Raw genomic sequence first — 112918 nt, 5'->3', positions numbered from 1 at the left:
ATGAAGAAGTTCAACGCGAGGGTTTTCTGCGCCCGGAACGGGTCGATGAACGCGGTGGCGACGTCCGGGAGCAGGAGCATGTCCGACTCGTGGATCGCCTGGAAACCGCGGATCGATGAGCCGTCGAACGCGAGGCCGTCGGTGAACAGGTCGTCGTTGACGGACTCCACCGGCAGGTTGAAGTGCTGCATCACACCGGGCAGGTCACAGAAACGAACGTCGACGAACTTCACGTCCTCGTTCTTGAGGTACCGCAGCAGTTCCTCGGAATTGGCGAACACACGTCCTCCTGGCACGTCCACGGGGTGGCTAGGCTCCTTGCGACGCTATGGCCAGGCGGTTGCCCGGCCGTGTCCCCGGTGTTTCTGCCGTGTTACGTCCCTCGCGGAGCGTCAGCGACGCTCCTATATCGCTCCCGGTCGGCCGCGAACGGTGTACCGGCGAGACCATTGTAATGACGTTTGATGTCATTGGCCCGATTTGGCGCGCGCGGTGGCACCCGGAAGCCCCGATCCCGACACGGATACCCTTGACCGCTGTGACCAACCCGCAGGCCCCGGCAGCGCCGGCCACCGACCCCACCTTCACCCCGCCGAGCCTTGGTCGACGGTTCGGGGCGCTGATCATCGACTGGGTGCTGTGCCTGCTGGTGGCCAACATCTTCGCCGACCCGGTGCACGACGGCTGGGCCCCCGTGCTGGTGCTGATCCTGCTGTACGCCTTCTTCCTCGGCCTGTTCGCCCAGACGCCAGGCATGTACATCACGAAGGTCCGCTGCGTGAACTGGCACGACGGCGGCCGGATCGGGCTGCTCCGTGGGCTGGCCCGGGGTCTGCTGCTGGCCCTCGTCGTCCCCGCGCTGATCATGGACGAGCACCGTCGCGGCCTGCACGACCGGCTCACCGACGCGGTCATCGTCGACGCCCCCCGCCGCTGACCGCCCACCCCAACGCGAAAGAGCCGGGCCCGCAGGGGTCCGGCTCTTCGGGGCGTACGCCAGGGGTCAGCGCCGCGACTGGCGGAAGGAGCCGCCCGGCGGTCGCATGTTCTTCGGGATCGCGCCCTTGGGCATCTGCGGCCGGGCCGTCAGCGCCTTGAGCCGCTTGTCCAGCGAGTTGACGTCCTTGCCGCTGAGCGCCCGGGGCAGCCGCAGCAGCGTCGTCCGCAGCTTGCGGATCGGCAGCTCGCCCTCCTCCTGCCCGATCACGTAGTCGTGCAGCGGGGCGGAGCCGATCACCTTGGCCAGCCGCCGCTTCTCCTGCCCGAGCAGGCCGCGCACCCGCTGCGGGTTGCCCTCGGCCAGCAGGATCACGCCGGGCCGGCCGATCACCAGGTGGACCATGTCCATCTGGGTGGTGGAGCTGACGGCCGGGGTCACCCGCCAGTCGCCGCGCATGTTCTCCATGATCTGCGCCGCCGCGCCGGGCTGCCCCTCGGCGGCGTTCATCATCGCCTTGTTGGACCGCAGATTCAGCACGATCAGCACCGCGAGCAGGGCGAACAGGATGCCCAGCGGCAGCCAGATCCAGCTCCAGAGGATGACCGCGACCACGGTGAGGGCGAGCGGGAGGAGCACCGCGGCGGCGACCAGCGGCGCGAACCACCGGTCCTGCTTGGCGGTGAACTGGAACACCATCCCGATCTGCTTCAGCCGCTGGCCGAACGAGACCTTCTCCTGGGGCTTTGCCATGCCGCAGAGTCTAGTGGGCGCCGCCCGCCCCGTTGATCCGCGTCCGGGTGCCGGTCGGCTGAGTACCTTACGTCGCCGTACGCCTCCGCGGCGGGCGCGTAAGGAGGCTGGCCCCGGAGAAGATCCGGCAGTGTGCCCATGCCCGGGTGGGGCCTTCGCGCGAAGAGTCATCAACAGCAAGATGACGACGCCACGAAGGAGCCCGAGATGTTCGGCAACGACGCAGATTTCCTGCTCGCCCTGCACCACAGCCACGCCGCCGAGCTGCGCGCCGAGGCGGCGACGGAACGACTCGCCCGGTCGATGTCCCGCCCCGGCAGGCGCAACTGGCTGGGCCGGCGCCAGCAGATCCGGCGTACCGGCGACGACCGCCGGTGAGCGCCACCGCCTTACCCGCCGCCGCGGCCACCCCGCCGCCGTCCCCGCCGCTCGGTCACCAGCCGGTCGGCGTGGCCGGCGGCGGGGCCCGTCATGGCATGCTCAACCCCGTGACCGTACGTGCCGCCAGCTCCGTCCTCGTCGGCCGCCAGCGCGAGATCGCCGCGCTGCGGGCCGCGCTGGCTCGGGCCCGGGCCGGGGAACCCAGCACCGTCCTGGTCGGTGGCGAGGCGGGCGTCGGCAAGACCCGGCTGCTGGAGGAGTTCGCGGGCTCGGCCACCGACGCCGGCGCGCGGGTGCTCGTCGGCCAGTGCCTGGAGCTGGGCGAGGCCGGCCTGCCGTTCGCACCGTTCGCCGCCGCGCTGCGCGCGGTGCTGCGCGCCGACGGCGCCGAGGTCTTCGCCGGATACGAGGCGGAGTTCGCCCGGCTCCTGCCGGAGCTGGGCCGGGTGTCCGCCGCGCTGGCCGCGCCGGCCGCCGCGCCGCTCACCGACGCGCCGCGCGGCTACCTGTTCGACCTGGTCGCTGAGCTGTTCCAACGACTCGCCGACGTCCGGCCGCTGGTGCTGGTGATCGAGGACCTGCACTGGGCGGACCGTTCCACCCGGGACCTGATCGGTTTTCTGGTCCGGGCCGCCCGGCCGGGCCGACTGCTGCTGGTCAGCACCTACCGCACCGACGAGCTGCAGCGCGGGCATCCGCTGCGCCCGTTCCTGGCCGAGCTGGACCGGGCCCGCGGCGTCGAGCGGGTCGAGCTGGGCCGGCTGGACCGCGACGGCACCGCCGCGATCCTCGCCGACCTCCTCGGCGCCGACCCGCCTCCCCGCGCCATCGACGACGTCCACGAGCGCACGCAGGGCAATCCGTTCTTCATCGAGGAGCTGACCGTCGCGGGCGACCCGATCGGCTGCGCCGCGCTACCCGAGACGCTGCGCGACCTGCTGCTGGCCCGGGTGGACCGACTTCCCGAGCCCGCCCAGCGGGTGCTGCGGATCGCCGCGGCCGGCGGCACCCGCTTCGCCCACCACCTGCTCGCCGAGGTCGCCGGGCTGCCCGAGGCCGAGCTGGAGGACGCGCTGCGCGCAGCTGTCGCCGCCCAGCTGGTGGTGGCTCGTGACGGCGACTACGAGTTCCGGCATGCGCTGGTCCGCGAGGCCGTGCACGACGAACTGCTGCCCGGTGAGCACGCCCGGCTGCACGCCCGGTTCGCCGCCGCGATCGAGGCCCAGCCGCACCTGGTCGCCGAGGGTCGGGCCCCGGCCGAGATCGCCCATCACTGGTACGCCGCGAACGACCACCCCCGGGCCCTGGTCACCGCACGGGCCGCCGCCTGCGCCGCCGCCGACCGGTACGCCTACGCCGAGCAGCGCCGGCTGCTGGAACGGGTGCTGGAGCTGTGGGAACTGGTGCCCGACGCCGCCGACCGGCTCGGCATGGACCACCTGGCACTGCTGGAGCAGACGTTGAACGCCGCGGTCACGGCGGGCGACTTCAGCCGCGCGATCACCCTGACCCGGGCCGGCCTGGACGAGGTGGACGCCGAAGCCGCGCCCCTGCGCGCCGCCCGCCTGCTGGACCAGCGGGGCCGACTGCTGGCCCTGCTCGGCAAGAGCGACGGCAGCAGCGAGCTGGGTGAGGCCTACCGGCTGGCGGCGGGCGGCCCGGCCGGCGTGGAGCGGGTCCAGCTGCTCGCCGACATCGCCGCCCACCTGATCAAGATCGACCCGCAGCAGGCGGCCCGGGTGGCCGCCGAGGCCGTCAGGGACGCCGAGGCCCTCGGCGAGTACGTGGCCCTGCTGCCCACGCGGATCGCCCTGCTCTGCCACGGCGACCGGGACCTGGAGCAGGGGCTTGCGGAGCTGCACGAGGCCGAGTCGGTCGCCCGCGCCGCCGGGGACGCGCCGGCCCTGGTGATCGCCATGGTGTACCGATCGGACGTGCTCTGCGAGCTGGGCCGCTACGCCGAGTCCGCGCAGGCGGCCGAGGCCGGCGTGGCCGAGGCGCGGCGGGTGGGGATCAGCCGTTCCACCGGGGCGTACCTGCTGAGCAACCGGGCCGAGGCGTTGATCGCGCTGGGCCGGTGGGACGAAGCGGAGGCGGTGTGCGCGGAGGCCGCCCGGATCGATCTGTCCGGCGTCACCGGGGTGCACTGGCTCCAACTGGGCGCCGGGCTGCGGCTGGCCCGCGCCCATCCGGGCGCCTACGAACTGGTCGACCGGGCGCTGGCCTTCCTCGGCCGGCCCTACCTGTGGCCGAGCCACCGGCTGCCCCTGCACGAGCTGGGGATCGAGTCGGCGTTGGCCGCCGACGACAAGGTCGAGGCGGTCCGGGCGGCCCGCGTCGCGCTGGCCGACCAGAGCCTGGCGCAGCTGCCCCGCGAGGGCTGGCCGGTGCTCAGCGCCGTCGCGCGTACCGCCGCCCGGGTCGAGGACCGGGAGTTGGCGGCCGCCGTCGCGGCGCTCGCCGCCGACCTGCCCGCTCGGCACCCGGCCGCGCGGGCGCACGCCGCCCAGGTCACCGCCCTGCTCGCGACCGCCGGGCGGGCGCTGCAGGCCTGGCGTACGGCGGTGGACGCGTGGCGGGCCGACGGGCAGCCGTACCCGCTGGGCCGGGCGTTGCTGGCGCTGGCCGAGGCGGCCGCCGCAGCCGGAGAGCGGGACGAGGTGGCGGCGGCGGTCACCGAGGCCACCGAGATCGCCCGGCGGCTGGGCGCGTCGCCGCTGACCGAGGCGGCCGCCACCCTGGCCCGCCGGGTCGGCCTGCGCGGGGCGGGCCAGGCGGGGCCCGGCGTCGACCTGCTGACCTCGCGGGAACGGGAGGTGCTGCGGCTGGTCGCCGAGGGGCACAGCAACAGCCGGATCGCCGAGCGGCTGTTCATCTCGCCGAAGACGGCCAGCGTCCACGTGTCCCGGATCATCGCCAAGCTGGGCGTGACCAACCGGGGGGAGGCCGCCGCTGTGGCCCACCGCCTCGGTCTACTCGCCGAGCCCGCCGCACCCCGCTGACGAGCGAGCCGGCGGTCGGCTCACCCCTCAGGTGCGCGGCAGGTAGACCCGCCAGCCGTCGAGCGTGACCAGGTCCAGGCTGTCCGGGGCGGCGCGCAGCCGGTCGTCGAGCCGGGCCGCCATCGGCGACCCGGTCGGCGCGACCCAGGCCGGCGCCGTCGCGCCCTCCACCTCCCGCCGGTACGCGGGGTAGCGGTCGAGGCCGGGGCGCAGCCTGTCGTCGACGACTGCGCAGACCACCTCCTCCGCGCTGGCGAAGGTGAGCCGGTTGCAGGTCCAGTAGCCGGCCCGCACCTGCCGTACGCCGAGATGGCGCAGGGTGGTCACCAGCTCGGCGTGCCGGGCCTCGGCGGCCCGGGTCGCCGGGGCGGTCTGCACCGACCGCCAGGTGGCGTGGGCGGCGGTGCCTACCGTGGCGGCGAGAACGACCAGCGCGACCGGCCGGGCGGCCGTCCACCGCCCCCCGCTCCGGGCCACGGTCCACACCGGCCAGAGCAGCGCCGGCAGGGAGATGAGCAGGCAGGACAGGTAGCGGGAACTCTCCACCGGGGTGAGCCCGGCTGCGCTGCTCACGGTGTACGCGCCGAGCGTGGCCACCGCGGCCAGCACCAGAGCCAGCCGCATGGCCGCCGCGGCCCGGGGCGACGGACCAGCGGTGGGCGGCCGACGCAGCACCCGCCAGGCGGTACCGGCGGCGACCGCCAGCAGCACCGGCAGGGCGAGCGCCCACCACAGCTGCCAGGTGGCGCACCGCCCCGGCGCGCAGAAGCCCATGCCCAGCGGTGGGCCGAGCAGCAGCCCGCCGTGCAGCCGCTCCACCCAGCCCGTGGTGGCGTCCGCGCTGCTGGCGGCGATCATCGCGCGCAGGGGGATCCGCCCGGTCAGCAGGCTGTGCGCCAGCAGCGGGGCCGCGCCCAGCACGGTGGCGGCCCCGAGCAGCACGCCGGCCGCTCCACGCAGTTCCCGGCGGCAGAACACGACAAGCACCCCGCCGGTGGCGAGGACGTACGCCAGCACCAGCGGGTCGACCCAGAGCATCAGGCCGGCCAGGAACCCCCACGCCGCCCAGCGCCGCAGCCGCCGACCCGGCCGTCCGGTGGCCAGATCCAGGGCGAGCAGGGCGAGCGCCACCCCGGCCGCGTTCATCTCGGGGTAGCCGCCGCCGGCGATCAACTGGTTCTTGACCACCCGATCGGAGCCGAGGGCGAGCATCGCCACCACCAGCAGCCCGAACCAGCGGTCCCCGGTCAGCCGCAGTGTCAGTCGCCAGGCCAGCAGCAGGAACACCGCGTACAGCGCCAGCGTGGGCAGCCGCAGGGCGAGCAGCGATGGCCCGCCGGTCAGGGCGAACACGGGTGCGGCCAGGTACGCCTCCAGCGTGCCCATGTACTGCTGGCCGTAGAACCAGACCGGGAAGCCCTCACCCCGGGCGATGTGCAGCGCGGCCAACCCCATGGTGGCCTCGTCGCTGTTCGTCGGCGGCGCGGCGTGGCCCAGCAGAGCGAGGCGATATCCGACACCCGCGACGACGGCGGGCACGGTCAGGATTTCAGGCAGCCACGAACGCCGGACGGGCTGCGACACCCGTTGCACAGACACCAACACCTGTACATAACGGGCGAATGTGGCAATTGGCGCGCAACCGCCAGTGTTCGGCGGTAGCCGTCAGCCGATCAGGGCATTCGAGTGCCGGCGCTCTCCGGCACGGCGTGGGCTGGCGGGTCGCCGCAGCTCAGCCCGGCGGCGGCGGCCCCGGGCGTCGGGTGCGGGTCAGCCGGCGGTGCCGACCGGGGCGGCGGCGCGGGCGTCGAGAGCCTGCCGGTAGAGCCGGCCGGCGCGGTACGACGAGCGCACCAGCGGCCCGCTCATTACCCCGGCGAAGCCGATCTCCTCGGCCTCCTCGCGCAGCTCCACGAACTCCTCCGGCTTGACCCAGCGGGTCACCGGGTGGTGCCGGGGCGAGGGGCGCAGGTACTGCGTGATGGTGATCAGCTCGCAGCCGGCCTCGTGCAGGTCGCGCAGCGCCTGCGAGACCTCGGCCCGCTCCTCGCCCATACCCAGGATCAGGTTGCTCTTGGTGACCAGGCCGTCGGCGCGGGCCTGCCGGATCACGTCCAGCGAGCGGTCGTAGCGGAACGCGGGGCGGATCCGCTTGAAGATGCGCGGCACCGTCTCCACGTTGTGCGCCAGCACCTCCGGGCGGGAGCCGAAGACCTCGGCCAGCTGCTCGGGGACGGCGTTGAAGTCCGGGATCAGCAGCTCGACGCCGCAGCCCGGCTGAAGGGCGTGGATCTGCCGGACGGTCTCGGCGTACAGCCAGGCGCCGCCGTCGGGCAGGTCGTCGCGGGCGACGCCGGTGATGGTGGCGTAGCGCAGCCCCATGGACACCACCGACTCGGCGACCCGGCGGGGCTCGTCGGCGTCGAACTCGGCTGGCTTGCCGGTGTCGATCTGGCAGAAGTCGCAGCGCCGGGTGCACTGGTCGCCACCGATCAGGAAGGTGGCCTCGCGGTCTTCCCAACACTCGTAGATGTTGGGGCAGCCGGCCTCCTGGCAGACGGTGTGCAGCCCCTCGCGTGAGACGAGCCCGCGCAGCTGGGTGTACTCCGGCCCCATCTTGGCCTTGACCTTGATCCATGGCGGTTTGCGCTCGATCGGGGTCTCGGCGTTGCGCGCCTCGATCCGCAGCAGACGCCGCCCCTCGGGGGCGGCCGTTGCGGTGCGCGCTGCCTGGCCGGTCGTCGGCGCGGAGTGCTCGATCGTCACGAAAACGAGCCTACGCCCGACGGCCGCCATCTATGTGCGTCGGGCGACCGGCGTCACGCCGTGGATGTTGTGACGCCGGACACCGACGGCTCGAAATCGGCGTCACAGCCGCAGGGATCGGGTGTTACCGTCACCGCCAACAGCGATGACGGAGCCGAGTAGCGCCCGACCCGCCAGTGCAGAGAGCCGCCGGTGCTGAGAGGCGGTCTGGCGCCGGTGCGCGAAGACCCTCCCGAGCTGCGGGAAGAACGGTTGCGGGTCACCCCGTGCCCAGTAGAGCCCGCCCGGCTGGCCCCGGTCATCAGGCGACGAACGAGGCCCCCGCTCCGGCGGGGGCGAAGGTGTGGTGGCACCGCGAGGTTCCCGCTCGCCCACACCTCCCTGGGGCTGATGCGACGCTTTCGCCACCCCAGGGCGGCGACGGCGTGGCGATCGACCGAGGAGCAGCCCGCCATGCAACGAACCCTGTCCCACCAACTGCCCGCCCAGGTCGGCGCGACCGTGCGGATCGCCGGCTGGGTGCACCGCCGCCGAATGCTCAAGTCGGTGGCCTTCCTGATCGTGCGCGACGCCACCGGCCTGGCGCAGGTCGTCGTCACCGACCCGGCCGTCCGCGCCGAGCTGGAGAAACTCACCGAGGAGACGATCGTCGAGGTCACCGCGACGGCCACCGCGAACGACACCGCGCCCGCCGGGGTCGAGCTGACCGACCCGACGGTACGTCCGCTCGGCCCGCCCGCAGTGCCGCCGCCGTTCGACCTGTACCGGCCGGCGCTCACCGCGAGCCTGCCCACCCAGCTCGACAACGCGCCGACCGCGCTGCGCCACCCCACCCGATCCGCGGCACTGCGGATCTCGGCGGCGTCGGTGGCCGGGTTCCGTGCCGCGCTCGACGGCCGGGACTTCGTGGAGGTCCACACGCCGAAGGTGGTCAGCTCCTCCACGGAGAGCGGGGCGAACGTGTTCGCGCTGGACTGGTTCGGCCGGCCCGCGTACCTGGCCCAGTCGCCGCAGTTCTACAAGCAGCTGATGGTCGGCGTCTTCGAACGGGTCTACGAGGTGGGGCCGGTCTTCCGGGCGGAACCGCACGACACCGTCCGGCACCTGGCGCAGTACACGTCGCTCGACGTGGAGCTGGGCTTCGTCGCCGACCACCGTGACGTGATGGTCGTGCTGCGGGACACCCTGGCCGGGATGCTGGGCACGGTGTGCGAGCGGGCCGCAGGCGCACTGGCCACGCTCGGCGTCGAGGTGCCGGCCGTGCCGGCGCAGATCCCGGCGGTGCACTTCACCGAGGCGCTGGCGATCGCCGGCGCGCCCGCCGACGAGCCGGACCTCGCGCCCGCCCACGAGCGGGCGTTGGGGGAGTGGGCCCGCCGCGAGCACGGGTCGGACTTCCTCTTCGTCACCGGCTACCCGATGGCGAAGCGGCCGTTCTACACCCACCCCGACCCCGCGCGGCCGGCGTACTCGAACGGCTTCGACCTGCTCTTCCGGGGCCTGGAGCTGGTCACCGGCGGGCAGCGGCTACACCGGCACGCCGACTACCTGGCGGCGCTGGCGGCGCGGGGGGAGCCGGTCGAGCCGTACGCCGGCTACCTGGACGCGTTCCGGCACGGCATGCCACCACACGGCGGGTTCGCCATCGGCCTGGAGCGCTTCGTGGCCCGCCTGGTCCGCGCGGCGAACATCCGGGAGGTCACCGCGTTCCCACGCGACCTGCACCGCCTGACGCCGTGAGCGCAGCGGCCCCCGGCGCCACCGCCGGGGGCCCGCTGCTCAGACCTCGACCAGGGTGGACAGCCGGCGCTCGACGACCGGGAGCACGTCGGCGACGGTGATCGGGCGGCCCAGCTCGGCGGTGAGCGAGGTGACGCCGGCGTCAGGGATGCCGCACGGCACGATCCGGTCGAAGTACGTCAGGTCGCAGTCGCAGTTGATCGAGAAGCCGTGCAGGGTGACGCCCCGGGCGACCCGGATGCCGATGGCGGCCACCTTGCGGGCCGGCCCCCGGTCGTCCTCGGGCACCCAGACCCCGCTGCGCCCCTCGACCCGACCGGCGGTCAGCCCGAACTCGGCGCACACGTCGATCAGCAGTTCCTCGGTGCGGCGTACGTAGGCGACCACGTCCACCGGGTCGGGCAGCCGGAGAATCGGGTAGCCGACGAGCTGCCCCGGCCCGTGCCAGGTGATCTTGCCGCCGCGATCCACGTCGACGACCGGGGTGCCGTCCACCGGCCGGTCCCACGGCTCGGTGCGCTTGCCCGCGGTGTAGACGCTCGGGTGCTCCAGCAGCAGCACGGTGTCGCCGCGCTCGCCGGCCACCACCGCCTCGTGCAGGCGGCGCTGCTCGTCCCAGGCGGCCTGGTACTCGAGCAGGCCGGCGCGGACGGCCGTCAGGCCGGAGGTCGTCGTCGTCACGCCCCTCAGCCTAGTCCCGTGACCGGCGATGATCGCTGGTGAGCCGCCTCACCAGGACGGCGGCGGCGGAGGAGGGCGACGGCGGTCAGGCCGGTCGGATGCGCCAGACCCAGACGTCGTCGACCCGTTGCGGTTCGCCGAACAGGGCGTTGGCGGTGCGCCGGACCGCCTCCTCGTCGACGTCGAACTTCGCGCCGTGTACCCGGTCGGGAAGGACGACCGTCTCGATCCGCCAGTGCTGCAGGTCGGCGCGGACATCCCGCAGGGTGCCGTCGGTGATGATCGGCACCAGCCCGGTCCGCCCGGCCTGGTCCATCAGGGCGCTCAGGGTGCGGGGCACCGGTCCGATCCGGCCGCGACCGTCCGGGCCACCGGGGCCGAGGAAGAAGCCGCCCGGAATGGCGAACTCACCCTGCCGATGGGACAGCGCGTACGCCTGCCAGCGCTGCCCGTCGGGGTAGATGTCCACGGTCAGTGGCACCGGCGTGAGCACTCCGCCGGGCGAGACGTACTCCCGCCAGGTGCCGGTCGTGATGAACTGCGGGACGGGCTCCCGCTCGTGGGTCAGCAGCGGGGTGGGCAGCAGCGGCAGCAAAGCCGCGGCGAAGCCGATCGACCAGGCCAGCTCCGCGTAGCGGTGCCGGGGCGGATCGTGCCGCAGTTGGTCGATGGCGTACGCCAACAGCACCCCGATCACCGGCGCGACCACCAGGGCCAGCCGGGCGGGCAGTGCGGCGTTCACCACCGGCAGTTGCCCGAACAGGTCGAACGGCATCGGCAGGTCGGTGCGCCGGCCATCGACCTTCGCCACCGGCCCGAAGGAGAGCACGGTGAAGAGCACCGCGGTGGCGCCCAGCGCCCAGAGGGTGGCCCGGCGGGCGGAATCGGCGCGTCGCCAGAGCGCGACGAAGCAGACCACGGTGAGCACCAGCAGGGGGATGCCGAAGAACGAGTTCTCCTCGGTCGGGTTCGGCGCCAGCGCGGTGCCCAGCCCGGCCTCACCGGCCAGCGAGCGGCGCGGGAACGCGGCGAACGCGGCGATGTCCTCGGAGTGGATCAGCGGGTCGAAGCCGGTGCCGTGGAACCGCTGCGGCCCGGCGAAGTGCAGCCACAGCGGGTACGACAGCAGCACGCCCGCCACCACCGCGGTTACCCCGAGCCCGCGCAGGAAGGTGGGCAGCACGGCTCGGGCTTCGGCGCGGTGGGCCGGGTGCAGCGCCCAGACGGCGACGAACACGCCGAGCGCGAGCGCTGCGAAGAACAGCCCCTCGGCGGCGATCGAGAAGGCCACCGCGACCAGGACGCCGAGGATCACCCCGTCCCGGAGCCAGCGCCCCGGGCGGCGCAGCGCGAACAGCCGCCAGACCAGCAGTGGCACCAGCCAGCCGGCGCTCCAGTTCAGGTGGGCGTTGGCGTGCGAGACCATGCCGGGGGAGTAGGCGATGAACAGGGCGCCGACCCCGGCGGCCAGCCGGCTGCGGACCAGGTGCCGGGAGAGCAGCCAGTACCAGGCCAGCGCGGTGGCGAGCAGGTTGAGGGTGAGGATCACCAGGAAGGTCGCCGGCGGCCCGATCAGGTACGTGAGCGGGGCGAAGACGACGGCGTACACCGTGATCGAGGTGTTGACCGCGAGGTTGACCCCGTCCGGGACGTTGATCAGGTACGTGAAGAACGGGTTCTCCCCGTGCGTCACCGCGTGCCCGCCGAAGGCGAGCAGCCACTCGAAGAGCGCCTGGTCGCTGGAGTTGACGGTGATGGTGCGCACGTTCGGGTCCCGCCACAGCCCACTGGTCACCCAGACGGCGAGCGCGAGCGCCACCAGCACGACGATCAGGTCGGCCCGGCGGTCGCGGGCGGCGCGAGGTGGTGACGCGGGTGCGGGCCCGGTGGCCAGCGACGGGGAGGACGGCACGCAGCGGACGTTACCAACCGGACCTGGACGGGCCGGTCATACATGCAAGGAGGGGACCCTTGTTATCGCCTGAGGTAGAGGAGGGGGCCCTTCCTAGCGGCTGGATCGTCCGGCGTACACAGTGGCCCCCGTGAATGTGTGACTGTGGCCCATGTCATAGCGGCGACACGCCGACGTAACGTTCCGGCAATTCGACCGTGACCCAGTTCACAGTCCGCCCGTCAGGAGGCCGCTGTGCGCCGCTCCTCGTCCACCCTCACCCGGCTGATCGGTGCGGTCGCCGGGCTCGTCCTCGCCGTCGCCGGTGCGGTCGCCCTCGCCACGCCCGCCCAGGCGGCCAGCCTGACCCAGGTCACCGGCTTCGGGTCCAACCCCGGCAACCTCGCCATGTACGCCTACCGTCCGGACAACCTGCCGGCCAACTCCCCGGCCGTGGTGCTGCTGCACGGCTGCACCCAGAACGCCTCCGGCTACTTCTCCAACTCCGGCTGGCAGAAGTACGCCGACCAGTGGAAGTTCGCCCTGATCGTTCCCCAGCAACCGTCGGGCAACAACGCCAACAGCTGCTTCAACTGGTTCGAGCCGGGGGACACCGCCCGAGGTCAGGGCGAGGCGCTGTCGATCAAGCAGATGGTCGACCACGCCAAGGCGAACTTCGGGGTGGACGGGGCCCGGGTCTTCGTCAGCGGCCTTTCCGCGGGCGCGGCGATGAGCTCGGTCATGCTCGCCACCTACCCGGACGTCTTCGCCGCCGGGTCAATCATCGCCGGCATCCCGTACCGCTGCGCCACCAGCATGGTCAACGCGTTCAGCTGCATGAACCCGGGCGCGGACAAGACCCCGGCCGCCTGGGGCGACCTCGTCCGCGGCGCGTACCCCGGCTACAGCGGCCGGCGGCCCCGGGTGGCCATCTGGCACGGCACCTCGGACACGACGGTCGCGCCGCTCAACGGCGCGGAGTCCCGTGACCAGTGGACGAACGTGCGGGGGGTTTCGCAGACCCCGAGCAGCACGTCGTCGCTGCCCGGCGGCACCAGCCTGGAGGTGTACGGCAACGACGACGTGCGGCTCTACCGGGTCTCCGGGATGGGCCACGGCACTCCGGTCGACCCGGGCTCCGGCGCCGAGCAGTGCGGCAGCACCGCCGCGTACTTCCTGGACACCATCTGCTCGACGTACCGCGACGCGGTCTTCTTCGGGCTCGGCGGTGGCGGCACCACCCCGACCCCGACCCCGACGGCCACCCCGACGCCGACGCCGACCCCCACCCCGACCACGCCGCCGACCTGCGTGACCGCCAGCAACTACGCGCACGTCAGCGCCGGTCGGGCGTACCAGTCCGGCGGCTACGCCTACGCGAACGGCTCCAACCAGCGGATGGGCCTCTACAACACCTTCTACACCAGCGCCCTCAAGCAGACCGCCCCCAACTACTGGGTGATCGGCTGTTGACCCCGCCCCCCACCCGCTGACCCCGTCGATCATGAAGTTATTGCCACGACACGCCGAGGCGGCTGGCAATAACTTCATGATCGACGCGCGGTGGGGGTTACTCGGTGAGCGCGGCGCGCAGGGCGCTGGGCAGGTCGGGGTGGTGGTAGGTGAAGCCGGCACGGGTCAGCACGGCCGGCAGGACGCGGGTGCTGGTGAGGGCCTCGTGGGCGAAGCCGCCGAGCACCACCTTCAGCGCCAGCGCCGGGATGGGCATGATCGCTGGGCGGTGCAGCTGCCGGGCGAGCTCCCGGGTGAACTCCGCGTTGGTCGCGGGGGCCGGGCCGACCATGTTGACCGGTCCGGCGATGTCATCGGAGTCGAGCAGGAAGAGGGCCGCCCGCAGCCAGTCGGCCATCGAGATCCAGGGCCACCACTGCCGGCCGCCGCCCAGTGGGCCGGAGACACCCAGCCGCATCGGCAGCAGCTGCGGTTTCAGCATCCCGCCGTCGCGGTGCAGCGGCAGGCCGACGCGCAGCCGTACCACGCGTACCCCGGCATCCTCCGCCGGCCGGGTCGCGGCCTCCCAGACCCGGCAGACGTCGGCCAGGAAGCCGTCGCCGGCCGGCGCGTCCTCCTCGACCACGCGGTCGCCGGTGTTGCCGTACCAACCCACGGCCGAGGAGTTGAGCAACACCCGGGGCCGATCGGCGGCGGGCAGGTCGGCGAGGGTGGTCGCCAGCGTGGTGGTGCTGTCCACCCTGCTGGTGCGGATCAACCGCCGGTAGTCGTCGTTCCAACGCTTGTCCCCGACGCCCGCGCCGGCCAGGTTGACCACGGCGTCCGACCCGGCGACCGCGGCCGGGTCGAGCTGCCCGGCGGCGGGGTCCCACCGTCGCTCCTGCGGATCGCGCGGCGGCCGACGGACCAGCCGGGTGACCTGGTGCCCGTCGGCCGCGAGTCGGGCAACCAGCCGGGTGCCGAGGAAGCCGGACGCGCCGGCCAGAAGGATCCGCATGCCCACATCTTCGCCCAGAATGCCGCCGGCGGATGCGTGGGGCGGCCGACGTCACCGGCTGCGGAGCGCCCCCGGCGAAGAAATCTGCGCGGTTCCCGCCGCCGGTAGGGAAAACTCAGGTCAGCGGGCGTTTCAGGCGTCGAAAAAAGCTGCGGCGCACATTCTGCGCCGGACACGTCTCCGCAGGTCAGAGCGAACGTGAATGCGGTGTTCATGATTGCTCTCGGGCGCGTACTCGGTCGACCATGAGTCATCCGAATGCGCCCCCGATAGGGGGTCGTCGCACCATGCCCGCCGTCGGGCGACCGTGAGGAGGAACCATGCCGATCCTGGTGACCGGAGCGACCGGGACCGTCGGAGGCAGCCTGGTCCGGCAACTGGTGGCCGCCGGCCACGACGTACGCGCGCTGACCCGCAACCCGGCGACCGCCGCACTGCCCCCCGGCGTGGAGGTGGTGGCGGGTGACTTCGCGCGGCCGCACACGCTGGCCCCGGCGCTGCGCGGCGTGACGCGCATGCACCTGGTCGCGATGGACGGGTACGGGCCGCTGACCACCGGTGCGGAGATCCTGGAGCTGGCCCGGCAGGCCGGCGTCCGCCGGGTCACCCACCTCGGCCACAACGATCCGAGCCGGGCGGACGACGACCCGATCGAGGCGCCCCACCGTCCCCTGCACCGGGCCATCGAGAACTCGGGCCTGGAGTGGACGCACGTCTTCCCCGGCGAGTTCATGGCGAACACCCGGGACTGGGCAGCCGGCATCCGGGCCGAGGGGGTGGTGCGGGCGCCGTTCGGGGACTGGAACAGCGCGCTGGTCCACGAGGCGGACATCGCCGCGGTCATCCTGGTGGCACTCACCGAGGACGGCCACTCCGGGCGGGTGTACCAGCCGACCGGGCCGGAGCCGGTCCGCCGCCGGGACGCGGTTCGGATGATCAGTGACGCGATCGGCCGTCCGGTGCGGCTCGACGAGCTGACCCCGGCGCAGGCCCGCGAGCACTGGAAGGACCACTACCCCGCCGAGGTGATCGAGTGGTTCCTGGAGATGGGGCGGTATCCCGACGGCAACGGCTGGGTCGCCCCGGACGTCGAGCAGGTGACCGGACGCCCCGGGCGCACGTTCCGGCAGTGGGCCGCCGAGCACGCGGACGACTTCCGCTGACGGCGCCCGGGGCGGGGACCGACCCGATGGTCAGGCCGCGTGGGCCGGACGCAGGTCTGCCAGCAGCCGCTCCACCTCGGTGTACGCCTCGACGCTCAGCGGGCCGAGCGCCAGGGTGGCCAGGTTCTCCTCGGCCTGCGCCACCGTGCGCAGACCGGGGATGGGCACCGTACGCGGGCTGCGGGCCAGCAGCCAGCCGAGCGCTCCCTGGGCCAGGGTGCGCCCGTCGGCGGTGAGCGCCGCGCGGACCTGGTCGACCCGGGCCGCCCAGCGCGGCGTCGGCCGTCCGTCGGTGAACCACTGCAGCCACTCGGGCGCCCGGCCACGTACGTCGTCCGCGCCGACCGCCCGCGTCGATCCGGTGAGCAGGCCCATCGCCAGCGGGCCGCGGTTGAGGCTGGCCAGGTCGTGGCTGTCGCAGACCGCCAGGACGGCCGCGTTGTCCCGCAGCACCGACTCGTCGTGCTGGATGGCGGCGCAGTGCACGCCCGCCGCCGCGAACGCCTCCGCCGAGGCCGGGTCGTCGGTGCTCCAGCCGTACGCCCGGATCTTGCCCTGGGCGACCAGGTCCTCCAGGGTGTCGATCAGGTCGAGCGCGGCGGGCACCGGCAGCTCGTTGATGTGCAGCTGGTAGAGGTCGACGTGGTCGGTGCCGAGCCGGCGCAGCGAATCCTCCAGGCTGCGCACCGCGAAGGCCGGGCTGGCGTCGGTGCCGAGCGCCCGGCGGGTGGCCTCCTCGCTGACGTTGCCGAACTTCGTGGCGATCACCGCGCCGTCCCGGCGACCGGCCAGGGCCCGGCCGAGGATCCGCTCGCTGTGCCCGGCGCCGTAGTTGCTGGCCGTGTCGAACAGGGTCACCCCGAGGTCGAGCGCGCGGTGGATGGTGCGGATCGACTCGTCGTCGTCCACCTCGCCCCAGCCGAACGGCTGCCCACCGTCGCCCCAGAGCGGGCCGCCGATCGCCCAGCACCCCATCCCGATCGCGCTCACCTCGATGCCGCTGCGTCCGAGCTTCCGTGTCGTCGTCATGCGCCCCAGCCTCCAACCTGGAGTGCGCTCCAGGTCAACCACTACCATCTCGGGCATGACCGGTTACGCCCCCTCGGAGGCCGCCCGGCGCAGCGGCTTCAGCCTGGACACCCTGCGGTACTACGAGAAGATCGGCCTGCTCGCCGACGTGAGTCGGACGTCGGGCGGCCAGCGCGTCTTCACCGACGACGACCTCGGCTGGCTGGTGTTGTTCCGTTGCCTGCGCGACACCGGGATGCCGATCGCCCAGATGTGCCGCTACGCGCAGCTGGCCCGGGAGGGCGAGCACACCGCCGACGACCGGCGGGAGCTGCTGCAACGGCACGCCACGCAGGTCGAGGAGCAGATGCGCCTGCTCCAGCGCCAGTACGACCACCTCCGGGAGAAGATTCGCTTCTACGAGCAACTGCCCGGCTCGGGGTCGGAGGGCGGGTAGGCCACCCCGGCCGGTGCGCGTGGGCGCTCAGGTGATGGCGGCCAGCCGGGGCAGCAGCGGGGCCAGCGGATCGAGCGCGTCGGCCCGGACCACGTAGCGGGTCACGCCCCAGCGCCGCCGGTGCGCGGCCACCGCCGCGACGATCTCGTCGGCGGTGCCGATCAGCACGAACGGGGTGGCGAGAAGCTCGTCGACGGTCAGGCCGGTCTCCCCGGCGGTCTGCGCGGCGGCGGCCGCCGCACCGTCGCCCACCACGACCCGCTGCACCAGCGCCTCCAGCGCGGGCGGGGCGTCCCGCCCGGCCGCGCCGGTAGCGATCGCGGCCAGTTGCGCGTCGATCTCCGCGGCGCGCCAGCGCACGTCGTGGCCGTGGCCGTCGGCGAGAGTACGACCGAAGCCGCTGAGCCCGACCACGTCGGCGTGTGCCCCGGCCCAGCGCAGCAGGTCGGTGTTGGCCGTGCCCACCGTCAACGGGATCCGCGGCTGCACCGGTCGGGGCCGGTCCAGTCGCGCGGCGTGCACCGCCAGGTCGGCGGAGTCGACCGTGACCTCCTCGCCGGCCAGTAGGGCCCGGACCGCCTCGGCCACCGCGATGCAGCGGCGTACCCGGCCGGCGACGTCCGGGCGCTTCCGCCCCACCGCCCGCCACTCGACCGGGGTGTGGCCGGCGCCGATGCCGAGCCGGGCCCGCCCGCCGGAGACCAGGTCGAGGGTCGCCACGTCGGTGGCGAGCAGCGCCGGCTCCCGGACGCCGGCGTTGGTGACGTACGAGCCGAGCCCGAGCGTCGAGGTGACCGACGCGGCGGCGGCCAGCGCGACGAACGGCGCGGCGACCACGCCCGGGTGGTCGCCGACCAGCAGCGCGTCGTAGCCGGCCGACTCGGCCCGGCGGGCCAGCTCGCACCAGCTGGCGGCGTCGGACGGGCTCGCCTGGATCGAGAAGGTGACCATGGCCCCAGCCTGCCGTCCAGCGGGGCCTCGTGGCCAGTGCGGAAGGGCCGGTTCTGCCGAGGGGAGAAAGGCGTCAGCCGACGGGCGGCGCGGTCAGGCCGAGGAGTTCCTCGACCGTCCCCGGCCGGCCGGTGAGCGCGTTCAGCGCGGTGACCAGCCTCTTCTCCTCGTACCGGAAGTGCGACTCCAGCAACGCGGCAAGCCCGTCCAGCTCGGCACGCAGGTGGGCCACCGGGACGGGCGCGGGATCGCCCAGCAGCTCCTCGACCCGGCCCAGGATCCCCGCGACCACCTCGTGGTCGGTGATCAGGTTGGCCAGGACCGGGCGCAGCTCGGGGACCTCGTCGGCCAGCAGCCGGAACGCGCCGGCGTCCTCACCGGTGTGGTGCCGGCCGAGCGCAGCGCAGAAGGTCAGGCAGTGGGCCCGCAGGTCCCGCGAGGGGCAGGCCTCGCCGGGGCCGTCGGCGTCGAGGCTCGCCCGGAGGCGGGCCAGCTCCGCGCCGAGCCAGAGGTGGATTTCGATCATCTGATTGCCGACGGCGGCGAGCCGGTCGGCCGATGAAGTGGTCGGGTGCACGTTCGTCCCATGCTGTCCCCGCGTCTCCATGCCCACGGCGGCCTTCGTGCCGGGTGCACCGCGACGCTGAGCCGTAGCCTATCCCGGGCGGGGTCACGGCGTGGTCGGCTCGTCGGGCTCCTTGAGGTGCCAGCTGGCCCGGAAGTCGGCCTCGTGGGCCTCGTGGACGGTCTTTTCCTCAAAGACGGCGGCCCGCAGCGCGTGCCGCGACTCCGACATCACCAGCACCTCGACGGCCACCAGCGCGACGCAGATCGCGGTGAGGAGGGTGAGCGCGCCCAGCGCCGGAAGGTGCTGCCCGACCGGCAGGGCCGCCGTCAGCACCACCAGCACGCCGATCCGGGTCCAGGTGATGGTGTGCAGGGTGCGCAGCTGGAACAGCAGATTGGCGGCGAAATAGCAGATCACCCCGCCGAAGAGCAACGGCACGGCGGGCCCGTCGATTCGTTGCGCTGGTCCGCCGGCCGGGTCGGTGATCTGGTGCAGGATCTCCTCGCTGCCGATGGAGAAGAGGATCACCGCAGCGATCATCGGCAGGTAGAGGTAGGCGTACGCGTCGCGGGCCATCGCCACCCGGGGGCCGCCCTCGGCCGCGTGCAGGGCGATCCGGGCGGCCGGGCCGATGAAGTCGAAGTGCGCCCACCACAGGGCGGCGGTGAAGAAGATCCCGAGCGAGGCGGCGGCCACCGCCGGCCAGGTGACCGGCTTGCCGACGAGCAGGTTGCCGCCGACGCCCACGGAGATCACCGACTCGCCCAGCGCGATGATCAGGATGAGGTCGTAGCGTTCCGTCCAGTGCTCGGCGCTGGTGACCCCCCAGCCCCAGGTGCCGACGATGAAGCCGGTGGCGTACTGGACCAGCACCACGGTGATCCACAGGGCGTCGCGGACCATCGCGGCCTGAGCGGGATCGGCGATCAGTGGCGGCACCAGCGCGGCGGCCAGCAACAGGACGATGCTCGCCGCCAGCTCCGGGGCGAACCGGCGTAGCTGTCGGCGCTCCTGCGGGCTGTCCCGCACCACATGTTGATACAAGATCATGTGGATGCCCCGGACCACGACGTAGCTGATGGCCACCAGCATCGGGCCGGCGGCCCCGCGTTTCGGGTCGCTGAACGCCTGCGGCAGCGCCAGCGCGAACGCGAACAGGGCGGCCATCGCGATCACCATGAGCACCGGCACGTAGCCCTCGCCGAGCCGGACCCGGGTGGCGACCAGGCTGTGCACCACCCAGATCCACCAGAGCACGGCGAGCACCAGACCGGCGTGCAGGAGCTGCCGGCCGGAGATGTTCGCGGCGGTCGCCCGGGTGATGATGAAGAACGAGAAGACGAAGACCAGATCGAAGAAGACCTCGAACTTGTCCACCCGGGCGCCGGGGGCGATCGGGACGGCGGGCCCCAGTCGCCCACGCCGTCGGTAGCCGCCCACGATCCCACTCTGGCAGCGTCCAGCCCGGCCCGAGGCCGGAACGGGTCAGCCCGGCCGGTGGTGCCGCAGACCGTCCATCAACAGGTCGAGCAGCCGCTCGGCCTGGGCGCGTTCGGCGGCCGCCAGCGAGATCCCGCTGAGGCTGGCCAGCACGTCTGGGGTGTCGACATCGGCCCGTACGGTGCCGGCCGCGGCGCCCGCGCTCAGCAGTCGGTCGAGCGCCTCCAGCAGCCGGTCCCGGCTCTGCGCGTACGGGTTGGCGCCGGCGGCGATCACCAGGCGCAGGGCGTCGGCCATTCCGCGCTTGGTGGCGAGGTAGTCGATGAACCGGGACATCCAACCCCGTAGCGCCCGGTCCGGCGGTAGGTGGTCGAGCAGGTCCGGCGCGGCGTCGCAGAGTTTGCCCAGTTCGTTGCGGTACGCCGCCTCGATCAGCGCCTCGCGGGTGGGGAAGTGGCGATAGAGGGTGCCGATGCCCACCCCGGCCTCCCGGGCGATGCCGTCGAGCGTTACCTCCGGCCCGGGGCGGGAAAACGCCTGGATCGCGGCGTCCAGCAGTCGCTCGCGGTTGCGCAGGGCATCCGCCCGCAGCGGGCGGGGGCTGGTCTCCGGCACACGTCCTCCCTCGCTGGTACGGGCCAGTGGTATCCGGAGGAAGCTCCGGTTAGTCTCGGACGTAGCGGAGGATCCTCCGCTTCCATCGTAGCGGCGGGCCGGGTCGGCCCGCCCTACCCGAACAAGGATGGATCATGACGACGAGCACCCCGATCACCACCGCGTTCACCCATGACTCCACCGCCATGGACGTGATCCAGGGCGTGGACCTCGGCGGCCGGCGGGCGATCGTCACCGGCGGGTCGTCCGGCATCGGCACCGAGACCGCCCGCGCCCTGGCCAGCGCCGGCGCGCAGGTCACCCTGGCCGTACGCAACACCGACGCCGGGCAGCGCGCCGCCGACGACATCACCGCCAGCACCGGCAACGACCAGATCCTGGTCGCCCCGCTCGACCTCGCCGACCAGGGCTCGGTCGCCGACTTCGTGGCCAACTGGGACGGCCCGCTGCACATGCTGGTGAACAACGCCGGCATCATGGCCGCGCCCGAGATGCGGACCCCGCGGGGCTGGGAGATGCAGTTCGCCACCAACCACCTGGGGCACTTCGCGCTCGCCACCGGGCTGCGCCCCGCGCTGTCCGCCGCCGACGGCGCCCGCATCGCGTCGGTCAGCTCCGCCGCCCACCTGCGCTCGCCGGTGGTCTTCGAGGACATCCAGTACGAGCGCCGGCCGTACGAGCCGTGGCAGGCGTACGGACAGTCGAAGACGGCGAACGTGCTCTTCGCCGTGGAGGCGACCCGGCTCTGGGCCGACGACGGCATCGTCGCCAACTCGCTGATGCCCGGCGCGATCCAGACCAACCTCCAGCGCTACGTCAGCGAGGACGAACTGAACCGGATTCGCTCGGGCAACGCGGCGGCCTGGAAGACCGTCGAGCAGGGCGCCGCCACCTCGGTGCTGGTCGCCGCCTCACCGCTGATCGACGGGGCCGGCGGGCGGTACTTCGAGGACTGCCAGGAGGCTGGCCCGGTGGTGCCCGGAGAGCGGCGCGGCGTCGCCCCGTACGCGCTGGACCCGGAGGCCGCTGAACGGCTCTGGCAGGTCTCGACCGCGCTGCTCAAGGGCTGAGCGCGCAGCGTCGGCCGGGGTCCGCCCCGACCGGCGCTCCGCCCTCGAACGACGAAAAGGGCGCCCCGGTCGATGACCGGGGCGCCCTTTCCGACTGGCTCGGTGATCAGGCCAGGCCCAGCTCCGACTCGAAGTTGCCGGCCTCCAGCCGCTCCTTGACCGCGGCCAGGAAGCGGGCGGCGTCGGCGCCGTCGATCAGCCGGTGGTCGTAGGACAGGGCCAGGTAGACCATCGACCGGACCGCGACGACCTCGCCGAGCTCCGGGTCGTTGACCACGACCGGCCGCTTGACCACGGCACCCGTGCCGAGCATCGCCGACTGCGGCGACGGCACGATCGGGGTGTCGAAGAGCGCGCCCCGGCTGCCCGTGTTGGTCAGCGTGAAGGTCGCCCCGGCGATCTCATCCGGGCTGATCTTGTTGGTCCGGGTCCGCTCGGCGAGGTCCGCGACCCGCTTGGCGATGCCGCCCAGGTTGAGGTCGCCGGCGTTGTGGATGACCGGCACCAGCAGACCGCGCTCGGTGTCCACGGCGATGCCCAGGTGCTCCGCGTCCGGGTACGTGATCGTCCCGCCGTCCAGGTCCATCCGGGCGTTGACGATCGGGTACGTCTGCAGAGCCTCGACGGCCGCGAGGGCGAAGAACGGCAGGAAGGACAGCTTCACACCGTGTCGCTGCTGGAAGGAGTCCTTCGCCTGCGTCCGCAGCTTCGCGATCCTGGTGACGTCCACCTCGATCACCGTGGTGAGCTGCGCCATCTCGTGCAGCGACTCCTGCATCCGCGTGGCGATGGCCTTGCGGATCCGGGTGAGCTTCTCGGTGGTCCCCCGCTTGCCGCTCGGCTGCGGCTTCGCGGCCGGCTTCGCCGGGGCCGCCGACGGGGCGGCGGCCGGCTGCGCCGTCGGAGCCGGGGCGGCCTTCGCCGCTTTGGCCTTCTCGGCGGCCTCCAGCACGTCCTGCTTGCGGATCCGGCCACCCACGCCGGTGCCGTTGAGCGAGGACAGCTCGACGCCGTGCTCGCTGGCCAGCTTGCGCACCAGCGGCGTGACGTACCCGGCGGCCTCCTCGCCGCCACCCGGGGCGGGGGCGGACGGGCGCTGCGGCGTCGGGGTCGGCGCGGCCGGCTGTGCGGCCTGCTCGGCCTTCACCGGCTGCGCCGAGGTCTCGGCCTCCGCGGACGGCTCGTTGTACGACACGCCCGGGGTGGGCTCCTCGACCTTCGGCTCCGGCTTCGGCTCGGCCTTGGGCGCCGGCTTGGCCTCCGCCTTCGGTTCGGGCTTCGGCTCGGGCTTCGGCTCGGGCTTCGCCTGCGCCGGGGCGGCACCGGCAACGCCGATGATCGCCAGGTCGGCGCCGACCGCGGCGGTCTCGTCCTCGGCGACCTTGATCTCCAGCACCGTGCCGGCGACCGGCGACGGGATCTCGGTGTCCACCTTGTCGGTGGAGACCTCCAGCAGCGGCTCGTCGACCTCGATGGTCTCGCCGACCTGCTTGAGCCAGCGGGTGACCGTACCCTCGGTGACGCTCTCGCCCAGGGCCGGCATCTTCACCGCGGTGCCCTCGCCCGCACCGGCGGCGGCCGGGGCCGGCGCCTCGTCCTGGGCCACCTGGTCGGCGGTGCCCTCAGCGGCGGCCGTCGGCTCGGTGGCCGACTCGGCCGGAGCCTGCTGCTGCTCCTGCGGGGCGGCCTCGCCGCCACCGGCCGACTCGCCCTCACCCGCGATGACGGCCAGCTCGCTGCCGACCTCCGCGGTCTCGTCCTCGCCGACCACGATCCGGCTCAGCACGCCCGCCGCGGGCGACGGGATCTCGGTGTCGACCTTGTCGGTCGAGACCTCAAGCAGTGGCTCGTCGACCTCGACGGTGTCGCCCTCCTGCTTGAGCCAGCGAGTGACGGTGCCCTCGGTGACGCTCTCGCCGAGCCGGGGCATGGTGACCGATACCGGCATGTTCTGAGACTCCTTCATTCCCCTGGTGGGATCTTCGCCCGTCGCCGGACGCCGCGGGTTGTGGTGATCAGGCGTGCGCGTGCAGCGACTTGCCGGCGAGGGCCATGTGCGCCTCGCCCAGGGCCTCGCTCTGGGTCGGGTGGGCGTGCACGAGCTGGGCGACCTCGGCCGGGTAGGCCTCCCAGTTGTAGATGAGCTGCGCCTCACCGACCAGCTCACCCATCCGGGCACCGACCATGTGCACGCCGACCACCGGGCCGTCGGCGACCCGGACCAGCTTCACGAAGCCGGTGGTCTTGAGGATCTGGCTCTTGCCGTTGCCACCCAGGTTGTAGTTGTACGTCTTGACCTTGTCGGCGCCGTACTGCTCCTTGGCCTTCGCCTCGGTCAGACCCACCGACGCCAGCTCCGGGTCGGAGTAGGTGACCCGCGGGATGCCGGCCTCGTCGATCACGGCCGGGTTCTGGCCGGCGATCTCCTCGGCGACGAAGATGCCTTGCTGGAAGCCGCGGTGCGCGAGCTGGAGGCCGGGCACGATGTCGCCGACCGCGTAGACGTTCGGCACGCTGGTGCGCAGCCGCTCGTCGGTCAGCACGTAGCCGCGATCCATCTTCACGCCCTGCTCCTCGTACCCGAGGTTGGCGGTGTTCGGGCCGCGACCCACGGCGACGAGCAGCAGCTCGGCCTCGACGGTCTCGCCGCCCTGGATGGTCAGCTTGACGCCCTTCTCGGTCTTCTCGACCTTCTCGAACGGCTTGCCGACCTTGAAGTTGATCTTCCGCTTGCGGAACGCCCGCTCCAGCGCCTTCGACGACTCCTCGTCCTCGGCGGCCACCAGCCGGGGGAGCGCCTCGACGATCGTCACGTCCCCCCCGAAGGACTTCCACACGCTGGCGAACTCGACGCCGATCACGCCGCCACCCAGCACGATCACCGACGACGGAACCCGGTCCATGGACAGCGCGTGGTCGCTGGTGATGATCCGCTCGCCGTCGACCTCCAGGCCCGGCAGGCTCTTGGCGTACGAGCCGGAGGCCAGCACGAGGTTGCGGCCGGTGTAGCGCTTGCCGTCCACCTCGACCACGTTCTTGCCGACCAGCTTGCCGGCGCCGGCCACGAGGGTGATGTTCTTCGAGCCACCCACCAGGCCCTGCAGGCCCTTGTACAGGCGGGAGACCACGCCGTCCTTGTACGAGTTGACCGCGGCCATGTCGATCCCGACCAGCTCGGCCTTCACACCGAACTGCTCCGACTCGCGGGTCTGGTCGGCGATCTCCGCGGCGTGCAGCAGGGCCTTCGTCGGGATGCAGCCGTTGTGCAGGCAGGTGCCGCCCAGCTTGCCCTTCTCGATCAGCGCGACGGACAGGTCCAGTTGGGCGGCGCGCAGCGCCGCCGCGTAGCCGCCGCTGCCACCTCCGAGGATGACAATGTCGAAGGTTGCGTCGTTCGGCTCGCTCACGTCCAACTCCCAGGTCGCGTCACTGCATCGGGGGTCACGGCGGGGCAACTACAGACACACCCCACCTCGGTCATCTTGTCACCACTGGGCACAGGGTGCGTACTGAGGTGCCCAACGACACGTCGGTGACACGTACCCTTGGCACCGTTGTCGATGACGGAGCGTGGGGGAGAGGTCCGGTGGGGTTGTTCCGGCGCCGCAAACAGGCGCGTGTGCCCAGCCACGACCGCGCGGCGGATCGCGGTGATCTGGATCATCTCGAGAACTTCATCCGGAGCCGTCGCGGCGTCGAGGCGTACATCGAACCGCGGACGACGGTGACGGAGACCACGGTCATCCTGATCGCCGACGACGGGGAGTGGACCCGCCGGCGCATCGACGGCCCGGACGGCGCGCGGCGCTTCGCGTACCGGATGGGCATCCCGGTGTACGACGTCCGGCTGATGGGCTACCCGCAGCGCATGCGCGACTTCAACGAGCGCCGCAAGCGGCGCCCCGAGCGGTACTGAGATGCAAGGAGGGGCCCCTTATTAACGCCAGGCGTTAATAAGGGGCCCCTCCTTGCATCGGTCAGCCGTTGACGGCGACGTCCTCGACCAGCTGCACCAGGGTGCGGACCGGCACACCGGTGCCGCCCTTGGTCAGGTAGCCGGTCGGCTCGCCGGAGTGGTAGCCCGGCCCGGCGATGTCGATGTGCGCCCAGGCCACGTCGTCGGTCACGAACTCGCGCAGGAACACACCGCCCTGCAACATGTGCCCGGCCCGGTCCATCCCGGCGTTGACCTGCGAGATGTCCGCCACGTCGGAGTCCATGCCCTTGCGCACGTCGTCCGGCAGCGGCATCGGCCAGGCCGGCTCGCCGACCGCGTCGCCGACCGTCCGGACCCGCTCGCACAGCTCCGGACTGCCCATGACGCCGGCCATCCGCTTGCCCAGCGCGATCACCTGGCCGCCGGTCAGGGTGGAGGTCTCGAACAGGTAGTCGGTGCCGTCCGCGCAGGCGCGGGCGATCGCGTCGGCCAGGATCATCCGGCCCTCGGCGTCGGTGTTGAGCACCTCCACCTTCTTGCCGCTGTACATGCTGATGACGTCACCCGGCCGGTAGCTGGTGCCCGACGGCATGTTCTCCGCCATCGGCAGGTAGGCGCTGACCGCCACCGCCGGCTTGAGCGCGGCGATCGCCAGCATGGCCGCACCCACCGCGGCGGCACCCGCCATGTCGGACTTCATCTCCCACATGCCCTGTGCCGGCTTGATCGAGATGCCGCCGGTGTCGAAGGTGATTCCCTTGCCGACCAGCGCGACCCGCTTACCGCTGCCGCCGCCCTCCGGGGTGTAGGTGAGCTTCACCAGGCGCGGCGGGGCCTCCGAGCCCTGCCCGACCGCGATGATGCCGCCATACCCACCGGCGGCCAGCGCCGCCTCGTCCAGGACCTCGACGCCGAGGCCCGCCGCCCGGGCGGCGTCGGCCACCGCGTCGGCGAACACCGGCGGCCGCAGCTCGTTCGGCGCCGTGTTCACCCAGTCCCGGCTCAGCCGGACCGCGCCGGCCACCACCTGCGCCCGGCTGATCTCCGCCAGAGCGCCCGCGTCGCCGGCATCCGGCACCGAAACCAGCACCTCGGCCACCGGCTCCCGCCGGGTCGGCTGCGGCCGGGTCTTGTAGCCCGCGAACCGGTACCCGCCGAGCAGCGCGCCCTCCGCGACCGCGCGCAGTGCGGCCGGCGCGTCGGCGTCGTCCGGCAGCGGCATGGCCAGCGCCACCTTCTGCGCGCCCGCCAGGGCCCGGATCGCGGCGCCGGCCGCCCGGCGCAGCGTCTCCGGGGCCGGGGCGGCGCCCGACGGCTCCGGGCCGAGCCCGACCGCGGTGACCAGCGGCGCGGTGACGGTGCCCAGCGTGGCCAGCTTGATCACCTCGCCCGGGCCACCGGTCGCGCCGAGCAGCGCCAGCGTCTCGGTCAGCTTGCCGTCGAACGCGGCGGCAATGCTCTCCGCGCCGCTGGCGAGCAGCAGGGTGCCGGCGAGGCCGCTGGTGGCGCCCTGCTCTCCGGTCTGGCTGTGCACGCCGATCACGATCGCGTCGACGGCGAGCTCCGCCGGGTCGGTGTCGACCAGGCTCAGGGTTGTGGTGCGGGGCGATGTCACTGAAGTTACTCCGGGCGGGCCGGGCCGGCCGCGTCGTCGCGTACCGGCGATGAAGGTCTCCGGCGGAACGTACCCGCCGGACGTCAGGGCTGTCCCGCCGATGATGCCGACGGGTCCCGCCGATGCTAACCAGCGGCGCTGCCCCCGGTAAGTTGCCACCCATGACCGAAGTGACCTCCGACGCCGCCGCGACCCGGCTGCGCCGTTCCCCGCTGCACGAGCGGCACACCGCCGCCGGCGCCAAGTTCGCCCCCTTCGGGGGCTGGGAGATGCCGCTGGAGTACGCCGGCGGCGGGGTGCTCAAGGAGCACACCGCGGTGCGGAGCGCGGTGGGGGTCTTCGACGTGTCGCACCTGGGCAAGGCCCGGGTGAGCGGCCCCGGCGCCGCCGATTTCGTCAACGCCTGCCTCAGCAACGACCTGGGCCGGATCGGGCCGGGCCGGGCGCAGTACACGCTCTGCTGCGACGACGCCACCGGCGGCGTGGTGGACGACATCATCGCCTACCTGTACGCCGACGACCACGTCTTCCTCATCCCGAACGCGGCGAACACCGCCGAGGTGGTCCGCCGGTTGCGGACCGCCGCGCCGGAGCAGGTCACCGTCACCGACGAGCACGAAGCGTACGCCGTGCTGGCCGTGCAGGGCCCGCGCTCGGCCGAGCTGCTGGGCGCCCTCGGCCTGCCCACCGACCACGGCTACATGAGCTTCTCCGCCGCCAGCCTGGCCGGGGTCGAGCTGACGGTCTGCCGCACCGGCTACACCGGCGAGCTGGGCTACGAGCTGGTCGTGCCGTCGGAGCACGCGGTCACGGTCTGGGACGCGCTCTTCGCCGCCGGCGAGAGCTTCGGGCTGCGCGCCTGCGGCCTGGCCGCCCGGGACACGCTGCGCACCGAGATGGGCTACCCGCTGCACGGGCAGGACCTGTCGCTGGACATCACCCCGGTGCAGGCACGGTCCGGCTGGGCGGTGGGCTGGGACAAGCCGGCCTTCTGGGGCCGCGACGCGCTGCGCACCGAGAAGGCCGACGGCCCCCGGCGTACGCTGCGCGGCCTGGTGGCCGTCGACCGGGCCATTCCGCGGCCCGGGATGACCCTGCACGTCGGTGACGTGCAGGTCGGCACGGTCACCAGCGGCACCTTCTCGCCGACCCGCAAGCAGGGCATCGCGCTGGCCCTGCTGGACACCGACGCCAAGCTCGCCGATGGCGACCTCGTCGAGGTCGAGATCCGCGGCCGCCGAGCCCCCATGCAGATAACCCGCCCCCCCTTCGTCAACCCCTCAGTCAAGTAACCCCCCAACCGGAGTCAGGGGATTTTGGGGGTGGGGGGTTCGCCGGAGTCCAGGACTGCCTGGGTCCAGCCGCCCTCGATCACGCCGGTGGCGTCGAGCACCGCCCAGTCGACCACGTCGGTCGACTCCACCACGACCGGGGCGCCGATCCGCACCGAGGAGTCGGTGGCGGCGTCGCTGGCGCTCACCCCGACGATCCGCTCCGGGGCCTCCCACGAGGTGACGCCGGCCCAGACGTACTCCGGGCCGTCGTCGCCGGGCAGGCCGTACTTGACCACCAGCTGCGCCTCGGGCGGCAGTTGGCCGGCGACGAACCGGGTCCGGGCGTCGTCCAGCGCGGCCCGGGCGGTGGCGACCGCCCGGCTCATCGCGTCACCGGAGCGGGCGTAGCGCACGTCCGGCTGGATCCCGGAGAACAGCGTCGCGCAGGCGGCGGCGTAGTAGCGCCCGTCCGGACCGGGATGCCCGGCCGGCGGGCGCAGGCTGAGGAACGAGTCGGCCTCCGGGTCGGTCGCCGGGTCCAGCTCCAGGCGCAGCAGCACCGGGGCCGTCGCACCGTGCTGCTCCGGGTTGCCGTACGCCACCGCGATGTCGTGTCCGGTGACCGTGGCCAGCACCGGCAACTGTACGAACGCCGGCACCTCCTCGCCGGAGAGCCCGTCGGTCCAGTCCCGCAGCAGCCGTCGTGCCGCCCCGGTCATCACCGCACCCCAGGCCCGGGTGAGGTGGTCGGGCACCCCCTGGGTCTGCAACTCCAGCAGCCCGAAGCGGCGCAGCCCCTTGGTGGTGAACCACAACCCCTCCACGTCGGAGGAGTACGGCACCAGCACCCAGTCCACCAGCCGGATCCGGCCCTGCTCGTCCGGGAGTGAGCGCAGCGCGGTCGCCGGGTCGAGGAACTGCAGGCCGAAGACGTCCACCACGTCGCTGTCGACGGACTCCGCCACCGCCGCCGCCACCGCCCGGGCCGCCCACTCGTGCGCCGGCGGCCAGCCGGGCCGGTACTCGGCCTGCACCACCACCAGGTGGGTCGACGCCGCCAGCCGGGCCAACTGCTCCTCGGTGGCGCCGAACGCGGTGAGCAGATCCGGTGGCAGCTCGGGGAACTCGGCGATCGGCCGGGTGTCCACGCTCATCAGTGGGCTGTCCAGCATCTGCCGGGCCAGCCCGTGCACCGGCTCGGCCAGCCGGCCGGTCAGCGCCGCCACCGCGGTCTTCGCGCTGACCTTCGGCAGCCCCGCCATCGGCACCAGGTAGGTCGCGCTAAGCGACTCCGGGACCGGTACGGGCAGGAAGTCGTCCGTGATGAGCATTCTCGTTCCCCCGGTGGCCGTCCGGTGCTGTCGAGCCGAACGCTACCCGGCTCGCCTCGCCGGCTTCAGCCGGACAGCACCAGACCCAGGTAGACCAGCGTGGTGACCACCTCGACGGTCGCGCCGAGCACGTCGCCGGTGATCCCGCCGAGCCGGCGTACCACGTGGGCCAGCAGCGGCACCGCGACGGCGAACGCGGCGGCGACGGCCAGCGGCCCCTGCCACGGGCGGCCCGGCACCGCGGGCACCGCCAGCAGCACGACGGCGACCGCGCCGGCGGCCAGTGCCACCGGGCCCACCGTGCCGGCCACCAACGCGCCCAGCCCGTCCGCGCGGGCCGCCGGCACGCCCCGCCGGCAGGCCACCGTCACACCCAGCCGCCCGGCGGCAGTCGCCGCGACCACCGCCGCGAGGCACGCGGGCCAGGACCGACCGGCAAGTTCGGCGAGCGCCGCCGCCTGCACCAGCAGGACGACCACCAGGGCGACCACCCCGAACGGGCCGACGTCCGGCTTCTTCATGATCTCCAGAGCGGCGGCGCCCCGCCGGTACGAGCCGAGCGCGTCCACGGTGTCGGCCAGCCCGTCCAGGTGCAGCCCCCGGGTGAGCAGGGCGGCGGCACCCACCGTCACGCCGGCGGTCACCAGCGGGGGAGCGAACGCGCCGGCCAGCAGCAGCACGCCGGCCAGCAGCGCGCCGAGCAGGGCGCCGACCGCCGGGGCGAGCGCCATCGCGGTGCCGGCCACCGGGCGGTCGATCCGGCCGGCCCGGACCGGCAACGTGCTGAACGTGGTGACCGCCAGCCGGGCCCCCGCGGCGAGCCGCGACTCAGCCGGCACGCCAGCCCGACGCCGCCTGCTCGTCCGCCCCAGTGGTGGTGGCCGGACCCGGCCCGGCTGGCTCCGGCTCGGCGTAGTCCGGTTCGGCGTCCTCCGGTTCGGCGTCCTCCGGCTCCTCGGTGCCCTGGTCCGGCTCCCCTTCGCCGGCCAGCGACGGGTGGACCGGCAGCGCGGCGGCCAGGGACAGCACCGAGCGCAGCAGCGGGAGCGCGACCAGCGCGTTGGCCCCCTCGCCGAGGTCCAGCCGCAGGTCGAGCAGCGGGGTGAGGCCGAGCACGTCGGCGGCCAGCCGCACCGCCGGGTGACCGCCGTGGTCGGCGAGCAGGCACCAGTGCCGCGCCTGCCCGGCCAGGTCGCGGCTGACCATGCCGGCGGCCAGCCCGACCGGCCCGTCCAACAGCACCGGAATCCGGCGGGCGGTGGCGCCGAGCAGCACGCCGGTGGCCACCGCCACGTCGCCGCCGCCCAGCTCGGCCAGCACGTCCTTGGCACCCCGAGGCGAGCGGCGGGTGCGGTGCAGCGCGTCGCGTACCGCCGCGCAGCGGATCATCCAGGCCGCGTCGTCGATCTCGCCGGAGTTTGTGATCACCCGGCCGAGCACGGCCGGCGGCTCCGCGCCCGCGGTGGCCGCCAGCACCGCCGCGGCGGCGGCCTCGGTGCCGGCGCCGCACGCGGCCAGCACCAGCAGCTGTACGCCGGCGTCGGCGGCCTGCTCGGCCAACCGCCAGCCGTAGCGCAGCGCCGAGTCCACCTGCTCGGGCGTGAGCGCCGGCTCGTCCTCCATCGGCGCGGCGGCCGGAGTGTCCACCACCTGGAGGCTGGCCCCACTCTCGGCGGCCAGCCGGGCCAACGCGCCCTGGCCGGCGCGGGCCTGCCCGGCCCGGCGCGCCGACTCGCCGGCGACCGTGCCGGCCGACGCGCCACCGGCGTGGTCACCGTGCAGCAGCAGCACCCGCACGGAATTCCAGGCGACCGGGGTCGAGGTGCCCTGGGTGGCGGCGGCGAAGCCGACGACGCGGTCCAGCACGCCCAGCCCGGCACCGGGTACGTCCAACGTGGCCAGTCGGTCCACCGCCTGGGGGCCGGTGTACTCGTCGGGCATCGGCAGCTCCATTCCCGGCTGGATGACCAGCCCGGTGGCCACCATGGGCAGCGCCATGGTCGGCGCGGCCCAGGGGTTGCCCGGCTCCTGGTTCGGGGCCGCCGGCGGCGCGTGGGTCAGCACGTCCGGCAGCTGCACCTCGGGGGCGGTCTCGACGTCGGCCGAATCCGCTCCGACCGGCCCGGGCCCGACCGGCGCGGTCCCGGTGGCGGGTGCCGGCGGCACGGCGGCGGTCGCGGGCGGCACGGCGGCGGTCCTGGGCGGCACGGTCGGCTTCAGCCAGGCCGGCTGGCCGGCGACCACCAGCACCACCGCGTCGCAGGCGTCGGCGACGGCCCGGTTGGCCGCGCCGAGCGCGTCGGTGAACGCCCGGCCCAGCGGCGTGGTCGGCACCAGGGACAACCCGACCTCGGGGCTGACCAGCACCACCCGCGCCGAGCAGGCGCGGATCGCCTCGGCCAGCTCAGCGATGGTCGCCACGTCGTCGGCGGGCTGGTGCTCCGGGTCGAGCAGCACCGTCACCCAGCCGCCCAGGTCGTCCACGAGCAGCGTCTCGTTCGGCTGGGCGGACGCGAGCACGTCGGCCAGCCGCCGCGGGTCGGCCGCGGTCTCCTCGGTGCTCCAGCTGCCCGGCCGCCGGGCGCGGTGCGCCGCCAGGCGGGTCGCCCACTCGGTGTCCTCCGGGTCGCCCTCCCCTGCGGTGGCGATGTAGCGGACCACCGGCGCGTCGGCGACCAGGGACTCAGCGAACTCGGACTTGCCGGACCGGATACCGCCGAGAACCAGGACCGTGTTCCACCCGTCAACGGACATGCCCGTACCTTAAGGCCGCCCGGGGTGCCGTTGCCTGCCGGCCCGGTGGTCGCGGTCCGGTCAGTCGCAGTGCTCGAATCCGCTGCCGTAGCTGACCCCGCCGGTGGCGCCACCCCACCTCACGCACGTGCCGGCTGCGCTGGCCCGCACCGGCCCGGCGTAGTAGTCGAACGACCCGCTGTCGGTGCCGCGGGCACGCTCCTGCACCTCCAGGTACGCCGACGCCGCCGATTTGGTGCCGACCGCGGTGTCCTTCAGGGTAACCACGCAGTTGTTGCCGGTGCCCGAGTGGTACAGCAGGTAGACGCGGCCCCGCCGGCGCCCGTCGCCGCCGGTCAGCGTCGCCGAGTCGATCACCTGGTAGCCGCTGCCGCACACCTGGGTCGCGGTGTACGGGTTGGGCCGGCCCGCCGTGCTGCCGCTGGACGGCGGCTTGCCGGTGACGGCCCCGGTCGGCGGGCTTCCCGGTGCCGTGGTGCGTGGGGCCGGGGCGCCGCTGGCCGGCGCGCTGGGCTGATCGGCGACGCCGGTCGACGCGGTGGTCGCGGTGCGGCTGGCACCCGGCGTGCCGCTGGGCCGGGGGCCCGGGGTGGCCGCGTCCCCGCTCGGCAGCGGGACGTTCGCGGCCGACGCCGATTCGCCGGCCAGTGCGGCCGGAAGGTCCGTTCCACGCGGCTCCGGGTCGGGCCGCAGCGCCGCCACGGTCCCGGCGACCAGCGCGACGAGGACGACCGCACCGACCCCGACCAGCAGTGGCCCGCGCCGCCGGCCCGACCCGGTCCGGAACGGGTCCTCCCGGGTCCCCGCCGGTTCGGTTCCGAAGACCGCCGGGGGGCGCAGATCCGTGGGCGGAGCCGGTGGCGTCGGCGCGGTGGTCGCGTGGGCCGGCGGGGTGGGGCTCGGGACGGGCCGCGCGGGTGCCGGCGGGGTGGGGCTCGGGACGGGCGGCGTGACGGACGGCGGGGTGGGGCTCGGGACGGGCGCCGCGACGGACGGCGGGGTCGGACCCGGGCCGGACGGGCCGGGGGCGGCCAGCGCCCAGGGTGGGCGGGCGGCCGGCGGGATGCTGGCCAGGGTCGCGTCGCGGGCGTCAGCGGCGGCGCGGGCCAACTCGGCGGCGCTGGCGAACCGGTCCGCCGGCCGCTTGGCCAACGCCCGCGCGACGACCGCCACCACCGCGGGTGGGGTGTCCGACGGCAGCGGCGCAGGCTCGTCCTGAGCGTGCCGCAACGCCACCGCGAGCGGGTTGTCACCGTCGAACGGCGGCTGCCCGGCAAGGCAGAAGTACGCCACCGCGCCCAGCGCGTACACGTCGGTGGCGGGGGAGACCGGCTGCCCGGTGGCCTGCTCGGGGGACATGTACGAGGCGGTGCCGAGCACCATGTTCGCGGCGGTGAGCCCGGCCATGCTGCGCGACCGGGCGATGCCGAAGTCGACCAGCACCACCCTGCCGTCCGCCTTGACCAGCAGGTTTCCCGGCTTCACGTCCCGGTGCACGATGCCGGCCAGGTGGGCGGTGTGCAGCGCGTCCGCGGCCTGCGCCAGCACCGACATGGTGGTGGCCGGGTCCAGCCGACCCGCCTGGCGCACCCGGGCGGACAACGGCTCACCCTCGACGTACTCCATCACCAGGTAGTCGACCCGGCTGCCGTCGGCGAGCGTGGCCTGCCCGACGTCGTGCACCGCGACCACGCCGGGGTGCCGCAGCGCTGCCAGCATCTGCGCCTCGGCGCGGAACCGGGCGGTGAACTCTGGGTCGGCGACCAGCGACGGCAGCAGAACCTTCACGGCCACCTCGCGTTCCAGCAGCACGTCGGTGCCGCGCCAGACCGCGCCCATCCCGCCCGTCGCCACCCGCTCGCCCAGCCGGTACCGGTCATCGAGCAGCACTCCCCGTGTCAGCACCGGGCCACCGTACCGGCCGCCGCCGATGCGTTGATCAGCCCATGGGTCGCGGCCGGGGCGAGCGAGCGGCCGTTCCGGGTCGGGCCGACTACGCTGGCGAGGGTTCGTCCCACGGGGACTTCAGCGGCGAGGGGAGACGCGGCATGGCGTGGAGCTGGCGGTACGAGGGCACGGACGGCCAGACGGTCGAGGGACCGGCGGAGTCGTTCGGCAGCCAGGCCGACGCCGAATCCTGGATCGGTCAGACCTGGCGGGAGCTCGCGGCGGCCGGCGTCACCTCGGTCGCGCTCGTGGAGGACGACCGCTTGGAGTACCGGATGAGCCTGCTGCCCACGGCCGAGTGATGGGCTACGACCGGCCGGGCGGGGAGCGGCTGGTGCTCGGTGTGCCCAGGGCGGCGTTCCGGCCCAGCCCGGTCTTCCTCGGCCTGGTCGCCCTCTTCGCGGTCAGCGGGGCGCTGGCCTGGAACGGGTACGGCAGCGTCCGGTTCGACGTGTTCCTCTTCGTGGTCTCCGGGTGGCTGGTCTCGCTCTGCCTGCACGAGTACGCGCACGCGGTGGTGGCCTTCCGGGCCGGCGACCGGGACATCGCCCATCGGGGCTACCTGACGCTCAACCCCCTGAAGTACACCCACCCGCTGCTGTCGATCGTGCTGCCGGTGGTGGTGGTGCTGCTCGGCGGCATCGGCCTGCCCGGCGGCGCGGTGTGGGTGGACCGGCACGCCATTCCGGGCCGTTTGCGGCACACCCTGGTCAGCCTCGCCGGGCCGGCGACCAACGTGCTGTTCACGCTGGTGCTGGTGGCGGCGTTGCGGATCGGCATCCAGGCGGGCGGCCCGGTCGAGTTCTGGGCCGGGGTGGCGCTGCTGGCCTTCCTCCAGCTCACCGCGAGCGTGCTGAACCTGCTACCGGTTCCCGGCCTGGACGGCGGCAACATGATCCAGCCGTGGCTCAACCCGCAGTGGCGCCGGATGTACGACCTGTTCGCCCCGTACGGCTTCCTGCTGCTCTTCGCGTTGCTGTGGAATCCGCGTATCGGCGGCTGGTTCTTCGACGTCGTCTTCGCGATCGGGGACCTGCTGGGCCTGCCCTCGTGGCTCTACGCCACCGGCCTCGACCTGATCCGCTTCTGGCAGGGCTGACCGGCCCCGGCTGAGCGTCCGGGCTGACCCGGTCCGGTCGGCGCGAACCCGCGCTGACCGGACCGGGGCTGGCGTCAGGGCCGCTGTGCGGGGGACTCGGTCTTCGCCGGGTCGCGCTCGGTCACCGGCTCGACGATCTCGTCGATCGCCTTGAGCAGCTCGGCGTCGAGCTTCACGCCGGCCGCCTTGACGTTGTCGTGCACCTGCTCGGGGCGGGACGCGCCGATGATCGCCGACGACACGTTCGGGTTCTGCAGCACCCAGGCCACGGCGAGTTGGGCCATGCTCAGCCCGGCCTGCTCAGCGAGGGGCTTGAGCTGCTGAACCCGGGTCAGCACCTCGTCGGTCATGAACCGGGAGATGAAGCCCGCACCGGACTTCTCGTCGGTGGCGCGGGAACCGGCCGGCGGCGGCTGCCCCGGGAGGTACTTGCCGGAGAGCACGCCCTGCGCCATCGGCGACCAGACGATCTGGCCGATGCCCAGCTCCTCGCTGGCCGGGACGACCTCGGTCTCGATGACCCGCCAGAGCATCGAATACTGCGGCTGGTTGGAGACCAGCGGGACATGCAGCTCCCGGGCGAGCGGGTGAGCGGCACGCAGCTGCGCCGCCGACCACTCGGAGACGCCGATGTAGTGCGCCTTGCCGGAGTGCACGACGTCGGCGAACGCCTCCATCGTCTCCTCCAGCGGCGTGCTGTGGTCGTACCGGTGGGCCTGGTAGAGGTCCACGTAGTCGGTGCGCAGCCGGCGCAGCGAGCCGTTGATCGACTCCATGATGTGCTTGCGGGACAGGCCGCGGTCGTTGCGACCGGGACCGGTGGGCCAGTAGACCTTGGTGAAGATCTCCAGGCCCTCGCGGCGCTCGTTCTGCAGCGCCCGGCCGAGCACGTCCTCGGCCCGGGTGCCGGCGTACACGTCGGCGGTGTCGAAGGTGGTGATCCCCGCGTCGAGAGCGGCCCGGACACAGGCGAACGCGGCGTCCTCCTCGACCTGCGAACCGTGGGTGATCCAGTTGCCGTACGAGATCTCGCTGACCATCAGGCCGGAACGGCCCAGGTGTCGGAATTCCATGACCCGACCCTAGCCCCGCCGCTTCAGGGTCGCCGAACCGCCGGTCAGAGCACCGGGTTGGCGTCGGTGAGCAGCCGGTCGATCTCCGCCAGCACGGCGGCACGGTCACGGTGCACAGCGTCGATGAGTGGCTCGCCGCGCCGGTCCAGGGCGCCCCAGCGCCCGGTGCCGTTGCCGACCAGGAACGCCACCGGGTGGATGACCAGAATCGGGTGCGCCGGCGGCACCAGCAGCGTGCCGCCGCGGTCCACCACGCCACGTCGGCCGCCCACGTCGACCACGGCGAGGCCCTCGTCGGTGAACCCGTCGACCTGCTGGCCGTCGGCCAGCTCGGTGGCGAAGCCGTGGTAGCGGGTGGGCACCACGATCCGGCCGGTCCGGTCGACCGCCCCCCAACCCTCGCGCCGGACCGCGGCCACCCCCCGACGGAACGGGCGTACCTCGGCGAAGTTGGGCGGGACCTGCACCTCGCCGGTCGCGTCGATCGCCGTCCAGCCGCCGTCCGCGACCACCCAGGCCAGGCCGTCGCTGAACGGGCGGGCCGCGCGGTAGGACGGCGGGATCACCGTCGTACCGAGCAGGTTGATCAGCGACCACCGGCCGGTGGTCGGTCGGCGGACCCAGGCCAACCCGTCGTGGAACGGCTGCGCCTCGGCGTAGCGGGCGGGGATGACCAGGTCACCGTCCGGGTCGGTGTACCCCCACAGCGGTCCGTCCTGGCCGGGCGTTGGGGGTCGGTCGCGGTCGAGCACCTCGTCCCGGCTCCGGGGGTACGGCCCGAAGCCGTCCGCCGTGGCCCGGGTGGCGACCGCGTCGAGGGCCACCCGGATCCGGTCCAGCAGTTCGGCGTCGCCGGCGCCGCGCAGGTCGAGGGCCTGTTCGAAGTGGTGGCAGGCCTCCATGAGTCGGCCCTGGTCGTAGCAGGCGCGCCCGGCGTGCTCATGCAGGGCGGCCCGCAGCCGGTCGGGCAGTTCGATCGAGTTGGCCTTGGCGAAGAGCTGGTCGGCCTCGGTGAAGTCGCCACGCCAGCGCAGCACATGGGCCAGCCGGGCCTGGGCCAGCGCCGTCCGTCGCAGCTCGCCGGTGGCCTCGGCGTAGGTGAGGGCGAGGCGGCCGTCGGCCAGAGCGTCGTCCAGTTCGCCGAGGATCCGGGAGGTCACCGCCCGCAGGCTGAGCAGCCGGGCCCGGGCCCGGTTGTCGATGGCCGAGCCCAGCTTCTCGGTCAGCCGCCGCCGGATCGCCCGCATGTCGTCCGGCTCCGTCAGGTCCTCGCGCAGGGTGACCGGGTCGAGCCGCCACCGGTACGCCGCAAGGACCTGCTCCGGGTCGCCCTGCTCGGCCAGCGGCCGGCGGGTCACCGGCGGTGTCGTGCCAGGTGGCCCGGACACCGGCACGCTCTCCCCGGCTGACCCGCTCCGCGGGCCGGGAACGGCCGTGGCCGGCGGCGCGGACACGGGCGGTGCGGAGATGGGCGGTGCGGACACGGGCGGTGCGGAGACCGGCGGTGCGGACACGGGTGCCGCGGACATGGGCGCTACGGGCGGGGCCGAGACTGGCGGGCCTGAGACGGGCGGGGCCGAGACGGGCGCGGTCGAGTCCGGCCGTGCGGGCTCGGTGGAGACGGGCTCGTCCGGATCGTGGTCGGACGGCGCGGGCCGGGCCGGGTGCTCTCCGACGGCGGACGGGTCGTCGGTCTGCGAATCGGCCACCGGTGTGGGGACGCTCCGATCGGCCGGCTCGTCCGGCGTCGAGCGCACCTCGTCCACCGGGGCGCGCTCGGCGGGACCACTGTCCCGTGCGGGCGGCGCGGAGACCGGCCGGTCCAGAGACTCCTGGATCGGCTGGTGGGCGTCGATCGATGCCGGCGGTGCGGATGCCGGCCGGTCCAGCGGCTCCGGCTCGGCGAGGCGCTCGGCCGCCCAGCCGTCAGACCCGTCGTAGGACGGAGCGCCCAGGGATCCGGAGACGTCGGGGTGGGTCTCGGCGGCCGCCGGGTCGGTGCGCTGAAGCGGTGTTCCGGCGGTGCTCGGCGGGCCGGAGACCGGCAGGTTGCCCTCCGCCGGTGTCGGCTCGGCTGTGGGCTGTGCCTCGTCGAGCAGATCATCCGCCCAGCTGCGAGGGGCACCGGATACCGGGCGCCCCGGCGGTCCGGACACCGGGTAGGCCGGTGGCGCCGACACCGGGTAGGCCGGTGGCGCCGACACCGACCCGAGGGCGTCAATCGGTGTCGACCCGCCTGCGGGGTCACGATCGGTGACCACGTCGTTGGCCCAGGGGTCGGGGGCGCCGGAGACCGGTTCGGCCGGTGGTGCGGAGATCGGTGGCGCGGGCGGTGCGGACACCGGCCGGGCCTGGGGCGCGGGGGCCGGCGTCCCGGCGGTCGGCTCGACCGCGGAGTCCGGGTGCGGGTCGGGCGCCCGATCATCGACGGCCGGGTCGGCGGCGGGCGTTGACGGGTCGGGCGCCGCTCTCGTGGCCGCGGCGGAGCCGGCCGGGCCATCGGTTGCCGAGAGGTCGTCGGTCGCCTCGGCTGGCCGGCGGTCCGTCTCCGGCTGGTCGGACTCCACCTCCTGAGCGGGGCTGAACCAGGCGGCCGGCCCTCCGGTGACCGGAGCCTCGACCGGATCCGGAGCGGGCGCCGCCGGCGGCTCCGACGGCGCCGGGGGTACGTAGCGGCGCGGCATGCCGGGTGCCACCGGAAGCGCCGGCTCGGCATCCGCCGTGGGTGTTCGAGCCGTGGGGGTCTGAGCCGTGGGGGACGCGACCGGCCGCGCGGACGGGGAATCCGAGGCCTGCCAGGCCGGCGGCGGTGCGACCGGCGGGCGCGCGTCCGCCGCCGGGGCGGACTGCTCCGGCTCGGCCGGCGTCCGGGGCTCGGGGGACATCGCCGGGTCCGGGTGCTCGTCGGACAGCGGCGGGTCCACCGGTGCGGGCAGGAACTCCAGCCGGAGTCGGGCGGCCGGCGGACCCGAGACGGGTACGTCCGCCGCTGGGGAGACCGGGGCCGCCGACACCGGCCGGTCTCGATCCGGGCGGCCGGGTGGGACGTGGTCGGCCGGTCGGCGCTCGTGGCCCGCCGGCGCGGGGGAGGCCGGGGCCGCCGAGATCGGCCGGTCCCAGCCCGGTGCGGCGGGGGAGACGGGTGCCGGCGGGACCGGGGTGGCCCGGCCGGAGGTGGCCGGCGCCCGTGGAGCCGTCGCGGCGGGACGTACCGGGCGCTCGTCGTATCGGGGTTGCGCGGCCGGCGGCCTTTCGGGCCGGGTGGCCGGCCGCGACGGGACACCTGGCTCGGCGGTGCGTTGCCCAGCGCCCTGGTGGCCCGGTTCCCGCGTGCGGTCCGGACGCACTGGACCCGGCGGTGGCCAGGGCAGGCTGCCGTCCGGGCGGTGGCCGGGCTGCGGCCGTGCCTCGCGGTACGTCTCGTCGCGGTACGCCTCCGGCCGGGCGTCCTCGCGGGGGCGCCGGTCCGGGTACGCCTCGGCGCGGGCCGCCGCCTCGCGGGGCTGCTGTCGGTGCGGGTCGGCTGGCCGGCGCCGCTCGTCGTCCCGGCGCGGCTGTCCCGGCATCTCCGGTTCGGGCCGGTGCCGTCGTCCGCCGTCCGGTGTCTGCGGTGCGCCGACCGCCTCGTCCGGGCGGTACCGCCGTTCGCTGGGCGTATCGACGCCAGCGTCCGCACGGGCCCGCGCCGCCGGCCGCGCATCGTCGGCGACCCGCTCCGGGCGGCGGGCGTCGGTCACCCGCTCCGGGCGACGGGTGTCGTCGGAGACGCGCTCCGGACGCCGCGTGTCGGCCACACGGTCGGGGCGGCGGGTGTCGTCGGCGGCCCGATCGGGGTACCGGGAGCGGCCCTCCACGGGTGCCCACTGGCCGGCCCCGCCGGCGGCCCAGCCCTCGGCCGGGCGGTCCTCGTGGCCCCGGGTGGGCCGGGCGGCGTACCCGTCGCCGGGGTGCCGGTCGTATCCGGCGGCCGGGCGCTCCTGCGCGCCGCGCCGGCGCGGCGCCTCGTCCGGCTCCTGCACCCAGCCGGGCTCGGGCCGGGGTGCGGGGGACACCGGTGGCGTGCTCGGGTACCCCCGCTCCCGATCGGCCGGGTCGTGTCGCGGTCGGCGGCTGTCGTACCGCTCGGCGGGCTGGTCCCGGTGCCAGGCTGCCTCGCGGGCTGGTGCCCGCTCGTCGCTCGGGCGCCGGTCGGACCAGGCGGTCCGCCGGTCCGACTCGGGGGAGCGGCGCTCGTCGCGCCGGGGCGGCTCGGGCAGCGGCCGGCGGTACGGCTCATGATCGTAGTGGCGGTTGTCGGCCCCGGTCGGCCGGCCGTGGGCGGACGTCTCGACCGGGTGTTCGTCGCCCCGCGACGTGCCGTGGGCCGGCGTGCCGGCCGGCTCCTCATCGGACCAGGACCGGCCGTAGGGGTCCGCCTCGGCGGGTTCCTCGTCAGCCCAGGACCGGCCGAGGTAGGTGCCGTCCGGACGGGTTGGCGCGAGCGGCGGTACCTCGGTGCGGCCGACGACGGACGCCCGGCCGCGCGGCGGCGGGGGCGGCTGGTGCGACATTCCAATGTCGCCGGCATAGCGCTGGCCGGGGAACTGGGGATGCCACTCGGTGGTCGGTTCGACCACCCAGGACGGCTCGTTCGGGTCCCGCCACCGGTCGGTGTACCGGCCGTTCATCCGCCGAGCCCGTCGCCACACCCGGCCAGGTGGCCGATCAACGTGAGAGGTGGGCGGTCCGCGTTCGCGCCCCGGTGCCCGCCGGGCGTCCGGTCGCCGCCTGCCACGCCCCGGTGGCCGGCTCGCGTCCGCTCGCTCACGGCGTTTGTCACCTCGTTGCAGATTGTCGCGCTGGGCCTCGCGTGCCGGTCAAGTCGCCCGTTTCGGCAGGGCGTGGCTGCGGATGGAGGGTAACGGCGTGGGCTCGCTCACCGCCACTGTGGCGCCGCCCACGGACGCAAACGTTATCCTATGGTTTCGGACATTTGGGTTGATAACCGAATCTGGGTTCCGACGATACCTCACCTGCCGCCGGCTCGGCTCGGACGGGATCCCGCACCGGTCAGGGGTGTTCCATGACGAGCACGGCGAAGGTGCCGGCGACCAGGGCCTCGTAACGGTGCGGAGCGTCACCGGGGAACGTCGCGTAGTCGCCGGGGCCGAGGTCGACCGGGCCGGACTCGGGGCCCACCCGCAGTCGGCCGGCGGCGACCACCACGTGCTCGACGCTGCGAGGGGTGTGCCCGTCCGCGGCCCGGACCGCGCCCGGCTCCAACTCGATCAGGTAGATGTCCCGACGCAGGTGCGCCGCCCCGGCGCTGAGCAGCGTCCCGGTGAAGTCGGCCTGCTCGGAGCGGACCTGGGGGCCGTCACCGGCGCGGATCACCCGTACGCCGTCGTCGGCGGGCTCCACCAGCCGGCTGAACGGCACACCGAGCGCCACGCCGAGCGCCCACAGCGTCTCCACGCTCGGGTTGCCGGTCCCCGACTCCAGTTGGGAGAGGGTGGACTTGGCGACGCCCGCCCGCCGGGCGAGCTCTGTCAGCGAGATGCCGACCCGGTCCCGCTCGCGGCGCAGGGCGGCGGCGATGGTGGCGAGCGGGGCGGCCGGTTCCGGAGGCATGCGTTCGCTCCATTGGATCAACGTTCGGTACGACGAACACCGGTGCTGCGTTCAGCAGGGTGAACCATTCGTACGGTACAACGAACGTCGGATGCCCGGATGCTTTAGCGACTTACCGCCCTCGGTGCGGTCGGCACTACCGGGGTGCCGCGCCTGCTCGGCGTGCCGCGAGTCGGGTCAGACCTTGTCGCCGAGCTTGACCTGGGGAGCCGGGGCGCGCATCCGCCGGAAGGTGATCGACCGCATGACCGCGTACAGGTAGAGCGAGCCCATCCGCTGGCCTGTCTTCGGGAAGCGCTGCCGGACCAGCTTGCCGATCTTGCGGCAGATCAACACCGAGTCGACGACCACACCCAGTGCCAGCGCGCCCCAGAGCACGTTGGAGATCAGCCGGACCACCGGCGGCATCGCCGCGTTCGACCCGATCAGCACGATCAGGGCGCCACCGAAGAACCAGGTGCCGACGGTACGCCGGGAGTCGACCACGTTGCGTGCCAGCAGCCGCTCCGGGCCGCGGTCGCGGGGGCCACCCTCGCGGCGGAACTCCGAGGCGGCCTCGGCGCGTAGCTGGCGGCGGCGCTCCCGCTCCTCCTCCTTGGTGAGGGGGCGGGTGGGGCCAGCCGGGCGGCGGCCGGCGGTCGGCCGCTTGGGCGTCTCCCGACCCTTGGCCGGGGTGTAACCCCGGGGCCGATCGGCGGTCTCCTCGGGAGTCACCGAGGAGACGGCCTCGTCGACGAGGTCGGTGGACTTGCGGCGAAAGAGCGACGGCACGCGGCAAGGGTAGCCAACGGCTCGCGCCCGGTGCGCATCGCGGTGCACCGGGCCGACGGCTCCAGGTCGCAGCGCGGCGTCAGACGCGCCGAACTGGAGTTGTCGCAGCGAACACCAAGTGGTGGAGGTTACGGACGCTCGGCGTGCGCGCCCAGGTCGGCGAGCTTCGCCTCGAAGTCCTCGTAGCCGCGGTTGATCAGGTCGACGCCGTACACCCGGGAGGTGCCCTCGGCCGCGAGCGCCGCGATCAGGTGGCTGAAACCGGCCCGCAGGTCCGGGATGACCAGGTCGGCGGCGTGCAGCTTGCTCGGCCCGGCGATCACCGCGGAGTGCTTGAAGTTGCGCCGGCCGAAGCGGCACGGGGTGCCGCCGAGGCAGTCCCGGTAGACCTGGATGTTGGCGCCCATCGAGTTGAGCGCCTCGGTGTAGCCCAGCCGCTGCTCGTAGACCGTCTCGTGGACGATCGACAGCCCGCGGGCCTGGGTCAGCGCCACGACCAGCGGCTGCTGCCAGTCGGTCATGAAGCCGGGGTGCACGTCGGTCTCCAGCGCCACGGCGTTCAGCTCACCGCCCGGGTGCCAGAACCGGATGCCGCCCTCCTGGCCCGGGTCGCCCAGCTTCGGCGGACGGGCGTCGGTGACCTCGTACTCGCCGCCGACCGAGCGGAAGATGTTCAGGAAGGTCATCATGTCGGCCTGCTGCGCGCCGAGCACCTCGACGTGACCGTGGGTGGCCAGCGCAGCCGCGGCCCAGCTCGCCGCCTCGATCCGGTCCGGGATCGGCCGGTGGGTGTAGCCGTGCAGCTTCGGTACGCCCTGGATCTCGATCACCCGGTCGGTGTGCACCTTGATGATCGCGCCCATCTTCTGCAGGATGCAGATGAGGTCGATGATCTCCGGCTCCACCGCGGCGTTGCGCAGCTCGGTGACGCCCTCGGCCATCACACCGGTCAGCAGCACCTGCTCGGTGGCGCCGACGCTCGGGTACGGCAGGGCGAACTTGGTGCCGTGCAGACCGTTCGGCGCGGACAGGTGCAGACCCTCGGGCCGCTTGTCGACCGTGGCGCCGAACTCCCGCAGCGCCTGAAGGTGGAAGTCGATCGGGCGCGGGCCGATGTGACAGCCGCCCAGGTCCGGGATGAACGCGTGCCCGAGCCGGTGCAGCAGCGGGCCGCAGAAGAGGATCGGGATCCGGCTGGAGCCGGCGTGCACGTTGATCTGGTCGGTGCTGGCGCTCTCCACGTTGGCCGGGTCGAAGACGAGCTCGCCGTCCTCGGTGCCGTCGGTGACCTTGACGCCGTGCAGACCGAGCAGACCCCGGACCACCTCGACGTCGCGGATCTTCGGCACGTCGAACAGCCGGCTAGGGCTGTCGCCGAGCAGCGCGGCGACCATCGCCTTCGAAACCAGGTTCTTCGCGCCGCGCACGCGGATCCGCCCTTCGAGCGGAGTGCCTCCGTGCACGACCAGGACGTCGTCGGTCAACGCAACCTCCAGCGCGTCGGTGCTGCCGTGTTGATGGTGGGGAGCTCCAGCTCTTTCGCTACCCCGGATGCGGCCATATCGAAACGGCCCGCTTGCGTCGTCGCTCCGGCAGCATAGCCCTCGGTGACAAAAAGGGACTCGGTCACATCGGCGTGTGTGGCATTAATCGGTGGTCCGGCACTTTTGCGTACCAAGGGCGCTACGGATCGTGATCAGACCGTGGCCGGCGGCGGGGTGTCCGCGCCGGGCAGGGCGAGCATCTGATCCAGCGCCACCCGGGCGTGGTACGCGGTGTCGGCGTCCACCGTGATCTGGTTGACCACCCGGCCGGCGACCAGCTCCTCCAGTGCCCACACCAGGTGCGGCAGGTCGATCCGGTTCATCGTCGAGCAGTAGCAGACCGCCTTGTCCAGGAACATGATCTGCTTGTCCGGATGCGCCAGCGCCAGCCGGCGGACCAGGTTCAGCTCGGTGCCGAGCGCCCACGCCGACCCGGCCGGGGCCGCCTCGATGGTCTTGATGATGTACTCGGTGGAGCCGACATGGTCGGCGGCCGTGACCACGTCGTGTCGGCACTCCGGGTGGACCAGCACGTTGACCCCGGGCACCCGCTCCCGCACGTCGTTGACGCTCTCCAGGGTGAACCGGCCGTGCACCGAGCAGTGCCCCCGCCAGAGAATCATCTTGGCGTCGCGCAGCTGCTCGGGGGTGAGCCCGCCGCCCGGCTTGTGCGGGTCGTAGAGCACGCAGTCGTCCAGGGACAGGCCCATCTCCAGCACCGCCGTGTTGCGGCCCAGGTGCTGGTCGGGCAGGAAGAGCACCTTCGACCCCTGCTCGAACGCCCAGTCCAGGGCGCGCTTGGCGTTGGAGGAGGTGCAGACCACGCCACCGTTGCGGCCGACGAAGCCCTTGATGTCGGCCGAGGAGTTCATGTACGTCACCGGCACGGTCTCGCCGGCGATGCCCAGCTCGGTCAGCGTGTCCCAGGCGGCCTCGACCTGGCCCAGCACGGCCATGTCCGCCATTGAGCACCCGGCCGCCAGGTCGGGCAGGATCACCCGCTGGGCGTCGGTGGTGAGGATGTCGGCGCTCTCGGCCATGAAGTGCACGCCGCAGAAGAGGATGTACTCCGCGTCCGGGCGGGCCGCGGCCTCCCGGGCGAGCTTGAACGAGTCGCCGGTCACGTCCGCGAACTGGATCACCTCGTCGCGCTGGTAGTGGTGCCCCAGCACGAAGACCTTGCTGCCCAGCTTCGCCTTCGCCGCCGCGGCGCGGGCCACCAGATCCGGATCGCTGGGCGCCGGAAGGTCGCCCGGACACTCGACGCCGCGCTCGGTGTCGGGGTCGCTGCCCCGGCCGAGCAGCAGCAGAGCCGTCGCCGTGTTGGAGGGTTCAACCCAGGTCGAAGTCACGTGACCCATGGTCCCACAGCGCGGGCGCGGCGCGGCTTCCGTCGGTGTGGGCTGCCACACTGCTCGGCATGCGTGTGCTGCTCTGTCCGGACAAGTTCGCCGGCACCCTGCCCGCACCGGAGGTGGCCGCCGCGGTGGCCGCCGGTTGGCGCACCGTCGCCGAGGGTGACGACCTGCTGATCCGGCCACTGGCTGACGGTGGGCCGGGCTTCGTGGAGGTGCTCGCCGAGGCCCTCGGCGGCCGGCGGGTGGCGGTGCGGACGGTCGATCCGCTGGGTCGGCCGGCGGCCGGTGAGATCCTGCTCACCGCCGACGGCGCGACCGCCTACCTGGAGAGCGCCCAGGCGTGCGGGCTGCACCTGCTCGCCACCGCCGAACGTGACCCGAAGACCACCACCTCCTACGGGCTGGGCCTGCTGGTCGCCGCCGCGGTGGAGAGCGGGGCCCGAACGGTGGTGATCGGGCTGGGTGGCTCCGGCACCAATGACGCCGGCGCCGGGATGCTGGCCGCGCTGGGCGTGACCCCGCTCGACGCCGCCGGCGCCGCGCTTCCGTACGGCGGGGCGGCGCTGGCCGGGGCCGTCACGCTGGACGGCGCGCCCCGGCTGCGCGGGGTTCGGCTGGTCGCCGCCACCGACGTGGACAACCCGCTGCTCGGCCTGCACGGCGCGAGCAACGTGTTCGGCCCGCAGAAGGGCGCCGACCGGGCCGACGTGCTGTTGCTCGACGCCGCACTGGAGCACTTCGCGGCGGTGTTGGAGCGGGACCTGCCCGGCTGCCCGGCGGGGCTCGGCACGCTGCCCGGTGGCGGGGCCGCCGGCGGCATCGGCGCGGCAATCCTCGCCCTGGGTGGCGGCTGCGAGTCGGGCATCGGCCTGGTGACCCGGGCCAGCGGGCTGGACGCCGAGCTGGATACCGCCGACCTGGTGATCACTGGTGAGGGGTCCTTCGACCACCAGTCGCTGCGCGGCAAGGTCGTCGCGGGGGTGGCCGGTGCCGCCCGGGACCGGGGGGTGCCGTGCGTGGTGGTGGCCGGCCAGGTCAGCACCGGCCGGCGGGAGGCCGCCGCGGCGGGGGTGACCGACGCGTACAGCCTGGTCGAGCACTTCGGCGGGGAGGAGGGCGGCGGGCTCGCCGCCGCGCTGAGCCGGCCGGCGGACGGGCTGCGCGAGCTGGGCGCCCGACTGGCCCGGCAGTGGAGCCGCTGAGCGCTCCGGCCGGTCGGCGTGCCCGGCCACGACCGGGCCGACCTGCGGCGGGGGTCACGCCACGCGGGTGAGCCCGGCCGAGGCGGCGTACGATCGGAAAAGGACCACACCGGGAATCACTGGACGGCGCGCGGCGTTGGCCAGTGCGTCCGGACCCATACCGCGCAGGGAGACTTCCACGTGACCACGCCAGCGCAGACCGAGTCGACCGAGGCCAAGGCCCCTACTTCCGTCGTCCTCACCGACGTCGCGGCGCAGAAGGTCAAGGCTCTGATCGAGCAGGAGGGCCGCGACGACCTGCGGCTCCGTGTCGCGGTGCAGCCGGGTGGCTGCTCCGGCCTGCGGTACCAGCTCTTCTTCGACGAGCGTTCGCTCGACGGTGACGTCGTCACCGATTTCGGTGGTGTCGAGGTCGTCGTCGACCGGATGAGCGCCCCGTACCTTTCCGGCGCGACGATCGACTTCGCCGACCGGATCGACGCGCAGGGCTTCACCATCGACAACCCCAACGCGGGCAACTCCTGCGCCTGCGGCGACTCGTTCAACTGAGTCGTACGCACCACAAAGCACCACACGCACACCATCACGACGGGGCCGTCCTACGGGGCGGCCCCGTCGTCGTGTGCGGGTGGGAGTGGTCCCCGCGCCGGCCGGTTGCCGTTGAGCGACCGACCGGACACCGCCGGGTGGCCGGGCCGGTAGTCTGACCGCGCCCTGCTCCCGACCCCGAGGGTTGACATGAAGATCGCCGTGACCGGCTCGATCGCCACTGATCACCTGATGAGCTTCCCCGGTCGCTTCGCCGACCAGCTCATCGCCGATCAGCTGCACAAGGTTTCCCTCTCCTTCCTGGTGGACGACCTGGTGCTCCGCCGGGGCGGGGTGGCGGCGAACATTTCGTTCGGCATGGGCCAGCTCGGGCTGCGCCCGGTGCTGCTCGGCGCGGTGGGCGCCGACTTCGCCGACTACCGCTCGTGGCTGGAGCGACACGGGGTGGACTGCGGCTCGGTGCACATCAGCGAGGTGGCGCACACCGCCCGCTTCGTCTGCACCACCGATACCGACATGTGCCAGATCGCGTCGTTCTACGCCGGCGCGATGAGTGAGGCGCGCAACATCGAGCTCGCCCCGGTCGCCGACCGGCTCGGCGGGCTGGACCTGGTGCTGGTCAGCGCCAACGACCCGGAGGCCATGCTGCGCCACTCCGCCGAGTGCCGCACCCGCGGGTACGCGTTCGCCGCCGACCCCTCGCAGCAGCTCGCCCGCATGCCGGGTGAGGACGTGGTGGCGCTGATCGAGGGCGCCGAGTACCTGATGACCAACGACTACGAGAAGTCCCTGCTGCAGAGCAAGGCGGGGCTGAGCGACGACCAGCTGCTGGAGCTGGTCAAGGTGCGGGTCACCACGTTGGGCAAGCACGGCGTGGAGATCGCCGGGCGCGGCATGGACCCGATCCACGTGCCGATCGCGCGGGAAATCCGGGCGGTCGATCCGACCGGTGTGGGCGACGGCTTCCGGGCCGGGTTCTTCACCGCGCTCTCCTGGGGCCTCGGCCTGGAGCGGGCCGCCCAGGTCGGCTCGCTGCTGGCCACGCTGGTCCTGGAGACCGTCGGCACCCAGGAGTACGACGTCCGCCGCGACCTGTTCGTCAAGCGCCTCGCCGAGTCCTACGGCGACACCGCCGCGGACGAGATCCGCCCGCACCTCCTGCCGTAACCAATCGCCGTTCCCTGATCGTTGGCTGCCGAGCAGCGGCCGGGCTGGCGTGTTGTGCCGCTCAGCAGCCAACGATCGAGGGGACCCTCAGTGGGTGCGGCGGATGTCGTAGGCCGGGCCTTCCAGGCCGGTGATGGCGGCGACGAACTCCTGGCCGCGCATCCTGCACCAGGCGGGGAGGTCCACGGCCGCGGCCGGGTCGTCGGCGAGCACCCGCACCACCGTGCCGACCGGCACCTGGGGCATCCGTCGGGCCGCCGCGATCACCGGCAGTGGGCAGCGCTGGCCACGGCAGTCGAGCACCTCGTCCGGCATCGTCACAGCCCCACCACCCCGGCCTCGGCGCGCAGCCCGGCGACGATCCCGGGCAGCTCGGCGAGGAACCGCTCGACGTCCGCCTCGGTCGTCTCCCGGTGCAGGCTGACGCGGACGTTGCCGTGGGAGAGCACCCCCATCGCCTCCAGCACGTGCGACGGGCGCAGCGTGGACGAGGTGCAGGACGAGCCGGACGACACCGCGAAGCCCCGCCGGTCCAGCGCGTGCAGCAGCGCCTCGCCGTCCAGGTACAGGCAGGAGAACGTGACCAGGTGGGGGAGCCGGAGCACCGGATCGCCGACCACCTCCACGTCCGGCACCTCGGCCGGGACCCGCGTCCGGATCCGGTCCACCAGCGGCGCCAGCCGGGTTTCCTCGGCCGCGGCGTCGGCCGCCGCCGCGCGCAGGCTCGCCGCCGCCGCCACCAGCGCGGGCAGGTTCACCGAGCCGGGGGTACGCCCGCCCTCCCGCTCGTCGGCCGGCCAGGGTGACTCCCAGCGGGTGCCCTTGCGGACCGCCAGCAGGCCCACCCCGGGCGGGCCACCCCACTTGTGCGCGCTGGCGGTGAGCACCGACCAGCCCGCCGGCAGGGGCACCCGGCCGACCGACTGGGCGGCGTCGACGTACAGCGGCACCCCGGGGTCGGCGCAGGCGGCGGCCGCCTCCGCGACCGGTTGCACGGTGCCCACCTCATGGCTGGCGGTGATCAGCGCGGCCAGCGCGACCCCGGGAGCCCGGACCGCGTCCGACCAGGCGTCCAGGTCCAGCCGGCCCAGCCGGTCGACCGGAACGGGGTCGGCGACGCCGCCCGCCGCGACGTGCCGCTCCGCGGCGTGCAGCACCGCGGAGTGCTCGATCGCCGAATGCACCAGCGTCGCCCCGACCCGGCGCCGCCCGGCCAGGCCACCGAGCACCGCGCCGTGCGCGGCCGTCGTACCGCTGGAGGTGAAGGACAGCTCGTCGGCGCGGACGCCGAGCGTCTGCGCGGTGGCCTCGCGGGCGGCGTCGAGCAGTTGCCGTGCCCGGCGGGCCTGGGTGTAGAGCTTGCCCGGGTCAGCCCAGCCGTCGTCGAGGGCGGCCAGCAGCGCCTGCCGGGCGACCGGATGCATCGGCGCGGCGGTCGCCGCGTCCAGGTAGACCGGGGATGCGCTCACGGATCCCAACGCTATCGCGGCGTAATGCCCAGGATCCCCCCGATGGGGGCGGACAGTGACCCCACCACGGCCGAGTCCGTCATGGTCGAGTAATCTGCGACCGTCGGTGACGCCTTTGCCGCCGGTGCTGAGGAAAGACGCACCGCGGCGCGCTAGGGAGGCAGGACCAGGTGGTCGCAAGGAGTTCGGAGGTACGGCCGTCGGCCGTACGGCACAGCGCTTCCCGAGGGGTCGGTGGACGCCGGGGGCGCGGTGCTGGTCGGCTGGCCGGGCTCGGTCTCGGTGGCGTGGCGCTGCTGGTCCTGCTCACAGGCTGTGACGTCGGTCAGACGTTCGGCGGCTTCGGCTGGCCGCAGGGCGGCATCTCGGCCGAGTCCCGGCGGATGTACGACCTGTGGATCGCCTCCTGCATCGCCGCCCTCGCGGTCGGCGTCTTCGTGTGGGGTCTGATCTTCTGGTGCGTCGTGCGCTACCGCAAGCGTGGCAACGCGCTGCCGGTGCAGACTCGCTACAACCTGCCGATGGAGTTCCTCTACACCATCGCGCCGATCCTGATCGTCTCCGTGCTCTTCTACTACACGGCGATCGTGCAGACCGGCGTGGACAAGTTGTCGAAGAACCCCGACGTCACCGTCGAGGTCGTCGCCTTCAAGTGGAACTGGCAGTTCAACTACCGCGACGGGCAGGGCCCCGACGCCCGCACCACCGCGTCGACGCTCGGCACCAGCGAGGTCATCCCGGTGTTGGTGCTGCCGACCAACCGGTCCATCCGGTTCGAGGAGACCAGCCGCGACGTCATCCACTCCTTCTGGGTGCCGGAGCTGCTGTTCAAGCGGGACGTCATGCCGGGCAAGATCCGCAACGTGTTCGAGGTCTCCAGCCTGGTGGCCGAGGGCGCCTACGTCGGCCGCTGCGCCGAGCTGTGCGGCAGCTACCACGCGTTCATGAACTTCGAGCTGCGGGTGGTCTCGCCGGAGAAGTACGACCAGTTCCTGGCTGCCAAGCAGAGCGGCAAGTCCACCCAGGACGCGCTGACCGCCATCGGTGAGAAGCCGTACGCGGAGACCACGCAGCCGTTCGATACCAGGCGGACGAAGAGCAACTTCAACCCGGACAGCGCTCCGGCCGGTACGGGAAGCTGAGGCAGCGGGATGAAGACCGAATGGCGCATCTTCCTGATCATCGCCACGTTCCTGTTGGGTGCCACGATCCTCTACGGCGCCTGGACGGCCGGTGAGTCCGGCCGCGTCGAGTGGGTGGGCACGATCGCCCTGCTGCTCTCCTTCCTGCTCTGCACGATGTGCGGCGGCTTCTTCTGGTTCGTCTCGCGCCGTATCGACCTGCGCCCCGAGGACCGGTCGGACGCCGAGATCTCCGACGGCGCCGGTGAGGTCGGCTTCTTCAGCCCCGGCAGCTACTGGCCGTTCGGGCTGGCGCTGGCCGCCGCGACGGCCGGCATGGGCCTGGTGTTCTGGCAGTACTGGCTGATCGGCCTGGGTCTGCTGGCGGTCATCTTCGCCGCCTGCGGGCTGCTGTTCGAGTACTACAGCGGCACCCGGCGCACCGCCGAGCACTGACCCACCCGGTCGCCGTCGCGGCCGGCCCATGGCAACACGAAGGCCCGTTCCCCGGTGGGGGAGCGGGCCTTCGTCGTGCCGGGACCCGTTCGGCCACGACCTGCCCGGGTGATCAGGCCGCGCGGCGCAGGCAGGCCAGGGACCACGGGGGCCGCGCAGACCGGTGATCAGGCCGCGCGGCGCAGGCGGGTGAGGGGTGGTGTCACAGGCCAGGCGGGCTGGGTGGCCGGGTCAGGCGGCGTGGCGGGCGGGTTGACGGCGTGGGCGGTCGGCCAGCCGCGTGGAGCGCAAGGCGAAGTTGGCGATCACCACGGCGGCGCCGCAGCCGGTGCAGATCAGCTCGGGACAGTCGGTGCCGTGGCCGTCGACGCAGGGCGGCACCTCGAACGGCGTCACGCCCTCGCAGACGTCGCAGTAGAGCTCGCGGCCTGACACGAGCGTCTCCTCTCACTCCGGGCGGCCCGCCCCCGAAGCGATACCGACGCACAACGGAAGCGGAGAACTACTCGGCTGTAGTTTCCCACGCGGGTCCGACAGTTCCCGCGCACCGCCGCCGCTCACGGGTACGGGCGCCCGGCGTCGGTCAGGCGGTGGTGGCGGTCTCGATCCAGCGGTCGAGGGTGCCGGCCGCCGCGCCGGAGTCGATCGACTCGGCGGCGCGGTCCAGGCCGGCGCGCAGCGCCTCGGTCAGGTCGCCGTCCAGCGGGCCCTGGGTGGCCAGCGCCGCCGCCGCGTTGACCAGCACCGCGTCCCGGACCGGGCCGGTCTCGCCGGCCAGCAGGCGACGGGCCACGCCGGCGTTGTAGGCGGCGTCACCGCCGCGCAGGTCCGCGAGGGTGGCCCGGGGTACCCCCAGGTCCGTCGCGTCCAGCACGGCCTCGCGTACGGTGCCGTCCTGCGCCACCCAGACCCGGGTCGGCGCGGCGGTGGTGAACTCGTCCAGCCCGTCCTCGCCGCGCATCACGATCGCCGAGTCGCCGCGGGCGGCGAACACGCTGGCCATCACCGGGGCCATCCGGGAGTCGAAACAGCCGACCGCGCCGGCCCGGGGACGGGCCGGGTTGGTCAGCGGGCCGAGGAAGTTGAAGAAGGTGGGCACGCCCACCTCACGGCGGACCGGACCGGCGTGTCGCATCCCGGGGTGGAACCGGGCCGCGAAGCAGAACCCGATGCCGGCCTCCTCGACACAGCGGACGACCTGCTCAGGGCCGAGGTCCAGCGGGATGCCGAGGAACTCCAGCAGGTCGGCGGTGCCGCACAGGGAGGAGGCCGCCCGGTTGCCGTGCTTGACGACGCGCACGCCAGCGCCGGCCACCACCAGCGCCGTCATCGTGGAGATGTTGACCGTGTGGGCGAGGTCACCGCCGGTGCCGACCACGTCGAGCGCGGTGCGGCGCAGATTCTCCGGGAGCACCACCGGGACCGAGCGACCCAGCATGGCCTCCACCAGGCCGGCCAGCTCGGCCGGGGTCTCACCCTTGGCTCGCAGCGCCACGGCGAAGGCGGCGATCTGCGCCGCGCTCGCCGAGCCGGTCATGATCTCGTCCATCGCCCAGGCGGTGTCGGCGGTGGGCAGCTCGTCGCCGCGCAGCAGCGCGTTGAGCAGGTGCGGCCAGGTCCGATCGCCCATGGCGGGCCTCCCGAGCGTGCGAAGTGCGGGTGGGCTGGAACCGGCGCCGACTCATCCGGCGCCGAGGCGGTGCCGGGAAGTGGGGACGTCAGGCGGGTGCGTGCGTCCGCAGCAGCTCGGCCACCGTGCTGCCGGTGGTCACCGGGTCGAGCGGGTGCACCAGCGTCGCGTCGACCTCGGCGTACGCGGCGAGCCATCGGTCGGCGGCGCGAGCGATCACCAGGCAGGTCGGGGGAGCGTCGTCCCGGTCGTCCTTGATCTGCCGGGCGATGCCGATGCCGCCGCCCGGGCTGGCCTCGCCGTCGAGCAGCAGCAGGTCGATCTCGTAGTCGTCGACCAGCCGGATGGTCTCGGCGTAGGTCGACGCGTCGACGAACTCGATCTGCAGCCCTGGCGCGGGCCGGGTGCCGACGGCCAGCCGCATCCGGTCACGGACCTGCGGGTCGTCGCTGTAGAGCAGGACGGTGCACTGACGATCGCTCATGGCTGGACTGGCTCCCACCTCGTAGCTGCCCGCCGATCGTACCGGTCCACGTGACGTAGTCGACATCCCGCCCGTCGTCGGCGGTCCGGCGTACCGTCGGCGCAGCTCAGGCCGGGGTGCCGGCGGCGCGTTCGCGGGCCTCCTGGCGGTCCAGCTCGCGGTCGACCCGGCGGGCCTCCCGCTCGGACTGCTTGATCCACTGCACCACCAGCACCGCGAGCATGGTCACGCTGACGAACTCGCCGCCGGCCCACAGGATGCCGCCGGCGACGACCTGGTCGTCCCAGGGGTCGGACCAGCTCAGGTTGAGCGACGGGTACCAGTCGCCGCCGAAGAGCGTGATGCTCTGCATGATGGTGAGCCCGAGCACGGTGTGGAACGGCACGGAGAGCAGCATCAGCAGCGCCCGCGCCGGGTACGGCCAGCGGCCCGGCAGCGGGTCGAGGCCGAGCAGCGGCCAGAAGAAGACACAGCCGGTCATGATGAAGTGCGCGTGCACCAGCTCGTGCGCCCAGGCGTGTTCCAGGGTGAAGCGGTACAGGTCACTGAAGTACAGCGCGAACGGGTTGACCACGAAGATGGCGAACGCCACCAGCGGGAAGCTGTAGACCCGGGCGACGCGGCTGTGCACGAGCGCCAGCAGGCGCTTGCGCGCCCGGACCGGCAGGGTGCGCAGGGCCAGCGTCATGGGTGCGCCGAGCGCCAGGAAGATCGGCGCCACCATCGACAGCACCATGTGCTGGACCATGTGCACCGACAGCAGCGCGGTGTCGTACGCGTGCAGCCCGCTGACCGTGACCAGCGCGATGCCGCCCAGGCCCGGGCCGAGGAAGAACACGGTACGGGAGATGGGCCAGCGGTCGCCGCGGATGCGCAGCCGGTGCACCCCGTAGAGGTAGAGGCCCGCGGCGAGCACCAGGCCGACGGCCAGCCAGCTGTCCAGCCGGGTCTCGGTCAGCACCGCGCCGACGGTGAACGGGGGCGGGGTCGCCTCGCCCCCGGCGGCCAGCGCTGGTGGGGCCGCGAGCAACGCGGCCGGGACCGCCGAGGTGGCGGCGAAGATCGGATCGACGTGTAGCACGCTTTTCAGGCTAGGCCAGGCGAACCGGACCCGGACGCGCGGGCCACGGAAGGCGCAGGTTTGCCACCCCGCTGATCGCCGGCCCCGGTCAGGGGCAATAATGACGGCGTGACTGCGGCCCCAGCCATTGACAAGAGCCGGATCCACTCTCTGACCCGACCGAACATGGTCAGCGTCGGGACGATCGTGTGGCTCTCCAGCGAACTCATGTTCTTCGCGGCGCTGTTCGCGATGTACTTCTCCATCCGCGCGGCTGCGCCGGAGCAGTGGGAGAAGCACACCGAGCACCTGAACATCCCGTACGCGACCACGTTCACGGTGATCCTGGTGCTCTCCTCCGTGACGTGCCAGCTCGGCGTCTTCGCGGCGGAGAAGGGTGACGTCCACGCGCTACGGCGCTGGTTCACCATCACCTTCGTGATGGGCCTGATCTTCGTGCTCGGCCAGGTGAACGAGTACCGCACGCTGGTGCACGAGGGCGTCAAGATCAACGAAGACGGCTACGGCTCGATGTTCTACCTGACCACCGGTTTCCACGGCCTGCACGTGACCGGCGGCCTGATCGCCTTCATCATCTTCATGATCCGTACCACCATGGGCCGGTTCACCCCGGCGCAGGCGACCTCGGCGATCGTCGTGTCGTACTACTGGCACTTCGTCGACGTTGTGTGGATCGCGCTGTACGCCATGATCTACTGGCTTCAGTGATCTTGCGCGTCACATTCCGCGCTGCTGCTCCGTCCCCTGAGACAGGTCCAACCGGTTAAGGACACCGCTCATGACTTCTGACAACGACCGCCGACGCGGTCTGCTCGCGCGGCTGCGCGAGCGGCCCGCCGCGCGCAGCAGGGGCCGCCGCCGGCTGGGCGCCGCGGTCCGGCTGTTCGCCGCGCTGATGCTCGCCGGCGGCGCATACACCGTCTTCGCCCCCGGTGCGCAGGCGCAGGACAACCCGCCGCTGACCGGCGCCGCCGCTGAGGGCAAGGCGCTGTTCGACGTGAGCTGTGTGACCTGCCACGGACGCAACGCCCAGGGCGTCGAGGGCCGCGGGCCGAGCCTGATCGGCGTCGGAGCGGCCTCGGTCGAGTTCCAGGTCAGCAGCGGCCGCATGCCGCTTGCCCGCCAGGAGGCCCAGGCGCACCGCAAGCCCACGCTCTTCACCGACGAGCAGACCCGCCAGCTGGCCCAGTACATCCAGGAGCTCGGCGGCGGCCCGATCGTGCCGGAGGGCGACGACCTCCGCGAGGACGGCAACGTCGCTGCCGGCGGTGAGCTGTTCCGGATCAACTGCTCGCAGTGCCACGCCTTCGGTGGCGGTGGCGGCGCGCTCTCCTCGGGCAAGTTCGCCCCGAGTCTGCACCCGGCGACCGACCGGCAGATCTACGCGGCGATGTTGAGCGGCCCGCAGAACATGCCGGTGTTCGGTGACAACCAGCTCCGGCCGGAGCAGAAGGCCGACATCATCGCGTACATCCAGGAGACCCTGAAGCACGACCAGGACCCGGGCGGGTTCAACCTCGGCCGGTACGGGCCGTCCACCGAGGGCCTGGCGATCTTCCTGGTTGGCATCGTGGCGCTCGTCTTCGCTAGCCTGTGGATTGCGGGTAAGTCGTGACCGAGCGGATCATCCGATTCAGTGCCGTGGTGCCGCTCGGCGCCACCCGTAGCGAGGTGACGGCATGAGCACGCACACCGAGCACCAGGCCCCGCAGGGCCGGGAGCCGCTCGACGTGAACACCCCGGGGCTGACCCGGTTCGACATCGTTCGTGAAGGCGCGCGCCGGGACGACATCGAGATCGTCCACTACGAGCCGCAGGTGCAGCCCGGCACCAAGGCCGAGCGCCGCCTGACCCGGGTGGTGGCCGGGTTCTTCCTGATCACCGGCCTGGCGGCGACTGCCTTCCTGGCCATCTACATCTGGTGGCCCTGGCAGTACGAGCCGGGCCGGGGCGGCGACAAGTTCTACACCCCGCTGCTCGGCGCCACCCTGGGCGTGGCCTTGCTCGCCGTCGGATTCGGCATCCTGACCTGGGGCAAGAAGCTGCTGCCCAAGGAGGTCTCGATCCAGGACCGGCACGAGGGGGCGGTGGACGCGGACGGCCGCACCATCACCGGTCAGACCATGCTCTACATGGCCGACGAGCTGGGTGTGAAGCGTCGCCCACTGCTCGGCATCTCGCTGCTGGCCGGTCTCGCGCCAGTCGGGGCGGTGGTCGCGGCGCCGCTGGTCGGCGGCCTGATCTCCCAACCGCACAAGAACAACCAGATGTTCACCACCGGGTTCGCTCAGACCGAGGGCGGGCAGAAGATCCGCCTCGTCCGCGAGGACGGCCGACCGGTGCGCCCGGCGGACATCAGCAGCGGTGGTCAGCTGACGGTCTTTCCGGGCATCGAGCACGGCGTGAGCAACCGGCACGCCGACTCGCCGACGCTGCTGATCCACCTGCGCGATGCGGACGCCCAGAAGTCGCGGGAAGCCAACTCGCGGCCCGAGGTCGGCCACGGCGACTACATGTGGGGCAACTTCGCGGCGTTCTCCAAGATCTGCACGCACGCCGGTTGCCCGGCAAGCCTGTTCGAGCAGCAGACCAACCGTCTGCTCTGCCCGTGCCACCAGTCCCAGTTCCTCATCACCAACAACGCGACGCCCGTCTTCGGCCCTGCCAGCCGCCGGCTGCCGCAGCTGCCGATCGAGGTGGACTCTGAGGGCTTCTTCGTGGCGAAGTCCGACTACACCGAGACCATCGGGCCTGATTTCTGGGAGCGGCCATGAAGCGTCGAAAGCTTGACCTTGCGGCGACGCCGGGCAAGGCCGCGGTGGGGGTGGACGACCGCTTCCAGGTGGCCACCCCGCTGCGCAGGCTGCTGAACAAGGTCTTCCCGGACCACTGGTCCTTCCTGCTCGGCGAGATCGCGCTGTTCTCGTTCATCGTGCTGCTGCTGACCGGTGTGTTCCTCACCTTCTTCTTCGAGCCGGCGATGACCGAGGTGGTCTACGACGGCAGCTACGCGCCGTTGCAGGGCACGCCCATGTCCGCCGCGTACGCCTCCAGCCTGGACATCTCGTTCGACGTCCGTGGCGGTCTGGTGATGCGGCAGATGCACCACTGGTCGGCGCTGCTGTTCATGGCCGCGATCGTCGTGCACATGCTGCGGGTCTTCTTCACCGGTGCCTTCCGCAAGCCGCGGGAGACCAACTGGATCATCGGCTCGCTGCTGTTCTGGGTAGGCTTCCTGGCCGGCTTCACCGGCTACTCGCTGCCGGACGACGGCCTGTCCGGCACCGGCCTGCGGATCGCCTCGGCGATCATGCTGTCCATCCCGGTGATCGGCTCCTGGGTAACCTCGTCGATCTTCGGCGGTGAGTTCCCCGGCACGATCATCATCAGCCGGTTCTTCATCGCCCACGTGCTGCTCATCCCGGCTCTGCTGGTCGCGCTGATCAGCGTCCACCTGGGCCTGGTCTTCAAGCAGAAGCACACGCAGTGGCCCGGCCCCGGCCGGACCAACGGCAACGTGGTCGGCGAGCGGATGTTCCCGCGGTACGCGCTCAAGCAGGGCGGCTTCTTCATGGTCGTCTTCGGCGTCATCGCGCTGATGGGCGGTCTGTTCCAGATCAACCCGATCTGGCTGTTCGGCCCGTACGAGGCGTGGGTGGTCTCGGCCGCCAGCCAGCCGGACTGGTACGTCATGTTCCTCGACGGCTCGACCCGCCTCATGCCCGCCTGGGAGATCAACATCCCGCTCGGCGACGGGTACGTGATCCCGCCGCTGTTCTGGCCGACGGTCGTGCTGCCCGGCATCCTGGTGGGCCTGTCGACGATGTACCCGTTCCTGGAGGCCCGGCACCTCAAGGACCGCAAGAGCCACAACCTGCTCCAGCGGCCCCGGGACGTTCCGGCCCGGACCGCGGTCGGCGCCATGGCGGTGTCCTTCTACATCGTGCTGACGCTCTCCGGCGCCAACGACGTGATCGCCGACAAGTTCCAGATCAGCCTGAACGCGATGACCTGGGCCGGCCGAATCGGCCTGCTGGTGATTCCGCCGGTGGCGTACTACATCACCCACCGGCTCTGCCTCGGTCTGCAGCAGCACGACCGCGAGGTGCTCGCGCACGGCGTGGAGACCGGCATCATCCGGCGCCTGCCGGACGGCCGGTTCATCGAGGTGCACCAGCCGCTCAGCGCGGCGAACGGGCACGCGGACGGCCACGGCGAGCTGGAGTACGTCGGCTGGGTGGTGCCCAAGAAGATGAACCGGCTCGGGGCTCTCGGCCCGGCCATCCGGGGCTTCTTCTACCCGATCGAGAAGCCGGCCGAGGCGCCGGTCTCGCCGGGTCACCCGCCGGTCGAGGCCCGGCCCGAGCGCGAGGAGATCAGCAGCGGCGAGAGCCGCCGCTGACCCCCCGACCGCACCGTCACGTGGCGCCCGCCGGAATTCCGGCGGGCGCCACGTCGTATCCGTGTCCACCGCCCATCCGGCCAGGAGTGGGACGGTCACGGCGCGACCGGTAGACCCCGCGCGACGGGCGATCGCAGGAATAACCCCGGTGAGCCGGGTATCCGTGCGGTCCAACGTCTCAAGGGGGGGAAGCATGTTGGGTATCAAACGCCTCGGCCTGTTGGCCGCGCTGGTACTGGTCGGCGTCGCGCCGGCCGCGGCCGCGCAGGCCGCGGCACAGCCGTCAACGCAGGACACCCAGTATCTGCAGGCGGTGCACCAGGTCAACCTGTTCGAAATCACCGCCGGTGACCTGGCCCAGCAGAAGGGCCAGGACCAGGGGGTCAAGGACCTGGGCGCGATGTTGAAGACCGATCACACCCAGCTGGACCAGACGGTGCAGCAGACCGCGTCCCAGCTCGGGGTGGACCTGCCAAACGAGCCCAGCGCCGATCAGCAGGCCGTCATCGACCAGCTGAACAACGCCAGCGGCAAGGAGTTCGACCGGCTGTGGGTGACCAGCGAGCTGGCCGGTCACGTCCAGGCCATCCAGGCCACCCAGACGGAGATCTCACAGGGCTCCGAGCAGTCGGTGGTCCAGTTGGCCCAGACCGCCCTGCCGATTCTGCAGACGCACTACGACGAGCTGGTTCAGCTCGCCAACCAGCTCGGCATTCCGGTCCCGCAGACCAGCGCCAGCGGTACGCCCAGCCCGGGTGGCACTGGCACCGAGTCGCCGGCTCCGGGTGGCACAGGCACCGAGTCCCCGGCTCCGGGCGGCGGCACCGAGTCGCCGGCTCCGGGCGGCGGCACCACCGAGTCGCCGGCTCCCAGCGAGAGCTGACGTAGCGGCAGCAGACGGCCGGCCCACCCACGCGGTGGGCCGGCCGCCGTGCGTCCCGGCACCCGTCGGCGCCGCCGGTGTGTCAGTCCGCGCTCGCCAGGCCGATCGCGAACGCCTCCTCCAGGTCGTGCTGCGAGTACGCCCGGAACGCGATGTGCGACTCGGTGTTCAGCACACCCGGCACCTTGGAGATGCCGCCCGCGATGACCTGGGCGATCTGGTCGAACTCGCGGACCCGGACGATGGCGATGAGGTCGACGTGCCCGGCCACCGAGTAGACCTCGCTGACGCCGGGAAGGTTGGCCAGGTTCTCCGCCACCTCGGGGATCGCATCGGTGGCGCAGTCGATCAGCACGATCGCGGTGATCACGGGACATTTCTCCGTTCGTCGGCGTCGTCGCCCATGCTAGATGTTTCCGTCGGGCCCGGAGGCGGGAGGCGTCGGGGCTCAACCGTGCGCGCTGGCCGGCACGGTGCAGCCGTCCCCGGCGCGGATCGTGTCGCGCAGCCGTTCGCCGTCGCGGACCGTCGCGCCCGGCCAGACCACGGTGCGCCGCACGTCGCCGTACACCCGCGCGCCGGCGCCGACCACCGACTCGACGCAGCGACCGGCCACCGTGGCGGACGGGTCGATCAGGGTGCCGCCGGCGGCGGCGTGCAGGTTGGCTGCCAGGTAGTCGGCCGGGGTGCCGGTGTCGTAGAAGGTGCCCGGGTAGGCGATCACCTCCAGGGCCCCGGCCGCCTCGGCCGGTCGCCAGACCGCGCGCACCAGGTCGGAGAAGACCAACGGCAGGTCGCGGACCAGCCGCCAGGGCAGCAGTGAGAAGCCGGTGAAGCAGTGCCCGGCGAAGGTGCCCGGCGCCGCCGGGTCCGCGGCGGGCTGACCGAGCAGGCGTACGGAGTGCCCGTCCCAGCCGTCCAGCAGCGCGGCCACGTCCGGGCCCGGCGGAGTCGCCGCGTCGGCGAGGTACGCGTCGGCGTTGCCGACCAGCACCGGCCGGCCGTCGATCCAGTCCCGCAGGTTGGCCACGCCGCCCGCGGTGCCGAGCGGGTCGCCCGGCTCCACCGACAGGTGGGCGCGGTCACCGACGTGCGTGACCACCTGGTCGGCGAGGTAGCAGGCGTTCACCGCGACCCGTCCGGGACCGGTCAGGCCGAGCCCGGCCAGCCGGGCCAGCGCCCGGTCGAGCAGCGGCACGTTGCCCACCGGGCAGAGCGCTTTGGGCACCCGTTCGGTGAGCGGACGCAGTCGGGTGCCCTCGCCCGCGGCGAGCACCACCGCACAGACCTCCGCGCGCCGGTCGCCCGCCCGCCCCCCGGTCGCCGGCACACCCGCCGCCCCGGTCACGGCGTGATGTCGGGCACCGGTGGCGGAAACTGCCCGGCCAGCGGCCCAATGCCGTAGTAGGCGAGCAGCCGGGCGGTCGGCCAGGTCAGCTTCGGCAGGTCGTCCAGGGGGTGCCAGGCGGCCTCGAAGACCTCCGCGCCGTCGACCGCCAGTTCGGTGTCGGAGGCCGGCACCTCCGCCTCGAAGACCATGTCCACCCAACCCTTGGCGTGCACGATCGCGTTCGGCACCGCGGGACGCAGCCGGGACGGGGGGAGCCGGATGCCGGACTCCTCGAACAGCTCGCGAGCCGCGCCCACCACCGGGGCCTCGCCCCGATCCAGCAGACCGGCGGGGAGCGACCACCCCTTGCCGGGCGGCTGGCGCAGCAGCAGCAACCGGCCCGCACCCGTCGCCTCGGCGTCGCGGACCAGGGTTACCGCGCCGACGATGTACTTGGGCACGGCCAACCGGACCAGTCGACGGCGCACCGGCAGCGGCAACCGGTAGAAGGCCTGGTAGAAAATGGCCCGACCGGTGGCGCGGGAGCGGGGGATCATGACCCCAGGCTAGTGGTCACGAAAGTCCTTCGGACGTGCTGGGGCCTGGACGGTCACTGTCGATGGTCGACCAGGTCGATCAGCTGGCGTACCACCGTGTCCGGTTCGATCACCCGGTCGAAAACGGCGACCAGCAGGGTCTCCAGGTCGGGATAGCCCAGCTCCTCGGAGAGACGCAGCAGTGGCAGGTCACTGGCGAGGCCGCGGTTGTGCTGGCGCAGGGCGAGCCCGATGGTGGCCCGGCCGAGGCGGACCTTGTCGCTGATCGTGATGCCCGGCTCGGTGTGCCCGGCGAACCACCGGTTGATCTGCATCTGCGCGTGCGGCGACTTGACGAAGTCCAGCCACTCCCGGCGCGGGCCGCGCGGCGCCTCACCGGCCTCGAAGCCGTTGTCCCCGTCGTCTTCGGTGAAGATCTCCACCACGTCGCCCTCGTCCAGCTCCGAGCTCAGCGGCGCCAGCCGGCCGTTGATCCGGGCGGCGAGGCAGTGGTCGCCCCGCTCGCCGCCCAGCTCGTAGGCGAGGTCGACCGGCGTGGCGCCGGCCGGTAGCACGACCTGCCGTCCGTCGGAGAAGACCTGGATCTGCCCCTCGGCGAGGTCGCAGCGCAGCGACTCGAGGAACTGCGCCGGGTCGGCGGCGTCCGGCTCCCAGTCGAGGACCCGGCGCAGCCAGTCCAGTTGCTCGGCGCGCGCCGCCGCGCTGCTGCCTCCCGAACGCGGGAAGCGGAAGTCGGCGGCGATGCCGTACTCGGCCGAGCGGTGCATCTCCTCGGTGCGGATCAGCACCTCGACGGTGCGGTCCTGCGGGCCGCAGACGCTGGTGTGCAGCGAGCGGTAGAGGTTGTTCTTCGGCGATGCGATGAAGTCCTTGAACCGGCCGGGAATTGGGCGCCAGGTGCCGTGGATCGCACCCAGTGCGGCGTAGCAGTCGGTGGCCGGACCATCGACCACCACCGCGATACGCGGCAGGTCGTACGGCGCGGCGTGGTCGCCGGCGGTGGTGTCCTTCCAGATCGAGTAGAGATGCCGCGGGCGGGGGCTCACCTCGGCGTCCACCCGGCTGCGGCGCAGCGCCACCCGGGCCCGGCTGACCACCGCGTCGAGGTACGCGTCCCAGCCCGGCCGGTCGTGCACGTGCCGGGCCAGCCGGGCGTGCTCGTCGGGCTCCAGGTGCAGCAGCACCACGTCGTCCAGCTCGCGCTTGAGGGTCTGGATGCCGAGCCGGTCGCAGAGCGGGACCAGCACCTCCTGGGTCTTGCGGGCGATCCGCTCCCGCGAGGCGGCGGAGCGCACACCGAGGGTGCGCATGTTGTGCAGCCGGTCGGCCAGCTTGATGATCAGGACCCGGACGTCCTTGGCGGCCGCGACGATCATCTTGCGGATCGTCTCCGCCTCGGCGGCCTTGCCGTAGAACGCCTTGTCGAACTTGGTCACCCCGTCAACCAGGTGGGCCACCTCGCCGCCGAAGTCCTCCGAGAGCGCCTGGAGCGTGTATCGGGTGTCCTCCACCGTGTCGTGCAGCAGCGCCGCCACCAGGGTGGTGGTGTCCATCCCGAGCTCGGCGCAGATCTGCGCCACCGCGAGGGGGTGGGTGATGTACGGCTCCCCGCTCTTGCGGAACTGCCCGCGGTGCATGTTCTCCGCGATGGTGTAGGCCCGGCGCAGCACCGCCGGGTCGGTGCCGGCGTGGATGCCCCGGTGGGTCCGGACCAGCTGGGTGACCGGGTCGGAGTCGGCGGTCGGCCAGGTGAGCAACGACCGCAGCCGGCGGGCCAGCGGCAGCTCACCCGACTGGGTCGGCAGGGCGCCCCCCAGGGCGGCGCCGTGCCCGGCGTCGACGTCCACGAGGGACACCTCCTCACCCCGGCCCCGCGACCGCCGAAACCCGGCGACCGGGAGCAGGCCCACGAATCGGGCAGGACTGCACTTCTCTAACAGCCTAAGCGAGTCGACGTAGTCCGATCGGTCACTTGGTCATGAGCGTTCGGTCGAGAGTTGGTGGGACGCCCCGCTCTCGGCCTTCGCCAGCAGGTCCCGGAAACGCCCCGCGCCACCCACCGGGGAGGACCAACCGGAGGACATCTCCACCAGCCGGGTCTCCGGTCGCTCCAACCAGGACAAGATGCGCTCGGACTCCTCCGCCGTGGCCGCCGGCACCGGGCCGTGCCCACCCGACACCGTCTCGGCGGTGGCCCGGATGGCGTTCAGCGTGGGTCGCGGGTGGACGCCGGGCGGGGACACCCCCGCGCCCGCCAGCCGCCCGTGCCGGACCAGGGCCAGCTCCCAGCCGCCCCGGGCGGCCGGCCGGGCCGCGGCCAGCTCGACGATCCCGGTCAGCGCGGCCAGCCGCTGCATCCGCACGGTGGCGCGCAGCACCGCCGCCAGCCGGGACCGCACCACCGCGGCCTCCTCGTAGCGCTGGTCGCGGGAGAGCACGTCGATCCGGGCCAGCAGCGCGTCCACCACCGGCTGTGGGTCGCTCACGGTGGCGGTGCGGAACGGCGCCGCGGCGCGGTGGTCGTACTCCTCGGGGGTGATCTTGTGCTCGCAGGGAGCCGGGCAGCGACCCAGCTCGGCCAGCGCGCAGGCCGGCGTGATGGTCCGCAGCGAGAGCCGGTGCGTGCACTGGCGCAGCGGCACGGCGTCGTGGAAGCCCGCGGCGGCCAGCTCCGCGGACCGCCGGGAGGTGAACGGGCCGAGGTAGGCGGTGTCGGTGGGGGAGAGGTCGCGGACCACCGACAGCCGGGGATACGGCCCGTCGGTCAGCTTGAGCCAGACCATCCGCTCCGGGTATTTCGACCGCCGGTTGTACGGCGGGGCGTGCGCGGCGATCAACCGCAGCTCGCGGACCTCCGCCTCCAGCGAGTGCGCGCACTCCACCGCCTCGACCCGCTCGGCCGCGGCCAGCATCTCGGAGATCCGGGCCCGCTTCTCGCCAGCGGTGAAGTAGCTGCGCACCCGGGTGGCGATGTCGCCGGAGGTGCCGACGTAGAGCGGACGGTCGTCGGCGGCCCGGAAGATGTAGACCCCCGGCACCTTGGGCAGGCCCTCGGCCAGGTGTCGCTTGCGGCGCTGGGTCGGGGTGACCGCCCGGGCGAACTCGATGGCGTCGCCGACCGTGTCGACCCGGTGCCCGCCCAGTCGGGCGATCAGCCCGTGCAGCACGTCGACGGTGGCCTTCGCGTCGTCCAGCGCCCGGTGGGTGGGCTGGGTGGCGGTGCGGAAGTAGGCCGCCAGGGTGCCCAGCTTGCGGTTGGGCACCTCGTCGCGGGTCAGCACCCGGCGGGCCAGCGCCGCCGTGTCCAACACTCGGGGGTTGGGCCAGCGGTAGCCGTGCTTCGCGCAGGCGGCCTTGAGGAAGCCCACGTCGTAGGGCGCGTTGTGGGCGACCAGGACCGCGTCGGCGATGAACTCCAGGAAGCTCGGCAGCACCTGCTCGATCGGCGGCGCCGGCATCAGCATGGCCTGGGTGATCCCGGTCAGCACGGTGATGAACGGCGGGATCGGCTGCCCCGGGTTGACCAGGGTGGCCAGCACGCCCAGCTGCTCACCACCGCGCACCTTGACGGCGCCGATCTCGGTGATGCCGCCGCCGTCCGGCGCGCCGCCGGTGGTCTCCAGGTCGACCACCACGAAGGTGGCCGCGTAGAGCGGCAGCGCCGGGTCCACCCCGCCCACCGCCGGGTCGAGACCGGCCAGCGACTCCTGGACGTACTCCGCCTGTGCCATCGGCGGCACGCTAGCGCGCCGGTCCGACACTCCCGTCACAGCGGCCCCACCGGTGGGCATGGGGCTAGGATGAGAGATCGGCTCACTCACCGGGCGGTGGGCCCGGTCGCGGTGGGAGACTTGCCACATGCCCCTCACCGAGCCGCACGACGACCACCTCCAGCAGGAGGATCCGGTCGCGCGCGACGGTGCCGTGGGCGACCCGGACAGCGGCGACGAGACCGCCGTCGACGAGTCATCCGGCCCGGTGGGCCCGGGCGGCGAGCCGACGATCGAGCCGGAGCCCGTCCTGCCCGAGCCGGTCCGGCAGCGGATCGTGGCGCTGACCGCCGCGGTGCTGCCCACCCTCCCGGCCGACGAGGTCCCGGTGCCGTTGCGCCGGGTGGCCAAGTTCGCCCCGAACCGGCGGGCCCGGCTCGGCGCGCCAGCCATCGCCGCCCAGCTCACCGGCGACCCGCTGTTCCGGCAGCGGGTCACCGCCCGGGTGCTGGCCGACGCCGGTGACCTCGGCGCGGCCGTGGTCGAGGGCACCGCGCCGGCCGCCGCCGACCCGGTCGAGGTGGCCGCGCTGGCCTACCTGGCCCGGCCGCGCGGTTGGCGGGAGCTGATCGACGCCAGCGGCGCGGCGGTCCGCGCCGAGGCGGACAGCGCGGTCGTCGCCGAGCTGGTCCGCGAGGCTGAGCAGCGAGCCACCCGGGCCGAGCACGACCGCGCGGTGGCCCGGGTGGAGGCGGAGAAGCTCCGTGACGAGCTGGCCCGGGTCCGGGAGGAGCTGGGCCAGCTCCGCGAGGAGTCCCGCCAACTGGCCCGCACCCTGCGGGAGACCCAGGCCCGCGAGCGCAAGGCCACCGAACTGCTGGCCACCGAGCGCGGCCGGGCCGCGCGCGCCAGCGCCGACGTGGACGCCGAGCTGCGCCGGGCCCGCGCCCGGCTGGCCGAGGCGGAGGCGGCCGCCGGTGTGGCCCGGGCCAGCGCCAAGGAGGCCCGCTCGGTCGACGACGCCCGGCTCTGGCTGCTGTTGGAGACCATCGGCCAGGCCGCCGTCGGGCTGCGCCGGGAGCTGGCACTCGACCCGGTGGACAAGCTCCCCGCCGACTTCGTCGCCGACGCGTTCGCCGACCAGACGGGCACCGCCCCGGCCGGCCCGTCCGCGCGCGCCCGGGACACCGACGACCCGGCCCGGCTGGACCAGCTGCTCGCGCTGCCCCGGGCGCACCTCGTGGTGGACGGCTACAACGTCACCAAGCGCGGCTTCGGTGAGATGTCGCTGGAGCAGCAGCGCAAGCGCCTGGTCACCGGCCTGGGCGGGATCGCCGCGCAGACCGGCGACGAGGTCACCGTGGTCTTCGACGGCGCCGAGCGGATGCACGGGCTGCCGCCGGCGCCGCGGGGCGTACGGGTGCTCTTCTCCCGCAAGGGCGAGACCGCGGACGAGCTGATCCGGCGGCTGGTCCGGGCCGAGCCGGCGGGCCGTCCGGTGGTGGTGGTCTCCTCCGACCGCGAGGTCGCCGACGGGGTCCGTCGGCACGGCGCCTACCCGCTGGGCGCCGACTCGCTGCTGCGCCGACTCGCCCGCTCCTGACCGTGTCTGGCCGTCCCGCGCCGGGCGCTAAAGCATGATCGACTCCAGATCGCTGACACCGGGCCATCCTCGGCCCCGGGACACCGCGACATCGCCGAAACGGTGTCGATCAGGGGTGGGGCCCGCCGCATTGGATCGTGAAGACGTTCCCCGATCCAGATCAGCTGACTCGGACACTTGAACGGCTCGGCTGGTCGGCGCGGGTGTGGCCCGCTGGGACGCGGTTGATCGCTGGCTCGGCCGCGCCAAAGCGCGGGTCTGGCCGGTAGCCAGGTGAGCAGCGCTCTCCTTCGTGTGATCGACACGAGGTCGGCGATGTCGCTGTGTCCGGCCGGTCGGGATACCCCGATATCGCTGACCTGGAGTCGATCTCGGCCGGTCGGGGCGGTTGTCTGGGTTTCTGTTCCGGCTGCCTGGTGGCCGGCCTGTTCGACGAGGCGTCCCCGGCGGCCGGCCTGGACGCCGCCGAGGTCCAGGCGATCGAGGTGTTCGCCCGGGCCGGTTACGACGTGGAGGTGCTGGCCGCGCCCGCGCGTCCCGGCGCCGCCCGTCGCCACGCCGCACGCCGGGTCGCCTGAGCGCGACACCGCGCCCGAAGCGGGCTTTTCGCGGGCCATAGGATGGGCGGTCACGGCGGGAGGAGCGGCGGGATGAGCGGGGTACGACGCGACGACGGCGGGCCCGCCGTCGGCGGCGGGAAGGCCCGTCGCGTGGCGAGCACGGCGGTGTCCCGGTGACCCCGCGTGCCTGGGCGCTGCTGACCCTGGCCGGGTTGACCGTCGCGCTGCTGGTGATCGCCGCGCTGCTGATCCCGTGGCACCGGCCGCCGGCGCCCCGGGCCGACCAGCTCGCCGCGCTGCGTGACCTGCCCGCCGAGCAGGTGGCCCGGGGGCGGGAGTTCCGCACCGCACTGCGCCCCGGCGGTTACGCCGCGCTCGCCGTCGGGCTGCTGGTCGCCCTCGCGCTGGGGCTGACCCCGCTGGGCAGCCGCCTGATCGAGCTGGTGGGCCGGCCGTTCGGTGGGCACTGGGCCGCACAGGCCGTGCTCGGCGGGCTGGCCGTGGTGCTCGTCGCCGACCTGCTCACCCTCCCGTTCGCCGCCTGGCGGCAGAGCGTGCTCACCCGCTACGGGCTGAGCACCAACGGCTGGAGCGGCTGGACGGCCGACCTGCTCAAGTCGTACGCGGTCAGCGCGGTGATCGGCGCGGTGGCGCTGTTCGGGTTCTACGCGGTCATCCGCCTCGCGCCGCGCTGGTGGTGGGCGTTCGGCGCGGCCGGCGCGGCGGTGCTGGTGGTGCTGCTGTCGTTCGTGTTGCCGGTGCTGGTGGAGCCGGTGTTCAACCGCTTCACGCCGATGGAGCAGGGCCCGCTGCGCACCGAGCTGATGAGCATGGCCGCCCGCGACGGGGTGCCGGTGCGCGACGTGCTGGTCGCCGACGCCTCCCGGCGCACCAGGGCGGTCAACGCGTACGTCTCCGGTCTCGGGCCGACCCGACGGGTGGTGGTCTACGACACGCTGCTGCGCGAGGCCACCCCGGCCGAGGTGACCGCCGTGGTGGCGCACGAGCTGGGGCACGCGAAGGACCGGGACGTCGCGGCCGGCACGCTGACCGGGGCGCTCGGCGCCGCGGCCGCGGTGGTGGCGCTCTACCTGCTTGGCTCGTGGGGGCCGCTGCTGCGGATGGCCGGTGTCGATTCGGTCGCCCACCCACGCGCGTTTCCGTTGCTGGTCGCCCTGGTCACGGTGGCCGGGCTGGTCGCCGCGCCGGTGCAGGCGCTGATGTCCCGGCGGGTGGAGGCACGGGCCGACGCGCACGCGCTCGCGCTCACCCGTGACCCGGTCGCCTTCGAGTCGATGCAGCGCCGACTCGGCACGGTCAACCTCGGCGACCCTGACCCGCCGCGCTGGGAATATCTCTACTCGGCCTCACACCCGTCCACCGTGGAGCGGATGGCCGCCGCCCGCGCGTACGCCCGGGAGGCCGGCCGATGAACCGCACGCTGCTGATCACCAACGACTTCCCGCCCCGCCCGGGCGGGATCCAGTCCTTCGTGCACAACCTTGCGGTGCGTCAGCCGGCCGGCTCGGTGGTGGTGTACGCGTCGAGCTGGCGCGGGGCGGCGAAGTTCGACGCCGACCAGCCGTTCGAGGTGATCCGGGAACGCACCAGGGTGCTGCTGCCCACCCCGCTGATCGCCCGCCGGGCGGCGCGGCTGGCCCGCGCGTACGACTGCGACACGGTGTGGTTCGGCGCGGCGGCCCCGCTCGGGCTGCTCGCCGCCGGCCTGCGGCGGCGGGCCGGGGTGCGCCGGGTGGTGGCGCAGACCCACGGCCACGAGGTCGGTTGGGCGGCGCTGCCCGCCGCCCGGCCGGCGCTGCGCCGGATCGGTCGGGGCGTCGACGTCACCACCTATCTCGGCGAGTACACGCGCAGCCGGCTGGCCCGCGTGCTGGACGGGCTGACCGAGCTGCGCCGGCTGGCGCCCGGGGTCGATGTGGACACCTACCACCCGACCGTGGACGGCGAGCCCGTCCGGGCCCGGTTGGGGCTGACCGACCGTCCGGTGGTGGTCTGTGTGTCCCGCCTGGTGCCGCGCAAGGGGCAGGACATGCTGATCCGGGCGCTGCCGGAGATCCGCCGCCGGGTGCCCGACGCGGCGCTGCTGATCGTCGGCGGCGGGCCGTACCGGGCGACCCTGGAAAAGCTGGCCCGGCAGGCGGGGGTGGAACGGGACGTGGTCTTCACCGGCTCGGTGCCTACGGCCGAGCTGCCGGCGCACTACGCGGCCGGCGACGTCTACGCGATGCCCTGCCGCACCCGCAACCGTGGGCTGGACGTGGAGGGGCTGGGCATCGTCTACCTGGAGGCGTCCGCGACGGGCCTGCCGGTGGTGGCCGGTGACTCCGGCGGCGCGCCGGACGCGGTGCGCGAGGGGGAGACCGGCTACGTGGTCCGCGGCCGGGACGTCGCCCAGCTCGCCGACCGGGTGGCCCGGCTGCTCGCCGATCGGGACCTGGCCCGCCAACTGGGCGCGGCAGGTCGGGCGTGGGTGGAGCGGGAGTGGCGCTGGGAGGCGCAGGCGGAGCGGATGGCCGCCCTGCTCGCCGGCTGACCGCCGCCCGCGCCTCAGGTGGGGGTCGATCGGGGCGGGGCGTAGCGGGGCACGTACTCCTGGCCGGTGAGCCGCTGGATCGCCGCCATCACCTCGTCGGTGACCGTCCGGATGTCGCGTGGCCCGTTGATCCGGCCGGCGACCGGGATCGGCGGGCCGAATCGCAGGCTGACCGGGTGCCGGCGCGGCAGCCGCGCGTCGACGGGCAGCACCTCGGCGGTGCCGAGCACGCCGACCGGGATGATCGGCACCCCGGCGTCGCGGGCCAGCCGGGTCATGCCGACGCGGCCTCGGTAGAGCCGCCCGTCCGGGGAGCGGGTGCCCTCCGGGTAGACGGCGACCAGGCCGCCGGCGCGGAGCACCGGCACGGCGGCGTCGAGGGCGCTGAGGGCGGCTCGGCCGCCGGCCCGCTCGACGCGGATCGCGCCCATGCCGGCGACGATCCGCCGGTTGAGCCAGCCGCCCGGGCCGCGACCACTGAAGTACTCGGACTTGGCCCAGAAGGTGACGTGCCGGGGCGTCACGCTGACGAGGAAGAGTTCGTCAGCGACGGAGAGGTGGTTGCCGGCGAGGATCGCGCCGCCGTGCCGGGGCAGGTGTTCGAGTCCCTCCACGCGTGGCCGCCAGCCCAGCCGCAGCATGGTGCCGACGGTCAGCTTGGTGAGGTCGTACAGCAGGGGCACGTGTCCTCCGGGGTGGGGGTGGATGGGTTCAGGCGAAGGTCGGGCCGAGGTGGGCGTCCAGCACGGCTCGCAGCAGGGCGTCGTCGTCGGTGGCGTCCGTGGCCAGCGGCAGGCTGCCCCACGCCCAGAGCTGGGCTGTGCCGTGCAGGTTGGCCCAGAGCGCGCCGGCCAGCACCGGGGCCGGCGCGTCGGTCGGCCGGCGTACCTGAGCCACCAGGTCGGCCAGGACGGCGAACAGCGGCAGGCTCGTCTCGCGCAGCTGTAGCCGGCCGCTGTCCAGCAGGTCGTGCCGGAACATCAGCTCGAACATCCCGCGGTGCGCCGCCGCGAAGTCCAGGTACATCCGGCCGAGTGCGGTCAGTTGGGCGCGCGGGTCGGGGCCGGCGGCGCGCATCGTCTGCTCGACGCGGGCGGTGAGGTCGGCGAAGCCCTCCCGGGCGATGGCGGAGAGCAGGTCGACGTGGGTGGGGAAGTAGCGGCGCGGTGCGCCGTGCGAGACCCCGGCCCGGCGGGCGATCTCCCGCAGTGACACCGCCGACTGGCCCTCGCGCAGCACCAGGTCCACCCCGGCGGCCACCAGTCGGGCCCGGACACTCGCCTCCGCACTCATAGACACTGTCTACCAGGGCGCGTAGACGCTGTCTACCCCTGCTCTGGCCCCCCGACCGCAGCGACGCGTCGACGCCAGGAGGCAGAGGCAGCGGCACGGAGCGGCCCGGCGGGCGGGGTGGGTCAGCGGATGCGGGCCAGGATCCGGTCGGCGGGGGCCGGCCGGCCGAAGTGCCAGCCCTGCGCGGCGTCGCAGCCGATCGCCCGCAGCCGCTCGGCCTGCCCGGCGGTCTCCACGCCCTCGGCGGTCACCGTCAAATCCAGTGCGTGCGCCAGCGACACCAGCGAGGCGAGGATCCGCTCATCGGTGCGCCCCACCGACGGCGACCGCAGCCCGGCCACGAACTCCCCGGCGACCTTCAGCTCGGTCACCGGCAGGTCCCGCAGGTACGCCAGGTTGCTGTAGCCCGTGCCGAAGTCGTCGATGGCGATCCGCACGCCGAGATCGGCCAGCACCCGCAGGGCGCGTACCGGCTCCTTGGCCGTGCTCATCATCGTGCTCTCGGTGATCTCCAACTGCAGTCGCTCCGGCGGCAGCCCGGTCTGCCGCAGCAGGCCGCGTACCTCCTGCACCAGCCCGGGCCGGTGCACCTGCCGGACCGCCAGGTTGACGCTCACGAACGGTGCGGCCGTGCCGCCGGCCGACCAGGCCTCCGCCTCCCGGCACGCCTCGGCCAGCACCCACCCGCCCAGTTGCACGATCAGCCCGGTCTCCTCGGCCAGGCCGATGAAGCTGTCCGGCCGCAGCACACCCAGCTCCGGGTGGCGCCAGCGGACCAGCGCCTCCACGCCGATCAGCCGGCCGTCGCGAAGCGAGGTCAGCGGCTGGTAGTCGAGGTAGAACTCGCCTCGCTCCAGGGCGGCCGGGATGGCCGCGGAGAGCGCGTACCGGGCCAGCTCCCGTCGGTTGCGCTCGGCGTCGTAGAGCGCCCAGCGCGCCCCGCCGGCCGCCTTCGCCCAGTGCAGGGTGCTGTCGGCGGCCCGCATGAGGTCACCGGGGTTCGCGCCGGCCACCTGGCGCTCGACGATGCCGATGCTCGCCGAGACCTGGAGCTCGTGCCCGTCCACCAGCGCCGGTGTCCGGACGGCGGCCAGCGCCGCCTCGGCCACCGCCACCATGTCCTCGGTGCCGCCGCTGCGCTCCACCAGGATGACGAACTCGTCCCCACCGAGTCGGGCCACCAGGTGCTCGCCCACGGTCTGGCACAGCCGCTCGGCCACTGTGGTCAACAGCCGGTCGCCGACCCGGTGCCCCAGCGTGTCGTTCACGACCTTGAACCGGTCCAGGTCGAGGAAGCACACGCCGACCCGCTGCGCGCCCCGGCCCGGCTCGTTGAGCGCGGCGGTGAGCCGCTCGGTGAACAACGTCCGGTTGGGCAGGCCGGTGAGCGGGTCGTGGGTGGCCTGGTGCCGGAACCGAGCCTCGCTGGCCCGCAGCGCCCGCTCCGCCTGCGTCCGGGCCACCATGGCGGCCCGGCGGATCGACTCCTGCTCGTCGAGCGTCCGGTCCCGCAGCGCGCGGGCGTAGCCGGTCGCAACGGCGGCCAGCAGCCGCGCCATCCGGTCCTCGACGTCCTCCGCCACCAGCCCCAGATCGCGTATCAGCCGGAGCTGGATGACCTCGACGGTACGGCCCAGCCCCTCCGCGGAGGCGATGTGCGCGGCGACCAGTTCGGCGCCCACCCGGTAACCGGCGCGGAGGTCGAACGGCTCGGCGAGCAACGCGCCGGCCAACTGCCCGGTGAGCCGGTGCAGCAGGGTCTCGAGCTGGGCCTGGGTCATCGGCAGATAGCTGGTGCCGGAGACGGCCTTGGCCCAGGCCTTGGCGAACGTGCCCGGGCAGGAGGTCGCCCCGGGCGACTCAGCCACCGAGGCGCCCGACGCCGCCCATGAAGACCGCACGCTCGGCGTCCTCCGCGCTCTCCGGGGTGTCCGGCCGCCACTGCGGCACCCAGACCACGCCCGGGTCGAGAAGCTCGAACCCGTCGAAGAGCGCGGTCAGCTCGGCCCGGTTGCGGACCCAGAGCGGGTTGTCGGTACGCCGGTAGACCCGCTCCGCCTCGGCCCGCTCGTCCTGGCTGCGCCCGTCGTCGCTGGCCTGCGACAGCACCAGGTAGCTGCCCGGGGCCAGCGCGTCGCGCAGGGTCCGCAGCAGATCCGCCGGACGGTCCTCGTCGGACACGAAGTGCAGCACGGCCACGATCATCACGGCCACCGGCTGGTCCAGGTCGAGCAGTTTGCGGATGTCCGGGTGGGTCAGGATCTTCTCCGGGCGCCGCAGGTCCTCCTGCACCACCACCGCCCGGTCGTTGCCGGCCAGGATCTCACGGCTGTGCGCCACGGCCACCGGGTCGACGTCGACATAGACCACCCGTGACTCCGGGTCGAGCCGCTGGGCGATCTCGTGCACGTTGCCGACCGTGGGGATGCCCGAGCCGATGTCCAGGAACTGCCGGATCCCGGACTCGGCGAGGTGGTGCACCGCCCGGCGCAGGAACGCCCGGTTGGCCTGGGCCATCAGCGGCGCCTCCGGCACCGCGGCCACCATCGCCTGCGCCGCCGCCCGGTCGGCAGCGAAGTTGTGCGAGCCGCCGAGGTAGTAGTCGTACATCCGCGCGACGCTCGGGCGCTCGATGTCGATGGTGTCGGGTGCCCAGTCCGGCCGCTGCATGCGCTCACCCCTCGAGTCCGCGACGCGGGCGTCGTCGCCCGCGCGGGTATTGTGCCCCCCCACGTTCCCGCCAGACCATAGCGTGCCGCCAGGTTCCCGCCGACGTCGGTCGATACGCGAAGGTCCACGCCGGCCGGAGCCGGCGCGGACCTTCGGTCGCGGCGTCCCGCTCGACGAGCGGGGTCAGGTCAGAACTTCGGGGCGTCTGGCGCCTCGAGCAGTCCGAGCCGGAGCGCGGTCATCAGCGCCTGCGCCCGGTTGGCCGCACCCAGCTTCTCGTACAGCTTGGAGATGTGCGTCTTGGCCGTGGACTCGCTGACGAACAACTGCTTGGCGATGCCGGCCACGCTCATCCCGTCGGCGAGCAGCCGCAGGACCTGCCCCTCACGGGGGGAGAGCTGCGGACCGGACGGGGCGAGCCGGCGCTTCATCGCCTCGGCCAGGTCGGCCGCCGTGAACGCGCTCGGCGAGGAGGCGGCGTGCCGCGCGGCGGCCACCACCTCGTCGGCCGGGGCGGTCTTCGGCACGAAGGCGCTCGCGCCGGCCTCCAGGGCACCGAAGAGCTGGTCGTCGCCGGCGTACATGGTCAGCACCACGATGCCCATCGAGGCGCTGGACTTGCGCAGCGCCCGGGTGGCCTCGAGGCCGCTGCCGTCGGGCAGCCGGAGATCCATGATCACCACGTCCGGCTGAAGCGCACCGGCCTGGCGTACCCCCTCTGCCGCCGTCGCGGCCTCACCGACGACCTCGAACTGACGGTCGCGCTCAAAGGCGTGCCGCAGGCCCTTGCGAATAAGGTCGTGGTCGTCGACAAGGAGGACCTTGGTGCGGGTGGCCGGTGTCGGACTGGTGGTCATCCTCGGGTTACTCCCCTTCTGCTGCTGCGCTACCGCGCAGGTTACCGCGCCGGGGCGAGGTGCCGAGAACCACCGCCACGGTCGTGCCGCTCGGTTGCCGGGGCCTGATCTCCAGCCGGCCCCGGATACGTTCCGCTCTCTCGGCCATGATCGCAAGACCGTACCGCCCGTCGGGCCGCTGGTCAGCCATCCCCTGACCGTCATCCGACACTTCAATCTGCGCGTACGGGGGGTCGACCTCACAGGTGACCCAGAGATTGGAGGCCCCGGCGTGCTTGCGCGCGTTGGTGACCGCCTCCTGCGCGATGCGCAGCAACTCGGCCTCGGTGGCCGCCGGCAGCCGCGCGGTGGACTCGTCCAGCGACAGGTGCACCCGCAGCCCGCCGGAGGCGCCCACGGTGCGCGCGTACTCGGCGATCGCCGCGGCCAGCCCGCCCTGCCGGTCCACCTCGCTGCGCAGCTCGAACAGGCTCAGCCGCAGCTCGGTGATCACCCGGGTCACCTCGCCGCGCAGCGTACGCAGCGCCTCGGCGGTCTCGTCGGCGTCGTCGAAGACGGTGGCCAGGGCGTTGTCGATGCCGTAGCCGACCATCACCAGCTCCTGCGCCACCCCGTCGTGGATCTCCCGCGCCAGCCGCTGCCGCTCCTCGTTGGTGGCCAGGGAGCGGACCTCGTCGAAGAGCAGCGCCGCCTCCAGCCGCAGCGCGGCCGGCCGGGTCAGCGCGGTCACCCGGGACACCACCGGCGCCGGGTACGCGTGTGCGGCGTCCGCCTCCAGCACCACCAGCCCCACCGTGCGCACCCCGGCGACCAGCGGAACGATCAACGCGGAGACGTCGCCACCGCGGTGCGAGCGGGACTGCGACCGGGCGGCGGTCTGCGCCTGCTGACTGGCCCAGGCGTCGGCGATCGCCGAGTCCGCGTCCAGCGTTGTCTCCCAGTCCACCCGGTCCACCCCGGCCTGGGCGAGCACCACGAGCCGGCCGCCGCCGCTGGCCGACAGCACCGCGCCCCGGTCCGCCCGGGCCACCGTGCGCAGCTCCTCGAGCAGGTGCTCGGAGATGCCGCCCGGGTCCAGGGTCGCCCCGGGCAGCTGCCGGGCCACCGTGCGCAGCTGGGTCAGCAGCCGGGTCGCCTCGGCGTACGGCTGGGGCTTGCCCTCACCGCGCACCGCCATCACCCGGTGCAGCGTGCCGGCGGCGTAGAGCCCCAGCGCGGCGAGGATCAGCCACTGCGCGCAGACCGCGAGATAACCGAGCTGGCCGAGCTGACGCTCCCCACCGACCTCGGTGAGCGCCCCGGTGACCAGCAGGGTCGCGGCGGTGACCGCGAGCAGCGCGGCGCCCTCGGAGAAGCGGCGGCGCAGCGCGGTGACGGTCACCGGCACCGCCAGGTAGGGCAGCACCGCCGAGGCGCCGAGCCCGTCGACCGTGCCGCCGATCGACGCGACCGCGGCAACCTGGCTCGCGGCCAGCCCCAGCACCACCACCTCGGCCACGCGGCTCAGCGGCCCGATCAGCCGGTGCTGAGGGGCCAGCAGCGAGGGCAACCCGGCGAACGCCAGCAGCGCGATCCACCACAGCTGGGTGACGTCGCGGGTGGCGAACAGGGTCAGGATGGCGACCAGCGCCAGCATCACCAGGCGGGCGGCCGCGGCGAGGGGATGCGGGTGTGGTGCGGCGGATGTCGATGCGGGCACGTGACGGATGGTAGTCAGCCGCGATAGATATCGGCGATCTCCGCCGCGTACGTCTTGTGGACAACCTGCCGCTTGACCTTGAGCGACGGGGTCAGCTCGCCGGTCGCCTCGGTGAAGTCGCGGGGCAGGACCCGGAACACCTTGATCGCCTCGGCCTTGGAGACGGCGTGGTTCGCGCTCTTGATCGCGGACTGGATCTCCGAGCGCAGGCCCTCGTGTTCGCGCAGGTCCTCGACCCGGGTGTCGGCGGGTAGCCCGGCCGACTCCAGCCAGGCGGGCAACGCCTCCTCGTCGATGGTGACCAGCGCCGCGATGAACGGCTGCCGGTCGCCGACCACGACGCACTGGCTGATCAGGGGATGGGCCCGGACCTGGTCCTCCAGCACCGCCGGGGCGACGTTCTTGCCGCCGGCGGTCACGATCAGCTCCTTCTTCCGGCCGGTGATGCTGAGGTAGCCGTCGTTGTCGAGCTGGCCCAGGTCGCCGGTGCGGAACCAGCCGTCGGCGGTGAGCGCCTCGGCGGTCGCCGCCTCGTTGTGCCAGTAGCCCTGGAAGATCAGATCGCCGGAGATCAGGATCTCGCCGTCGTCGTCGATCCGGATGGTCACGCCGGGCAGCGGGCGGCCGACGGTGCCGATCCGGGTGCCGGTGGGCAGGTTCGCCGCCGCGGCGGGCGAGGTCTCGGTCAGCCCGTAGCCCTCCAGGACCGTCACGCCGATGCCGCGGAAGAAGTGGCCGAGCCGGGCGCCGAGCGGTGCGCCGCCGGAGATGGCGTCCCGGCACCGGCCGCCGAGCGCGGCACGCAGCTTGCCGTAGACCAGCCGGTCGAAGACCGCGTGCTGGGCGCGCAGGGCCATGCCGGGCCCGCGTGAGGTCTCCAGCGCCTCGCTGTACGCGATGGCGACCTGCTCGGCGCGGGCGAAGATGCCGCCCTTGCCGTCGGCCTCGGCCTTCTGCTTGGCCGCGTTGTAGACCTTCTCGAACACCCGGGGGACGGAGAGCACGAAGGTCGGCCGGAACTCCTGCAGCTCGGCGACCAGGTTCTTGGTGTCGGCGCAGTGCGCCATGGTGGCCCGGGCATGCACCACGCCGATCTGGATCAGCCGCGCGAAGGCGTGTGCCAGGGGCAGGAAGAGCAGGGTGGCCGCACCGGCGTTGAACAGGTTCGGCAGCACCGGCACCGCGTTGGCGATGTCGGCGTACATGTTGCGGTGGGTGAGCACGCAGCCCTTGGGCCGGCCGGTGGTGCCGCTGGTGTAGATGATCGTGGCCAGGTCGTCGGCGCGGACCGCCTTGCGGCGCTGTTCCACCTCGGCCGGCTCGACCGCGCCGCCGGTCGTGACCAGCTCGTCGACCCCGCCCCGGTCGATCTGCCAGACGTGCTTCAGCTCGGGCAGCCGGTCCCGGACGCCGGTGACCAGGCTGGCGTGCGCGTCGGTCTCCACCACGACGGCGACCGCGCCGGAGTCGGCGAGGATCCAGGCGGCCTGCTCGGAACTGGAGGTCTCGTAGATCGGCACGGTGACCGCACCGGCCGTCCAGATGGCGTAGTCCAGCAGCGTCCACTCGTAGCGGGTGCGGCTCATCAGCGCGACCCGGGCGCCCGGCTGGATGCCGGCGGCGATCAGCCCGGCGGCCACCGTCACCACCTCGTCACGGAACTGCCGGCAGGTCACCTCCGCCCAGGCGGTGCCCGTGCCGTCTGCGGCCGGGGTGCGGCGGGCGAACTGCACGGCATCCGGCGCGACCTCGGCGTTGTCCCAGACCGGATCGGTGAGGTTGGCCGCGTCGCCAACGGTGACGATCGGCGGAACGGAGAACTCGCGCACCTGCACTCCTTCGTGCTCGCACTGGCCGGGCCGGCCGCCACCGCGGGCGTCGGCTCTGTCGAAACCTACCCGGCTGTCGGGTCGGGTGGGACAAGCAGGAGGGTCGGTCGGGCCTCGTGGTGGTTGGCCTACCGCGTGCGGCGGGGGTCGAGCCCCGCCGCCGGGCGCGGCGGGGGCGGCGCGGCACGTGGACGGTGCCCGCCGGGTAGCCTCCCCCCATGGCGGACTCCTCCACCCAGTCGATCATCATCGGCGCGTCACCGGATCGGGTGACGGCGGTCATCTGCGACTTCGCGCGCTACCCGGAGTGGACCGAGGCGGTGCGTCGCGCCGAGGTCATCGAGGAGTACGAGGACGGCTACGCCAGCCAGGTGCGCTTCACCATCGACGCCAGGGTGATGGCCGACGAGTACGTGCTCGCCTACGAGTACGCCGAGGACCTGTCGCGGATCGAGTGGCACCTGGTCGCGCCCTCGAAGATGCAGAAGAGCCAGCGCGGTTCGTACGACCTGGTGGGCAACCCGGACGGCGGCACCACGGTGACCTACACGCTGGAGGTCGAGCTTTCCGTGGGAATGCTCGGCATGTTCCGGCGCAAAGCCGAGAAAATGATCATGGATACCGCGTTGAAGCAGCTCAAGCACCGGGTAGAAGCATCCGGTGCGGCGCAGTGACGCGTACGGCGGCACGGTAGAGGAGCCGACCATGGGCGCAACGGATCCGGGCTCGGCCCGGGAAGAGGCGGAGCGGCTGGTCGCCACCCTGCTCGCGGGGGCGCGGCTGGCCTCCGCCGGCTCGGCGGGCGGCGCGTGGGGCCCGCTGGGCGGGATGCTGGCCGGTGTCCTCGGTCACAGTGCCGCCCCCGGTGGTCCTTTCGGCGCCGGTGGCGGTTTCGCCACCGGTTCCGCCGAATGCTGCGTCTGCCCGGTTTGTCGGGGCATCGCCGCGTTGCGCGACCCGAGTCCGGAATTCGCCGAGCGGCTGGCCACCGGCGCCGGTGACCTCGCGGCCGGCGTGGCCAGCCTGCTCCGCGCGTTCGCCCCGGCGGAGCCGCCCGAGGCCAGTCCGTCGGCACCCGCCACCGCGCCCGCCCCGGCCGCCGGCGCCGACGTCCCGGAGCCCACGCCGGCTGAACGGTTCACCGGGGCCGACGAGGATCACGTGTGGCGCGATGCCACCCGTAGCGGGCATGATTCTCAGCCGGCGCAGGAGCGGGACGTCTGGGCGGTCGCCACCCGGACGGCGGACCCACTCGCCCCGGACACCGCACCACCCGTCGACGAGGCCGGGGCGGTGGCCGCACCCGTGCCGACCGACCGACCTGTGGTGCCCGCGTCGCGGGTACCCGACGACACCGGCGCGGCCGCACCGGGCGACGTCGCCTGAGCGCGGGACATCTCGACCCGGACCGGCGTGTCGCCGGCGCACGGGCCGGACAGCACAGCAGAGGGGAGCGGCAGCGGTGACGCTGACCATCGGAGTCGACGTCGGTGGCACGAAGGTGGCCGGCGGTGTCGTGGACGACACCGGCACGGTCCTCGTGCAGACCCGACGGGACACTCCCGCCGATGACGTCGGCAAGACCCGCGACGTCATCATCGACCTGGTCGGCGAGCTGGCTGCCGGACGGACGATCGAGGGCGTCGGCATCGGCGCGGCCGGCTGGATCGACGCCAACCGTTCGACCGTGCTCTTCGCCCCCAACCTGGCCTGGCGGGACGAGCCACTGCGCGAGTACGTCGGCAAGGCGGTCGGCCTGCCGGTGATCGTGGAGAACGACGCCAACGTGGCCGCCTGGGCCGAGTTCCGCTACGGCGCGGCCCGGGACGCCGACGACTCCATGGTCATGTTCACCATCGGCACCGGCGTCGGCGGTGGCATCGTGCTGAGCGGCGAGCTGCTGCGTGGCGCGCACGGCGTCGCCGCGGAACTGGGCCACATGCTGGCCGTGCCGGACGGGCACCAGTGCGGCTGCGGGCGGCTGGGCTGCATCGAGCAGTACGCCAGCGGCAGTGCCCTGGTCCGCTTCGCCCGGGCCGGCGCCCGGCAGGAGCCACAGCGGGCCACCGCGCTGCTGGAGCTGGCCGGCGGGGAGACCGAGGCGATCACCGGCCACATGGTGACCACCGCCGCTCAGGGCGGCGACCCGGTCTCCACCGAGGCGTTCGCGCAGATCGGCCGGTGGCTGGGCACCAGCCTCGCCGACATGGCGCAGATCCTCGACCCGCAGACCCTGGTCGTCGGGGGCGGCGTGGTCGAGGCCGGTGACCTGCTGCTCGGCCCGGCGCGCCGCTCGTACCTCGACGCGCTCGCCCAGCGCGGGCGCCTGCCGGTGGCCGAGGTGCTCCCCGCCGAACTGGGCAACAGCGCCGGGGTGATCGGCGCCGCCGACCTGGCCCGACGGATCTGAGGCGAGCCGGAATGGGCGAGGCCGGCGGCGTACCACTGCGCGTGGTGTCGTACAACATCCACAGCCAGCGCGACGACACCGCCGCGCTGGCGGCGGTGGTCCGCGCCGTGACGCCGGACGTGGTGATCGTGCAGGAGGGGCCGCGCCGGTTCCGGTGGCGGCAGAAGTCCGCCTCGCTGGCCGAGTCGTTCGGCCTGGTGGTGGCCGCCGGCGGGCTGCCCGCGCTGGGCAACCTGTTGCTGACCAGCCTGCGGGTCCAGGTGCGGGACACCCGCTGCCAGCGCTTCCCGCTCACCCCCGGCCGGCACCTGCGCGGCGCCGCGTACGCCGACTGCCGTGTCGGCGACGCCCGGTTCACCCTCGCCGGGTCACACCTGTCCACCGATCCGACCGAGCGTCCCGCGCAGGCCGCCGAGTTCAGGCGCGGCCTGGACGCGGCGGGCAGCCCGGTGGTGGCCGGGGCGGACCTCAACGAGGGCCCGGACGGGCCGGCCTGGGCGACCGTGGCGCGCGGGCTGACCGACGCCGCGGTGGCGGCCGACCGGGCCGACCGGCTCACCTACTCCTGCGCCGACCCCCGCCGGCGTATCGACGCGCTCTTCGTCGACCCGCGGATCACCGTGGTCGACTACGACGTGGTGGACACCCCGCAGACCCGGCGGGCCAGCGACCACTTCCCGGTCCTGGTCGACCTGCTGCTGCCCACCACCGGCTGACCCCCGACCGGCGCGACCGCCGATCCGTCCGCGCCGGGGCTGGACATCCGGCTCCGATGTGGAGAGGATTTCGCGGCGACCGGCACGCGTGCCGCACAAAAGGAGATGTCCCGGTGTCCACCTCCACCGACCACGGCCGGCCCGACCCGGAGGCGACCCCGTCCGCGCTGAGCCGCGACGGCCGCCCGGTCTCCGACCGCGGCGACACGGTCTGCGTCATCGGGGCCGGGGCCAGCGGCCTGACGGCCATCAAGAACCTGCGCGAGCACGGGTTCGGCGTGGACTGCTACGAGCGGGAGACAGGCGTCGGCGGCGCCTGGAACTGGCGGCACGACCGCAGCCCGGTGTACGCCAGCACCCACCTGCTCTCGTCGAAGCCGTTCACCCAGTTCCCCGACTTCCCGATGCCGGACTCCTGGCCGGACTACCCGCACCACAGCCACCTGCTCTCGTACTTCGAGCGGTACGCCGACCACTTCGACCTGCGCTCGCACATCTGGTTCGGCACCGAGGTGATCCGGGTCGAGCCGGCCGCGGGGGAGCGCTGGGACGTGACCACCCGCTCCACCGGCGGGTACGGGCCGGAGCGCACCTCCCAGTACGCCGCCGTGGTGGTCGCCAACGGCCACAACTGGTCGCCCAAGCTTCCCCGCTACGAGGGGCTCGAGGAGTTCCGCGGCGAGATCATGCACGCGTCGTCCTACAAGGACCCGGCGCAGCTGCGGGGCAAGCGGGTGCTGGTGGTGGGCGCCGGCAACACCGGCTGCGACATCGCCGTCGAGGCCGCCCAGCAGGCGTCGCGGTGCTGGCACTCCACCCGACGCGGCTACTGGTACGCGCCGAAGTACGTGCTCGGCCGCCCCGCCGACCAGGTCAACGACTCTCTGCTGGCACTGCGCGTGCCGCTGCGGGTGCGCCAGTGGCTCTACCACTGGACGCTGCGGCTGACCGTCGGCGACCTGACCCGCTTCGGCCTGCCCAAGCCCGACCACCGGGTGTACGAGACGCACCCGATCGCGAACAGCCAGCTCGTCTACTACGTGGGCCACGGCGCGATCGGCCCGGTGCCCGACGTCGCCCGCTTTCACCCGTACGCGGTGGAGCTGACCGACGGCCGCGAGATCGATCCCGAGCTGGTCATCTTCGCCACCGGTTACCTGCCGCGTTTCGAGTTCCTCGACGCCTCGGTGTTCGGCGACAGCGCCGGCGTCGGCCGGCCCACGTTGTGGCTCAACGCCTTCACCCCGGGGCATCCGACGCTGGCGGTCGCGGGCCTGGTGCAGCCGGACTCCGGTCTGTTCACCCTGTCGCACTGGCAGACGGTGCTCTTCGCCCGGCTGCTGCAGGCCCGCCGGGACCGTCCGGAGCGTGCGGCGGCGTTCGCGCAGCGGGTGCGCGACCGGGCCGGGGAGCGCTACTCCGCGCAGGTCAAGGAGAGCAGCCGGCACTGGTTCGAGGTCGGTCACGCCGACTACCTGCGCGCCGTCCAGCGCGCCCTAACCGACCTGGAGGGCAAGTGAGCGCGAGGAGTGAGCTTGCGAGCCCCGCAGTCGCGAACGAAAGGCTGGCACCGTGAGCGCGAGCAGTGAGCTGCGGATCATGCGCGGCCGGGAGTGGTCCCGCCCGGTCCGGCCGGCCCGGCGTGAGGTGCTCAGCGCCAGCCCCGAGCTGGAGGAGGGGCGCCCGCCGCTGCTCTTCGTGCCCGGGTTCGGGCACGGCGCGTGGGCGTTCGCGGAGCACTGGTTGGGGCACGCGGCGTCGCGGGGGTTCCCGTCGTACGCGGTGAGCCTGCGCGGGCACGGCGGCAGCGAGCCGGCGCCGGAGGCGACGCTGCGGGCGTACGCCCACGATGTGGTCCAGGTGGCCGCGGGCCTGCCGCGCCAGGCGGTGCTGGTGGGGCACGGCGCCGGGGCGCTGGTGGTGGCGCACGCGTTGGCCCGCTACCCGGCGCGCAGTGCCGTGCTGGTGGCGCCGGTCTTCGGCGGTTGGGGTGTGCTCGGCGCGGCGTTGCGCCGCAACCCGTCCGGCACGGTGCCGGCGGTGTTCGGTGGGCCGCTGCGGCTCAGCCGCGGCCAGTTGTTCAGCCGCGAGCTGCCTGAGGCGGAGGCCCGGCGTCACGTCGCCCGGCTCGGTCGGGCCAGCCGGCGGGCGCAGTGGGCGCTGCTGGGCGAGCCGGAGGCCGAGCCGGCCGTGGGTGCGCCCCCGGTGCTGGTGCTGGGCAGCCCGGACGACCGGGTGGTGCCGACGTCGACGTTGAACCGGGTGGCCCGCCGGTACGGCTCGGCCCCGCTGCTCTTTCCCGGGATGGGCCACGACCTGATGCTGGACGCGCGGTGGGCGGAGCCGATCGACGCGATCCTGGACTGGTTGGAGAAGGAGCCGGCGGCGCACTGAGCGGTCCGCGTCCGGCCGGCGCGCGCCGGTCAGCCGCCCGCGTGGCGGGTGGCCGCGCTGCCGGCCGGGGCGGCCCGGGGCGCCGGGGCCGGCATCCGGGTGGTGCCGTCGGTGCCGGTCAGGCGGCTGACCAGGGCGCCGCTCTCGTCCAGCGCGCTCAGGTAGGAGCCGGCCCAGGCCCGGATGTCGTGCTGGTGCAGGTAGGCGCGCATGGCCCGCATCCGTTCCGCGACGTCGGCCGGGCTGGCCCGCAGCGCCGCGCGCAGCCCCTGCTTGAGCCCCTCCAGGTCGTGCGGGTTGACCAGGTACGCCTGGGACAGTTCGGCGGCGGTGCCGGCGAACTCGCTGAGCAGCAACGCCCCCGCGTCGTCCACCCGGGCGGCGACGTACTCCTTGGCGACCAGGTTCATCCCGTCCCGCAGCGGGGTCACCGCCATCACGTCGGCGACCCGGTAGAGCGCGGCCAGCTCGGCCCGGTCGAAGGGTTGGGTGAGGTAGTGGATGGCCGGCTCGCCGACCCGGCCGAACTCGCCGTTGATCCGGCCGACCTCGCGCTCGATCCGCTCGCGCAGGATCTGGTACTGGCCGACGCGTTCCCGGCTCGGCATCGCGACCTGCACCAGCACCGTGTCGCGGACCTTGACGTCGCCGCTGGCGAGCAGTTCGCTGTACGCCTTGAGCCGCTGTTCGATGCCCTTGGTGTAGTCCATCCGGTCCACGCTGAGGATGACCCGCCGGGGGTCGCCGAGGTCCTGGCGCAGCCGGCGGGCCCGGGCGGCCACCTCGGGGCGGGCGGCGAGCGCGGCCATCTCGGCGGTGTCGATGGAGACCGGGAACGCGCCGATGCGCACCACCCGGTCGTCGATCCCGATCCGCCGGTCGGTGGCCGGCAGCTCCAGCACCTTGGTCACCAGCTGGGCGAAGTTGTGCGCCGCCTGGGCTCGCTGGAAGCCGACCAGGTCGGCGCCGAGCATGCCGCGTAGCAGCTCGGCCCGACGGGGCAGCTGCATGAACAGCTCCGGCGGCGGGAACGGCACGTGCAGGAAGAACCCGATGCGCAGGTCCGGTCGGAGCGCGCGGAGCAGACCGGGGACCAGGTGCAGGTGGTAGTCCTGCACCCAGACCACCCCGCCCGGCTCGGCCACCTCTGCGGTCGCCTCGGCGAAGCGCTGGTTGACCCGCTGGTACGCCTCCCACCACCGGCGGTGGTGCTGCGGCTGCTCGACGGCGTCGTGGTAGAGCGGCCACAGGGTGGCGTTGGCGAATCCTTCGTAGTGGTCGCGCAGGTCCTCGTGGCTGAGCGGAACGCTGTGCATGCGGACGCCGTCCACGTCCGGCAGTGCGGGGGCGGGCCCGGTGCCGCCCGCCCAGCCGACCCAGGTCGCCGGGGTGTGCCGCAGCAGCGGGTGCAGCGCGCTGACCAGCCCACCAGGGCTGCGCCGCCATTCGCAGGCCCCGTCGGGCACCACACTGTCGTCGATGGGGAGGCGGTTGGCCACCACCACGAGGGAACTCTGTCGCATCTCGGGCATTCCGATCAGCAGAGGACCGACTGCCGCGAGCAAGGGAAAACCGGTCAGTCAGTCGGGGAAGTGACGTACGGCGGTATTCCTACTGACAGTAAGTTACACCACTGTTACGTCACGGGCGGGGCGGTGGCGTCCCGCGATGCGGGCCGGCTCAGACGACGGCGCCGTTGTCCGGGTCGTCCTCGTCCTCGTCGCCGGGGCGCAGCCGCCAGATCAGCGTGACGAAACCGGCCAGGATGCCGGTGAACCCGAACAGGGTGACCGCCGAACGGTCGATCGGGAGCAGCGACGGGAAGAGGAAGAGCACGAACCCGACGACCACGGCGAGCGTGCCGACCACCGCGTACTTGGAGAACCGGGGCAGCGGCGGCGGCGGAGGCGGGTGGTAGCCCTCCTCATCCTCGTCGTCGGGCAGGTCCGCGCCGAAGGTGTCCAGCCCGTCCAGCAGCGACGGCTCATCCGGCCGGACGCCGCGCCCGATCGAGATCCCGGAGATGTCGGTGGCGGACGGTAGCCGGCGGACGTCGGTGGCGGTCGGCCCGGCCTCGTCCGCGCCGGAGCGGGCCAGCGGACCGGCGGCCGGCTCGTCCCGGTCCGCCCGGTCGTCCACGTCCTCCGCGGCCGGCCACGGGTGCTCGCCCGCCGCCGAGGTGGTGTGGAAGCCGGCGACGATCCGTGCCCACTCGGCGTCGATGTCCGGCTCGTCAGGGGCCGGTGGCTGCTCCGGGGCGGTCTCGTCGGCGAGCTGGGTGAGGTAGTCCCGTGCGGTGGTCAGGTGCGAGCGGTCGACGTACAGCCGGTCGACCGGGCGGGCCGGGACGGTGGTGGTGCGGGTGACCGGATTGAGGTCGGCGGAGGGTTGCAGGTAGGCCGCGATCCCTCCGGCGGCCAGCACGTCGAGCAGGTGCTCACCCACGCGCGGATCGACGTCGCCGGCGACGGCGTACTCGTTCGCGTCGAGCCCGTTGTCCCGCCGTCCCCGGCGGGCCCCACCCGCTGACACCCGGACATCCTCCTCAACGCGCCTTCCGGCGCGGCCGCCCAGCCCCCTCGACGCCCGTCCGCACGCCGTGCTCTGAATCGTGACACGTCCGGACCCGGTTCCGGGAGTGCGTTGTGTCGCGTCTTCCAAAGTCAGCGTTCCCGCTGCTGGTGGTGGCCGTGCCCCTTTGTCGGTTCTTGCGAGGGGCGCGGCAGGGGACGGGTCGACCCGAGGTCAGTCGATCTTTAGCCCGGCGCGACCGGAAGCCGCCCAGGCGTCCGTTGTGGTGGGCGGCCCGCGCTTCGTAGGCTCGACGACGACGGCGGCACCGCCCGGCCGAGCGCTGCCCGGGTGCGCGGGCGCCGTCCTGACCACGCCACGGGAAGGACGCCGGTGCTGTACTGGCTGTTGAAGTACGTCATCCTCGGTCCGCTGCTCAAGCTGATCTTCCGCCCGCAGGTGGAGGGCCTGCACAACGTGCCGGCGACCGGCCCGGTGATCCTGGCCAGCAATCACCTCTCCTTCTCCGACTCGATCTTCACACCGCTGATCACCTCGCGAAAGGTCACGTTCGTGGCCAAGGCCGAGTACTTCACCGGCAAGGGGATCAAGGGCTGGCTGACCAGGATGTTCTTCGTCGGCACCGGCACCATCCCGGTCGATCGCTCCGGTGGCCGGGCGGCCCGCGCCGCGCTGGACACCCAGTTGCAGGTGCTGCGTGCCGGGGGAGTGGCCGGCATCTACCCGGAGGGGACCCGCTCCCCGGACGGGCGGCTCTACCGGGGCAAGACCGGGGTGGCTCGACTCGCGCTGGAAAGCGGGGCGTCGGTGGTGCCGGTGGTGATGCTCAACGCCGACGAGATCCAACCCCCGGGCAAGCTCATCCCCAAGATCGCCCGGGTGAAGATCCGCTTCGGTGCCCCGCTGGACTTCTCCCGCTACGCCGGGCTGGCCGGTGACCGGTTCGTGGAGCGCGCGGTCACCGACGAGATCATGTACGAGTTGATGGAGCTCTCCGGTCGCGAGTACGTCGACATCTACGCGCAGAAGCTCAAGGAACCCCAACCCGTCCCCACCCCGATCGCCGTCTGAACCCCGCTCAGCAGGCGACCGCCGGCCCCGCCGGGGCGACCGGGCGGCCGGCCAGCGCGAGCAGCCCGGGGGCGTCGTTGCGCAACGCGAAGGTGCGTACCTCGGCGCGCGGCACCCGGGCGGCCGCCGGGTCACCGGCGCGGGTCAGCTCCGCCGCCGCGAGCGCCAGCGCCAGCAGCCGGTCGCTGACGTCCGGAATCCGGCCGTAGGTCTCGGCGGCGGCCAGGTGCAGCTCGGCCGAGCGCCGGTGGTCGCCGTCGGCCGCGGCCAGGGCCGCCGTCACGGTCCGCAACGCCGCCTCCGACCAGGGCGTCCGGTGGCCGACCCGGTCCAGCATCGCCCGGACCCGCACCGCGGCGTCCCGGCCGGCCAGTGCGGCGGCGTACGCGGCGGCGGCGATCCACTCCCCGCTGGCCAGCGCCGGCACCGCCGACCAGGACCCGCCCAGCTCGTCGATCAACGCCGCCGCCTCGGCGTCGCGGCCCTGCAGCGCCCGGCACAGCGCGGCCATGCTCAGCATCGTCCAGTGCAGCCGGTGGAACCCGCTGCGCCGCGCGGTGTCCAACGCGTCGGCCACGTCGTCCGGGTCCTCGTCGTCGCGCAGCACCAGCAGGCAGCAGCGCAGCCCTCGCACCTGCATGTCCCAACTGCCGGTCGGGGTGTCGACGAACGCCTCCGCCGCGGTGAGCAGCCGGCCGAAGTCGCCGTCGAACCAGGCGCGCATCGCCTCCGCCGAGTAGCCGGTGGTCAACGTCTGGCCGCTGGCGGTGCGGGCCGGCGCCGCCGAGAGCAGGGCGTTGGAACGCAGCCAGTCGCCCTCCTCCCGGATCGCCCACGCGAGGTTCTGGGTGGCCCGGGGCAGCGCGAGCAGCTGACCGGCCCGGCTGAACTCGACGATCGCGTGCAGCTCGTCCAGGCCGACCCGGTCGCCGGACTGGTAGCGGGCGGTGGCCGCGGTGATCCGGGCGTTGGTGCGGGTCTCGGTCAGGCCCAGCCGCTCGGCGATCTCCGCGGCGGTGTCCGCCGCCGCCACCGCCGGATCCCGCTCGTAGTTGAGCATGTGCAACCGACCCAGCTCGGCGTACGCGTCCGCCTTCTGGGCAGTGTCCGGCAGCGGCTCGAACAGCTGCACCGCGCGGTCCAGGCAGGCCAGCGCGTCGCCGCGGTCGGCGCGCAGCCAGGCGGCCTGACCGAGCAGGGTCCACGCCCGGGCCGAGCAGGCGTCGTCGCCGTGGGCCAGCAGCCGGTCGGCGAGGGTGTGCACCTGATCCGGCCCACCGCCGGAGAGGAACGCGTTGCCGTCCCGGTAGAACGAGATCTCGGTGCTCAGCAGCTCCAGCTGGAGCCGGCCCACCGGGTCGCTGTCGTCGGCCAGGCCGAGCGCCCGGCCCGCGTGGCTGGCCGCCGCGTCCAACCCGTGCAGCGCGTACGCCCGGCGGGCCGCGCGGTGCAGCGCCTGCCGCGCCGGCCCGGCGTACCGCCGGACCTCCATGCCGAGCGAACGGGCGATCTCGTGGGCCGCCCAGCGGTGGTGGGCGAGCACCTCGGCCAGATCCGTGTCGCGGCTGTGGGACAGCGCGTCGAGCCAGTCCGCGGCCCGCTCGTGCCGGGCCACCCGTTCGGTGCGGGGCAGCCGCTGGTAGCAGACGTCGCGCACCAGGACGTGCCGGAACCGGAACTCCGCCTGCCCGGCCATCGTCGACGCCGCCTGCTCGTGCACGAAGTCGCGCTGCTCCAGCCGGCGCAGCGAACGCTCGACCGACTCGACCTGCTGTCCCAGCGCGGCGGCCACCGCGCCGGGCCAGAACTGCACCCCGACCACCGAGGCGGCCAGCAGCACCGCGCGGTCCTTGGCGTCCAGCAGGTCCACCCGGTTGGCGATCACCGCGTGCACGCTCTCCGGCATGGTCAGCTCGAGCTGCTTGTCCAGCGACCAGCCCCGCCCGGACTGGCGCAGCGCGCCCTGCTCGATCAGCATCCGGACGTACTCGTGGGCGTAGAGCGGGTTGCCGCCGGCCACCTCGATCAGCGGGCTCAGCATGTCGGCGGAGAACGCCGCCTGGCCGAACAGGTGCGCGTACAGCGCGGCGATCCCGGTGTCGCGCAGCGGCGGCAGGGTGATCGTCACCGAGCCGGTGATGGTGCCGGCCCAGCTCGGGTCCCGGTCGACCAGCTCCGGGCGGGCGGTGCAGAGCAGCAGCAGCGGCACCTCACGGGCCGCCGCGCCGAGCAGCTCCACGAAGCGCAGCATCGCGTCGTCGGCCCAGTGCAGGTCCTCGAAGACCAGCACGGTGGGGCGGCGGGCGGCCAGCGCCAGCAGGAAACGCCGCCACGCGGACTCCGCCTCCTCGGCCGGCAGCGGCGTGCCGGGCAACCCGACCAGCGGGCGCAGCGCGTCCACCACCCGATCACGTTCGCCCGGGCCGATCAGCTCGCCGACCGCGGCGGCCAACCGCTGCGCCGCGCTGCCGGCCGGGTCGGTGTCCAGGATGCCCGCCTCGGATTTGACGATGTCGGCGAGCGCGGCGAACGTGACGTTCTCCCCGAACGGCGGGCAGCGCCCGGTGCGCCAGGTCAGCGGCTCGTCCACCAGCCGACCCGTGTGCCGGTACAGCTCCCGCAGCAGCCGGCTCTTGCCGATGCCGGCCCGGCCGAAGATCGTCACCACCTGCGGCAGGCGGTCACGCAGCGACCGGTGCAGCGCGTTGACCAGCATGCCCAGCTCGTGTTCCCGGTCGACCAGCGGCGTGGTGTCCGGCTCCCGGTCGGTGGGCTGGCGGCGCAGCGGCGACAGGGCGAGCCACACCTCGGTCGGCGACGACCGGCCGCGCAGGGTGACCGGGGGCTGCTCCTCGTAGCGGATCGCGTCCTTGGTCAGCGCGTGTGTGGTGCCGCAGACCAGCACCCCGCCCGGCGGCGCGACCGACTGCATCCGGGAGGCGGTGTTCACCACGTCGCCAGCCACGATCGCCTGCCCGCCGTCGCGGGCGGCGGCCACGTCGACAAGTGCCTCACCGGTGGCCACACCGACCCGGAACCGCAGCTCGGTGCTGCCGGTGGGTGCGAACCGGGTGAGCACCCGTTGCAGCTCCAGCCCGGCCCGTACGCACCGCAACGCGTCGGTCTCGGTGGCGATCGGGGCGCCGAACAGCGCCATCACTGCGTCACCGATGTACTTCTCCACCACGCCGCCGTACTGGCCCACCACCCGTCGGGCTGCCGAGAAGAAGCCCGTCTGCATCCCGCGGACCTGCTCCGGGTCGGCCCGCTCCACGTACGGGGTGAAGTCGATCAGGTCGACGAAGAGCACGCTCACCCGACGGCGGTCCTCCTGCGGGGTGACCGTGCCCGGCCGGTCCGCGCCCGGCCGGGGCGACCCGCACGAGGTGCAGAACGCGACGTCCGAGGCGAGCGGACGCAGGCAGTGCGGGCAGACCGCACCCAGCTCGGCGCCGCAGCCACCGCAGAAGCGGTCCCCGTCGGCGGCCGTACGTCCACAGCGCCCACACTGCGCGGCGATGACACCCTCCACTCGCGAACCGACGCCCCCCACGGCGTCGCGTCAGAGGAAGTATCACCGCCGACGCCGCTGTCGGGTACCGGCCTGTTGGCTTGTGGACAGTCCACACACGGCTTCACGGACTAGATTCAGGCGGCCACATGTCGATCAGCGACCAGAGGGGGACAGGTCAATGGTGTACGTCAAGCTGGAGAGCGACTGGACCGACGGCAACGGGGTCAGCCACTCCGCGGGTGACTCGGTGGACGTCGACGCCGCCACGCTCGCCACCCTCCAGGCCGAGGGCATCGTCATCGAGCAGTCCCACGGCCCGGACGGTGACGGCAAGGGCCCGGACAAGTGGGCCGGGCCGGGCAGCTCCGGGGTCTGACTCAGCGCCGGTGAGGCGACGACGCGGCCGGGTCGCCCACGGGTGACCCGGCCGCGTCGTGTCCGCTTCGGTGCGCTGCCCGCGGGTCAGCGGTCGTTCATGCCGGCGCGCCGGCGCAGCGCGGCGACGTCGGTCACCACGATCCGTCGCCCCTCGGTACGCAGCCAGCCCCGACTGGCGAACGAGCCGATCGCCTGGTTGACGCTCTGCCGGGAGCCGCCGGCCATCTCGGCCAGTTGGCTCTGGTTGAGCTCGATTGTGATCATCGGGGCCTGACTCTCGCCGGCGAGCCGGACCAGCGTCTTGGCCACCCGGCCGGGCAGGTCGAGGAAGACGTGGTCGGCGTTCTGCTCGGTGAGCCGGCGGATCAGCCCACCCAGCGAGCGCATCACCGCGTCCAGGATGCGCGGGTTGGAGTGCACCAGCTCCATGAACGCCCCCCGGGAGAGCGCGAGCGCCGCGCAGTCCTCGATGGCCTCGGCGGAGGCGGACCGGGTGGAGGCATCGAGCAGGGAAACCTCGCCGAGCACGTCCGGCGGACGGATCACCGACAGCACGGCCCGCTCGCCGGTGGGTGCGGTGCGGAAGACGGCCACCGCGCCGCGGCGCAGCACGATCAGCGACTCGCCCGGGTCGTTCTCCACGAAGAGCAGCTGACCCTTGCGATAGGTGCGCGGGACGGCGGCGGCGATGACACGCTGCCGTACCTCGGGCTCCAACCCGGCGAACATCTCGACACCCGTGAGCGCATCACCCGGCTCCGGCAGGCGAACCTCCACGGCCCAACCCCTCCCCGGTCAAGGACCACAACTCGCTCACCGGTGAACCTGCTGGGCCCGACAAGGTGAACTGACACCGCTTCGGCGTCCGGTAGCGATACACATCAGATCATGACGGTCCGGTCGCTTGCTGTACACCCCTCGAAGCACTTCCGTGACCGTCGCGAGCTGCGGCGTACCGCTTGTCGAGCTGCCGATCCGGGCCGGTGGCGCTGGTCACCGCCCGGCGGGGCCACGACGGTCGGCGGGGCCCCGCCGCCCACCGCCGGCCGGCGGTGGGCGAGGATGGCCGGAATGGTCTACCGCTACTTCTACGACTGCGAGTTCATCGAGGACGGCCGGATCGTCGACCTCGTCTCGATCGGTGTCGTCGACGAGTACGGCCGCGAGTTCTACGCGGTCTCCACCGAGTTCGACGACTCCCGTGCCGTGCCCTGGGTCCGGCGCAACGTGCTGGACAAGCTGCCCTCGCCGGCCGACCGGGCCTGGCGCTCGCGGGAGCGCATCCGCGACGACCTGTACGACTTCCTCATGGAGCCCATCCGGGACCGGCCGGGGGAGCAGTTGGAGCTGTGGGCCTGGTACGCGGCGTACGACCACGTGGTGCTCGCGCAGCTCTGGGGGGCGATGCCGGCGCTGCCCCGGGAGATCCCCCGATTCACCAAGGAGCTGCGGCAGCTGTGGGACGACCGGGGCCGGCCGACCCTGCCGGACGCTGACGCGGCGCGGCACGACGCCCTGGTCGACGCCCGGCACAACCTGGCCCGCTGGCGGGCGATGACGGCCCGCTGAGCGGCGGTCGTGGGCACCGGAGGTTTGACCGGTTCTGTCCCGGGCACCGGTTCGACGAGTCGAGCCGAGGGAGAGTGCCATGAGCAACGAGCCGACCAGCGCGGCCGAGGCCCGTGTCCGGGTCACCGAGCTGGTTCGGGCCGCGCGGATCTGCATGCTCACCACGATCGCCCTGGACGGGCGGCAGGTGAGCCGGCCGATGGGGCTCCAGGAGGCCGAGTTCGACGGCGACCTGTGGTTCTTCGCCCACGCCGACTCGGCCAAGATCCGCCAGATCCGGGTGAACCCGGAGGTCAACGTCGCCTTCTCCGACCAGGGGCACAACGCCTGGGTGTCGGTCTCCGGCACCGCCACCGAGGGGTTCGATCGGGCCCGCGCCGAACGGCTGTGGAACCCGCTGCTCAAGGTCTGGTTCCCGGACGGGCTGGACACCCCCGGCCTCACGTTGATCAAGGTGCACGCCAGCTCCGCCGAGTACTGGGACTCGCCCAGCAGCACCATGGTCAACCTGCTCGGCTTCGCCAGGGCCGCGGTGACCGGCCGCCCGCCGGAGGCCGGCGAGAACCACGAGGTGACCTACTGACCGCCCGGCCGGTGGCGGGTCGGCCCCCGGGGCGCGCTGTCGGTGTTCGGGCAGGCCGACTACAGTGCGCAGTGACGGCCCGCCCCGGGCCGGCAACGGCGCCGATGGTCTGATCTGACACATATCCTGGGGCTTAATCGGGCTTTACCTGATGCTCCAGGAGGATGAGCGGATCATGCGTATCGGCGTGCTCACCGGCGGCGGCGACTGCCCAGGTCTCAACGCGGTCATCCGGGCGGTGGTCCGCAAGGGCGTCGCCACCTACGGTCACGAGTTCGTGGGCTTCCGGGACGGCTGGAAGGGCCCGCTGGAGGGCCTGTCCCGGCCCCTGGACATCGCCGACGTGCGCGGCATTCTGCCCCGCGGCGGCACCATCCTCGGCTCGTCCCGGACCAACCCGTTCAAGATCGAGAACGGCGTCGAGCGGATCAAGGACAATCTCGCCGCGCAGGGCGTGGACGCGTTGATCGCGATCGGCGGCGAGGACACCCTCGGCGTGGCCACCAAGCTCTTCGAGCTGGGTGTGCACGTGGTCGGCGTGCCGAAGACCATCGACAACGACCTGGGCGCCACCGACTACACGTTCGGCTTCGACACCGCGGTCAACATCGCGATGGAGGCCATCGACCGGCTGCACACCACCGCGGAGAGCCACCACCGCACCCTGGTCGTCGAGGTGATGGGCCGGCACGCCGGCTGGATCGCCCTGCACGCCGGCCTGGCCGGTGGCGCCAACGCCATCCTGCTGCCCGAGCGGCAGTTCGACGTCGACCAGGTGGCCGGTTACGTCGAGAAGCGCTTCCAGCACCAGTACGCCCCGATCGTCGTGGTCGCCGAGGGCGCCCAGCCGCTGGACGGCCAGATGGTGCTGGCCAACCAGGAGCTGGACTCGTTCGGTCACGTCCGCCTCGGCGGCATCGGCCAGTGGCTCGCCGAGCAGCTGGAGGCCAAGACCGGCAAGGAGGCCCGCACCGTGGTGCTGGGCCACATCCAGCGCGGCGGCACCCCGACCGCCTTCGACCGGGTGCTCGCCACCCGCCTGGGCCTGCAGGCCATCGACGCGGTGCACGAGGGCGACTGGGGCAAGATGGTCGCGATGCAGAGCACCGACATCGTCCGGGTGCCGCTCGCCGAGGCGACCCGGGAGCTGAAGACCGTGCCGCTGGAGCGGTACGCCGAGGCCGAGGTCTTCTTCGGCAGCTGATCGACGGTCGGCGGCGCGGCGGGCCTGCGGGTCCGCCGTGCCGCGACCCGACGCGAGGGGGTACGACCGAGATGTCCGCCGGGGTGCACACCGTCGCGGTGATCGGCGCGGGGAAGATCGGGGAGCTGATGCTCTCCGGGTTGCTGCGCTCGGGATGGCCGGTGGATCGGCTGCTGGCCACCGCCCGCCGTCCGGCCCGCGCCGAGGAGTTGACCGCGCGCTACGGCGTCCGGGTGGTCGACAACCTGACGGCGGTGGACGAGGCGGCGGTGCTCGCGGTCTCGGTCAAGCCGCAGGACGCCGCCACGTTGCTGGACGAGATCGGCCCCAAGGTGCCCGCCGACAAGCTGGTCATCTCGCTCTGCGCCGGGCTGCCCACCAGCTTCTTCAACCGCCGGCTGCCCGACGGCACGCCAGTGGTCCGGGTGATGACCAACACACCGGCCCTGGTCGACGAGGCGATGACGGCGATCTCGGCGGGCGCGCACGCCACCGGTGCGCACCTGGCGCTGGCGGAGGAGATGTTCAAGCCCCTCGGCCAGACGATCCGGGTGCCCGAGTCGCAGCAGGACGCGGTCACCGCGCTCTCCGGCTCCGGCCCGGCCTACTTCTACCTGCTGGTCGAGGCCATGATCGATGCCGGGATCCTGCTCGGGCTGCCCCGGCAGGTGGCGCATGAGCTGATCGTGCAGACCGCGATCGGCTCCGCCGTGATGCTGCGCGACTCCGGCGAGCACCCGGTCAAGCTGCGCGAGGCGGTCACCTCGCCGGCCGGCACCACCATTTCCGCCATCCGTGAGCTGGAGAAGCACGGCGTCCGCGCGGCGCTGCTCGCCGCGCTGGAGGCGGCCCGGGACCGCGCCCGCGAACTGGCCGCCCAGGCCGACTGAGGCCGCAGGGGCTGGCCGCCCGGTGTGTGCCGCATACTGGCGCGGTGTTCACACTCGCCCAGGCTCGGCACCTGGTGGCCACCCTGCAGCCGCGCGTCAACGAGTTGATCCGGCTCCGGGCCGACCTGGCCGAGTTGCGCGTCGACCTGGCCGACCACGGCGTCAGCGCGCTCGGCGGGCTGGCCGAGGTGAAGGGGCTGGAGGCCCGGCTGCACGGCGTCGTTGACGAGCTGCACCAGCACGACATCCAGGTCAAGGGCATCGCGCCGGTGCTGCTCGACTTCCCCGGCGAGCGGGCTGGCCGCGCCGTGCTCTGGTGCTGGCTGGAGGGGGACTCCGACGTGCGCTGGTACCACCGGGCCGAGTGCGGCTTCGCCGGCCGTCGCCCGGTCTGACGCCGCGTCGGCGCTCCCACCACCGCACGATCCACTCGACATCCCGGAAACCGGGGCATCCCGGTGAGCCGGAAGCCCCGACATCCGTGAACCGGAGTCGATCAGCCGGCGGCGGAGTCCGGCAGGACCGGGTCGGCGGCGTCGGTCACCGCGAACACCACCACGTTGTCCCGGTAGTGCCCGCGCCGCCGGTCGAAGTCGCCGCCGCAGGTGACCAGGCGCAGCTCCGGGCCGGGCGTGGGACCGTAGACCACGGCGGTGGGAAACCGGTCCTTACGGGTGCGCAGCGACCCGGTCACCCTGAACGACAGGCGCTGCCCGCCGCGCCACACCTCCACCCGATCGCCGGGACGCAGCTCGCCGAGCCGGGCGAAGACCGCCGGGCCGCGCCGCGAGTCCAGGTGCCCGGCCAGCACAGCCGGCCCGGTGTCGCCGGGGGCCGGACCGCCGCCGTACCAGCCGGCCGTGTCGAAGTCGGCCGGCGGGATCAGCGTGCCGGCGCGGTCGAGGCCCAGGACGGTCAGCGCGGAGTCGACGCCGATCCGCGGTACGCGTACCCGGGTGGGTCGACCCTGCGGCGCGGGCGTGGCGGCGGCGGCCGGGCAGTCGTCGGTGCAGCCCGGCTGCCAGCTCGCCACCGGCGGCGGCGGGCCGGTGCTGGCCAGACCGACCCCGGTGCCGGCGACCAGGCAGACCGCCGCGCCGGCCGCGACCAGCGCGGCCAGCGGCACCCGACGGTCGCGGTGCCGTCGGATCGCGGGGCCGAGCCCGGTGTTCACCAGGTGGTGCGGCGCCGCCGACGCCACAGCAGCAGGCTCACCGCGACGGCCGCCGCGGCCAACCCGCCGGCCACCAGGGGGTACCCGCCGCGCCCGGTCCCGGCGACGCCGCCGGCGCCGGTGTCCACCCCACCGGCGGGTACCACGGTGCCGCCCTCGGCGTCGCGCCGCAGCTCGGCGGTGAGACCGCCCTGCTTCGCGTCGAGCACGAGCAGCGAGTAGACGGCGCCGCCGGTGAGCCGCACCTCGGTGTCGGTGCTCGGCCCGCCGGCCCCGGTCAGCCGCAGCCGCCAGCTACCCGGCTCCACCTGCTGGTAGTCCGTGGTGGTGGCGAACTGCACGCCGTTGGCGATCATCGGGCCGTCGGCGGCGGCCACGTCCAGCACCGGGGTCCGCACCGACGCCTGCACGACGCGTACCTTGGCGCGGCCCGGGGTGGGCGCGCTCAGGTCGTCGTTGAGCACCCGCAACCCCAGGTCGGCGTGCCGGCCGACGCCGGCCACCGTGTACGCGTCGCCACTGGTCACCGCGACCTCGGTGGTGAGGACCGGGGGATCGCTGGCGGGGGCGCCGGCCTCGCGCATCGCCACCGCGTACCGGCCGGGTGCCAGCTCCAGGTAGTCGGAGACCACGCCGTAGCCCACCCCGGGGAAGACCCGTGGCTTCGCGGCGTCGGGGGCGGCCAGGTAGACGTCCACGGCCGGGGTGTCGGGGGAGAGATGGGCGAGCCGGACGTATCCGACGGTGTCCGCGCTGGCCGGCGTGGCGACGCCGACGGCGGCGACGGTGGTGCCGAGCAGGAGCGCGCTGGCGCCGGCCAGCAGCCGGCGGGGCCCGATGGTAGGGAGCATGCGCATGTCGCCTCCGAGAGCACGGTCAGTGAGCGGGCGGCAACCCAGGGAACAGAGTCCCGTGTACGGGACCACGGCGCAAGTTGTCAGCGGCATGTCGCAGGATTTTGGAAACGTAGCGATGATCGTCGTCGACGGGTCATCGCCCACCGTCGCGGTCGCCTATTGTCGGGCGATGCGGGATCGCCGGGTGGCGCTGGTGTGGACGGCTTTCGCCGTCGTCGCCCTGGTGTCCTGTGTGCTCGTGTCACGACGCGAGGACCGCCTCTCCGACCTGCACATCTACTACGGAGCGTTGTCCGACCTGCGGGCCGGGCGGCCGCTGTACGGGTACGTGGCGGAGAACGGGGGCCCGTTCACCTATCCGCCTTTCGCCGCCCTCGTGCTGGGTCCGATCACCGCCGTCAGCGAGGGCGTTTTGCAGGTGGCCTGGTTGGTGGCGACGTGCGCGGCGGTCGTCGCCATCGCCGGGTCGGTCGGTGTCGCGCTGACCGCCCGACGGTCCCATCGCCCGCTCGTCGTGGCGGTGGCGGCCACCGTGCTGATGCTCTCCGCGCCGGTGCAGAGCAACCTACGGTTCGGGCAGGTCAGCATCTTCATCGTGCTGATGGCCCTGCTGGACGGGATGGGCCTGGTTCCACCCCGGGTGCGTGGCGTGCTGGTCGGGGTGGCCGCGGCGATCAAGCTGACCCCGCTGCTGTTCGTGGTCTACTTCCTCGCCACCGGCCGCTACCGCGACGCCGGCCGCGCGGCGGCGACGTTCGTGGCCTGCGCGGGGCTCGCCGCGATCGTGCTGCCCAGCGAGAGCTGGACCTACTGGACCGAGGCGGTGCGGCAGACGTCGCGGATCGGCAACCTGGCCTCGCTGGGCAACCAGTCCGTGCACGGGATGCTGTTGCGCGTCGGGGTCGACGAGGCGGCGCTGCCCCTGCTCTGGGCCTGCCTGGTGGCGCTCATCTGCGCGGCGGCGCTGCTGCGAGCCCGGCAGTTGACCGCGCAGGGCCGCCCCGGTCACGCCGCGGTGCTCGTCGGCTGCGCCACCGTGGCCGCGTCCCCGGTCTCCTGGACCCATCATCAGGTGTGGCCGGTGCTCGCCGCGATGCTGCTGATCGGCGCGTCCGGTGTCACCCAGCGGGCCGCCGGCGCGGCGCTGCTCGCCGCCATGGTCGTCTCGTTGGGTGCGGTCCTCGGTCCGGTGTCGATGCGGCCGGGCGTGCAGTTCCTGTTCGAGAACGCCCGGGCCGTCGGGGTGTGCCTGCTGTGCCTGGCCGGCTTCGGTGGCGTCGCGGTCGCCGCCGTCCGGACGAGCCGGCGACCGGCCGTCGGCGGGCGGGCCTGGTGGCGGGTGGGCATCACGGCCACGGTGGCGGTGGCGTTCTTCGCCGTGCAACCGCTGCCCGCCGGAGCGGACCCCACCTTCAAGGCGTACACCCTCGACGACGTGGTCAACCCACGATACTTCTTCGTCTGCCGTGGCCCGGTCGAGTGCGCCGCCTACGGCACCGACGCGCCGGTCACCTTCGGCACCCGGGCGGAGAAGACCAAGGTGCGGGTCAACGGCGTGGTCTCCGGGCAGGTGGCCCGATTGGAGTACTACTCCGCCCCGGGCGGGGCGCCCCGGACCATCCCCCTGCTCGCCGCCTACCCGGGGACGCGGACGTTCTCGTTCCGGTCGGCGAACATGGCACAGGGTCGGCTCGTCGCGTACGCCTCGGACGGCCAGCCCATCGCCAGCTACGACGAGGAACTCGCCGCCGCTCTCCGCACAACCACCCGGTAGGCGATCGCAGGGAGGGCGGCGGCGTTGCTCAGCGGGTCGCGGCGGCCAGCGCGGTGCGCAGCGTGTCGGCGTCGCCCTGCTTCGGGTGCTCCCAGTCGGTCGGGTCGGCGGAGTAGAGCGTGCCGTAGGCCGGCGTGTCCGGCTGGTAGCGCCACCCCTCGGCCAGCGGACCGACGTCCACCGCGTCGTAGCCGATGCGGTCCAGGAAAGCCGTCACCTCGGCCTTCGCGGCGGCGTCGTCGCCGGCGATCGCGAGGGCACTGCGGTCGGCCGCGCCGGACGGCCGGGCCAGCGAGTCCAGGTGCTTGAAGAAGATGTTGTTGAAGACCTTGACCACCCGGGCGTCCGGCAGGTGCCGCTGGAGCAGTTCGCTGCTGGTGACCTCGCCGGAGTCCAGCTCCGGGAAGTTGCCGTCGCGCTGGGTGTAGTAGTTGTTGGTGTCGATGACGACCTTGCCGGCCAGCGGCTCGACCGGCACCGCACGGTAGGCCTTGAGCGGAACGCTGACCACCACGAGGTCGCCGACCCGCGCCGCGTCCTGTGCCGTGCCGGCGCTGGCGTGCTCGCCCAGCTCGTCGACCAGGTCGGTGAGCGTCTCCGGCCCCCGCGAGTTGCTCAGCACCACGTCGTAGCCGGCGGCCACCGCCAGTCGGGCGATGGTGCCGCCGATGTGGCCGCTGCCGATGAGTCCCACAGTTGTCATGTTGGTTCCCAACTCCGTCCACCCGCGACACATTCCCGACCGCAGTGGTGGGTTATTCCACTTGTCGAGGCGCCCACGGGTGCGCAGAATGCCGTCCGTGCAGTGTCTGACCGAGGATCTCGCGACCTTCGCCGCCGGAGCCGACGCCTGGTTGCGTCGCGAGCCCGTCCTGCACAACGTACTGCTGACGCTCGTCGCGGACCGGCTCTCCGGTGACGTGCCACTCTCCGGGGGCGAGCGGTTCGTCCGGCTGGTCGACGCCGGCACGACGGTGGGTGCGGCGGTGCACACGCCGCCGCGCGGGCCGCTGCTGGGCGCCGTGTCGCCGGCGGCCGCGTGGGCGTTCGCCGAGCACTTCGTGCGGGCGGTGCCGCCGCTGGTCGAGGTGCACGGCCCCGTCCCGGCCGTAACCGAGTTCGCCGAACGGTACGCCGAATGTGCCGGCAGGGTGGCCGTACCCGGCACCGCGCAGCGGATCTTCCGACTGGACGCGGTCCGGCCGCCGGTGGGGGTGGCCGGACGCGCCCGCCCGGCCACCGTCGCGGACCGGGACCTGCTGATCGCCTGGGCCGCCGCGTACGCCGCGGAGACGACGCCCGCCGGTCCGCCGGTCGACGCGGCCGGGCAGATCGACGCCCGGCTGCCGCACGGCGACCTGCTCTGGCTCTGGGAGCGGGCCGGCGCACCGGTTTCGACGGCCTGGCTCAGCCGACCGGTCGCCGGCGTGGTCCGGGTCAGCGGCGTGTACACGCCGCCACAGTGGCGGGGGCGCGGCTTCGCCAGCGGCTGCGTCGCAGACGTCACCCGGTACGCCCTGGACGCCGGCGCCATCGCGTGCACGCTCTACACCGACCTGGCCAACCCCACCAGCAACCGGATCTACCAGACCCTCGGCTACCGCCCGCTGTCCGACGCGGCGCAGTGGCGGTTCGTCGCGCCGTGATGCCGGCCGGGTCAGGCCGTGGCGGGTAGCGCCTTCTCGATGGCGGCGCGCAGTTCGTCGGCGCCGGGCTCCACCGTGGGGGCGAATCGGGCGGCGACCGTGCCGTCCGGGGCCACCAGGAACTTCTCGAAGTTCCACCGGACGTCCCCGGTGTGCCCGTCGGTGTCCGGGGTGTCCACCAGCGCCGCGTAGAGCGGGTGCCGGTCGGGGCCGTTGACGTCGACCTTCTCGGTCAAGGGGAAGGTGACCCCGTAGTTGACCTGGCAGAAGTCGCTGATCTCGGCGGCGCTGCCCGGCTCCTGCCCGGCGAACTGGTTGCAGGGCACGCCGAGCACCACCAGGCCGCGGTCGGCGTAGGAGTCCGCGAGGGTCTGGAGGCCGGCGTACTGCGGGGTGAGGCCGCAGCGGGAGGCGACGTTGACGACCAGCAGCGCCCGGCCGCGGTAGCGGGCGAGGTCGGCGGGGCCACCGGTGAGGGCGTCGATCGGGATGTCGAAGACGGTCATGGCCCGAGGCTACGCGCCGGCTGACGGGGCTCCGGTGACGGGCGGAGCGGGCGCATTCCACGCCACCAGAAGAAATCGAAACATGTACATCTTGACGAAGTGATGACGCCGTGAGTACCGTCTCACCATCTCTTTTGGAAAGTTTCCTAACAGTTCGGGAGACGCCTCATGAAAAGATCGCTCCGCCGGGCCCTCTGGGCCGGTGCCGTGGTCGCCGTGACCGTCGCGGCGGTGCCGATGACCACCGCGTTCGGCGCCGGCACGGTCACCACCACGTTCACCAAGGCACAGGACTGGGGGACCGGTCACGAGACGAAGGTGACCGTCACCAACGGGTCCAGTGCCACGGTCAGCACCTGGCGCATCGAGTTCGACCTGCCGTCGGGCACCACCATCAGCAGCTCCTGGGACGCCGACGTGACCAGCAGCGGCAACCACTACGTCGCGGTCAAGAAGAGCTGGGCCGGTGCGCTCGCCCCGGGCGCCTCGTTCAGCTGGGGCTACAACGGCACCGGCGCCTACAAGGCGCCACTGAACTGCACCGTCAACGGCGCGGCCTGCGGCGGTGGCACCCCTCCGCCGACCACGACCCCGCCGACCACCACCCCGCCGACCACGACCCCGCCCACCACCCCGCCGCCCACCACTCCGCCGCCGACCACCACCCCGCCGAACCCGGGTGGCAAGAAGGTCGTCGGCTACTTCGCCGAGTGGGGCGTCTACGGGCGCAACTACCACGTCAAGAACATCCAGACCAGCGGCTCGGCCGCGAAGCTGACCCACATCCTGTACGCCTTCGGCAACACCACCGGCGGCCGCTGCGCCATCGGGGACAGCTACGCCGACTACGAGAAGGCGTACACCGCGGCGGACAGCGTCGACGGCGTCGCCGACACCTGGGACCAGCCGCTGCGCGGCAGCTTCAACCAGCTGCGCAAGCTCAAGCAGATGAACCCGCACCTCAAGGTGATCTGGTCCTTCGGCGGCTGGACCTGGTCGGGCGGCTTCACCCAGGCCGCGCAGAACCCGGCCGCCTTCGCGGAGAGCTGCTACAACCTTGTCGAGGACCCGCGCTGGGCGGACGTCTTCGACGGCATCGACGTCGACTGGGAGTACCCCAACGCCTGTGGTCTGACCTGCGACACCAGCGGCCCGAACGCGTTCAAGAACGTGATCAGCGCGCTGCGGTCGAGGTTCGGCTCCAACGCCCTGGTCACCGCCGCGATCACCGCGGACGGCAGCAACGGCGGCAAGATCGACGCCACCGACTACGCCGGCGCCATCGGCAACCTCAACTGGCTGATGCCGATGACGTACGACTACTTCGGCGCCTTCGCCGCCCAGGGTCCGACCGCCCCGCACTCCCCGCTCACCTCGTACACCGGCATCCCGCAGCAGGGCTTCAACTCCGACGCGGCGATCCAGAAGCTCAAGAGCAAGGGCATCCCGGCCAACAAGCTGCTGCTCGGCATCGGCTTCTACGGCCGGGGCTGGACCGGCGTCACCCAGGCCGCCCCGGGCGGCAGCGCCACCGGCGCCGCGCCGGGCACCTACGAGGCGGGCATCGAGGACTACAAGGTCCTCAAGAACACCTGCCCGGCCACCGGCACGGTCGGCGGCACGGCGTACGCCAAGTGCGGCAGCAACTGGTGGAGTTACGACACCCCGTCCACCATCAACGGCAAGATGACGTACGCGAAGAACCAGGGCCTCGGTGGCGCGTTCTTCTGGGAGCTCTCCGGTGACACCGGAAACGGCGAGCTCATCGGCGCCATCAAGGGCGGTCTCGGCTGAGCCGAGGGCCGACGCACCACCCACACGGCGGGGAGGGGCACGCACCGTCCCTCCCCGCCCGTGGCGCACCGGCCCGGTCGACGCCCAGCGTCGGCCGGGCCGCCGGCGTTGGGCGGGACCCGCCCGATGTGGCAGACTCGCGGCTCGGCAGTCTCGATGTCCCCGTCGACGGAGGTGGTCATGCGCCCGACCCACCGCAGGCTGGCGGCTACCGCCGCCGGGCTGGCGCTGCTGCCGGTCGCCCTGGTCGGCTGTGGGCTCACCGGCGGCGGCGACGAGCCGTCCGCCAAGCCCGAGCGGGCGCCCGCCGAGGAGGCCTCCACCCGGTCCCGTGAGCGCGTGCAGGCGTACCTCGACGCGATGACCGCCAAGGACGTGGCCGCCGGCCGAAGCCAGCTCTGCGCGCTGCTGCACGAGGGCTTCGACCTGGGCGCGACCGGCCCCAACGGCGACTTCGCGGACCACTTCGAGGTGCCCACGGCGGCGATCATCGACGTCCGGTCCGGCCCGCGCGGCCAGGAGGTTAGCGTCTCGGTGTCGGTCACCGCCGGCAAGCGCAAGACCACCCGGCCGCTGGTGTTCACCGTCACCCGCGACGGCGGTGACTGGTGCATCGCCGGGGAAACACCGGGCGGCGCCCCGCCGGCCGGCGTCGTCCCCTCGCCCGCTTCCTGACCTGCGCACACTGGGACTGATCTCCCATCTGCCGGAACCGTCCCCCTCGCCGCCCGGGCACCCCGGCGGTCGCCGTACGCTTTCTGTCATGCGCCATGAGTGGCATCAGCTGAGCCATCCCGCGGTGGGCAGCCCGGGCCTGCAGACCAGCCGACCGACCGTCGACTCCGCGGAGGACGCCGCCCTCGGTCTCGACCGCTGGCGGGACCTGCCCCGCGAGCAGACCCCGCCGTGGTCCGATCCGGCCACCGTCGCCCAGGTCTGCAAGGTGCTCGACACCGTGCCGTCGGTCGTCGCGCCCTACGAGGTGGACCAGCTCCGGCAGAAGCTCGCCCTGGTCTGCGAGGGCAAGGCGTTCCTGCTCCAGGGCGGTGACTGCGCCGAGACCTTCGCCGACAACACCGAGAGTCACCTGCTGGCCAACGCCCGCACCCTGCTCCAGATGGCGATCGTGCTCACCTACGGCGCGTCGCTGCCGGTGGTGAAGGTCGCCCGGGTCGCCGGGCAATACACCAAGCCCCGCTCGCTACCCACCGACGCGCGCGGTCTGCCCGCCTACCGCGGCGACATGATCAACTCGCTGGAGGCGGACCCCGCCGCCCGGGTCGCCGACCCGCAGCGCATGATCCGGGCGTACGCCAACTCGGCGGCGGCGATGAACATGCTCCGGGCGTACCTCGCCGGCGGGCTCGCCGACCTGCACGCCGTGCACGACTGGAACAAGGGCTTCGTGAAGAACTCCCCGGCCGGGGAGCGCTACGAGGCGATCGCCCGGGAGATCGACCGGGCGCTGGCCTTCATCCGGGCCTGCGGGATGACCGACGACGAGGCGCTGCGCACCGTCACCCTCTACTGCTCCCACGAGGCCCTCGCCCTGGAGTACGACCGGGCGCTCACCCGGGTCTCCGACCGCCGGGCGTACGGGCTCTCCGGGCACTTCCTCTGGATCGGCGAGCGCACCCGGCAGATCAACGGCGCACACATCGACTTCATCTCCCGGATCGCCAACCCCATCGGGGTCAAGCTCGGCCCGTCCACCTCGCCGGACGAGGCGATCGAGCTGTGCGAGAAGCTCAACCCCGACAACATCCCCGGCCGACTCACCCTGATCAGCCGGATGGGCAACCACCGGGTGCGGGACGCCCTGCCGCCGATCGTGGCCAAGGTCACCGCGGCCGGCGCCAAGGTGGTCTGGCAGTGCGACCCGATGCACGGCAACACGCACGAGTCGTCCAACGGCTACAAGACCCGGCACTTCGACCGCATCGTCGACGAGGTGCTCGGCTACTTCGAGGTCCACCGAGGGCTGGACACCCACCCCGGTGGCCTGCACGTCGAACTGACCGGCGAGGACGTCACCGAGTGCCTCGGTGGCGCCCAGGGCATCGAGGACCTCGACCTGCCCGACCGGTACGAAACCGCCTGCGACCCGCGACTGAACACCCAGCAGTCGTTGGAGCTGGCCTTCCTGGTAGCGGAGATGTTGCGTGGCTGACGCATTCGTGGACCTGCGGTCCGACACGGTGACCCGACCGACCTCCGGCATGCGGGAGGCGATGGCCACCGCCGAGGTCGGTGACGACGTCTACGGCGAGGACCCGACCGTCAACGCGCTGGAGGCCGAGGTCGCCGCGCTGTTCGGGCACGAGGCGGCGCTGTTCGCGCCGAGCGGGTCGATGGCCAACCAGATCGCCCTGCAACTGCTGGTGTCGCCCGGCAACGAGCTGCTCTGCGACGCCGACGCGCACGTGGTCACGTACGAGATCGGCGCCGCGGCCGCGTACGGCGGGATCTCCTCCCGGACCTGGCCGGCGGTCGGCGCGGACATCGACCCGGAGGCGGTCGCCGGGATGATCCGGCCGGACGGCTACTTCGCCGTCCCCACCCGGGCGATCGCGGTCGAGCAGACCCACAACCGGGGCGGCGGGGGAGTGATCCCGCTGGCCACCCTGCGGGAGCTGCGCCGGGTCGCCGACGAGGCGGGGGTGGCCCTGCACTGCGACGGCGCCCGGATCTGGCACGCACATGTCGCCGACGGTGTGCCGCTGGTCGACTACGGCCAGCTCTTCGACACGCTGTCGGTCTGCCTGTCCAAGGGCCTCGGCGCACCGGTCGGCTCGTTGGTGGTGGGCAGCGCGGAGAAGATCGAACGGGCCCGGTTGATCCGCAAGCGGATGGGTGGCGGCATGCGGCAGGCCGGCATCCTCGCCGCCGCCGGCCGGTACGCGCTGGCGCACCACGTCGACCGGCTGGCCGAGGACCACGCCAGGGCGGCACGGCTCGCCGAGGCGGTCGCGCCGTTCGGCGTGCTCGCCGCCGCGGTCCGCACCAACCTGGTCCCGTTGGACCTGACAAAGCACGCGCTGGACGCACGCGCCCTGGCGGCCGCCGCGCGGGCCGAGGGCGTGCTGATCTCGGTGCTCGGCCCGCGTACCGCCCGCCTGGTCACCCACCTGGACCTCGACGACGCCGGCGTCACCCGCGCCGCCACCGTCCTGGCCCGCCTCCTGGCCGCCTGACCCCGCCTCCCGCCCCCCTGCGGTTCCCTTAGTGATCAAGAGGTTTGCGTCAGATCCCGGCTCCAGGATGACGCAAATCTCTTGATCAACAGCTTGGGGCGGGTGGGGCGTGGTCAGGGGTGGAGGCGGGTGAGGGTGGCGATGTCGGCGGCGTGGCCGACCTGCTTCTCGCTGGGCGTCTCCACGACGATGGGGACGCCGGCGGTGGCCGGGTGGGCCATCAGCTCGGCGAAGGCGGGCTCACCGATGGTGCCCTTGCCGATGTTCTCGTGCCGGTCCCGGGTGGAGCCGCACAGATCCTTCGAGTCGTTGGCGTGCACCAGCCGCAGCCGGTCCGTACCCACGGTGGCCACCAGCGTGTCCAGGGTCGCCGTCATGCCGCCCTCGGCCGCCAGGTCGTGCCCGGCCGCCCAGGCGTGGCAGGTGTCGAAGCAGACCCCGAGCATGGGGTGCCGGTCCACCGCGTCCAGGTAGGGCCCGAGCTGCTCCACGCGAGAGGCGAGCGACCGGCCGCCGCCCGCGCTCGGCTCGACCAGCAGCATTGGCCCGCCGACCTCGGCGGTCCAGTCGAGCAGCGGCCGCAGCTCCTGGCGGACCTGCCGCATCGCCTCCTCGGCGTACCCCTCGTCCACCGAACTGCCCGCGTGGAACACCACCGCCCGGGCGCCGATCGCGATGCCCCGGCGTAGCGCGTGCGCCAGCGTCTGGGCGGAGCGCTCGACCGTGGCCGGGGTGGGTGAGCCCAGGTTGACCAGCAGCGAGGCGTGGATGAAGGCCGGGATGCCCCGCTCGGCGCAACCGTCGCGGAACAGCGCGTCCTGCGCCGGGTCACCCGGAGGTAGCGCCCAGCCTCGCGAGTTGGAGACGTAGACCTGCACCACCTCGGCGCCGGTCGCGTCGGCATACGGCAGGGCGGCCCTGGCCAGCCCCCCGGAGGTGGGGGTGTGCGCGCCGGCCGGTCGGGAGCGGGTCACCGGCATCTCAGAAACACCCGATGGTGACCTGGGTGCCCGGCGGCACCTGCGAGTTCTCGCCCGGGTTCTGGAAACGGACCACGGCGTTCGGGTTGAGCTGGACGGCCACCGGGAAGCCCTGGCTCTCCAGCGCCTGCTTGGCCTCCGGGCAGGGCAGGTCGACCACCCGGGGTACGACCACCAGCGGCGGGCCCTTGCTGACCTCCAGCTTGACCTGGGCGCCCTTTTCCACGCCCGTGCCGTCGGCCGGGCTCTGGCCCAGGATCTCGTCCTTGGGCTTGTCGGAGTCCTTGTAGGTCTCCACCAGCACGAGGTTGAGCTGGGCCAGGGTGGTTTGAGCCTCGGTCAGGCTCTTGCCGACCAGGTTCGGCACCGACACCGGCGCCCGCCCCCGGCTCAGGATGAGGGTGATCTTCGCGCCCGGTTTGACCTCGGCGCCCACCTTGGGGGAGCTGTCCACCACGACTCCGGCCGGCAGGTTGTCGTCGTAGCGGGCGGTGCCCTTGGCCACCACCAGGTTCGCGTTGACCAGGTCCGCCTCGGCCAGCTCGAACTCCTTGCCGATCACGTCCGGCACCGGGAAGCGCTCCGGGCCCAGGGAGAGGGTCAGGGTGATCGTGCCGCCCTTGACGACCTTGGTAGCCGAAGCCGGGCTCTGCCCCAGCACGCTGTCCTTCGGCGCCTTCTCGTCGTAGCGCGGCTCGCCGTAGGCCAGGGTAAGCCCGGCGCGTTCGGCCCGCGCCTGCGCGTCGGCGTTGCTCAGGCTGACCAGCTGCGGGGCTGCCGTGTAGCGGCCGACGCCGAACCACCAGCCGCCGAGCGCGGCCACCAGGACCAGCATCACCACCACGGCCCCGACGGCCAGCGGGCCCTGCGGGTGGGCCAGCACCCTGCCGCGCAGCGCGGCGAGGCGGGACCCCAGGCCATCCGCCGGCTCCGGGGCGGCCCGCCGTCGGCCCGGCCCCTGCCCACCGCCCTCGGGCAGCCGGGCCCAGGCCGGCCGCTCGGCCGGGCGGACGGTGGCGACCATCATGGTCGGCTGTGACATCGGCGGCTCGTCGGTCACCCGGCGCAGCACGGCGGTACGGCTGTTGACGTCGCCCAGGTCGTCCCGGGCCGTCTGCACCTCGGCCAGCAGCGCCCCGGCGTCGGCGGGCCGGGCGCCGGGGTCGCGCCGGGTGGCCCGCTGAACCAGATCGTCGAGGATCGGCGGCAGGCCGGGCACCAGCGTCGACGGTGCCGGCACGTCCCGGTCGACGTGCTGCCACGCCACGTCCACCGGGCGGTCACCGTCGTAGGGCACCCGACCGGTGAGCATCTCGAACAGCACGATGCCCGCCGAGTAGACGTCGGTGCGCGGGTCGGCCCGGCCCTCGGTGACCAGCTCCGGGGCGACGTACGCCACGGTGGCCATCAGCTGGTTGCCCTGCTCATCGTCGGCGCTCGCCTCGACCGCCCGGGCCAACCCGAAGTCGGCCACCTTGACCACGCTGTCCACCAGGTTGGCGACACCACCGGTGGGCGCCTCGGCGACCAGCACGTTCTCCGGCTTGACGTCCCGGTGCACCAGGCCGGCGCGGTGCGCGGCGGCGATCGCGGCGAGCATCTGCTCGGCGATGGCCAGCGCCTCGTCCGGGTTGACCCGGCGCCGCTCGGCCAGCACGTCGCGCAGCGTGCGGCCGCGGACGTACTCCATCACCAGGTACGGCAGCCCACCGTGGGTGCCCTGGTCGTAGACCGCCACCACGTTCGGGTGGGTCAGCCGGGCGATGGTCTTCGCCTCGTCGGTGAACCGGGCCACGAAGTTGGCGATCCGGGCCCGGGCCTCGGGCGCCTGCGTCGGGTGAATGATTTTGACAGCGACGGTGCGCTCGAGGCGCTCGTCGGTGGCGGTGTACACGGTCGCCATGCCGCCACGAGCCACGCGACCGCGAATGCGGTAGCGCCCGTCGATCAGCGAGCCCAGCAACGTGTCGGCGACCTGTGTGTCCATCGGCAGGGAGTCTATGTGTCCAGGGGGCAAAGGTTGAACAGGATGCTACAGCCGATGGCCAACCTGGTCCGTCCCGCTGCGCCCGCCGAGCTGTCCCGACCCCCTCATCCGCTGGTCGCCGGGCGTCTACCCGGGTGTTCGGACCGGTCGTCCCGGGGTGCCCGGTGGCCCGTCCGGGCAGTGGCGTGGCAGGGTGATCGGGTGACCGAACCCGTACCCGACCAGGCCGTGCCCGGCCCCGAGCTCGCCGGCCCCGCAGACCCGGCCGGCTGGCTCACCCTGCCTGACGTCGCCGAGCGCCTCGACGTGTCGATCAGCAAGGTGCACCAGATGATCCGCGACCGGGAGCTGCTGGCGGTCCGCCGCGACGGCATCCGCCGGGTGCCGGCGGACCTGGTGGCCAACCAGACCGCGCTCAAGCACCTGCCTGGCGTGCTCAACCTGCTCTCCGACAACGGCTACGACGACGAGGCCGCGCTGCGCTGGCTCTACGAGCCGGACGACACCCTCCCCGGCGCCACCCCGGCCGCCGCCCTCTCCGGCGACCAGGCCCGCGAAGTCAAACGCCGAGCCCAAGCCCTCGGCTTCTAACCCCCGCGCCCCCGCGCTTCCCGCGCCCTTCCGTGCGTTGATCATGAGGTTGGCGGCGTCCGTATCGGCGTGTCGCGCCGCTAACTTCATGATCAACGGCGGGGGCGCGGGGCCGGGCCGGGGGAGGGGTCAGTCGGCGCGGCGGGTGGCGGCTATCGCCAGGTCGACCAGGGCCTGGCGGGCCTCGGTGTCCAGGTCGACGGCGGTCAGCGCCGCCAGCGCCGCGTCGGTGAGCGTGACGATCCGCTGCTCGGTACGGGCCAGCGCCCCGCTCGCGGAGATCAGCTCGCGCAGCTGGGTCACCCCCTGCTCGTCGAGCTCCGGATCGCCGAGCCGGCTGAGCAGGAGCTCCCGGCCGGCGTCGTCGGTGGCCTCCACGGCCGCCGCCACCAGGTACGTGCGCTTGCCCTCGCGCAGGTCGTCCCCGGCCGGCTTGCCGGTCTGCGCCGGGTCGCCGAAGACCCCCAGCACGTCGTCGCGGAGCTGGAACGCCTCGCCCAGCGGCAGCCCGTACGCCGAGTAGGCCGTCCGCACGTCCGCCGTCGCGTCGGCCAGCGCGGCGCCGAGCAGCAGCGGACGTTCGACCGTGTACTTCGCCGACTTGTACCGGGCGACCTTGCTGGCCCGTTCCACCGAGGTGTCCCCGGTGACCTGGGTCAGCACGTCGAGGTACTGCCCGACGGTGACCTCGGTGCGCATCTCGTCGAAGACCGGCCGGGCCCGGGCCACCGCCCGTAGGTCCAGTCCCGCGGAGTGCAGCAACTCGTCGGACCAGACCAGGCAGAGATCGCCGAGCAGGATCGCCGCCGCGTCACCGAACCCGTCCGGGTCGCCGCCCCAGCCGGCCGCCCGGTGCCGGGCGGCGAACCGCCGGTGCACCGCCGGCTCGCCGCGCCGAGTGTCGGAGCGATCCATCAGGTCGTCATGGATCAGGGCGCTGGCCTGCACGAACTCCAGCGCGGCCAGGGCGGTGAGGACCTGGTCGCCGTCCACTCCGCCGGCGCCCCGGAACCCCCAGTACGCGAAGGCCGGCCGCAGCCGCTTGCCGCCGCCGAGCACGAACGCCTCGATCGCCTCCGCCACCGGGGCCAGGGCGTCGTCGACGTCGGCCAAACGGGCCCGCTGGCCGGCCAGGAACTCGGTGAGGGCCTTGTCGACCCGTTGCCGCAGGCCGGCACGGTCGACGGGAGACACGGGAGCAGCGTGGGTCACGCCACGACGCTAGCCGGTCGCCGCGTGCCGCGCTCCCCCGGCACTCGTGGCGCCACCGGCCCGCTCGCCGGTCCGGCTCCGGCCCGGCCGTCCGCCCGGCCGCGCGCCGGCCCCGCCCCGCCCCGGCCCGGTGGCCCGCGCCGGGCCGGCTCGCTGGGTGACCGCGGCGGCCTCGGCGAGCGTCACCAGCGGCACGTCCAGCACCACGGCGAGCCAACCGAGCCAGAACCCTCCCGGGATGCGCCGTTGCCGTTCCCACCGGGACACCTCGTGCCGGCTCAACGTCGGCACGCCCGCGGCGGCACACAACTCGGCGGCGGTGCGCTGCTGGCTCCAGCCCCGGGCCAGCCGGCACCGGGCGAGCAACGGGCCGAGCTGTGCTGGGCGCGGCGGTGGGGGCGGGGTCATCGGTCCTCCCGGCGGGCGTCGGTGCGGCGACGAGCGCCCGCCCGACCGGACGGGACCGGCGTCACCGCTCGGCTGCTGACCCCCGCGCGTGCCCCTGGGCCGCCCCCGCCGACCCTCCCGCGCCACCCATTACTACCCCGTGGGTACGACGGCTTCCGCCCACCCGGCCGGGGCGCGGGACGGCATCGGGCAGGTGGGCGCGCCCACGCATCCGTCGATCCG

101 protein-coding genes are annotated in these 112918 nt (G+C 73.3%); 46 read left to right on the top strand and 55 right to left on the bottom strand.

The genetic code is table 11. The features are described from left to right. A partial coding sequence (locus tag ABZU69_RS16230; RefSeq protein ID WP_354965114.1) for a glutamine synthetase occupies positions 1-281 on the bottom strand: 281 nt, incomplete at its 3' end. 257 nt (positions 282-538) lie between these two features. Between ABZU69_RS16230 and ABZU69_RS16225 the strand changes: the two genes are divergently transcribed. Continuing rightward, a complete protein-coding gene (locus tag ABZU69_RS16225; protein ID WP_354965113.1) occupies positions 539-937 on the top strand; it encodes an RDD family protein in 399 nt (132 codons plus the stop codon). 66 nt (positions 938-1003) lie between these two features. Here ABZU69_RS16225 and ABZU69_RS16220 read toward each other — a convergent pair whose 3' ends face one another. Then, entirely contained in the window at positions 1004-1690 is a 687-nt protein-coding gene (locus tag ABZU69_RS16220; protein ID WP_089019642.1) for a DUF4191 domain-containing protein, read from the bottom strand. 207 nt (positions 1691-1897) lie between these two features. On the opposite strand from ABZU69_RS16220, the gene ABZU69_RS16215 reads away from it, so the two are divergent. Together ABZU69_RS16215 and ABZU69_RS16210 are read left to right on the top strand one after the other, a co-directional pair. Beyond that, on the top strand, positions 1898-2068 hold the full coding sequence (locus ABZU69_RS16215; protein WP_354965112.1) for a hypothetical protein: 171 nt from the start codon (positions 1898-1900) through the stop codon (positions 2066-2068). After that, the gene (locus tag ABZU69_RS16210) at positions 2065-5073 is read left to right on the top strand and encodes an AAA family ATPase (RefSeq protein WP_354965111.1); all 3009 of its coding nucleotides are present in this window, start codon (positions 2065-2067) and stop codon (positions 5071-5073) included. Before ABZU69_RS16215 ends, ABZU69_RS16210 begins: the two co-directional genes overlap by 4 nt. Positions 5074-5100: 27 nt before the next feature. Here ABZU69_RS16210 and ABZU69_RS16205 read toward each other — a convergent pair whose 3' ends face one another. Both ABZU69_RS16205 and lipA read right to left on the bottom strand, forming a co-directional pair. Next, complete coding sequence (locus tag ABZU69_RS16205) at positions 5101-6657, bottom strand: hypothetical protein (RefSeq protein WP_354965110.1); 1557 nt, start codon at positions 6655-6657, stop codon at positions 5101-5103. Positions 6658-6843: 186 nt separating this feature from the next. Beyond that, a complete protein-coding gene (gene lipA / locus ABZU69_RS16200; protein ID WP_354965109.1) occupies positions 6844-7869 on the bottom strand; it encodes a lipoyl synthase in 1026 nt (341 codons plus the stop codon). A 423-nt stretch (positions 7870-8292) separates the two neighbouring features. On the opposite strand from lipA, the gene aspS reads away from it, so the two are divergent. Beyond that, a complete protein-coding gene (aspS, locus tag ABZU69_RS16195; protein WP_354965108.1) occupies positions 8293-9579 on the top strand; it encodes an aspartate--tRNA(Asn) ligase in 1287 nt (428 codons plus the stop codon). A gap of 39 nt (positions 9580-9618) precedes the next feature. Here aspS and lipB read toward each other — a convergent pair whose 3' ends face one another. Further along, complete coding sequence (lipB, locus tag ABZU69_RS16190; protein ID WP_354965107.1) at positions 9619-10260, bottom strand: lipoyl(octanoyl) transferase LipB; 642 nt, start codon at positions 10258-10260, stop codon at positions 9619-9621. 85 nt (positions 10261-10345) lie between these two features. Further along, the gene (locus ABZU69_RS16185; RefSeq protein WP_354965106.1) at positions 10346-12172 is read right to left on the bottom strand and encodes a DUF2079 domain-containing protein; all 1827 of its coding nucleotides are present in this window, start codon (positions 12170-12172) and stop codon (positions 10346-10348) included. A gap of 234 nt (positions 12173-12406) precedes the next feature. Here ABZU69_RS16185 and ABZU69_RS16180 point away from each other — a divergent pair, with 234 nt between their 5' ends. Next, positions 12407-13624 carry a PHB depolymerase family esterase gene (locus ABZU69_RS16180; RefSeq protein ID WP_354965105.1) on the top strand — a complete coding sequence of 406 codons (1218 nt, stop codon included), beginning with the start codon at positions 12407-12409 and terminating at the stop codon, positions 13622-13624. A gap of 97 nt (positions 13625-13721) precedes the next feature. On the opposite strand, the gene ABZU69_RS16175 is transcribed toward ABZU69_RS16180, so the two are convergent. Beyond that, positions 13722-14621, bottom strand: a complete 900-nt coding sequence (locus tag ABZU69_RS16175; RefSeq protein WP_354965104.1) for a TIGR01777 family oxidoreductase — start codon at positions 14619-14621, stop codon at positions 13722-13724. 320 nt (positions 14622-14941) lie between these two features. On the opposite strand from ABZU69_RS16175, the gene ABZU69_RS16170 reads away from it, so the two are divergent. Further along, positions 14942-15784, top strand: coding sequence for an NAD(P)H-binding protein (locus tag ABZU69_RS16170; protein WP_354965103.1), 843 nt, complete (start codon positions 14942-14944; stop codon positions 15782-15784). 30 nt (positions 15785-15814) lie between these two features. Here the strand turns inward: ABZU69_RS16170 and ABZU69_RS16165 are convergent, their stop codons facing one another. Beyond that, positions 15815-16813: an aldo/keto reductase gene (locus tag ABZU69_RS16165; RefSeq protein WP_354965102.1), complete on the bottom strand. Its 999-nt coding sequence runs from the start codon at positions 16811-16813 to the stop codon at positions 15815-15817. A gap of 55 nt (positions 16814-16868) precedes the next feature. On the opposite strand from ABZU69_RS16165, the gene ABZU69_RS16160 reads away from it, so the two are divergent. Next, on the top strand, positions 16869-17249 hold the full coding sequence (locus ABZU69_RS16160; RefSeq protein ID WP_354965101.1) for a MerR family transcriptional regulator: 381 nt from the start codon (positions 16869-16871) through the stop codon (positions 17247-17249). 27 nt (positions 17250-17276) lie between these two features. On the opposite strand, the gene ABZU69_RS16155 is transcribed toward ABZU69_RS16160, so the two are convergent. From ABZU69_RS16155 to ABZU69_RS16140, 4 genes are all read right to left on the bottom strand, one after another. Beyond that, on the bottom strand, positions 17277-18200 hold the full coding sequence (locus ABZU69_RS16155; protein ID WP_354965100.1) for an LLM class flavin-dependent oxidoreductase: 924 nt from the start codon (positions 18198-18200) through the stop codon (positions 17277-17279). Between the two features lie 73 nt (positions 18201-18273). Continuing rightward, positions 18274-18777 (bottom strand): hemerythrin domain-containing protein, encoded by a 504-nt coding sequence (locus tag ABZU69_RS16150; RefSeq protein ID WP_354965099.1) that lies wholly within the window; start codon positions 18775-18777, stop codon positions 18274-18276. A 93-nt stretch (positions 18778-18870) separates the two neighbouring features. Further along, on the bottom strand, positions 18871-20208 hold the full coding sequence (locus ABZU69_RS16145; RefSeq protein ID WP_354965098.1) for a low temperature requirement protein A: 1338 nt from the start codon (positions 20206-20208) through the stop codon (positions 18871-18873). A gap of 45 nt (positions 20209-20253) precedes the next feature. After that, complete coding sequence (locus tag ABZU69_RS16140) at positions 20254-20823, bottom strand: TetR/AcrR family transcriptional regulator (protein WP_354965097.1); 570 nt, start codon at positions 20821-20823, stop codon at positions 20254-20256. Positions 20824-20957: 134 nt separating this feature from the next. Here ABZU69_RS16140 and ABZU69_RS16135 point away from each other — a divergent pair, with 134 nt between their 5' ends. Beyond that, positions 20958-21893 carry an SDR family NAD(P)-dependent oxidoreductase gene (locus ABZU69_RS16135; protein WP_354965096.1) on the top strand — a complete coding sequence of 312 codons (936 nt, stop codon included), beginning with the start codon at positions 20958-20960 and terminating at the stop codon, positions 21891-21893. A 106-nt stretch (positions 21894-21999) separates the two neighbouring features. On the opposite strand, the gene sucB is transcribed toward ABZU69_RS16135, so the two are convergent. Further along, positions 22000-23841: a 2-oxoglutarate dehydrogenase, E2 component, dihydrolipoamide succinyltransferase gene (gene sucB, locus ABZU69_RS16130; RefSeq protein WP_354965095.1), complete on the bottom strand. Its 1842-nt coding sequence runs from the start codon at positions 23839-23841 to the stop codon at positions 22000-22002. Between the two features lie 67 nt (positions 23842-23908). After that, a complete protein-coding gene (lpdA, locus tag ABZU69_RS16125) occupies positions 23909-25300 on the bottom strand; it encodes a dihydrolipoyl dehydrogenase (RefSeq protein WP_354965094.1) in 1392 nt (463 codons plus the stop codon). Between the two features lie 179 nt (positions 25301-25479). On the opposite strand from lpdA, the gene ABZU69_RS16120 reads away from it, so the two are divergent. After that, the gene (locus ABZU69_RS16120; protein ID WP_109819350.1) at positions 25480-25809 is read left to right on the top strand and encodes a hypothetical protein; all 330 of its coding nucleotides are present in this window, start codon (positions 25480-25482) and stop codon (positions 25807-25809) included. A gap of 61 nt (positions 25810-25870) precedes the next feature. On the opposite strand, the gene ABZU69_RS16115 is transcribed toward ABZU69_RS16120, so the two are convergent. Further along, positions 25871-27445, bottom strand: a complete 1575-nt coding sequence (locus ABZU69_RS16115) for a leucyl aminopeptidase (protein ID WP_354965093.1) — start codon at positions 27443-27445, stop codon at positions 25871-25873. 161 nt (positions 27446-27606) lie between these two features. Here ABZU69_RS16115 and gcvT point away from each other — a divergent pair, with 161 nt between their 5' ends. Then, entirely contained in the window at positions 27607-28737 is a 1131-nt protein-coding gene (gcvT, locus tag ABZU69_RS16110; RefSeq protein ID WP_354965092.1) for a glycine cleavage system aminomethyltransferase GcvT, read from the top strand. Between the two features lie 14 nt (positions 28738-28751). Here gcvT and ABZU69_RS16105 read toward each other — a convergent pair whose 3' ends face one another. The 4 genes from ABZU69_RS16105 to ABZU69_RS16090 form a co-directional block, all read right to left on the bottom strand. Further along, on the bottom strand, positions 28752-30050 hold the full coding sequence (locus ABZU69_RS16105) for a DUF2314 domain-containing protein (RefSeq protein WP_354965091.1): 1299 nt from the start codon (positions 30048-30050) through the stop codon (positions 28752-28754). Positions 30051-30115: 65 nt separating this feature from the next. Then, positions 30116-30889 (bottom strand): adenosylcobinamide-GDP ribazoletransferase, encoded by a 774-nt coding sequence (locus tag ABZU69_RS16100; RefSeq protein WP_354965090.1) that lies wholly within the window; start codon positions 30887-30889, stop codon positions 30116-30118. Beyond that, the gene (locus ABZU69_RS16095; RefSeq protein ID WP_354965089.1) at positions 30879-32804 is read right to left on the bottom strand and encodes a bifunctional adenosylcobinamide kinase/adenosylcobinamide-phosphate guanylyltransferase; all 1926 of its coding nucleotides are present in this window, start codon (positions 32802-32804) and stop codon (positions 30879-30881) included. The genes ABZU69_RS16100 and ABZU69_RS16095 overlap by 11 nt, the downstream gene beginning before the upstream one ends. Positions 32805-32864: 60 nt before the next feature. Then, positions 32865-34709, bottom strand: coding sequence for a protein kinase (locus ABZU69_RS16090; RefSeq protein ID WP_354965088.1), 1845 nt, complete (start codon positions 34707-34709; stop codon positions 32865-32867). Positions 34710-34852: 143 nt separating this feature from the next. On the opposite strand from ABZU69_RS16090, the gene ABZU69_RS16085 reads away from it, so the two are divergent. Continuing rightward, positions 34853-35053, top strand: a complete 201-nt coding sequence (locus ABZU69_RS16085) for a hypothetical protein (RefSeq protein WP_354965087.1) — start codon at positions 34853-34855, stop codon at positions 35051-35053. Beyond that, positions 35053-35850 carry a site-2 protease family protein gene (locus ABZU69_RS16080; RefSeq protein WP_354965086.1) on the top strand — a complete coding sequence of 266 codons (798 nt, stop codon included), beginning with the start codon at positions 35053-35055 and terminating at the stop codon, positions 35848-35850. Before ABZU69_RS16085 ends, ABZU69_RS16080 begins: the two co-directional genes overlap by 1 nt. Positions 35851-35924: 74 nt before the next feature. Here the strand turns inward: ABZU69_RS16080 and ABZU69_RS16075 are convergent, their stop codons facing one another. From ABZU69_RS16075 to nadA, 6 genes are all read right to left on the bottom strand, one after another. After that, positions 35925-36923 (bottom strand): aldo/keto reductase family protein, encoded by a 999-nt coding sequence (locus ABZU69_RS16075; RefSeq protein WP_354965085.1) that lies wholly within the window; start codon positions 36921-36923, stop codon positions 35925-35927. A gap of 44 nt (positions 36924-36967) precedes the next feature. Then, positions 36968-41590 (bottom strand): WG repeat-containing protein, encoded by a 4623-nt coding sequence (locus tag ABZU69_RS16070; protein WP_354965084.1) that lies wholly within the window; start codon positions 41588-41590, stop codon positions 36968-36970. Between the two features lie 382 nt (positions 41591-41972). Next, entirely contained in the window at positions 41973-42533 is a 561-nt protein-coding gene (locus tag ABZU69_RS16065; protein ID WP_354965083.1) for an XRE family transcriptional regulator, read from the bottom strand. Positions 42534-42710: 177 nt separating this feature from the next. Continuing rightward, on the bottom strand, positions 42711-43304 hold the full coding sequence (locus ABZU69_RS16060; protein WP_354965082.1) for a DUF3043 domain-containing protein: 594 nt from the start codon (positions 43302-43304) through the stop codon (positions 42711-42713). Between the two features lie 128 nt (positions 43305-43432). Further along, a complete protein-coding gene (gene murA, locus ABZU69_RS16055; protein WP_354965081.1) occupies positions 43433-44788 on the bottom strand; it encodes a UDP-N-acetylglucosamine 1-carboxyvinyltransferase in 1356 nt (451 codons plus the stop codon). A gap of 212 nt (positions 44789-45000) precedes the next feature. Further along, complete coding sequence (gene nadA, locus ABZU69_RS16050; protein WP_354965080.1) at positions 45001-46200, bottom strand: quinolinate synthase NadA; 1200 nt, start codon at positions 46198-46200, stop codon at positions 45001-45003. A gap of 68 nt (positions 46201-46268) precedes the next feature. Between nadA and ABZU69_RS16045 the strand changes: the two genes are divergently transcribed. From ABZU69_RS16045 to ABZU69_RS16035, 3 genes are all read left to right on the top strand, one after another. Next, a complete protein-coding gene (locus tag ABZU69_RS16045) occupies positions 46269-47408 on the top strand; it encodes a glycerate kinase (RefSeq protein ID WP_354965079.1) in 1140 nt (379 codons plus the stop codon). A 180-nt stretch (positions 47409-47588) separates the two neighbouring features. Beyond that, on the top strand, positions 47589-47957 hold the full coding sequence (erpA, locus tag ABZU69_RS16040) for an iron-sulfur cluster insertion protein ErpA (protein ID WP_074313193.1): 369 nt from the start codon (positions 47589-47591) through the stop codon (positions 47955-47957). A gap of 189 nt (positions 47958-48146) precedes the next feature. Continuing rightward, entirely contained in the window at positions 48147-49124 is a 978-nt protein-coding gene (locus ABZU69_RS16035; RefSeq protein WP_354965078.1) for a carbohydrate kinase family protein, read from the top strand. Positions 49125-49211: 87 nt separating this feature from the next. Here the strand turns inward: ABZU69_RS16035 and ABZU69_RS16030 are convergent, their stop codons facing one another. After that, a complete protein-coding gene (locus ABZU69_RS16030) occupies positions 49212-49445 on the bottom strand; it encodes a sulfurtransferase TusA family protein (protein ID WP_354965077.1) in 234 nt (77 codons plus the stop codon). Then, complete coding sequence (locus tag ABZU69_RS16025; RefSeq protein WP_354965076.1) at positions 49442-50593, bottom strand: aminotransferase class V-fold PLP-dependent enzyme; 1152 nt, start codon at positions 50591-50593, stop codon at positions 49442-49444. The genes ABZU69_RS16030 and ABZU69_RS16025 overlap by 4 nt, the downstream gene beginning before the upstream one ends. A gap of 170 nt (positions 50594-50763) precedes the next feature. Here ABZU69_RS16025 and coxB point away from each other — a divergent pair, with 170 nt between their 5' ends. Continuing rightward, positions 50764-51735: a cytochrome c oxidase subunit II gene (gene coxB, locus ABZU69_RS16020; protein ID WP_354965075.1), complete on the top strand. Its 972-nt coding sequence runs from the start codon at positions 50764-50766 to the stop codon at positions 51733-51735. A 9-nt stretch (positions 51736-51744) separates the two neighbouring features. Beyond that, positions 51745-52170: a cytochrome c oxidase subunit 4 gene (locus ABZU69_RS16015; protein WP_354965074.1), complete on the top strand. Its 426-nt coding sequence runs from the start codon at positions 51745-51747 to the stop codon at positions 52168-52170. A gap of 231 nt (positions 52171-52401) precedes the next feature. Here ABZU69_RS16015 and ABZU69_RS16010 read toward each other — a convergent pair whose 3' ends face one another. The 4 genes from ABZU69_RS16010 to ABZU69_RS15995 form a co-directional block, all read right to left on the bottom strand. Then, positions 52402-52605: a hypothetical protein gene (locus tag ABZU69_RS16010; protein ID WP_354965073.1), complete on the bottom strand. Its 204-nt coding sequence runs from the start codon at positions 52603-52605 to the stop codon at positions 52402-52404. Positions 52606-52753: 148 nt separating this feature from the next. After that, complete coding sequence (gene trpD / locus ABZU69_RS16005) at positions 52754-53800, bottom strand: anthranilate phosphoribosyltransferase (protein ID WP_354965072.1); 1047 nt, start codon at positions 53798-53800, stop codon at positions 52754-52756. Positions 53801-53888: 88 nt separating this feature from the next. Then, complete coding sequence (locus ABZU69_RS16000) at positions 53889-54284, bottom strand: hypothetical protein (RefSeq protein WP_210911527.1); 396 nt, start codon at positions 54282-54284, stop codon at positions 53889-53891. A 106-nt stretch (positions 54285-54390) separates the two neighbouring features. Then, positions 54391-55365, bottom strand: coding sequence for a cytochrome c oxidase assembly protein (locus ABZU69_RS15995; RefSeq protein WP_354965071.1), 975 nt, complete (start codon positions 55363-55365; stop codon positions 54391-54393). Positions 55366-55473: 108 nt separating this feature from the next. Between ABZU69_RS15995 and ABZU69_RS15990 the strand changes: the two genes are divergently transcribed. From ABZU69_RS15990 to ABZU69_RS15970, 5 genes are all read left to right on the top strand, one after another. After that, positions 55474-56073, top strand: coding sequence for a heme-copper oxidase subunit III (locus tag ABZU69_RS15990; protein ID WP_354965070.1), 600 nt, complete (start codon positions 55474-55476; stop codon positions 56071-56073). 70 nt (positions 56074-56143) lie between these two features. Continuing rightward, the gene (locus ABZU69_RS15985; protein WP_354965069.1) at positions 56144-56980 is read left to right on the top strand and encodes a cytochrome c; all 837 of its coding nucleotides are present in this window, start codon (positions 56144-56146) and stop codon (positions 56978-56980) included. 64 nt (positions 56981-57044) lie between these two features. Then, positions 57045-58139 carry a Rieske 2Fe-2S domain-containing protein gene (locus ABZU69_RS15980; RefSeq protein ID WP_354965068.1) on the top strand — a complete coding sequence of 365 codons (1095 nt, stop codon included), beginning with the start codon at positions 57045-57047 and terminating at the stop codon, positions 58137-58139. Further along, positions 58136-59767 carry a cytochrome b N-terminal domain-containing protein gene (locus ABZU69_RS15975; RefSeq protein WP_354965067.1) on the top strand — a complete coding sequence of 544 codons (1632 nt, stop codon included), beginning with the start codon at positions 58136-58138 and terminating at the stop codon, positions 59765-59767. The genes ABZU69_RS15980 and ABZU69_RS15975 overlap by 4 nt, the downstream gene beginning before the upstream one ends. 193 nt (positions 59768-59960) lie before the next feature. After that, positions 59961-60650 carry a DUF4142 domain-containing protein gene (locus tag ABZU69_RS15970; protein WP_354965066.1) on the top strand — a complete coding sequence of 230 codons (690 nt, stop codon included), beginning with the start codon at positions 59961-59963 and terminating at the stop codon, positions 60648-60650. 82 nt (positions 60651-60732) lie between these two features. Here ABZU69_RS15970 and ABZU69_RS15965 read toward each other — a convergent pair whose 3' ends face one another. The 5 genes from ABZU69_RS15965 to ABZU69_RS15945 form a co-directional block, all read right to left on the bottom strand. Continuing rightward, positions 60733-61020 carry an Lrp/AsnC ligand binding domain-containing protein gene (locus ABZU69_RS15965; protein WP_354965065.1) on the bottom strand — a complete coding sequence of 96 codons (288 nt, stop codon included), beginning with the start codon at positions 61018-61020 and terminating at the stop codon, positions 60733-60735. 78 nt (positions 61021-61098) lie between these two features. Next, on the bottom strand, positions 61099-61929 hold the full coding sequence (locus ABZU69_RS15960) for a sugar phosphate nucleotidyltransferase (RefSeq protein ID WP_354965132.1): 831 nt from the start codon (positions 61927-61929) through the stop codon (positions 61099-61101). A gap of 65 nt (positions 61930-61994) precedes the next feature. Next, positions 61995-62537 (bottom strand): NUDIX domain-containing protein, encoded by a 543-nt coding sequence (locus tag ABZU69_RS15955; protein WP_354965064.1) that lies wholly within the window; start codon positions 62535-62537, stop codon positions 61995-61997. 53 nt (positions 62538-62590) lie between these two features. Further along, the gene (locus tag ABZU69_RS15950; RefSeq protein WP_354965131.1) at positions 62591-64384 is read right to left on the bottom strand and encodes a RelA/SpoT family protein; all 1794 of its coding nucleotides are present in this window, start codon (positions 64382-64384) and stop codon (positions 62591-62593) included. Positions 64385-64513: 129 nt separating this feature from the next. Further along, positions 64514-66268 carry a DEDD exonuclease domain-containing protein gene (locus ABZU69_RS15945; RefSeq protein WP_354965063.1) on the bottom strand — a complete coding sequence of 585 codons (1755 nt, stop codon included), beginning with the start codon at positions 66266-66268 and terminating at the stop codon, positions 64514-64516. 127 nt (positions 66269-66395) lie between these two features. On the opposite strand from ABZU69_RS15945, the gene ABZU69_RS15940 reads away from it, so the two are divergent. The 4 genes from ABZU69_RS15940 (at position 66396) to ABZU69_RS15925 (ending at position 70964) form a co-directional block, all read left to right on the top strand. Beyond that, positions 66396-67850, top strand: coding sequence for an NYN domain-containing protein (locus ABZU69_RS15940; protein WP_354965062.1), 1455 nt, complete (start codon positions 66396-66398; stop codon positions 67848-67850). Positions 67851-68218: 368 nt separating this feature from the next. Next, positions 68219-68428: a hypothetical protein gene (locus ABZU69_RS15935; protein ID WP_354965130.1), complete on the top strand. Its 210-nt coding sequence runs from the start codon at positions 68219-68221 to the stop codon at positions 68426-68428. Between the two features lie 155 nt (positions 68429-68583). After that, positions 68584-69843 carry a M48 family metalloprotease gene (locus ABZU69_RS15930; protein WP_354965061.1) on the top strand — a complete coding sequence of 420 codons (1260 nt, stop codon included), beginning with the start codon at positions 68584-68586 and terminating at the stop codon, positions 69841-69843. After that, the gene (locus ABZU69_RS15925; RefSeq protein ID WP_354965060.1) at positions 69840-70964 is read left to right on the top strand and encodes a glycosyltransferase family 4 protein; all 1125 of its coding nucleotides are present in this window, start codon (positions 69840-69842) and stop codon (positions 70962-70964) included. The genes ABZU69_RS15930 and ABZU69_RS15925 overlap by 4 nt, the downstream gene beginning before the upstream one ends. 14 nt (positions 70965-70978) lie before the next feature. Here the strand turns inward: ABZU69_RS15925 and ABZU69_RS15920 are convergent, their stop codons facing one another. The 7 genes from ABZU69_RS15920 to ABZU69_RS15890 form a co-directional block, all read right to left on the bottom strand. Continuing rightward, positions 70979-71647, bottom strand: coding sequence for a lysophospholipid acyltransferase family protein (locus ABZU69_RS15920; protein WP_354965059.1), 669 nt, complete (start codon positions 71645-71647; stop codon positions 70979-70981). Positions 71648-71675: 28 nt separating this feature from the next. Beyond that, positions 71676-72257, bottom strand: a complete 582-nt coding sequence (locus tag ABZU69_RS15915; RefSeq protein ID WP_354965058.1) for a TetR/AcrR family transcriptional regulator — start codon at positions 72255-72257, stop codon at positions 71676-71678. Between the two features lie 122 nt (positions 72258-72379). Next, positions 72380-74038 carry a bifunctional diguanylate cyclase/phosphodiesterase gene (locus tag ABZU69_RS15910; protein ID WP_354965129.1) on the bottom strand — a complete coding sequence of 553 codons (1659 nt, stop codon included), beginning with the start codon at positions 74036-74038 and terminating at the stop codon, positions 72380-72382. Positions 74039-74117: 79 nt separating this feature from the next. Beyond that, the gene (locus ABZU69_RS15905; RefSeq protein ID WP_354965057.1) at positions 74118-74927 is read right to left on the bottom strand and encodes an SAM-dependent methyltransferase; all 810 of its coding nucleotides are present in this window, start codon (positions 74925-74927) and stop codon (positions 74118-74120) included. Between the two features lie 188 nt (positions 74928-75115). After that, complete coding sequence (locus ABZU69_RS15900) at positions 75116-75784, bottom strand: response regulator transcription factor (RefSeq protein WP_007072219.1); 669 nt, start codon at positions 75782-75784, stop codon at positions 75116-75118. 7 nt (positions 75785-75791) lie between these two features. Beyond that, complete coding sequence (locus ABZU69_RS15895) at positions 75792-77483, bottom strand: GAF domain-containing sensor histidine kinase (RefSeq protein ID WP_354965056.1); 1692 nt, start codon at positions 77481-77483, stop codon at positions 75792-75794. A 14-nt stretch (positions 77484-77497) separates the two neighbouring features. Then, positions 77498-79312: an AMP-binding protein gene (locus tag ABZU69_RS15890; RefSeq protein ID WP_354965055.1), complete on the bottom strand. Its 1815-nt coding sequence runs from the start codon at positions 79310-79312 to the stop codon at positions 77498-77500. A gap of 218 nt (positions 79313-79530) precedes the next feature. On the opposite strand from ABZU69_RS15890, the gene ABZU69_RS15885 reads away from it, so the two are divergent. The 6 genes from ABZU69_RS15885 (at position 79531) to ABZU69_RS15860 (ending at position 84832) form a co-directional block, all read left to right on the top strand. Further along, positions 79531-79986: an SRPBCC family protein gene (locus tag ABZU69_RS15885; protein WP_354965054.1), complete on the top strand. Its 456-nt coding sequence runs from the start codon at positions 79531-79533 to the stop codon at positions 79984-79986. A 31-nt stretch (positions 79987-80017) separates the two neighbouring features. Further along, positions 80018-80698, top strand: coding sequence for a hypothetical protein (locus ABZU69_RS15880; RefSeq protein ID WP_354965053.1), 681 nt, complete (start codon positions 80018-80020; stop codon positions 80696-80698). A 76-nt stretch (positions 80699-80774) separates the two neighbouring features. After that, complete coding sequence (locus tag ABZU69_RS15875) at positions 80775-81722, top strand: ROK family glucokinase (RefSeq protein WP_354965052.1); 948 nt, start codon at positions 80775-80777, stop codon at positions 81720-81722. Between the two features lie 11 nt (positions 81723-81733). Continuing rightward, on the top strand, positions 81734-82438 hold the full coding sequence (locus ABZU69_RS15870) for an endonuclease/exonuclease/phosphatase family protein (protein ID WP_354965051.1): 705 nt from the start codon (positions 81734-81736) through the stop codon (positions 82436-82438). 113 nt (positions 82439-82551) lie between these two features. Continuing rightward, positions 82552-83958: an NAD(P)-binding domain-containing protein gene (locus ABZU69_RS15865; RefSeq protein WP_354965050.1), complete on the top strand. Its 1407-nt coding sequence runs from the start codon at positions 82552-82554 to the stop codon at positions 83956-83958. A 79-nt stretch (positions 83959-84037) separates the two neighbouring features. Continuing rightward, complete coding sequence (locus ABZU69_RS15860; RefSeq protein WP_354965128.1) at positions 84038-84832, top strand: alpha/beta fold hydrolase; 795 nt, start codon at positions 84038-84040, stop codon at positions 84830-84832. A gap of 29 nt (positions 84833-84861) precedes the next feature. Here ABZU69_RS15860 and ABZU69_RS15855 read toward each other — a convergent pair whose 3' ends face one another. Next, complete coding sequence (locus tag ABZU69_RS15855) at positions 84862-86355, bottom strand: trehalose-6-phosphate synthase (RefSeq protein WP_354965049.1); 1494 nt, start codon at positions 86353-86355, stop codon at positions 84862-84864. A 157-nt stretch (positions 86356-86512) separates the two neighbouring features. Next, complete coding sequence (locus tag ABZU69_RS15850; protein ID WP_354965048.1) at positions 86513-87364, bottom strand: DUF308 domain-containing protein; 852 nt, start codon at positions 87362-87364, stop codon at positions 86513-86515. 372 nt (positions 87365-87736) lie between these two features. On the opposite strand from ABZU69_RS15850, the gene ABZU69_RS15845 reads away from it, so the two are divergent. Beyond that, positions 87737-88435 (top strand): lysophospholipid acyltransferase family protein, encoded by a 699-nt coding sequence (locus tag ABZU69_RS15845; protein ID WP_354965047.1) that lies wholly within the window; start codon positions 87737-87739, stop codon positions 88433-88435. A 7-nt stretch (positions 88436-88442) separates the two neighbouring features. Here the strand turns inward: ABZU69_RS15845 and ABZU69_RS15840 are convergent, their stop codons facing one another. Then, on the bottom strand, positions 88443-91967 hold the full coding sequence (locus tag ABZU69_RS15840; RefSeq protein ID WP_354965046.1) for an adenylate/guanylate cyclase domain-containing protein: 3525 nt from the start codon (positions 91965-91967) through the stop codon (positions 88443-88445). Between the two features lie 160 nt (positions 91968-92127). Between ABZU69_RS15840 and ABZU69_RS15835 the strand changes: the two genes are divergently transcribed. Further along, positions 92128-92325 carry a hypothetical protein gene (locus ABZU69_RS15835; protein ID WP_354965045.1) on the top strand — a complete coding sequence of 66 codons (198 nt, stop codon included), beginning with the start codon at positions 92128-92130 and terminating at the stop codon, positions 92323-92325. 86 nt (positions 92326-92411) lie between these two features. On the opposite strand, the gene ABZU69_RS15830 is transcribed toward ABZU69_RS15835, so the two are convergent. Beyond that, positions 92412-93104 carry a Crp/Fnr family transcriptional regulator gene (locus ABZU69_RS15830; protein WP_030337710.1) on the bottom strand — a complete coding sequence of 231 codons (693 nt, stop codon included), beginning with the start codon at positions 93102-93104 and terminating at the stop codon, positions 92412-92414. 294 nt (positions 93105-93398) lie between these two features. Here ABZU69_RS15830 and ABZU69_RS15825 point away from each other — a divergent pair, with 294 nt between their 5' ends. The 5 genes from ABZU69_RS15825 (at position 93399) to ABZU69_RS15805 (ending at position 96968) form a co-directional block, all read left to right on the top strand. Next, on the top strand, positions 93399-93896 hold the full coding sequence (locus ABZU69_RS15825) for a polyadenylate-specific 3'-exoribonuclease AS (protein WP_354965127.1): 498 nt from the start codon (positions 93399-93401) through the stop codon (positions 93894-93896). Between the two features lie 79 nt (positions 93897-93975). Next, positions 93976-94479 carry a pyridoxamine 5'-phosphate oxidase family protein gene (locus ABZU69_RS15820; protein ID WP_354965044.1) on the top strand — a complete coding sequence of 168 codons (504 nt, stop codon included), beginning with the start codon at positions 93976-93978 and terminating at the stop codon, positions 94477-94479. Between the two features lie 175 nt (positions 94480-94654). Then, a complete protein-coding gene (locus tag ABZU69_RS15815; protein ID WP_354965126.1) occupies positions 94655-95683 on the top strand; it encodes a 6-phosphofructokinase in 1029 nt (342 codons plus the stop codon). Positions 95684-95754: 71 nt separating this feature from the next. Next, the gene (gene proC, locus ABZU69_RS15810; protein ID WP_354965043.1) at positions 95755-96573 is read left to right on the top strand and encodes a pyrroline-5-carboxylate reductase; all 819 of its coding nucleotides are present in this window, start codon (positions 95755-95757) and stop codon (positions 96571-96573) included. Positions 96574-96617: 44 nt separating this feature from the next. Beyond that, positions 96618-96968 (top strand): DUF2203 domain-containing protein, encoded by a 351-nt coding sequence (locus ABZU69_RS15805; RefSeq protein ID WP_354965042.1) that lies wholly within the window; start codon positions 96618-96620, stop codon positions 96966-96968. A 101-nt stretch (positions 96969-97069) separates the two neighbouring features. Here ABZU69_RS15805 and ABZU69_RS15800 read toward each other — a convergent pair whose 3' ends face one another. Together ABZU69_RS15800 and ABZU69_RS15795 are read right to left on the bottom strand one after the other, a co-directional pair. Continuing rightward, positions 97070-97774 (bottom strand): class F sortase, encoded by a 705-nt coding sequence (locus ABZU69_RS15800; RefSeq protein ID WP_354965041.1) that lies wholly within the window; start codon positions 97772-97774, stop codon positions 97070-97072. Next, on the bottom strand, positions 97744-98604 hold the full coding sequence (locus tag ABZU69_RS15795) for a DUF4397 domain-containing protein (RefSeq protein ID WP_354965040.1): 861 nt from the start codon (positions 98602-98604) through the stop codon (positions 97744-97746). The genes ABZU69_RS15800 and ABZU69_RS15795 overlap by 31 nt, the downstream gene beginning before the upstream one ends. A gap of 169 nt (positions 98605-98773) precedes the next feature. Here ABZU69_RS15795 and ABZU69_RS15790 point away from each other — a divergent pair, with 169 nt between their 5' ends. Then, positions 98774-100378 (top strand): glycosyltransferase 87 family protein, encoded by a 1605-nt coding sequence (locus ABZU69_RS15790; protein WP_354965039.1) that lies wholly within the window; start codon positions 98774-98776, stop codon positions 100376-100378. 28 nt (positions 100379-100406) lie between these two features. On the opposite strand, the gene ABZU69_RS15785 is transcribed toward ABZU69_RS15790, so the two are convergent. Further along, positions 100407-101081: an NADPH-dependent F420 reductase gene (locus tag ABZU69_RS15785; RefSeq protein ID WP_354965038.1), complete on the bottom strand. Its 675-nt coding sequence runs from the start codon at positions 101079-101081 to the stop codon at positions 100407-100409. Positions 101082-101178: 97 nt separating this feature from the next. Between ABZU69_RS15785 and ABZU69_RS15780 the strand changes: the two genes are divergently transcribed. Next, positions 101179-102024 (top strand): GNAT family N-acetyltransferase, encoded by an 846-nt coding sequence (locus ABZU69_RS15780; RefSeq protein ID WP_354965037.1) that lies wholly within the window; start codon positions 101179-101181, stop codon positions 102022-102024. Positions 102025-102035: 11 nt separating this feature from the next. Here the strand turns inward: ABZU69_RS15780 and ABZU69_RS15775 are convergent, their stop codons facing one another. Beyond that, the gene (locus ABZU69_RS15775; RefSeq protein WP_354965036.1) at positions 102036-102530 is read right to left on the bottom strand and encodes a glutathione peroxidase; all 495 of its coding nucleotides are present in this window, start codon (positions 102528-102530) and stop codon (positions 102036-102038) included. Between the two features lie 168 nt (positions 102531-102698). On the opposite strand from ABZU69_RS15775, the gene ABZU69_RS15770 reads away from it, so the two are divergent. From ABZU69_RS15770 to ABZU69_RS15755, 4 genes are all read left to right on the top strand, one after another. Next, the gene (locus tag ABZU69_RS15770; protein ID WP_354965035.1) at positions 102699-104324 is read left to right on the top strand and encodes a glycosyl hydrolase family 18 protein; all 1626 of its coding nucleotides are present in this window, start codon (positions 102699-102701) and stop codon (positions 104322-104324) included. A gap of 180 nt (positions 104325-104504) precedes the next feature. After that, complete coding sequence (locus tag ABZU69_RS15765) at positions 104505-104999, top strand: hypothetical protein (RefSeq protein WP_354965034.1); 495 nt, start codon at positions 104505-104507, stop codon at positions 104997-104999. A gap of 88 nt (positions 105000-105087) precedes the next feature. Beyond that, a complete protein-coding gene (locus tag ABZU69_RS15760) occupies positions 105088-106494 on the top strand; it encodes a class II 3-deoxy-7-phosphoheptulonate synthase (protein ID WP_354965033.1) in 1407 nt (468 codons plus the stop codon). Next, positions 106487-107518: a GntG family PLP-dependent aldolase gene (locus ABZU69_RS15755; RefSeq protein WP_354965032.1), complete on the top strand. Its 1032-nt coding sequence runs from the start codon at positions 106487-106489 to the stop codon at positions 107516-107518. The genes ABZU69_RS15760 and ABZU69_RS15755 overlap by 8 nt, the downstream gene beginning before the upstream one ends. A 113-nt stretch (positions 107519-107631) precedes the next feature. Here the strand turns inward: ABZU69_RS15755 and ABZU69_RS15750 are convergent, their stop codons facing one another. Beyond that, complete coding sequence (locus ABZU69_RS15750) at positions 107632-108498, bottom strand: deoxyribonuclease IV (protein WP_354965031.1); 867 nt, start codon at positions 108496-108498, stop codon at positions 107632-107634. A gap of 1 nt (position 108499) precedes the next feature. Further along, positions 108500-110485 (bottom strand): Stk1 family PASTA domain-containing Ser/Thr kinase, encoded by a 1986-nt coding sequence (gene pknB / locus ABZU69_RS15745; protein WP_354965030.1) that lies wholly within the window; start codon positions 110483-110485, stop codon positions 108500-108502. 201 nt (positions 110486-110686) lie between these two features. Here pknB and ABZU69_RS15740 point away from each other — a divergent pair, with 201 nt between their 5' ends. Continuing rightward, positions 110687-111076 carry an Rv2175c family DNA-binding protein gene (locus ABZU69_RS15740; protein WP_354965029.1) on the top strand — a complete coding sequence of 130 codons (390 nt, stop codon included), beginning with the start codon at positions 110687-110689 and terminating at the stop codon, positions 111074-111076. A gap of 129 nt (positions 111077-111205) precedes the next feature. On the opposite strand, the gene ABZU69_RS15735 is transcribed toward ABZU69_RS15740, so the two are convergent. Next, positions 111206-112288, bottom strand: a complete 1083-nt coding sequence (locus tag ABZU69_RS15735) for a polyprenyl synthetase family protein (RefSeq protein WP_354965028.1) — start codon at positions 112286-112288, stop codon at positions 111206-111208. A gap of 9 nt (positions 112289-112297) precedes the next feature. Then, the gene (locus tag ABZU69_RS15730; RefSeq protein ID WP_354965027.1) at positions 112298-112696 is read right to left on the bottom strand and encodes a helix-turn-helix transcriptional regulator; all 399 of its coding nucleotides are present in this window, start codon (positions 112694-112696) and stop codon (positions 112298-112300) included. Positions 112697-112918 lie beyond the last annotated feature (222 nt).

The organism is Micromonospora sp. NPDC005206 (genome assembly GCF_040608175.1).
Lineage (GTDB): Bacteria > Actinomycetota > Actinomycetes > Mycobacteriales > Micromonosporaceae > Micromonospora.
The sequence above is the reverse complement of the archived record's forward strand: the minus strand, read 5'-3'. Positions and strand labels throughout refer to the sequence as shown.

What these genes read in the sequence shown, in the direction of transcription:
- ABZU69_RS16075 (WP_354965085.1), bottom strand. Translation starts at nt 36,923, where the DNA reads ATGGAATTCCGACACCTGGGCCGTTCCGGCCTGATGGTCAGCGAGATC.
- ABZU69_RS15925 (WP_354965060.1), top strand. Translation starts at nt 69,840, where the DNA reads ATGAACCGCACGCTGCTGATCACCAACGACTTCCCGCCCCGCCCGGGC.
- ABZU69_RS15855 (WP_354965049.1), bottom strand. Translation starts at nt 86,355, where the DNA reads ATGCGACAGAGTTCCCTCGTGGTGGTGGCCAACCGCCTCCCCATCGAC.
- ABZU69_RS16080 (WP_354965086.1), top strand. Translation starts at nt 35,053, where the DNA reads ATGGGCTACGACCGGCCGGGCGGGGAGCGGCTGGTGCTCGGTGTGCCC.
- ABZU69_RS15885 (WP_354965054.1), top strand. Translation starts at nt 79,531, where the DNA reads ATGGCGGACTCCTCCACCCAGTCGATCATCATCGGCGCGTCACCGGAT.
- ABZU69_RS15815 (WP_354965126.1), top strand. Translation starts at nt 94,655, where the DNA reads ATGCGTATCGGCGTGCTCACCGGCGGCGGCGACTGCCCAGGTCTCAAC.
- ABZU69_RS16105 (WP_354965091.1), bottom strand. Translation starts at nt 30,050, where the DNA reads ATGCTCATCACGGACGACTTCCTGCCCGTACCGGTCCCGGAGTCGCTT.
- ABZU69_RS16045 (WP_354965079.1), top strand. Translation starts at nt 46,269, where the DNA reads ATGCGTGTGCTGCTCTGTCCGGACAAGTTCGCCGGCACCCTGCCCGCA.
- ABZU69_RS15970 (WP_354965066.1), top strand. Translation starts at nt 59,961, where the DNA reads ATGTTGGGTATCAAACGCCTCGGCCTGTTGGCCGCGCTGGTACTGGTC.
- ABZU69_RS15760 (WP_354965033.1), top strand. Translation starts at nt 105,088, where the DNA reads ATGCGCCATGAGTGGCATCAGCTGAGCCATCCCGCGGTGGGCAGCCCG.
- ABZU69_RS15900 (WP_007072219.1), bottom strand. Translation starts at nt 75,784, where the DNA reads ATGACCACCAGTCCGACACCGGCCACCCGCACCAAGGTCCTCCTTGTC.
- ABZU69_RS15940 (WP_354965062.1), top strand. Translation starts at nt 66,396, where the DNA reads ATGCCCCTCACCGAGCCGCACGACGACCACCTCCAGCAGGAGGATCCG.
- ABZU69_RS15975 (WP_354965067.1), top strand. Translation starts at nt 58,136, where the DNA reads ATGAAGCGTCGAAAGCTTGACCTTGCGGCGACGCCGGGCAAGGCCGCG.
- ABZU69_RS16160 (WP_354965101.1), top strand. Translation starts at nt 16,869, where the DNA reads ATGACCGGTTACGCCCCCTCGGAGGCCGCCCGGCGCAGCGGCTTCAGC.
- pknB (WP_354965030.1), bottom strand. Translation starts at nt 110,485, where the DNA reads ATGGACACACAGGTCGCCGACACGTTGCTGGGCTCGCTGATCGACGGG.
- ABZU69_RS15905 (WP_354965057.1), bottom strand. Translation starts at nt 74,927, where the DNA reads ATGCAGCGGCCGGACTGGGCACCCGACACCATCGACATCGAGCGCCCG.
- ABZU69_RS16095 (WP_354965089.1), bottom strand. Translation starts at nt 32,804, where the DNA reads ATGTCCGTTGACGGGTGGAACACGGTCCTGGTTCTCGGCGGTATCCGG.
- ABZU69_RS15880 (WP_354965053.1), top strand. Translation starts at nt 80,018, where the DNA reads ATGGGCGCAACGGATCCGGGCTCGGCCCGGGAAGAGGCGGAGCGGCTG.
- ABZU69_RS16220 (WP_089019642.1), bottom strand. Translation starts at nt 1,690, where the DNA reads ATGGCAAAGCCCCAGGAGAAGGTCTCGTTCGGCCAGCGGCTGAAGCAG.
- ABZU69_RS15770 (WP_354965035.1), top strand. Translation starts at nt 102,699, where the DNA reads ATGAAAAGATCGCTCCGCCGGGCCCTCTGGGCCGGTGCCGTGGTCGCC.
- ABZU69_RS15775 (WP_354965036.1), bottom strand. Translation starts at nt 102,530, where the DNA reads ATGACCGTCTTCGACATCCCGATCGACGCCCTCACCGGTGGCCCCGCC.
- ABZU69_RS16035 (WP_354965078.1), top strand. Translation starts at nt 48,147, where the DNA reads ATGAAGATCGCCGTGACCGGCTCGATCGCCACTGATCACCTGATGAGC.
- aspS (WP_354965108.1), top strand. Translation starts at nt 8,293, where the DNA reads ATGCAACGAACCCTGTCCCACCAACTGCCCGCCCAGGTCGGCGCGACC.
- ABZU69_RS15980 (WP_354965068.1), top strand. Translation starts at nt 57,045, where the DNA reads ATGAGCACGCACACCGAGCACCAGGCCCCGCAGGGCCGGGAGCCGCTC.
- ABZU69_RS15915 (WP_354965058.1), bottom strand. Translation starts at nt 72,257, where the DNA reads ATGAGTGCGGAGGCGAGTGTCCGGGCCCGACTGGTGGCCGCCGGGGTG.
- ABZU69_RS15945 (WP_354965063.1), bottom strand. Translation starts at nt 66,268, where the DNA reads ATGGCACAGGCGGAGTACGTCCAGGAGTCGCTGGCCGGTCTCGACCCG.
- ABZU69_RS16070 (WP_354965084.1), bottom strand. Translation starts at nt 41,590, where the DNA reads ATGAACGGCCGGTACACCGACCGGTGGCGGGACCCGAACGAGCCGTCC.
- proC (WP_354965043.1), top strand. Translation starts at nt 95,755, where the DNA reads ATGTCCGCCGGGGTGCACACCGTCGCGGTGATCGGCGCGGGGAAGATC.
- lipA (WP_354965109.1), bottom strand. Translation starts at nt 7,869, where the DNA reads ATGGCGGCCGTCGGGCGTAGGCTCGTTTTCGTGACGATCGAGCACTCC.
- sucB (WP_354965095.1), bottom strand. Translation starts at nt 23,841, where the DNA reads ATGCCGGTATCGGTCACCATGCCCCGGCTCGGCGAGAGCGTCACCGAG.
- ABZU69_RS16170 (WP_354965103.1), top strand. Translation starts at nt 14,942, where the DNA reads ATGCCGATCCTGGTGACCGGAGCGACCGGGACCGTCGGAGGCAGCCTG.
- ABZU69_RS15730 (WP_354965027.1), bottom strand. Translation starts at nt 112,696, where the DNA reads ATGACCCCGCCCCCACCGCCGCGCCCAGCACAGCTCGGCCCGTTGCTC.
- ABZU69_RS15870 (WP_354965051.1), top strand. Translation starts at nt 81,734, where the DNA reads ATGGGCGAGGCCGGCGGCGTACCACTGCGCGTGGTGTCGTACAACATC.
- trpD (WP_354965072.1), bottom strand. Translation starts at nt 53,800, where the DNA reads ATGGGCGATCGGACCTGGCCGCACCTGCTCAACGCGCTGCTGCGCGGC.
- ABZU69_RS15820 (WP_354965044.1), top strand. Translation starts at nt 93,976, where the DNA reads ATGAGCAACGAGCCGACCAGCGCGGCCGAGGCCCGTGTCCGGGTCACC.
- ABZU69_RS15785 (WP_354965038.1), bottom strand. Translation starts at nt 101,081, where the DNA reads ATGACAACTGTGGGACTCATCGGCAGCGGCCACATCGGCGGCACCATC.
- ABZU69_RS15955 (WP_354965064.1), bottom strand. Translation starts at nt 62,537, where the DNA reads ATGATCCCCCGCTCCCGCGCCACCGGTCGGGCCATTTTCTACCAGGCC.
- ABZU69_RS15910 (WP_354965129.1), bottom strand. Translation starts at nt 74,038, where the DNA reads ATGACCCAGGCCCAGCTCGAGACCCTGCTGCACCGGCTCACCGGGCAG.
- ABZU69_RS16085 (WP_354965087.1), top strand. Translation starts at nt 34,853, where the DNA reads ATGGCGTGGAGCTGGCGGTACGAGGGCACGGACGGCCAGACGGTCGAG.
- ABZU69_RS15860 (WP_354965128.1), top strand. Translation starts at nt 84,038, where the DNA reads ATGCGCGGCCGGGAGTGGTCCCGCCCGGTCCGGCCGGCCCGGCGTGAG.
- ABZU69_RS16065 (WP_354965083.1), bottom strand. Translation starts at nt 42,533, where the DNA reads ATGCCTCCGGAACCGGCCGCCCCGCTCGCCACCATCGCCGCCGCCCTG.
- ABZU69_RS16000 (WP_210911527.1), bottom strand. Translation starts at nt 54,284, where the DNA reads ATGAGCGATCGTCAGTGCACCGTCCTGCTCTACAGCGACGACCCGCAG.
- ABZU69_RS15790 (WP_354965039.1), top strand. Translation starts at nt 98,774, where the DNA reads ATGCGGGATCGCCGGGTGGCGCTGGTGTGGACGGCTTTCGCCGTCGTC.
- ABZU69_RS16215 (WP_354965112.1), top strand. Translation starts at nt 1,898, where the DNA reads ATGTTCGGCAACGACGCAGATTTCCTGCTCGCCCTGCACCACAGCCAC.
- ABZU69_RS16155 (WP_354965100.1), bottom strand. Translation starts at nt 18,200, where the DNA reads ATGGTCACCTTCTCGATCCAGGCGAGCCCGTCCGACGCCGCCAGCTGG.
- ABZU69_RS15795 (WP_354965040.1), bottom strand. Translation starts at nt 98,604, where the DNA reads ATGCGCATGCTCCCTACCATCGGGCCCCGCCGGCTGCTGGCCGGCGCC.
- ABZU69_RS15835 (WP_354965045.1), top strand. Translation starts at nt 92,128, where the DNA reads ATGGTGTACGTCAAGCTGGAGAGCGACTGGACCGACGGCAACGGGGTC.
- ABZU69_RS15825 (WP_354965127.1), top strand. Translation starts at nt 93,399, where the DNA reads ATGGTCTACCGCTACTTCTACGACTGCGAGTTCATCGAGGACGGCCGG.
- ABZU69_RS15765 (WP_354965034.1), top strand. Translation starts at nt 104,505, where the DNA reads ATGCGCCCGACCCACCGCAGGCTGGCGGCTACCGCCGCCGGGCTGGCG.
- ABZU69_RS16015 (WP_354965074.1), top strand. Translation starts at nt 51,745, where the DNA reads ATGAAGACCGAATGGCGCATCTTCCTGATCATCGCCACGTTCCTGTTG.
- ABZU69_RS16135 (WP_354965096.1), top strand. Translation starts at nt 20,958, where the DNA reads ATGACGACGAGCACCCCGATCACCACCGCGTTCACCCATGACTCCACC.
- ABZU69_RS15985 (WP_354965069.1), top strand. Translation starts at nt 56,144, where the DNA reads ATGACTTCTGACAACGACCGCCGACGCGGTCTGCTCGCGCGGCTGCGC.
- ABZU69_RS16175 (WP_354965104.1), bottom strand. Translation starts at nt 14,621, where the DNA reads ATGCGGATCCTTCTGGCCGGCGCGTCCGGCTTCCTCGGCACCCGGCTG.
- ABZU69_RS16165 (WP_354965102.1), bottom strand. Translation starts at nt 16,813, where the DNA reads ATGACGACGACACGGAAGCTCGGACGCAGCGGCATCGAGGTGAGCGCG.
- gcvT (WP_354965092.1), top strand. Translation starts at nt 27,607, where the DNA reads ATGACCGAAGTGACCTCCGACGCCGCCGCGACCCGGCTGCGCCGTTCC.
- ABZU69_RS15750 (WP_354965031.1), bottom strand. Translation starts at nt 108,498, where the DNA reads ATGCCGGTGACCCGCTCCCGACCGGCCGGCGCGCACACCCCCACCTCC.